We start from the raw sequence: 115,343 nt of genomic DNA, 5'->3' as shown, positions 1-115,343 counted from the left end.
ACGGGCTGGGCGCGGCACGCCTGCTTCAAGAGCGCCTGCCGAGCCTGAAAGTGATGATGTTCACCATGGACGACAGCCCCGATCACCTTGAGGCCGCCATGAACGCCGGCGCCGTGGGCTATCTGCTCAAGGATGCCAGCCGCCACGAAGTGATCGACGCCTTGCAACGTGTCGCCGCCGGCGAGCAAGCCCTCAACAGTTCAGTCAGCGCGCAGTTGCTGCGCCGCCTGACCGAGCGCAACGCCAGCGGCGCCGCCCCCGTCACCTTGACCCCACGGGAACGCCAAGTACTGGGGCTGGTGGCCAGCGGCATGAGCAACCGTGAAATCGGCGAAAAACTCGGCATCACCACCGGCACGGCCAAAGCCCACGTGGAGCGGGTCATCGGCAAACTCGGCGCCGCCGACCGCACCCAAGCGGCTGTGCGTGGCATTGCGCTGGGTCTGGTGACCCAGTCATGAAAGCTTCAAACGCCCGCCGCTGGGCCGATCTGCCGTTACGCGGCAAAGCCCTCGTGGTAATTTCCCTGCCGCTGGTGATTCTGTTGCTCTCGCTGGTGCTGATCTACACCACCGAACGGCAGACCGCCCGCGCGGAAGAAGACGTACGCCGCGTGCTGCTGGTGCAAGGCGATATTCAGGCGGTGCATACCCTGCTCGCCGAGGCTGCCGCCAGTGTGCGCGGCTATCTGCTGACCCATCGCGAGGATTTCCTGCCGGGTTACCGACAGGCCAAGCCCTTGATCGAATCGGCCCTGCAGCGGCTCGACCGCAACGTTCGCGATCAGCGGGTGCGCAAACACCTGGAGGCGATCACGCCGCTGATCGACACCAAGGTCGAAGGTCTGGTTGAACTGCTCGATGATCGCAACGCGACCCCAGAGTCGATCACCACGATCCTGATCAACAACAAACATGTCCTCGACGAATTACGCGAACGCATCAGCGCCATGCGCACGCTTGAGGACACCCTGCTGGCCGAGCGCACCGCAGCGGCGGCCTCCACTCGACAGCGCCTGTTGTTCTCCACCTTGCTGGCCGCCGTTTGCGGGCTGTTCGGTGCCATTGTCGCGGTGCTGTTTCTGTCCAAAGGCATCGTCGCCCGGGTGCAGCAAGTTCAGGGCAACGCCCAACGGCTGGCACTCGGTCAGCCGTTATTGCCGCAACCGCCGGAGAACGATGAGATAGGTCAATTGGGCACGCGCCTGGTCGAGGCCGGGCTGTTATTGGCCGAACGTGAACGGGCCTTGCGCGACAACGAAGAACGCTTGCGGCTGATCATCGACGGGGTGAAGGACTACGGTATTTTCGCCCTCGACACACGAGGCTTCGTCACCAGTTGGAATGCCGGCGCCGAACGGATCAAGGGCTACACCGAACAGGAGATCGTCGGCCAGCATTTCTCGGTGTTTTATCTCCCGCAAGAATGTCCGCAGCATCCCGACATGGCGCTGCGCGAGGCCACACGCAATGGTCACTACATGGAAGAGGCCTGGCGTTGCCGCAAGGATGGCAGCCGTTTCTGGGCCAGTGTGGTGATTACCGCGCAGTACGACAGCAGTGGCGCCCTGCGCGGGTTCTCCAAGATCACCCGCGACATCACCGATCGCCGTGCCGCAGAGATCGCGCTAAGTACCGCACGGGAAGAAGCGGAGCGCGCCAGCCGCGCCAAAAGCGAGTTTCTGTCGCGCATGAGCCACGAACTGCGTACTCCGCTCAACTCGATTCTCGGCTTCGCGCAACTGCTGGATATGGACTCGCCCAAAGGGCAGCGAGCGCAGATCGGTCACATCCTGCGGGCCGGGCAACACCTGCTGACCCTGATCAACGAAGTGCTGGACATCGCCAAGATCGAGGCCGGGCGCCTGCCACTCAACGTTGAAGCCGTGCCCTTGGCGGTGGTGCTGCAAGAAGCCCTGACGCTGGTATCGCCCATGGCCTGCGACGCCGGCATTCAACTGGTCGAACTGCCGATGCTGGCCGCCGACAGCGGGATCGTCGCCGATCGGCAACGGCTGGTTCAGGTGCTGCTGAACCTGTTGTCCAACGCGATCAAATACAACCGGCCCCGGGGCCAGGTGCACATTGAGGTCAGGGTTCATCAACAACGAATTGCGGTATCGGTCTGCGATACCGGCAAGGGCATTGCAGCTGATCGGCAGGACCAACTGTTCAAGCCGTTCGAGCGCCTGGAGACCGACCCGAACGTGGAAGGCACGGGCCTCGGCCTGGCGTTGAGCAAGAGCCTGCTGGAAATGATGAACGGCAGCCTGACCGTCAAAAGCCAGCCCGGCAACGGCTCCAGTTTCACCCTGGAACTGCCCTTCGAGCGATTGCCGTCAACCACTGAGCCACCTGCGGCACTGATCAGCCCGCCAACGGCAACGCCCACCCTCGCCGCCCCCGATTACCAGGGAAAAGTGCTGTGCATCGAAGACAATCTGTCGAGTCTGGCCCTGATCGAAACCCTGCTGCAACGACGGCCGCACATCCAGTTGCTCTCAAGCATGCAGGGGCAAATGGGCCTGGACCTGGCCCGGCAACACGCACCACAGCTGATTTTGCTGGACGTGGCGCTGCCGGATCTTGATGGTTTCAACGTTCTGCAACGCTTGCGTCTGTCCTCCAGCACCCGCGCCACACCCGTGCTGATGATCACCGCCGATGCCAGCGACCTCACTCACCACGCCTTGCTGGAAGCAGGAGCGACCGCGGTGCTGACCAAGCCGATTCACATTCCTTCATTCCTTGCCCATCTTGACCAGCACCTACCGGAGCCCGTGTGAACACCGACCTGCGTATTCTGATCATCGACGACCAACGACCCAACCTCGATTTGATGGAGCAGTTGCTGGTCCGCGAAGGGCTGACCAATGTACTGAGCAGCACCCAGCCGCTGCGAACCCTGGACCTGTTCAACAGCTTCGAGCCGGACCTGGTCATTCTCGACCTGCACATGCCGGAGTTCGACGGCTTTGCCGTACTCGAACAGCTCAACCGGCGCATTCCAGCCGGCGAATACCTGCCGATCCTCGTGCTCACCGCCGACGCCACCCGCGATACCCGCCTGCGCGCGCTGGCCCTGGGCGCCAAGGACTTCATCAGCAAGCCATTGGACGCCCTGGAAACCATGCTGCGGGTCTGGAACCTGCTAGAGACCCGCGCACTGTATAAAGCCCTGCGCACGCTGGTCCCTGCGGATCAAATCGAGTTGCTGCGTCAGTTAAGGCCGCAGCCAGTTAGCTGATTGCAGGGGCGGAATCACTGACGATTTGCCGCTGAATGCCAGGTTGCGTGGCTGGCTCGGCGTCCTCACGGCTGGCGGCTGCAGAAAGCCCAGCAAGGCCCGTTGCGTGTCATGCCAGGCCGTGGGGTGTTCCATGTCGAGGAAATGCCCGGTGTTCTCGATGGTCTGAAATTGCGCCTTGCGGGTATGCGCCGCAAACAGACGGGCGTCTTCCACCGAGGTGTACTCGTCCCATTCACCGTTGATAAACAGCAGCGGGACGTCGATGGAATCGGCACAGGACACGTAGCAGTGAGTGTCCTGGGTCAACACCTCATTGACGTGAAAATGCATCTGCCGGTATTCGTGTTCGTCCAGGCTGCTGACATGACGCTCATTGAATCGCTTGAACAGCGACGGCAGGTGCTTGCCGATCGTGCTGTTGATCAAGCGCCCGACATTGCGACGATCACACAGGTGGAGAAAGTGCCGGCCGCTCTCCAGATACTCACGCATCGGCGTGTTGATCCGCGCGGCGAATGAACTGATCACCGCCTTTTCGATCCGGCGGGGCCGCTGGGCCAGCGCTACCAAGGTCGCCGCACCGCCCCAGGAAAAGGACAGCACATGCTGGGCGCGAAAGTGCTCGATCAACTCCAGCAGTATTTCTGCCTCGTCCTCCTTGCGGATCGGTTGGTCATGCCGGTTGTGTTGTTTCGATTGACCGGCGTAGGGCTGATCGTAGAGGACCACATTGAATCGTGGCCGCAGGTAACGCACCGTTTGCGCAAAGGATGCGGTCGTTGCCAGCGAGCCATTGACCAGAATGATCGTCTTGTCAGCAGCGGCGTTGAGATAGTGCTCGGTATAAACCTTGTACTTCTTACCAATCTCGACGATGGCAGTTTTCGGCATCATTTCATTCTATTCCTTGAACAAATTGGACCAGGCACACAGCGTGGTCGACTGTCCGGCTTCCTCCGGGCAAGCCTGACAGCACAAACCAGCGACAACGGTACAAGGGCGCTGAGATGAACGCCATGACCAATGAGTCAGAACCCGACCAGCGGCTTCCAGTTAAGCAGGAATTTTCCCGTGTGCAAGCTCGCAAGCTTGAAAGTGGCTGCCCAGACGCTTCGCCGGCAGCAGCCTATGCTTGTTGATTGCCCCAGCCTTTTCATCTGCCCAACGAGGAGTTGAAAAATGTCGCTAACGCTTTACTACCATCCGCTGGCTTCTTACTGCCACAAAGTGCTCATCGCGCTCTACGAAAACGGCATCGAGTTCGACAGAAGAATCATCGATCTCACGGACGCCGCCGACCGCGCAGAGCTTCAGGCATTGTGGCCAATCGGAAAATTCCCGGTACTTCGCGATCATGCTCGTCAACGTAATCTGCCGGAGTCCAGCGTCATCATCGAGTACCTGGATCGCCTGTATCCAGGTGAACAACGCCTGGTTCCAGACGATTGGGAGACCGCGTTGGAGGTGCGCTTATGGGACCGGTTTTTCGACAATTATCTACAAACACCGGTCCAACAGATTGTCAGTGATCGGATACACGCGACCAACGGTGATTTGACCAGGGAACGGGCCACGCTTGCGACGGCGTACAGCATGCTCGAGCGCCGGATGGCTTCCAGAATCTGGGTGGCCAGCCCGGACTTCAGCCTGGCCGATTGCGCCGCCGCCCCGGCGCTGTTCTATGCCTGCACACTGGTGCCGTTCCCCGACGACTACCAGCACTTGAGCGCCTATTTCGACCGGTTGATACAGCGACCGTCATTCCTGCGGGTGATCGACGAAGCCAGGCCCTGGTTTTCGTTCTATCCGTTTGCGGATCGCCTTGCACAACGGTTTCGGGAGGCGCCGGATAATGCATGACCCGTCATTGGCCGTAATGCGATCTGCATTTGGCCGTACGCGATCTGTAGCAGCTGGCGAAGCCTGCGTTCGGCTGCGTAGCAGTCGTAAAATCAGGCACTGCGTTCCGTCAGGCACACTGTGCATTCATGGTTTACGACTGCTGCGCAGCCGAACGCAGGCTTCGCCAGCTGCTACACGAAGTCAGAACCGTGGCTTGACCGTCCTCCACTCCGGCTTGTAACGCTGCATCTGCTTCACGTCATCGCGCTGGCGAATGCCGCAAGTCAGGTATTGATCGTGCAGCCTGGCCAATTGATCGTGATCCAGCTCAAGGCCCAGGCCAGGCGCACGGGTGATTTTCACGCAGCCATCAACGATCGGTAGTTTGCCGCCCTTAATCACTTCTTCGTCCGGTTCCTGCCAGGGGTAATGCGTGTCGCAGGCGTAATCGAGGTTGGGCACCGAAGCGGCGACATGCGCCATGGCCATCAGGCTGATGCCCAGGTGCGAATTGGAGTGCATGGACACGCCAAGGCCGAAGGTGTCGCACATTTTCGCCAGCGCCTGGGTGTCGCGCAGGCCGCCCCAGTAATGATGGTCGGCGAGCACGATCTGCACGCTGTTCAGGGTCACGCTGCGGCGGAACTCATCAAAATCAGTGACCACCATATTGGTCGCCAGTGGAAGACCCGTGCGTTTATGCAGCTCGGCCATGCCGTCGAGGCCCGGCGTCGGGTCTTCGTAATATTGCAGGTCGTCGCCCAGCAGCTCCGCCATGCGGATCGCGGTTTCCAGCGACCAGTTGCCGTTCGGGTCGATGCGCAGCGGGTAACCGGGAAAGGCCTTTTTCAGCGCCTTGATGCACGACACTTCGTGCTCCGGCGGCAATGTACCGGCCTTGAGTTTGATGCTCTTGAAACCGTAGGCCTCGATCATGCGTCGGGCCTGGGCGACGATCTGTTCTTCGTTCAGCGCTTCGCCCCAGTTGTCTGGTTTATACGGTGAGTCGATGTGTTGCGCGTACTTGAAGAACAAATAGGCGCTGAACGGAATTTCATCGCGAATCGCCCCACCCAGCAGGTCCACCAACGGCACGTTCAAGGCGTGCGCCTGTAGATCGAGAAACGCCACTTCGAACGCCGAATAGGCGTTGCTCACCGCTTTGCTGGCATGGGAACCGGGGGCCAGTTCCGCACCGGCAATGCTCTGGGTTTTGTTCGCCGCGACGGTGGCCTGCACGATGGCGCGCAACTGGTTGAGGTTGAACGGGTCGAGGCCGATCAACTGATCTTGCAGTTGCTGCTGGATCGCCAGTGCCGGTGCGTCGCCGTAGCTTTCGCCCAGGCCGATGTAGCCATTGTCGCTCTCGATCTCGATGATCGAGCGCAGCGCGAAGGGTTCGTGAATACCGCTGGCATTGAGCAACGGCGGGTCACGGAAGGCGATGGGGGTGACGGTGACTCGTTTGATTTTCAAGAGGCGGCTCCCTTTGGCTTGGTATTCAAGGCTTGATGACTGACAGAGTTTTTTGCTGCTGCATTTTTCGCGGCCACGGCTTCGACCGTTTTACCGGTGAGCGAACGGTGCGCATCACCACGGGGTGCCGTGCGGGCAAAAAAGATCACCACGGCCGCCACCAGCGAGGTCGCCGCCAGGCCGTACAAACCGCCTTCGATGGAACCGGTGGTCTGCTCCAGGAAACCGAACGCGGTCGGTGCGACGAAACCACCGAGGTTGCCAATGGAGTTGATCAAGGCGATTACCGCCGCCGCGATACGCGCATCCAGATAGCCTTGGGGAATCGGCCAGAACAGCGCCGAAGCCGCTTTGAAACCGATGGCCGCGAAACAGATGGCGACAAAGGCGAAGATCGGCCCGCCGGTGGTGGACATGAACATGCCGAACGCGGCAATCACCAGCGTCACGGCCACCCAGGCTTGCTGGTATTTCCATTTGCTGGCCATGGCGGCGAAGCCGTACATCGCCAGGATGGAAATGATCCACGGAATCGAGTTGAACAGGCCGACCTGGAAGTCGCCCAGGTTGCCCATCTTCTTGATCATGCTCGGCAGCCAGAACGTGGCGCCATAAATGGTCAGGGCGATGGAGAAGTAGATGAAGCAAAACAGCGCGATTTGCTTGTCGGCGAGCAACTTGAACATCGACGGTTTGACCGTCTGCACGGCTTCGCGAGCCTGTTGTTCCAGGGTAATGGCGCTGACCAGTGCGTCCTTTTCTTCGGCGTTCAGCCAGTTCGCCTGACGCGGATGGGATTGCAGCCAGAACCAGACGAACCCACAGAGCACGATGGAAGCGAAGCCTTCAATCAGGAACATCCACTGCCAGCCATGCAGGCTCAGGCCGCTGACGTGCAACAGCGCGCCGGACACCGGGCCGGAAATAACCGAAGCAATGGCCGAGCCGCTGAGGAAGATCGCCATGGCCTTGCCCCGCTCCGTCGACGGTAACCATTGGGTGAAGTAATAAATGATGCCGGGGAAAAAACCCGCCTCGGCGGCGCCGAGAATGAAGCGCAGCACATAGAAACTGGTTTCGCCGCGCACGAAGGCCATGGCCATCGCCGCCGCGCCCCAGGTGAACATGATGCGCGTCAGCCAGGCACGGGCACCGTAGCGTTGCAGCAGCATATTGGAAGGCACTTCGAAAATGGCGTAACCGATGAAGAACAGTCCGGCACCCAAGCCATAGGCCGCGGCGCCGATGCCCAGGTCGGTTTCCAGATGGCTGCGCACGAAGCCGATGTTGACCCGGTCGATGTAGTTGACGATGAACATCACCACGAACAGCGGCAGCACATGGCGCTTGACCTTGGCCGCTGCTCGGGCAAGGACGGTGGGGTCCGGCGGACTCGGATGGTTATTCAAGGGCGACTCCCGTTCATTGTTTTTTTAGGGGGAGAGCCGATCATGGACGCGCCTATTGATCCCGTCTAATCTAACTTGGCATTCGATTGATACCTGGATTAGATCAATGTTCGAACTGACGCAACTGCGCTGCTTCACCACCGTGGCCACTGAACTCAACTTCCGCCGGGCCGCCGAACGGTTGAACATGACCCAGCCGCCCCTCAGTCGGCAGATTCAACTGCTGGAGCATCACCTGGGCGTCGAGTTGTTCACCCGCAGCACCCGCAGCGTCGCCCTGACCGCCGCCGGCCGCGCGTTCTTCATCGAAGCCCAGAACCTGCTGGAGCGCGCCCAGCAAGCGGCCATCACCGCCCGGCGCTTCGCCGAAGGCGATATCGGTACGGTCAACATCAGCTTTGTCGGCAGCGCGGTGTACGAATTCCTGCCCAAGGTCATCGCGGAAGCACGACTCAAACAGCCTCAGGTCAAAATCGACCTGTCGGAAATGAACACCTACCAGCAGCACGAAGCCCTGCGCGCGCGCCGTATCGACCTGGGCATCGTCCGCGCGCCGTTGCTGGAGCCGGGTTATGCCACTGAATGCCTGGTGCGTGAACCCTTTGTGCTGGCCGTGCCCAGCAACCATCGGCTGGCCAGCGCACAAACCGTGTCCGTCAAAGACCTGGATGCACAACCGTTCCTCATGTACTCCCATGCGGCCTATCCGCCGTTCAACGAACTGCTGACCGGCATGCTCCGCTCGGCCCGCGTTGCTCCGGAATACGTACAGTGGCTCGGCTCATCACTGACGATCCTGGCGCTGGTCAACGCCGGCATGGGCCTGGCCCTGGTGCCGCGTTGCGCCACCAGCGTGGTGTTCAAGAACGTGGTGTTCCGCGATATCGATCTGGGGGAAGGTGTGCAAAGCGAGCTGCATTTGATCTGGCGCGAGAACAATGACAACCCGGCGTTTGCGATGTTGCTGGAGGGGATTCGCAAGGCTGTGCGGGAGGGATGGGGGTCGTAGGAACTGCTCCTGCGACCGGCCGATTACCGTTGCGCCAACTCATGCCGGATGCATTGCTCGTAATACGTTTGCTTGATGCCGGCAGGCTTGAGACGCGAAGGGCTGTTATAGGTTTGCTCCGTGATGCCCATGGCCGTCATGCGCATCCACGGTCGGGGAAACTTGCGCGATTGCAGCTTCTTGCGTGCTCCGTAAAGCGTAAGCCCGGAAAGTTTCGAGGCTTGCGCGCCCTCGGCTATTTCCGAGCCCCAGCTGCATACATAGCGAGAGTTCTTGCTCAGTTCCTTTGCCTGGGCTCCAAACGAAATAGCCACCAGGACAAACGTTGCAGTCATCCATACCAAAGTCCGCATATCGCCAATGCCTAACCTGCTGAAAAGAAAGCAAGTTTGACAACGAACCGAAGATCGGGGGGCCAGCAGTTTGCCTCATTTCATCATTGATTCTCTCTGCCAGGCCCGATGTAAAAGATCGATGACCTCTTCATCCGACGTCTGAGAGAAATCCGTGTACCAATAGCCGATCGATACCAGCCAATCAGGGGTGAGCGGGCAAATCAGCTCGTCCACTTCATCTCGCAGCGCCTCTGCCGTTTCCATGGGGGCCACCGGCACGGCAACGACGATGCGCGATGGTGCTTGCAGGCGCACGGCCTGTATCGCGGCCATCATCGTGGCCCCTGTCGCCAGGCCGTCATCGATCAGAATCACCACTTGATCCTTGAGCGCCAAAGGCTCGCGGGATTCCCGGAATAGCTGCTCGCGACGCAACATTTCCTGCGTTTCCTTCGCCACCACAGCGTCGAGCGTACGCTGGTCGATGCCGTTAGCCCGCAGCGCATCGTCATTGACGATTTGAATGCCACCGCTGGCGATAGCGCCCATGGCAAATTCCTGGTGGGACGGCACGCCCAGCTTGCGGACCAGCATCAGGTCCAGGCGAACCTCCAGGGCCGTGGCCACTTCATAGGCGACCGGCACGCCGCCACGGGGCAAGGCCAGGACGATGACATCGGCTCTTTTAGCGTATTTAAGCAACGGTTCCACCAGGCTTCGGCCGGCATCAACCCGGTCATGCAAGATGGTTTGCAACGAAGGACTGTGATTCATCTGAAAACCTCCCTGGGGCGGGAGCCCCAAAACGGGCAAGTCAATTTCGCTAAGGATGCTCGCGACTACACCGCTAGAACGCTGCAAGGCACCTGATACAGAATATGTTCGGTGGTGCTGCCGAGCAGTTTCTCCAGGCTGCCGTACTGTGTTCTGCCCATCACGATCACATCTATCTGGTGTTCGTGGGAAAACTCACTCAGCACCGACACCGGATGCCCCGTGATGAAATGCCGACATTCAGCGGGCACGCCGAACCGGGCGGCCAACTTGAGGAATGAGGTTTCCAGGTCCTTGCGCAATTCCCGGGTAAGCTCCGATAGCGTCAGGCCACCGCCCAGATCCGCCAGAAAAGCAGCCGGAATGTCACATGCGTACAGCAGATGCAACTCGGCATTGCATTGCAGCGCAAGGGCAGACGCCTGCAGGATGATCCGGTCGTTGAGTTCGCTGTTCGAAGGCTCGGTATCGACAACATCAACCGCGGCCACCACCTTCTGCGGCAAGGCATGGCTTTGGGCACCCACCAGATAGACCGGTACCGGACAATGGCGCAACAAACGCCAGTCCAGCGGCGTAAAGAACGCGCGCTTGAGCACGGGCTCATGCTGGACTTGCTTGATCAACAGATCGGGGTGCATTTCCGTGACGTGATCAAGGATGTCCTGGCGCATGTTGTCGGCCCAGGCGACCTCGGTTGTCACCTCGATCCCCCTGCCCTGCATTTTTTCCGCCTGCTCCTTGAGCCAGTCGCGGTGTTCCTGCAGGTAGCTCGCCCGAGCCACTTTCCGGTCGCCCTCTTCAAGTAACGACAGAACGTCCAACGAGGGGATCAGCGCAGCAATATGCAAACTCGCCCCACTGGCCTTGGCCACGGCAGCGGCATGGTTGAGCGCGGGAGACTGGCGCAGGAGCGGGTTGATGATCAGTAATAACCGTTGATACTGGCTCATGATCTGACTCCGGACAGCGATGGCGTTTTCGCCAGGTCAACAACCCGGCTTCAGCCCAGACTCCCCCCTTAAAGTCTCTTGGGCCTTGATTTATATCAATCCCCTGTGGGCGTCATTGAAGGTGCCCACTTGGGAAAGAATAGTTCACAACGGTGTTGCGGAAATGCCCACCGGATGGTCGATGGCCCGGGTTTGTTTGTGACTCAAGAATCGGTCACCCAGTCCCAAGAACAAACAACTCCAACATGGCCTCGACAGCATGCACCCGCAAAGACTGACCCTGCACAATGAGTTGCACGCGCGCCCTTCGCTGTATTTCGACGAGCCCGCCCACGTGTTTCATCTGGCGTTTCTGGCTAATGACGGGCAATGCGACACCCTGCTGAGTCGCTGCTGCCCCGGCCCCGTCGACCCGGATGCGGCCCAGGGCATCACCAGGCTGGAGGGGCATGCCTTGAAGTGGGAGCGGCACGCGGAGTTCCTGACGCTGACACTGGTGGTGCCTTCTTCCAGTCAGGAGCCTGACTGGAGCCAGCCCCCCAAGACCTTGATGGACCGCGTCGAACCCTTCATGCAGCACGTGATCAACGCCGTGCAGATTGTGGTGCGCAACGATGCCTCGTTTTCCGGCGATCTGTCGGCTTATGGATTCAAAGACCCTTGCGGCTCATGCATCGGCGGTGGCGATGCGACGGTCTGGAGCGATTTTCGCCTGAGCGAGGACGGCACTAACCGTTTCCTGTTCGTCAACAAGCGCCTGAATGCCTATCGCCAAGGCCGGATGATCCGCCGTCTGCTGGAAATCGAAACCTACCGCATGATGGCGTCGCTTTCCCTTACCACCGCGAAAACCTTGAGCGCTCAGCTCAACGTCTTCGATAAGACATTGGTCAACCTTTCGGAACGTAACGCCGGCCCTGATACCGGTAATGCGAAAGCGTTGTTGACTGATATCGCCAGTCTGTCGGCGCAAGTGGTCAGCAGCACCGCGAAAACCCGACACCGCTTCAGCGCCACCCAAGCGTATGCCCAGCTGGTTTTCGAGCGTTTGGGCGAACTCAGGGAAACTCACGTGGGCGATTGCCAGCGACTGGGTATCTTCATCGAAAGACGCTTCAAACCTACCGTCAGGTACTGTGACGTCACCGAACAACGCCTGGAGCAACTGGCCAAAAGCGTGGCCAACCTCGGGGATCTGCTGCAGGCGCGGGTGCAGGTTGAAATGGAAGAACAGAACTCGGAAATCCTGAGCAGCCTGAACGCTCGCGCCGATACCCAAATCAAAATCCAGCGTGCGGTCGAAGGCTTGTCGATTATCGCCATCACCTATTATTTGCTGAGCCTGTTCAAGCTGTTCTACTCGGGCCTGCACACCCTGGGCGCGGACATTTCCGCGCGGGACGCCATGCTGGCCATGACCCCGCTCGCGCTGTGCATCCTGCTGTTTATTTTGATCAGGATCAGAAAGGCCAAAGAACACTGATCAATCGGTTGGCGGCGTTCAAGGCTTGCGCAACAGGTAGGTATCCATGATCCACCCGTTGGCCAACCGCGCCGCCTTGCGCACCCGCTCAATTTCATCGGCCACGTCTTTGAGCTTGCCGCTGATCAGGATTTCATCCGGCGTCCCCAGATAGGCCCCCCAGTAAATGTCTGTCTCCTGATCAGCCACGTGATGGTAGGCATCTTGCGCATCCAGCATTACCACCAGGCTGTCGGCATCGCTTACCTGGCCGGCCGCCAGCCGTCGGCCGGTGGTGATTTCAATCGAGCGGCCGATGCTGTTCAGCGGCACCTTATGTTGCGCCGCCAGCGCCTGCACGCTGGTGATGCCGGGGATCACCTCGAATTCGAACAGACAACGACCGGACGCCAGAATCGCCTGCAGGATCCGAATGGTGCTGTCGTACAACGCCGGATCGCCCCACACCAGAAAACCGGCGCACTGGTCGTCGGTCATTTCCTCATCGATCAGCCGCTCGAACGTCTGCTGCTTGGCACGGTTCAGGTCTTCGACGCTGGCGTTGTAGTCCACATCGCCGCGCTCACGCTCCGGGCTGTGGGCTTCAACGAAGCGGTAGTCGCGATCGGTGATGTAGCGCTCGCAGATCTCGCGACGCAGGTCGATCAGTTTGTCTTTACTCTGGCCCTTGTCCATGAGGAAAAACACGTCGACCCGATTCAGCGCTTTCACCGCCTGCATCGTGATGTAGTCGGGGTTGCCGGCGCCGACACCGATGATCAAAAGTTTTTTCATCACAGCGCTCCTTCAGGGTCCATGCCCGTCAAGCGTAGCCGCCAGCGACCGTTGAACCGCAATTCGATGGCCGACAACGGTTCGACGTCGATCTGGTTGAACGCCGCGCCCTGCAACACCTGCATCAGCGCGGCGCGAATGACAAACGGATGGGTGATGGCAACGAAATGCTCCGGTGTCGCCTCAAGGGTCTTCAACCACGCGGCTACCCGCTCACCGAGCTGCGCCACCGATTCTCCCCCATGGGGCGCCGACGTCGGGTCGCTGAGCCAGGTCTGAAGCGTCTCGGGTTCGGATGTTTGCAAGTCGTCGATCGACGTGCCCTTCCAGCGTCCGAAATCGCAATCCCCCAATGCCGTGACAATCTCCACGTTGTCGCCAAACAGCTCAGCGGTTTGGCGGGTCCGCAGTTCAGGGCCGCAGAGTAAACGGGGGGCTCGCTTGAACTGACGACAGCGCGAGCCCTTCGCCGATTGCCAATCCATTTCCACGGGTTCATTCGTAGGAAAACGCGCCAGTTTCTGTGCGACGGTTCGAGCGTGACAAATCAGGGTCAAGCGGGTTGCCTGCACGAAGGTTCTCTCTGTCAGTGGAATGAAAGACGGCACGATGCCGTGCATTGTGCCGCAAGAAACGCAATCTGAATGCCTTCCTTGTAGCAGCTGCCGAGCCCGCGAGGCTGCGTTCGGCTGCGTAGCGGTCGTGAAATCAGGCACTGTGATCCGTCAGGCACACTGTGCACTCAGGGTTTACGACTGCTTCGCAGCCGAACGCAGCCTCGCGAGCTCGACAGCTGCTACGGCATCGGGCTCGCAGCCCATTTTATTCCTGAGCAGGGTTGATATCTCACACCTCTATGGGCGATGTCCTACAAAGCCTGTCGACATCCACTCAGCCCCGCACGCACGGGGGTTTCGCCCCATTTTAGTGCTTTTAAAATCCGCACAAAAATTAACTAGACATGTAGCGCACGTTACATAAATACTAATTTAGCGATTTATGAAATGAAACCGACATACCCATCCAGCAGGAGCCCGGATGCCCCCTCTCAGAGACCTGATCACCGAGCCCGGCCTGGACTTCACGCCGTCGGAACGCAAAGTCATACGTGCCTTGCTGGACCAGTACCCGCGTAACGGACTGGGCCCGATGTCACGCTTGGCCGAACATGCCGGTGTCAGCGATCCGACCATCGTGCGGCTGGTAAAAAAACTTGGTTTCAGCGGTTACGCCGATTTTCAGGAAGCCTTGCTCAGTGACATGGATCACCGCCTGCGCTCCCCCAGCACCCTGTTGCAGCCCCGCGCCCAACTCAAAAAAGATGACCCCTGGAGCCATTATCTGGCAGACAGCCATCGGGCACTGGTAGAAACCCAGGCGCTGACCCAGCCCGAAGATGTGCGGATTCTGGTGGAGTGGCTGCTCGACACCCGCCACCAGGTCCACTGCTTTGGCGGTCGCTTCAGCAGTTTCCTCGCCAACTATTTGCTCAATCACCTGCGCCTGTTGCGGCCCGGCTGTTTCGCCCTGGAAGACAACGCCCAGTTACCGGACCGGTTGTTTGACGTGCAGCGTCAGGACGTATTGCTGGTGTTCGACTATCGCCGCTATCAGTCCCAGGCCCTGCGGGTCGCCAATGCCGCGAAGAGCCGACATGCGCGTGTCGTGCTGTTCACCGACATCTACGCATCACCGCTGCGGGAAATAGCCGACCTGATCATCAGCGCACCGGTGGAATCGGCGTCGGCCTTCGACTCGATAGTGCCGGCGCTGGCCCAGGTTGAAGCACTGATTGCCTGCCTGACCCTGCGCAGCCCCGATCTGGCCGATCGCCTGGAAGGCATCGATGCCCTGCGAGCCGACTTCGACACTCACCTGCTGGAGGATAAATAAGGATGTTCATGCTCCCCCACCATTCGCCCCGGGACTTGCCGTTTACCGCCGATCACACCGCGCTGTTGCTGGTGGACATGCAACGTGCCTGGCTTGAGACGCAATTCGACCCGCACCTCAACGAGCCGGATGCCGACTACTTCCTGACCCGCGCCCGCACGCAGGTAGTGCCCAATCAACGCAGGCTGCTCAATGCCTTTCGCAGCGCCCGGCAAAACGTGTTGCACACACTCATCGAAAGCCTCACCGCCGATGGCCGCGATCGCTCGCTGGATCACAAACTCTCGGACATGCACCTGCCCAAGGGCAGCCCGCAAGCGCAAATCATCGAAGAGCTGACGCCGACCGAAAACGAAATCGTGCTGCCCAAGACCTCTTCCGGGGTGTTCAACTCCACCAGCATCGACTACGTGCTGCGCAACCTTGAAACCCGCCACCTGATCATCGCCGGCATCGTCACCGACCAATGCGTCGACATGGCCGTGCGCGACGCCGCCGACCGTGGCTACCTGGTGACGCTGGTCGAAGATGCCTGCGCCACCTACACCGAACAACGGCATCACGCCTGCCTGAACGCCATCAAGGGCTACTGCTGGATCACCGACACCCAGACCGTGCTTGGCCGGTTGCAGGAGATCCAGCCATGAGCGAACGCCTGTCACCACTGCCGATGACCACCATTGTCACCACCGACCTCATCGGCGTGACACGCGGCCGTTCTTTCCCCACCGACGAACTCGATGCCTATCAAGCGGCCGGTTGCGGCTGGGTACCGGCCAATAGCGCCCTGACCCCGCAAGACATCATCGCCACCAGCAACCCTTGGGGCGCTTATGGGGATTTACGGCTGATTCCCGATTTGAGCAGCCGGGTGACCGTCAACAACGGCCCGGATGCCGACGCCCCGGCGCTGGACTTCATTCACGGCGACATTCGCGAAACCGATGGCCGTCCGTGGGGCGCCTGCCCTCGTACGCTGTTGCGCAACGAAGTGGAGCGCTATCGCGACGAATTGGGTTTGCAGATCAACGCCGCGTTCGAACACGAATTCAACCTCGACAGCGGCGCGGCGGAGCACCTGGCGTTCTCTCTGGAAGCCCAGCGCCAGGGCGCCGGGTTCGGCGGCTGGCTGCTCAGTGCACTGCGGGCCGGCGGCGTCGAGCCGGAAATGTTCCTGCCGGAATACGGCAAGCACCAGTACGAAATCACCTGCCGCCCGGCCCTTGGTGTCGCTGCCGCCGACCGCGCGGTGAACGTGCGCGAGATCACCCGTGAGATCGCCCGGCAAATGGGCCTCAACCTGAGTTTTGCCCCCAAGACGGCCGAGCATGCCGTGTGCAACGGCGTGCATTTGCACGTGAGCCTGCAAGACATGGCCGGCCAACCGGTGATGTATGACGCCGACACCGCCAACGGCCTGTCGCCCCTCGGCCAGCATTGGGCTGCCGGCGTTCTGCATTACTTGCCAGCGCTCTGTGCGTTCACCGCGCCAACGCCGATTTCCTATGAACGCTTGCAGCCCCATCACTGGAGCGCTTCCTACGCCTGCCTCGGCCAACGCAACCGCGAAGCGGCGCTGCGGATTTGCCCGACCGTCAGCCTGGGCGGCAAATCCGTGGCGATGCAGTACAACCTGGAATTTCGCGCCATGGACGCCACCGCCTCACCGCACCTGGCCATGGCTGCATTGCTGATCGCCGGGCGCCTGGGTATCGAGCAGCGCCTGACGTTGAACGCCATCACCGATGAAATCCCTGACTCCCTGAACGAAGAGCAACGCCAGGCCCGCGGCATCGTCGCCCTGCCTGCGTCGCTGTCCCGGGCACTGGATTGCCTGCGCAACAGCGAGGCGCTGATCGAAGCCCTGCCGAGCGCGTTACTGGACACCTACTTCGCCCTGAAAACCGAGGAACTGACGCTGACGGAACAGCTCTCGCCCGCCGACCTCTGTGAGCACTATGCGCGCCTGTACTGAATCCGCCGAACTGGGCCTCTACACCCGGCCTGCCTACACCCTGAGCCGGGAAGCTTCCGAGCACCCGCTGATTCTGGTGTGTGAACACGCCAGTCGTTTTATCCCGGACCGGTTAAACGACCTGGGCCTGAGCGACGAGGCCGCCCGCGAACACATCGCCTGGGATATCGGCGCCCTGGCGCTGGCCGAGGGTTTGGCCGAAGCGCTGGGCGCAACCCTGTTGGCGGCCAACTATTCACGGCTGTTGATCGACCTCAACCGCCCGCGCCACGCGCCAGACAGCATTCCGTTGCAGAGCGAGATTTATCAGGTGCCGGGCAATCGCGATCTGGATGAGGCCACCCGTGAATACCGCCGACACTGCCTGTTCAAGCCGTTTCATGCACGCCTGCAAACCTTGATTGACGCCCGCGTGGAGCAAAATAAACCGGTTCGAGTGGTGGGGATTCACAGTTTCACGCCGATATATTACGGCCAGCCACGACCGCTGGAAGTCGGTGTGTTGTACGGGAAGGCCTGGGACTACGCCCAGCGAGTAATCGACGGCCTGAGCCGGCACCCATTGAAAATCGCCGGTAATCAGCCGTACAAAGTCGATCCGCTGGGTGACATGACCGTACCGGTTCACGGCGACGCCCGCGGGCTGGACTCGGTGCTGATCGAGGTGCGCAACGACCTGCTGCGCACCCCCGAGGACGTCAGTCGCTGGACCGACTATCTGGCGCCGCTGCTATAGCAACAGCTTCAAACTTGCAGCGTGCAGCTGCTTTCATATCAAGGAGAACGGCTTCATGGACATTGAAGAATTCGGCTACAAGCAAGAGTTGAAACGCAGCCTGTCACTGACCGACCTGGTGGTGTACGGGATGATCTTCATGATCCCCATCGCACCGTTCGGCGTGTATGGTTACGTCAACGCCGAAGCACCCGGCATGGTGCCGCTGGCCTACATCATCGGCATGGTGGCGATGCTGTTCACCGCCCTCAGTTACGGCAGCATGGCCCGGGCCTATCCGGTGGCGGGCTCCGTGTATTCCTACGCACAACGCGGCCTCAACCAACATGTCGGGTTTATCGCCGGCTGGCTGATGCTGCTCGATTACCTGCTGATTCCGCCGTTGCTCTACGTGTACGCGGCGATGGCGCTGAATCATTTGTACCCGGACATCCCGAAAGTCGGCTTCATCCTGGCCTTTCTGGTCAGCGCCACCTTCGTCAACCTGCGGGGCATCACCTTCACCGCACGCATGAACATCATCTTCCTGCTGGCGCAACTGGTGGTGCTGGGGATCTTCCTGTTCTACGCCTGGAATGCCTTGCACAGTGGCGGCGGTAACGGTCAGCTGACCCTGGCGCCGTTGTACAACCCCGCAACCTTCAACTTCGCCCTGCTGATGCAAGCGGTGTCGATTGCGGTGCTGTCGTTCCTCGGTTTCGATGCCATTTCCACCCTCGCCGAAGAGATCAAGGGCGATCCGGGCCGCAGCGTCGGCAAGGCTGCGCTGATCACGCTGCTGGTGATGGGCGTGATCTTCGTCGTGCAGACCTGGATCGCCACCGACCTGGCCGCCGGCCTGGGCTTCAAGTCCGCCGACACCGCGTTCTATGAAATCGCCGAAATCGCCGCCGGCAGCTGGCTGGCCACCCTGACCGCCGTGGCCACCGCGCTGGCCTGGGGTGTGGCCGTCGCCATTACCTCCCAAGCGGCGGTTTCGCGACTGCTGTTCGGCATGGCCCGGGATGGCAAACTGCCAAAAGTGCTGGCCAAGGTGCATCCGAAACACAACACGCCGTACTTGAGCATTTATCTGGTGGCGGTGCTGTCGCTGGTAATCTGCTACCTGTTCATCAACTCGGTGGACACCCTCACCTCCCTGGTGAACTTCGGCGCCCTGAGCGGCTTCATGCTGCTGCATCTGACCGTGATCAACTACTACTGGCGTCGGCAGAAGTCCGGCCAGGTGATCCGTCACCTGATCTGCCCGGTCATCGGCTTCATCATCGTCGCGGCCATCATGTACAACATGGGCGTCGATGCACAGAAACTCGGCCTGATCTGGATTGCCCTGGGCCTGGTCTATCTGTTCTTCCTCAACAAACTGGGTACCAGCACGGCACTGCCCGACCCAAGCAATGGCTGACAAGAAAAAGAGCAGCGTCTGACACGATTTCAGGCGTCCGCCGATTTAACGCGTGGAAACCGACAGTGATAGTCAGGTTCGGTGCAAGCCGCCGAACCTTTTGATACAGGAGTATGTCCATGCTGGTCTTACGTCCAGTCGAGTTAACCGACCTGCCCCAGTTGCAGCAGCTGGCGCGCGACAGTCTGGTGGGGGTCACGTCCTTGCCGGACGACACCGAACGCCTGAGGGAGAAAATTCTCGATTCCTGTGCTTCGTTCGAAAAAGACGTCCAGGGCCAAGGTCCGGAGAACTATTTCTTCGTGCTGGAAAACCTGACGACTCGCCGTCTGGTCGGCTGCTCGGAAGTGCTCGCCACCGCCGGGTTCGGCGAGCCGTTCTACAGTTTGCGCAACCGCCATTTCACCAGCGCCTCACGGGAGCTGAACATCGAGCATGGGGTGCCGGCGTTGTCGTTGTGCCAAGACCTCAGCGGTCATTCCTTGTTGCGCGGTTTCCATATCGACTCGGCGCTGGAGCACACGCCATTTTCCGAGTTGCTGTCCCGGGCGCGGCTGCTGTTCATCGCCGCCCACCCGGCACGTTTTGCCGAAGCGGTGATCACCGAGATCGTCGGTTACAGCGACGAACAGGGGCAATCGCCGTTCTGGGATGCGCTGGGCAAGCATTTCTTCGATTTGCCTTATGTCGAGGCCGAGCGGCTTTGCGGCCTGCAGAGCCGGACATTCCTCGCCGAATTGATGCCGCAATACCCGATCTACGTGCCGATGCTGTCGCAGGCAGCACAAAACTGCATCGGCCGGATCCACCCCGATGGCCAGGAGGCCTTCGACATTCTGGAGCGCGAAGGCTTCGAGACCAACAGCTACATCGACCTGTTCGACGGCGGCCCGACGCTTTACGCCCGCACCTCAAGCATTCGTTCCATCGCCCAGAGCCAGGCCGGCACGGTGCAAACCGGCTCGCCCATCGACGCCCGTGGCAGTTACCTGGTGAGCAACGATTCGTTGAAGGGCTACCGCGCCATCGTCGCCGAACTGGACTACTGCGCCGGGCAACCTATCGCCTTGAGCGCCGAGATGTGCGCGGCCTTGAACGTGACCGACGCCAGTGCGATCCGGCTGATCGCCCTGTGAGCGGCAACCGGCCCCGAGTCCAACGACAGCGCCCGAGCAGGCGCGAAGAAGGAGCTGCATCATGATTTTGCGCCCGGTTCAAATGACCGACCTGCCCGCTTTACTCGATTTGGTACAACGGGCCGGCCCCGGGTTCACTACCCTGCCGGCCAACGAAGAGCGCCTGACCCACCGGGTGCGCTGGGCCCAGCGGACTTTCGCCGGACAGGTCGAGCGCGCGGATGCCGACTACCTGTTTGTGCTCGAAGACGATGATCAGCAAGTGGTCGGCGTCAGTGCCCTGGTCGGGGCCGTCGGTCTGCGGGAGCCCTGGTACAACTATCGGGTCGGGCTCACGGTCAGTTCATCGCCGGACCTGGGCATTCAGCGCCAGATCCCCACGTTGTTCCTCAACAACGAAATGACCGGGCAATCGGAAATCTGCTCACTGTTTCTGCGACACGATCAACGCTATGGCAGTAACGGTCGATTGCTGTCGCTGGGGCGTCTGCTGTTCGTTGCCGAATTCCCCCAGCTGTTCGGCGACAAGCTCATCGCCGAACTGCGTGGCAGTGCCGACGAACAAGGCTGCTCGCCGTTCTGGGACAGCCTGGGCCGGCACTTTTTCAAGATGGATTTCAGCCATGCCGATCACTTGTCGGGGCTGGGCAGCAAAGCGTTCATCGCCGAACTGATGCCGCGCCAACCGCTCTACACCTGCCTGCTCACCGAACAGGCCCAGGCGGTGATCGGCAAGCCTCACCCCAACACCGAACCGGCGCTGAAGATCCTCACCGCCGAGGGGTTTGCCCATAAGGGTTACATCGACATATTCGACGCAGGCCCGGTGATCGAAGCCCCGGTGTCGAGAATCCGCGCGGTGCGCGACAGCCAATCATTGATGCTGGCCATCGGCACGCCCGACGACCAGGCCCCGGTATGGCTGATCCACAACCGTCGCCTGGAAAGCTGCCGCATCACCACCGCCCGGGCACGGCTGGTGGGCAATAGCCTGATGGTCGACCGCCTCACCGCCAAACGCCTGCAATTGCAGCCCGGCAGCTCGGTACGCGCCGTGCCGCTGCGCAACCAACAGCAGCAAGCGGTAGCAGCGTGAGCTGTAGCCGCTGGCGAAGCCTCGTTCGGACGTAGCAGTCATAAAACCTGCCATTTCGGTCTTTCAGACTGATCGCTGATTTGCGCATGACTTCTGATCTGATGGCGAGCGCTTCGCACTCGAACGCAGCCTTCGGCAGCTGCTACAAAGGATCGCGTGAAGACCAGCATTGGTGTCAATCCAGATGATGTGCCCTTGCCAAAAAAATTCGTCATCATCCTTTACCCGCCCGCGTGATAGCCTTTTGTTCCTTCGGCGTTGACACTTTTGCTCAAGCCCTTCCATTCCTTTATATGGTGGAACTCGTATGTCCAGGCTTTCTCATCAAGATTTGCGCCGTAATTTCCGCCGACTGCTCGCATCCAACACCTGCTACCACACGGCCTCGGTCTTCGATCCGATGTCGGCACGCATCGCCGCCGACCTGGGTTTTGAGGTGGGCATCCTGGGTGGTTCGGTGGCGTCGCTGCAGGTATTGGGCGCCCCCGATTTTGCGTTGATCACCCTCAGTGAGTTCGCCGAACAGGCCACCCGCATCGGTCGAGTGGCGCAATTGCCGGTCATTGCCGACGCCGACCACGGCTACGGCAATGCGCTCAATGTCATGCGCACCATCGTCGAACTCGAACGCGCCGGCGTGGCCGCCCTGACCATCGAAGACACCCTGCTGCCGGCGCAATTCGGTCGCAAGTCCACCGACCTGATCACTGTCGCCGAAGGTGTCGGCAAGATCCGCGCGGCGCTGGAAGCCCGGGTCGACCCGGAAATGGCGATCATCGCCCGCACCAACGCCGGGATCCTGCCGGTCCAGGAAATCATCAGCCGCACCCAACATTACCAACAGGCCGGGGCCGACGGGATTTGCATGGTGGGCGTGCAGGACTTCGATCATCTGGAACAGATCGCCGAACACCTGAGCGTACCGCTGATGCTGGTCACCTACGGCAACCCGTTGCTGCGCGACGACAAGCGCCTGGCCGAATTGGGCGTGCGCGTTACCATCGACGGCCATGGCGCCTACTTCGCAGCGATCAAAGCCACTTATGACAGCCTGCGCGAACAACGCCAGATTTTCACCCAGGCCTCCGACCTGAACGCCACCGAACTGACGCATACCTATACGCAGCCTGAGGATTACATTCGTTGGGCGGAAGAGTTCATGCGCGTTAAAGAATGACGGCACAAGCGCCCTCACCACAGCGCTCGCGCGTCTGTAGTGAGGGTGCAGTCAAACCATATGCACTGCTTTCGATTCGGCCTTCGGCGCCACCTCAAACCGATCCGCCAGAAACGGTGTGATATCCAGCGGCAACGGCTCGTTATTCACCAGTTTGTCCAGCAACACGCCGGTAATCGCCGAGGTCAGGATGCCGGTGCGGAAATGTCCGCAGGCATTGAGGTAACCCTGCACGCCTTTCATCGGCCCGAGAATCGGCAGTTCGTCCGGCGAACCAGGACGTAACCCGGCCCAGCAACGTTTCAGGCTGATGTCGGCGAGCGCCGGAATGCAGCGCACCGCGCCTTGCACCAGACCGCGGATTTCCGGGTAGGTGGTAGTCACGTCAAAACCTTTGTCTTCGGTGGTGCTGCCGATCAGGATTTCGCCATTGTCTTTCTGCGCCACGTAACAGTCGCTGGTGGTCAGGCAACCGCGCAGGATCTTCGGCATACGCTCGGTCAGCAGGATCTGGCCCTTCACCGGTTTCACCGGAATGCGAATGCCGGTGGCCTGCTCGCTGAGATCGGCGGCCCAGGCACCAGCAGCGTTGATCAGCGTATCGCAACGGAACACGCCGGCCTCGGAGGTCTGCACGCCAATGACCTGCGAGCCGTGGTGCAGCACCCCGGTGACGTTGGTGTTGAAATACAGGTCCACACCGTTTTGCCGCGCGCCTTCGGTGTAGGCATCGGCCAGGCGGAACGGGCTGACCTGATGGTCGCAGAGAAACTCCAGCGCCCCCCTCGCCTCATGGCTGACACTTGGCTCGACTTCGCGCAGTGCCGCTTGATCGAGCCAGCGCACCTGATCCGCCAAGTGCGGAATGCACGCCACGATGTGCTCGGCGTAGAGCCGGTCTTCATCGTCGTAGATCACGAATTTCAAGCCGGTCTTCTCGAACTTGAAATCCATCCCGTGATTGTCCTGCAGCTCCCGGTGCAAATCCGGGTACATCGCGTTGGACTGCAAGGCGAAATCGAAGAACGACTGGGGCAGGATATGCGGCGTGCTGGAGTCCACAGCCACCGCCGCGCCCTGGGCTTCGCGCTTGCGATTGGCCGACATCATGCGGAAGAAAATCACCCCACAGCCCAGGCCCACCGACTCACCGATCGCCCACAAGCCACCGGCGGAAGCGCGGGTCGCGTTACCGGGACGCTTGGCGTCGATCAGCGCGATTTTCAGGTGTTTGCGCTTGGATAACTGATAGGCGCAGGACGCCCCGATCACACCGCCGCCGGCGATGATCACGTCGTAGAACTTACTCATGGCTTGCAGCCCCCGTGCCGACAGACTGGAACGCTGAAAAAGGCACCGGATCGACGGGGAAGCGCGGTCGCAACCAGCCCACATCTTGCCGCCCGGTGGCTTCGCGCAAACGGTCGGTGCAATAACCGACGCACATCCGCCCCTGACAGTCGCCCATGCTCACGCGGGTGCGCATTTTCAGGCTGGCCAGGTCTTGCACACCCTGCTCCAGCGCCCGATCGATATCGGCGCGGGTCGCGTGCTCACAGCGGCAAATCACCGTGTCGGCAGCCGGCAATGCAGTCTGCCCGGCACCGCGTGCGGTGTAACGGTCGACGGCGGCGCGAAAGCGCACGATCGACTTGAGTTTCGACAGGTAGCGATCACGTCTGACCCGCGCCAGCTCTGCGTCCAGCACGTCACGTTGCAGCAGGATCGACACTGCCGCGATTCGTCCAGCGAGCATGGCCGCCTCGCCACCGCGAATTCCGCCCATGTCACCGGCCAGATGCACATGGGGTTCGCTGCTTTGCTGCCAGACATTGGCGCTGGCCCGCAGGTAGCCGTCATCGCTGAAACTGTGGTCCAGACCCATTTGCTGGCTGAGTTGGGTGCGAGGAATGAAGCCATAGCCGACCGCCAGGGTCTGCGCGGCAATCCGTTCGGCGCGGCTCAGGTCTGGCTCCCAGGTGCTGGAGTACGGCGCAACGGTCACTGATTTCAACTCTTCCTCGCCTTGAGCCTCGACCACGCCCCAGCCATAGAGCATGGGAATGCCGTGCAGTTTCAGGTACGCGAGCATGCTCAACCCGTCGAGGAACAACTGCGGTTTGTTCAATAGCGCGAGGCTTTCCCGGGCGATCTTGCCGAACGCACACGCCTCGTAGACTCCGGCGACGCTCACCCCCGAAGCGTGCAGTTGGCAGGCCACCAGCGGTAACAGCGGACCGGTGCCAGTAATCACCACCGGCCCCTGGGGTTGAACGACGCCGCTCTTGATTTGCAGTTGCAAACCACCCAGCAGAATCACCCCAGGCAAGGTCCAGCCGGGGAACGGTACGCTGCGCTCATGGCAACCGGCAGCCAACAGCAGCTGCGGGTATCGGACCTCCTGCAAATGCTCATTGACGTCCAGCACCACCAACGCCCGGGTACCTTCGGCGCCGACCACGCGGTGGTTCAAGCGCACGTCGATCAGGCCCGACTGCTCGTGGAATTCTCCATGCAGTTTGGCCAGCACTTCCGAATAGCGTGGCCCCAGGTAATCCAGTTGCACGTTATCGCGCAAGGGGCCGCGATAGACCACCCCGCCAAGACGCGAAGCCTCTTCGAGCAAGGTACAACGCACACCATGGCGCGCCAGTTCAATGGCCGCGGCCATACCCGCCGGCCCGCCGCCGACGATCACCGGTTGCAGGCTCATAAAACCTCCTGCCCGGCGATACGGTTGACCCGGGTTTCGATGCTCATGCCCTCACGCACGATTGTCTGGCAGGCGCGCCGTTTGTGCCGGCCATCGATTTTCACCAGGCAGCATTGGCACACGCCCATGCCGCAATAGGCACCGCTGAGTTGATCGTGATCGTTTCGGGCCACCTGGCGAATGCCCAGTGATTGAATGACCGTCAGGACGGTTTCGCCGATGGCGGCGCTGACGGTCTGGCCATTGATGCGCACAGTCATATCCGCCCGCACCAGCGGCTGGATATCGAAGGTTCGGTTTATGCGTTGCATTGCGATTGTTCATCCGTGAAAGGTTCAGGTGAGATTCTTCAGCTCCATGCTGCACTACACCTTGCGGGCCACCTGACTAATAACAACGAGAAGGTCTGCACTGGTACTTCGACAGCGCATCAGCTGCGCGTCAAAGCACTGTAGTTGATACCGCAGGATGGGGCTGGATCTTTGATGCTAGGAGATATCGCTGAAGGAAATATTGATCCAGGCCAGTGAAAACACCTGCGTCCTATCCCACATCGTCGCTAAGCATTGCGCTAAGCGTTTTTTGGCTGCAAACGAATTACTTGCGCTTGTAACTCTTGTTGCCGCTGGGCGTGAGGCAATACACCCCACCTCTTGGCCCGGTGCAAAACGTACCGGTGCCACAGGCGCAGCCGTCGGTTTCCTGCAACAGCGTCTGCGGCCGCGCCTGGCTTTTAGTGCCAAACATCGCCGAACAGCTTTTCTTCGAACCGCTGATGGAACCGTCATTGCACAGGAACAGATCACCGTCGCAACGATCGATACCGCCCTTTTTCCCCGAACACGGCGTATTGGCAGCCCAGGCGGATGCACCGAACAGGCACAACAACAGCACAAATATTGGCATCCAGCCACGAACCATTAAAGTGCGCACAGTGCAGCTTCCCTTTAGAGTCATGGCTGGATGATATCAATGTTGCGACCAGCCTCACGAGACCACATGAAAGTTAATTTAATCAGCCGCATGTAATTCTTGGCAAAATGCCTCAACTTCGTATTGAACCGATTATCAGGCAAGCCCTATGACCCGCATCTTGACCATCGAAGACGACGCCGTGACCGCCCGGGAAATCGTCGCCGAACTGAGCAGCCACGGCCTTGAGGTGGATTGGGTCGACAATGGCCGCGAAGGCCTGGAGCGCGCCGTCAGCGGCGACTACGACCTGATCACCCTCGATCGCATGCTGCCGGAGCTCGATGGCCTGGCGATTGTCACCACCTTGCGCACCATGGGCGTGGCCACGCCGATCCTGATGATCAGCGCCCTCTCCGACGTCGATGAACGCGTGCGTGGCTTGCGCGCCGGCGGCGACGATTACCTGACCAAACCGTTCGCCACCGATGAAATGGCCGCCCGGGTCGAAGTCTTGCTGCGCCGGCAGAACACCGTGTCCGCCCAGGCCACCACGTTGCGCGTGGCCGATCTTGAGCTGAACCTGATCAGCCACGAGGCCAGCCGCGACAGCCAGTTGCTGACGCTGTTGCCCACCGAATACAAGTTGCTGGAATTTCTGATGCGCAACACCGGGCAGATTCTGTCGCGGATGATGATTTTCGAAGAAGTCTGGGGTTATCACTTCGACCCCGGCACCAACCTGATCGACGTGCACATCGGCCGTCTGCGCAAGAAAATCGACCCGCCAGGCAAAGTCCCACTGATTCGGACCGTGCGAGGCTCGGGTTATGTCATTGCTGAACCCCTCTAAAGGCTGGCGTTCCTCCAGCAGCCGCTTGCTGGCCCTTTACAGTTCGCTGTTCGTGGCCTGGAGCGCGATTCTCATGGGGGTCATGTATTACGAGGTGTCCAGCTACCTCGATACCCTCGCCAAACACTCGCTGATGCAACGTCAGCATCTGTTTTCACGCTTCCAGGGCGAGCAACTGGTCGATGCCCTCGCCGCCAGCATGACCTTCGACATTCGCGGCATCGATGCCTATGGCCTGTTCGATGGCCAGCAGCGTTATCTCAGCGGTGCCTTGCGCCAGATCCCCGAAGGCCTGCCGCTGGACGGCAAGATTCATATGCTCGGTGACTGCGTCGAATCCGACGACCCGACCCTGCCCGCCGACAGCTGCGACGCCGTCGCGACCCGAACCCTGGACGGCCGCTGGCTGGTGCTGGTGCGGGACAACGGTTCGTTGTTTGCCGTGACCCGGATCATCCTGCACGCGCTGTTGTGGGGCGTGTCGCTGACGATTTTGCCGGGCATCGCCGGCTGGCATTTATTGAGACGGCGCCCGCTGCGGCGGATCCGGGCGATCCAGGCCAGCGCCGAAGCCATCGTCGCCGGCGACCTGACCCGGCGCCTGCCGCTGTCCGATCGCCGTGACGAACTGGACATGCTCGCCGCCATCGTCAACGCCATGCTCGAACGCATCGAGCGCTTGATGCACGAGGTCAAGGGCGTGTGCGACAACATCGCCCATGACCTGCGCACGCCGCTCACACGCCTGCGGGCGCAGCTGTACCGGATTCAGCAGCAGGCCGATGAAGGATCGACGCTGGCCGTGCAACTGGACTCCGTGCTCGGCGAGGCGGATACCTTGATGGCACGTTTTCGTGGTTTGCTGCGGATTTCCGAGCTGGAAGATCGCCAGCGCCGTTCGGGTTTCGTGCAACTGGACCCGGTGCCGTTGCTGCAAGAACTGCACGACTTTTACCTGCCGCTGGCGGAAGAAGGCGAACTGACCTTTGAACTGCAAATGCCCGAATCCTTGCCCGGGCTCAACGGCGACCGTGCTCTGCTGTTTGAAGCCGTGGCGAATTTGCTGAGCAACTCGATCAAATTCACCCCGCCGGGTGGCCAGGTGATTTTGCGTGGGGTGAATGACGCGGGGCACACACGCATTGAAGTGCTCGACTCCGGCCCCGGGATTGCGCCGGCCGAGCGCGAGGCAGTGTTTCAGCGTTTCTATCGCGCTGAAGGCGGCAACCCGCAAAGCGGTTTCGGGCTGGGGTTGTCGATCGTCGCGGCGATCATCAGCCTGCACGGATTTACGCTGGAAGTGGGCGACAGCGAACTGGGTGGCGCGCAGTTGATGATCGACTGTCGGCAGAGCCTGATTCCCCAGGCTTGACCCAATCTCCATAACAAAGAAGATCAATGTGGGAGCAGCCCTGTGGCGAGGGGGGCTTGCCCCCGTTTGAGTGCGTAGCGCTCACGAGATCTTTGGTACATCAGAGATTCTGGGGCTGCTTCGCAACCCAACGGGGGCAAGCCCCCTCGCCACAGGGGCACTTCCCACAGCGGATTTATGCTGTTATCGGGCCTGGGCTCGATTCAATACCCCGGAACCTCGCGCACAAACTCTGACAGGTCGGTGATCGGCGGTATGGCCGGAATATCGAAGTACATCTGGATCACCCAGCCCCGGTGATAGCTGGCGTGGTTGACCACATGCAATAGCATGGCGCCAGCACTCATGACCCCGCTTTCCCCCGACATGGAGGTGAATTCGATGGGTTTATCCAGCGACTCCTCGGTCTGGGCCGAGCTCCAGCCACAGAACCATTGATCAATCTCCTGTTGCGCCATTCGCAACTCGGCGAGCTCGGTATGGAGCAGGCCATGGGAGGTTTTGAAGTCGTGCCCCCGGCCCTCCAGATGAGCTTGCCAGATGCAATCCACCACATAGGTGTGGTTCAAGGCGCCGATCATGTTATTGAACACCGACACCCGTTTGCGATTGAGCTCCTCCGGTGGCAGCGCCATGAGGCTGTCGAAGAGTCGCTGATCGGCCCAACGCTTGTAATCGGCGAGCATGCGGGCAGTGCGTACGTTGATCATCAGAGATCTCCCATAGCGATGGGCGCATTGCCAAGAATAGCCCTCGCAGCTGGTTGCAGCCTAAACCCTGATCATCGGTTGCGCCGCACGACTTTGTAGCAGCTGCCGAAGGCTGCGTTCGGCTGCACAGCAGTCGCTAAACTATACGCTGCGGGTGGGTCAGATAAACCACGTGCGCAGGATTCACGACTGCTGCGCAGCCGAACGCAGGCTTCGCCAGCTGCTACAGAGTTTCATTGCGAATTAAATGCTGCACCACCCGTTTGGCCAGCGCCAGGCAACTGGTCAGCCCCGGCGATTCGATGCCGAACAAGTTAACCAAACCCGGTACGCCGTGAACGTCCGGGCCGCTGATGACGAAATCGGCGGCCGGCTCGGTCGGCCCGCTGATTTTCGGGCGAATACCACTGTAGGCCGGTTGCAGACTGCCATCGGGCAACGCCGGCCAGTAGCGTCGGATCGCCTGATAGAAGCCTTCGCCACGATGGGGGTCGACGCGATAATCGATCTGCTCGACCCATTCGACATCCGGCCCGAAACGCGCCTGACCACCCAGGTCCAGGGTCATGTGCACGCCCAGCCCGGCGCTTTCCGGTGCTGGATAAACCAGATGCCGGAACGGCGCCTGGCCGCTGAAACTGAAGTAGCTGCCCTTGCACAACCAGGCTTTGGGCACGTGCCGCGCCGGCAAGCCTTCGATCCGGCTCGCCACCTCAGGCGCGGACAATCCGGCGCAGTTGACCAGTTCACGACAGCTCAAGGTCATCGGCTGAGCCCCACCCATGTGCAGCTCGAAACCCTGTTCGGTACAACGGGCCGATGTAAGCGGCGTATAAAAGGCCACCGAGGTGCCCCAGGCTTCGGCATCGGCCTGAAGCGCCAGCATCAAGGCATGGGAATCGACAATCCCGGTGGACGGTGACCAAAGCGCTGCAACACAAAACAACGCCGGCTCAAGCGCTCGTGCCTGACCGGCATCCAGTAATTGCAGGTCATCGACACCGTTGCGCCGGCCTTGCTCCAGCAACGCCTGCAAGGCATGGCGCTGACGGTCATCGGTGGCCACGATCAGCTTGCCGAGGCGCCGGTAATCGACACCGCGCTCATCGCAGAAGGTATACAGGCGTTGCTTGCCCTCCACGCACAATTGCGCCTTGAGACTGCCGCTCGGGTAATAGATCCCGGCGTGGATCACTTCCGAATTGCGCGAGCTGATGCCCACGCCAATCCCCTCGCCCGCCTCGACCAGGATCACTTCTCGTCCGGTCCGGGCCAAGGCTCTGGCCACCGCCAGCCCGACCACGCCAGCCCCGACTACCACGCATTCGATATCGACGCTCACCTGCCCTCCACTCATTCAAGCCAACCCTGGATGCGATAATCGATCAGGCTGGAGGATATCGCCAGCATGACCTCATACGGTCTGCTACGTGGCGTTCACACTATATGTTTAATTTCCCATTTAACGATCATTCAAAATGACAATTAACTGTCATTGACCTGAACACTTTCCAACTTCCCCCCTTCAACACAACCTTAACCGGCTATCGGCGATTGACTTTGCCAACCTGCCTGAGTAAATTGCGCCGGCCGATAACAACGGCTTTTTTTCAACTCACAAAAGAATTCAATGGACACAGTATCTAGTCGCTGTCGGATGACTGCTCACACGCAGGATCTGGCACATAACCCAGACAATGACGGGCCTCGACTTTTCGGTCGAGTGAGCTGCGCTAGAGCTTGAGGCTCCACCGTAACTTGCCTCACCGGAATCATTCCGGCCCAGAGGCATGTTATGAACTTCAAAACCACTGTACTGCCGGGCGTACGCGCCTTTGCATCGACCATGCGGGTCAAGCCCTGCCGTGAGCGTCTGCCGACGACTCGGCTCTGCGCCCCGTTCTCCGCCCCTTCTACCCACGCCAAGGTGCGCCCTCGTGCCAACTGGCGTGTCTGCCCGACGACCGGCCGGCTTCAGCAACGCTGGAGCTTCGACGACAGTCAGGACCCACAAAGTCGGCGCATCGCGCGCCTCTTCCAGCAGGCGAGCCTGATGCTCGGCCTGTCTATCGGGGCATGCATTTTCAGTTGATCTGAAGGCACTTTAAAGTCCTTCCAGAACGGTTTCCTTACATGGGAATCCGACAACTTCTTATTGCCCGTAAAAAACTAAATCACTGGAATTAGTTATAGACCTGTAGGAGCTGGCGAAGCCTGCGATCTTTTGACTTTGCTTTTAAAAATCAAGATCAAAAGATCGCAGGCTGCGCCAGCTCCTACAGGATCGGGTGTTATTCAGATATCACAATCCGGCTTGCGGGCCTTCAATAAATGCAATACGAAACAAGGGAGAGCCCTCATGTCGGGAACTACTCTACTGATCAACCTCGCCGGCTCCATTGCCCTGTTGCTATGGGGCACTCATATGATTTCTTCGGCGCTGTTACGCGGCTTCGGCACGCCACTGCGTCAGTGGCTGGGCCACAACCTGAACAACCGCTGGATGGCGTTGCTGTCGGGGATAGGTATCACCGGGGTCTTGCAAAGCAGCACCGCCGTGAGCCTGATGGCGACCTCGTTCACTGCCGCCGGGACGCTGGGACTGGCGCCGGCCCTGGCGGTGATGCTCGGCGCCAACATCGGCTCAACCCTGGTGGTGCAGTTGCTCAGCGTCGATGTGTCGATGCTCACGCCCAGCGTTTTGCTGGCGGGCCTGATCGTCTTTCGGCTGCGCGATGACTCGCGCTACGAAAGCGTCGGTTGTGCACTGATCGGCCTGGGGCTGATGCTGCTGGCCTTGCACATGCTCGGCTCCACATTGGCGGAAGTCGAAGGCACGCCGATCTTCCAGCTGATCATGCAGAGCCTCGAGGGCGATCTGGTCATTGCGCTGCTGGTGGCGCTGATCCTCACCTGGCTGTGCCACTCCAGCGTGGCCGTGGTGTTGCTGATCGTCTCGCTGGCCGCCACTGGCATGCTCTCGGCCAGCACCATCGTCGCGCTGGTGCTGGGGGTGAACATTGGCGGTGCGCTGCCCTCGGTCATCAACGCCGGATCGAGCGTCGGCCGACGCCTGCCGCTGGGCAACCTGCTGGTGCGCGCGGTCGGTGCTCTGGCGGTCTTGCCGTTTGCCGGGTTGCTCGCTCAGGCGCCGCTCGCGCCCTCGACCCTGGTGGTGTGCCTGCACACCGGTTTCAATCTACTGCTGGCGTTGGTGTTCATCGGTCTGACCGACGTACTCGCCAATGCCCTCACCAGACTGCTGCCGGCACCTGAGCAGGATGTCGATCCCGGCATGCCGTGCTATCTGGACGAGGCCGGCCTGGAAGTGGCCAACATCGGCCTGTCGAATGCCGCTCGCGAAGCGTTGCGCATGACCGACATGTTCTCGACCATGCTCGGCCGGATGCTGCAGCTGTTCCACACATCGCTACCGGCCTGCGCCGATGAAGTGCGGCGGATCGATCAATCCCTGGACCTGCTCAGCGCGGCGATTCGCGCTTATCTGGCCGACATCGGCAAGGAAGGCATCAGTGACAGCGATGCCGATCGTTCCCAGGAAATCCTCACGTTCGTGATTAACCTCGAACATGCCGCGGACATTCTTTCCAGCAGCCTCACGCAGTTGGCCATGCGCCGCTTGCGTCGGGGTGAACAGTTCTCGGCCTTCGAACTGGGCAACATCGCCCCGCTGCACGACGCCGTTCTGGAAAGCCTGAGCCTGGCGATCACCGTGTTCCTGCGCGAAGACATCGCCACCGCCCATCAACTGATCCAGCGCAAGGAGACCGTCAGAAGGCTCGAAGCCTGCGCCAGCCGCGAGCACTTTCGCCAGTTGCAGGAAGACAAAAGTACCTGGGCGCAATCCGGTGATATTTTCCAGCGGGTACTGCGTGATTACCGGCGCCTGCATCACCACATCGCCGCCCTGGCGTATCCGCTGCTCGAACGCGCCGGTGAGCGCTCGGTCGAGAGCATCGACGCTCCCGTTACGGATCGCATGACGGTAGATCTGGCTGGAATTGAGTGAGGCATATATCGATCGGCAGGGAACTCCTGACCACCGCCAGGCATCCTAAATTATGTGTTACTTCCTTCACGCTTCACGCTTTCGGAGGACGCCGTCATGCGCCGTCTGTTTTTAGTATCTTCACTCGTGCTTTGCTTGCCCTTTGGCTCAGCCATGGCCCGTGTGGATGCGGGCGATGTCGCCACCTCAGCCGGGATCTCCGCATCGCTGTACTCAACATTCAAGGATCACAAAATGGTCGTCCCTGCCCGGGATGACGCCTCCAGTTTTGTCGCCAGCGGCGGTACGATCCGTGGCGTCTACCTGGAGTCGGTACTGAAGGAGATTCGTCAAAATCATCCCGACCTAAAGGCCAGCGATGAAGACCTGGCCAGAGCGATCCTCGTTCAGGAAGGTGTGCCAGCGGGTCAATAAAGTCTCAAATGCAAGCGGTAGGGCTAATGACGGCCCTACCTTGCTTCAGCGCTGTTCTTCTCGACTCCTGCGGACAAGCGTGCCCAGCTGGCGACCAGTTGCGCGCTGATGCTGACGCCGCCGCACACCACAATCACTACGTCATGGGCCTCGGCAATTGCCGGATGGTCGAGGTAGGCAATCGCCAATGAAACGCCACACGCCGGTTCGACCAACTGGCGCAGGTCGTTGGCGTAACGGACCACGCCCATGATCGCCTCATCATCGCTGAGCACCACGCATTCATGCGGGAAATCAAGGATGTGCTGCACCGGCCAAGCGGCCACTTGCGCGGCGCCGAGTGACGTGGCAACGGTGTCGATGCGCGGCAATCTGACCGGGTGCCCGGCAGCGATGGCGGCAGCGAACGACGCCGCCCCCTGGGTTTCGCACGCAACGATCCGACAATCCATGCGCTGATGACGGATCAGGCCGGTGAGCAGGCCCGCCAGCAAACCGCCGCCCCCCACGGATGTCACCAACGCATCGACTTGAGGGCAGTCCTCGAGGATTTCATCGACCATCGTACTGTGCCCTTCCCACAACACCGGGTGATCGAAAGCCGGGACGTATTCGGTGTCCGCACCCTGCGCGAGTTCTTTCGCCCGTTGATTGGCCTCGTCCCAGACCTTGCCATGGACAATCACCTCGGCACCGGTTTTCCTGATTCTGGCGCGGGTGGTTTCCGGGGTCGTGTTCGGCACCACGATGCAGGCCTTCAGCCCAAGGTTGGCAGCGGCCACCGCCGTGGCCAGACCGGCATTACCACCGGAAGGACAGACGACTTTGCGCTTGCCCTGCTCTGCCGCCTGGCTGCACAACAGGCCCATGCCGCGCAGTTTGAACGAGCCGCTGGGTTGCAGGTTTTCCAGCTTGAGCCAGATTCGCCGGGTCGGAGTCGACAGACCCGGGTGCAGAATCAGGGGCGTTCTGATGTGAAGCATCGTGTGCTCCTTGTGACAGCACCGGCGCGTTGAGATCTTTCAACGGGCCGGAAGTGAACGGACAGGCTCATCCTTATCCAAGCTTAGTTCACCCTGCTCGACGACTGCCGCTCTCATAACGGGCTGCCCCTCTACACTGGTGATATGCCCTTTTTGCGAGATCAGTTATGAAAATCTCGGCCAAACTCGCGTTTTTCGCCCTCGTCAGCACCCTTGCCTACCTCGCTCTCGCGGTGTTCGGGCTGGGCGGGTTGGCGGCGTTTTTCTCGCATCCACCGCTGGTGGTCATTGCGCTTGCGACCCTGGTGATGGCGATCGTGTCGTTGTTCAGTGAGGGCAATTTGAGCACTGGCGAACGTGAAGACCGGGCCAATCGCTGGGTGCTGCCGGTTTTCGGGGTGCTCGGGTTGTTGAGCGGGTATCTGCCGGCCTACACCGACCGGATCGACTTCTGGACCTTCGGTGGCGAGGGTGTGCGTTGGCTGGGTGCGCTGCTATTCATTGGCGGCGGCGCGTTGCGGATGTGGCCGGTGTTTGTACTGGGCAAGCGCTTCAGCGGATTAGTGGCGATTCAGCCAGGACACCGCCTGGTCACCGACGGAATTTATCGGAATGTTCGCAACCCCAGCTACCTGGGGCTGCTGATCAATGGCGTGGGCTGGGCGCTGGCCTTTCGTTCCGGTGTCGGGTTGCTACTGGTGGCGCTGATGTTGATACCGCTGATCGCCCGCATTCGCTCTGAAGAAACGCTGTTACGCACGCAGTTCGGCAGCGAATACGAGGCTTATTGCGCCCGTAGCTGGCGATTGATTCCGGGGATCTACTGAAATAAATCTAACTTCAATTGTGGGAGCGAGTCTGTGGCGAGGGGGCTTGCCCCCGTTTACGTGCGTAGCACTTACAAGATCTTTGGTAGATCAGAGATTTTGGGACTGCTTCGCAGCCCAACGGGGGCAAGCCCCCTCGCCACAGGCCCGCTCCCACATAAACTCGCATCAAGAGAGTGTGTACAGGCTGATTTGGCTGTCGAGATCCAAGCGCACTTCGACCGAGTCATAACTGGCCAGTGTGGCGTGCCGGGTCAGAAGGGGATGAACGTGGGTCGCGGTGATGACCATGATATTGGCACCCGCCGCCTCGCCTGCGCGAATTCCGACGTCGGCGTCTTCGAAGATCAGGCACTCGGCTGGGTCCACCTGCAGTCGACGAGCCGCCAGCCGATAGCCTGCAGGGTCGGGCTTGCCGGCGCTGACGTCTTCGGCGGTAACCATCACGCCAGGCTCGGGAATACCGGCCGCGGCCATTCGGCGCAACGCCAGGGCCCGCGGCGCAGAGGTGACGATGGCCCATTGGTGGGCGGGCAGCGACTTGAGGAAATTCGCCGCGCCGGACACCTCGACAATCCCCTCCACATCATCGATTTCCGCCTCGGTGATCCACGCCGCTTCAGCTTCGGCATCTACCCCTGGCAACGCCAGGCGATTGATGGTGTCGATGGCGCGAACGCCATGGATGGTCGGCAGAAAGGTTTCGACATCGACGCCGTGGCGCACGGCCCAGGTTGTCCAGATCCGCTCGGCGGCGGCGATGGAGTTGAGGACGGTGCCGTCCATATCGAACAGCAAGCCACGGAATGACCTGTTGAGCAGGGATGTTTTGACAGACAAAGGGCGACGTCCTTTTGCAAGAGCCAGGCAAATGTTGTCCGCTAATGTACACCAGCTCCTACACGGTTCGGGTCGACTGCAAGGCGCGTTGCACACAATCGAGCAACTGCCCCACCGCCCAGGGTTTCCTGATGAACGAAACCGGATGCTTGACCCCGGAGCTTTTCGGAGTTTCGAAGCCGGACATGATCATGATCGGTTTGTCTGGCCAACGGTCGCCAAACTGATTGGCCAGGTCCGCGCCATTGAGTTTGCCCGGCATGGTGATGTCCGTCAGCAACAGTCCCACCTGCGGCGCGTGCTGCTCCAGAAACTGTGAAGCCGCATCCGCGCTGATCTGTGGTTCAACCGCAAAGCCTTCCTCCTGAAGAATTTCGCAAAGAAACTCGAGGATCAACGGGTCGTCCTCAACCACAAGAATCAAACCGTCAGACAAATGCGCGCCCGCCGTCGATACTGGACTCATCACTGTGCCACTCCCTGATTTTTTCATTGGTTGCGCGGGCTCAAATCCGCCTCCCATTCAGGTATGAACAGCGGACTTCGCGGAAAATTCATTTTTGATGCGGTTGTCCTGGACATTCTCTGTTCAAGCCGACAAACACGACCGTTTGTCAGCGCGTAATTGTGGTTAAAATGCCGCCCCCTTCTACATTGCCGACCTTGCCCGATGAATCCAGACGCCCTCTCCATCCTCCACGACCATTTGCTGACAGCACTTGCGGCCGCCCCCGCAGAAACCCGTCGGCTGTTTCACGGCCGTGGGCGCTGCTGGCCGGGGTTGGAGCAATTGACCGTCGACTGGCTCGAGGGCGTGGTGCTGGTCTGCGTGTTCAAGGAGCCGCAAGCGTCGCAACTGGATGATTTGAAGCAGCGACTGATGGCGATCACGCAGGCGCCTGCGTGGAAAACCTCCGGCGCGCATACCATGCTGCTGCAACATCGCTATCTGCAGGAAAGCACCACCGAATGGCTGATCGGGGAGCCGATCGAGGAAATGACGATCACCGAGGGCGGCCTGCAGTATCGCGTGGACCTGGGCCGCAAACAGAACACCGGCCTGTTTCTCGACATGCGATACGGCCGCGATTGGGTGCGGGCCAATGCGGATGGCAAGCGGGTGCTGAACCTGTTTGCCTATACCTGCGGGTTTTCAGTGGCCGCCCTCGCGGGAGGCGCTACGCATGTGGTCAACCTGGACATGTCCCGCGCGGCCCTGAGCCGTGGTCGCGACAATCATCGGCTCAACGGCCATGACCTGAGCAAGGTGAGTTTTCTCGGCCACGATCTGTTCAAGTCCTGGGGCAAAGTGATCAATAGCGGCCCTTATGATCTGGTGATCATCGACCCACCGTCCTTTCAGAAAGGCAGTTTCCTGCTGACCAAGGATTATCAGCGCGTACTGCGCCGTCTGCCGGAGTTGCTCAGCCCTCAGGGTACGGTGCTGGCCTGCATGAATGATCCGGCCTTTGGCGCGGACTTCCTCATCGACGGCGTCACTCGCGAAGCACCGAGCCTGCGGTTTGAGCAACGGTTGGAGAATCCGCCGGAGTTTCCCGATGCCGATGTCGAGTGTGGGTTGAAGGCGTTGGTGTTTAGACAGGGGTAATTGAAGATCAAAAGATCGCAGCCTTCGGCAGCTCCTACGCGCCTGTGGGCGGCTCCGCAGGCTGCGATCTTTTGACGTTGATTCAACTGCAACCAAGTTGGCCAGAGGCAGTAGACTAATGGTACTTGAGTGCTAAACCACGGCTTCCTACGATAATGGTACGCAGCGGTTGGAGGTTTAGGCCGTTGCGTAGGTGGTGGGTGAACTGAACCCCAATAAGCCCACCACTTGTTTCATGCGCATCTTGAGCCTCTCGGCTCTACTTCCTCCCCATCAAAGAGCTTTGAGGCTCTTTTTTTGTCTGTAAAAATTCCATCCCCCTAAAAATGCTGCTCAGGTAGTGCGATCTGTAGCAGCTGTCGAGCCTGCGAGGCTGCGTTCGGCTGCGCAGCAGTCGTCAAACCAGAAGTCGCGGTACGTCAGGCAGACCGCGTCAGCCGGACTCACGACTGCTGCGCAGCCGAACGCAGCCTCGCAAGCTCGACAGCTGCTACGAAAAATGCGTCGCGACTGAAATTGCTCAAGTGAACAGCATCGGGCATCTCCAAGCCATCAGCCTAATGCCACCTATACTCAAGCCACCTTCCCCGCGCTACCCACAATAAAAAGCAGAGGTGGAAAATGGTCTGGCAGCAAATCTACGACCCCTTCGGTAACCCGGTGCTCTCAACCATGATGGCGGCGACGCCGGTGGTGGTGATGCTGGTTTCCCTGGCGTTTTTCCACATCAAGGCGCATCTGGCGGCGTTGTTGGCCCTGGGTTCGGCCTTGCTGATCGCGATTTTCGCCTTCGGCATGCCCGCGAACATGGCGGGCTCGGCCGCGCTGTTCGGCGCCGCCAACGGCCTGTTGCCGATTGGCTGGATCGTGCTCAACATCATTTTCCTGCATCGGCTGACCACCGAGAACGGCTCGTTCAAAGTGCTGCAAGACTCCCTGGCGCGCATCACCGACGATCGACGTCTTCAATTGCTGCTGATTGCCTTCTGCTTCGGTGCCTTCTTCGAAGGGGCCGCCGGTTTCGGCACTCCCGTGGCGGTAACCGGGGCCATTCTGATCGGGTTGGGTTTCTCCCCCCTGGCCGCGTCTGGCCTGGCGTTGATCGCCAATACCGCGCCCGTGGCGTTCGGCGCTCTGGGCACGCCCGTCATCACCCTGGCCAAAGTGACCGGGCTGGATGAAATGGAGCTGTCGATGATGGTCGGTCGGCAGTTGCCGTTCTTCTCGGTGATCGTGCCGTTCTGGCTGATCTGGGCCTTCGCCGGATGGCGCAAGATGCTGGAAATATGGCCGCCGATTCTGGTTGCCGGTGTCAGCTTCGCCATACCGCAATTCCTCGTCTCCAACTACCACGGGCCGATGCTGGTGGATGTGATCGCGGCGCTGATTTCCATGGCCTGCCTGACCGGTTTCCTCAGGGTCTGGAAACCGGCCACGGTGCATACCTCGGCCGCCCTGTCAGGGCGAGTCGACAACTCCAAAATAGCCGAGGAGCATGACCAAAAACCCGTCGCCAGCGCGACCTTTGCCAGCGATGCAAAACCCGCCGTAATGCGCGCCTGGATGCCGTGGATCATCCTCACGGTGTTCGTTTTTGCCTGGGGCACCCAAAGCTTCAAAAACCTGTTCGATACCCGCCCGGCCATGGATCCGCAAACCCACTCGGCCAGGCTTGATCCTCAGGGTAAGCCAATGCTCGAGGCCAACCCGATCTTTGCCCCGACCGTGACCTTCACCACGATTCATCAACAGATCGAGAAAGTCCCGCCTGTGGTGCCTGCGCCGAAAACCGAGGACGCGATCTACAAGTTCACCTGGTTCACCAGCACCGGTAGCGGCATCTTGCTCGCGGCGATCCTCGGCGGGCTGCTGATGGGTTATTCCATCCCGCAACTGCTGAACCATTATCTGCGAACGCTGTGGGTAGTGCGCTATTCGCTCACCACCATTGTGGCGATGCTCGCCCTGGGTTTTCTCACCCGTTATTCGGGCCTCGACGCCACCATGGGCCTGGCCTTCGCCGCAACGGGCATTTTCTACCCGATGTTCGGCACCCTGCTCGGCTGGCTCGGCGTGGCCCTGACCGGCTCGGACACGGCCTCCAACGTGCTGTTCGGCGGCTTGCAACGGGTGACCTCCGAGCAACTGGGCCTGAGCCCGGTGCTGATGGCCGCCGCGAACAGTTCTGGCGGGGTCATGGGCAAGATGGTCGACGCCCAGTCGATTGTGGTCGCGTCCACCGCTACCCGCTGGTACGGCCACGAAGGGGAAATCCTGCGCTACGTGTTTTTCCACTCCGTGGTGCTGGCGATTCTGGTCGGCGGGCTGGTGACGTTGCAGGCGTATGTGGCGCCGTTCAGTCATATGGTGGTGGGCGGGCACTGACTCCCGCTCTCACATTTTGACGTTCTGGCGCATGACACCTTCACTTGGGGGAGGATGTGTCGCGCCGCAAAGTCTGCGTAAAATGCCGTGTCTGTACCGGGTCCAATCCCAAAACAGACTCATCATCCCTGTGATCAACACCACTGGTGAATTGTGGCTCCACCCTACTTTCAATGCCTGAACGATCGATCATGAGCGCGACCTCAAAGACGCTTTTCAAGTTCTGCCTGTCGGTCTCGCTGCTGATTGCCTTTCACGCAAGTGGCGCCCCCTTGCCGCTCGAACTGTATATCCCGGACGCTCCACCCCTGACGTTCGTCGATGGCTCCAAAGGCCACGGCATGGTCGGCGAGGCCGTAATGACCGCCATTGCCAACGCCGGCTATGTCGCGCATGTCCATGTGCTTCCCTGGGCCAGATCGCAGAAACATGTCAGCGAGACTCAGGACATCCTGATCGCCCCTTTGTCACGCACGCAGGAACGTGAAGATCGCTTCACCTGGATCGCGCCGATCATGCCCATGGAGCGTGCTTTTTTCAGCCTTGACCGGCCGGTGAACAGCTTCGAACAAGCGAAGCAAACCTACCGGGCGATCGGCGTCGGCCTGGGCAGTGCGCAGGAGGAAATCCTCCGTGCACAAGGCTTCAGCGACGATCAGATCCACCCCCTGACCATTGGCGACAACCCCGCGCAGATGCTCTTGAAAGGTCGCATCGATGCCTGGTTCAACGGTGTCCCGGAGAGTCGATACATCTGGCCGAAAGTGTCTGAGCGTACACTGCACATGAGCCCCGTCATGAGCAGTGCGCAGCTCTATCTCGCTTGCTCAAAGCAGTGCTCCGCTAAACTGGTGCAAGACTTGCGCGCGGCGGTTGAAACGCTTCGCGATGACGGCACCCTGGCGCGCATACAAAAGCGCTATTCGTCGCCATAGGAACTCTGAGGGCACGCGGCTAAACCCATTCAAGGCAGGCATCCCTCCTCCTCTGGCACCTGCAACCCCATGAACCGCCGCACTCTATGAGCCTCGGGCTGCTCGCGGATCGCCTGTGGTGATGCATCCAGCTGAATGTGGCCGTTTTCCATGAAGATCACCCGATCGGAAATCGACAGGGCAAAATCCATCTCGTGGGTGACGATCAGCAGGGTCATGCCTTCGCGGGCCAGGTGGCTGATGACCGTGAGTACCTCGCCGACCAGCTCCGGATCCAGCGCCGAGGTCGGCTCGTCGAACAGCAGGATGTCCGGGTCCATGGCCATGGCCCGGGCAATTGCCACGCGCTGTTGTTGGCCGCCGGACAGTTGATGCGGATATTTGTGGACGTGTGCCAACAGGCCGACCTTGTCGAGCAGCTGGCAGGCGCGTTCTTCGCTCAGTGCGCGACCGACACCGTGATAACGGGGAGCGAGGCTGATGTTGTCCAGCAGTGTGCGGTGCGGGAACAGGTTGAAGCTCTGGAACACCATGCCGATGCGCCGTACGCCCTGACTAATCCGACGGCTATCCGGTTTATCCTCGGCATTGATGAAGCCCTCGCCGAACAACAGGATTTCGCCCTGATCGATGCGCTCCAGGCCATTGACCGTACGAATCAGCGAGGTCTTGCCGGAGCCGGACGGGCCGATGATCGAAATCACCTGGCCACTTTGTACCTTCAGGTCGATGCCCTTGAGCACATGATGATCGCCGTAGCGTTTGTGCACGCCCTGCAGTTGCAGGGCCGGGGCGGCGCCTTTGGATGGCGGCTTGAGCTTGCTCGATAGAACAGGCGCCAGACTGTCACGCAGCGCTTGTGTCGAGGCGCTGTCGAGGGTTTGCGGTGTCCGCAGGTTGAGGTCCAGGTAGCGTTCCAGTCGCTGCAGGGCAAAGCCGAACAGTGTGACGATCAGCACGTAGTACACACCCACCGCCGCCAGGGTTTCCATCACCAGGAAGTTCTGCGCATACAGGCGCTGGCCGACGGTCAACAGTTCGGTCAATGAAATCACCGAGATCAACGAGGTCAGTTTGACCACCGTGATGTATTCGTTGATCAAGGTCGGCAGTGAGATACGAAATGCCTGGGGAATCACAATCAGCCGTTGCAGACCGAACAGGCCGATTCCCAGGGCGCGGCCGGCTTCCTTCTGGCCCTTGGCGACTGAGATCAGCCCGCCACGATGAATTTCGGCCATGTAGGCGGCCTCAGTGACCACCAGCGCCAACAGGCCGGAATAGAACGGTACCGACAGCACCGGCCCGGCACCGGGCAGTAACTGCGGCAGGTTGTAGATGAAGACCACCAGCACCAGCAGCGGAATGCTGCGAAAGAACCAGATGTAGAGTGCCGCCGGCAGTCGCAGCCAGGGCGAGCCGGATAGCTTGGCTGACGCCAGAACGAAGCCCAGCAACATCCCCAGGAACCAGGCCAGGGCGCTCAGTTCGATGACGGTCAGGCTCGCCGCCCAGAAGTCAGTCTTGGAGAACAGCGAAATAAAGTAAGACCAGTCGAATTGCATAGACACCTCGTGCACGCCGCGCCCTCGACCGAGGGCGCGGCTTCAGCCATTACTCGGAGACCGGTTCCAGGTCGTATTTTTTGAGAATGGCGGCGTACTCACCGTTGGCCTTGCTGTCGGCCAGCGCCTTGACCAGCGCCTGATAAGTAGCGTCGGCGTCTTTCTTCACGTAGATGCCCAAGGTCTGCGGGTAAACCAGCTTCTGCGAACTGACTACGACCCGCCCGTTGGTGCGCTGGGCGATCATGTGCGCGGCGCCGGCGATTTCCACCTGGGCCTGAATGTTTTTCGACAGCAGCGCCTGCGTCACTTCGGGAGCCGAGGGGTATTCGTTGACGGTGATCGCGCCTTTGTTGTTCGGCACGCAGTAGTCGCTGGACAACTGGTTGAACTTGGCAACCCAGGTGGTGCCCTGCTCCAGGCCGATCTTCAGGCCGCACAAGTCCTCGGGAACCTGCGGGCTCAATTCACTGCCCTGGGGCACCATGATCGCCGCGCCGGTATTGGCGTAGGCGATGGTGCGGGCCTGGAGCTGGCGCTCGGGGGTGATGTACATGCCGGAGATGATCGCGTCGTAATGCCCGGCGTTGAGGCCGTTGATCAGATTGGGAAACTTGGTGTCGACGAAGTTGGCCTTGACGCTCATGGCCTTGGCCAGGGAATGCGCCAATTCAGGGTCGGAGCCGACCACATTCTTGTCAGCGTCGTAGGACTCGAACGGCGGGTAGGTGATTTCCATACCGACTTTCAACACACCGGGGGTCGCGGTGCTGGCGAAGACGGCGTTGGCGCAGAACAGGCCGGCGGCGAGCAGGCTCAGTTTGGTCAGGGCGTAGTGGCTTTTCATCGTGGGAAGCTCCGTTGGTTGTTTTTTTAGGAATGAGAGGTGGTGTTCTTCAGGTGGCCGAAGCTCGATGGCTTTCGGGCCCGGGACGGCAACTCAAGCTCGCCGCTCTCCACGCGCTTGCGCAAGTACTGGTAGGTCTGCAAGGCCTGGCTCCACATGTGTTCGCCAATCGCCAGCGCCTCGTATTCCCGGTCATCCCTGGCGAATGCCGGCAACGGCTTGATCAGCGTGTGATAGTCGCAGGCGTAGAACAGCGGGAAGCTGTAGCGCTCCTGAGCGACCTTGCGCACCCGGTGGGCAGTGGCCACAAAGGCACCTGCGGTCATGACTTCCAGCATGTCGCCGATGTTCACCACGAACGCGTCGGGTAGTGGCGGTGCGTCGATCCACTGCCCCTGATCATTGAGCACCTCCAGCCCCGGCTGATCGGCGTGCAGGATGGTGAAGCACTCGTAGTCGGTATGCGCGCCGATGCCCGGTGCATCGACGACATCGGCGTCAAAGGGGTAATGGATCAGCCGCAATTTGGAGGGTGGGCGAGTCACCAGCGCGTCGAAGTAGCCCTCCTCCAGCCCCAGGGCCAGGGCGAAGCCATCGAACAACCGGCGGCCTAGCACGAACACCGCCTGATAGTAGTTCTGTACCGCGCTCTGGAAGCCAGGCACGTCGGGCCAGTGGTTCGGCCCCAGCAGCGGTGTACGGTTGAGGAACAGCGGGTCATCCGCTGGCACTTCGAAGCCGATATCGAACGCTTCTTTGTGATCCGGCTTGCCCTTGGAATACACCTCCTCTCCTTCAGGCACGAAACCCTTGTGGCTTTCCGAGGCGCCGATGTAATGGCGCATCTTTTCTTCCAGCGGTTGCGCAAAATAATCCCTGGCCGCCTGGCGCAAGCCCTCGATCAATTCCGGATCGATGCCGTGCCCGGTGATGTACAGAAAGCCCACATCGCTGGCGGCGCGGCCCAGTTGCTCGGCCACAGCCAGGCGGTGCTCCAGTTCGATGCTGAAGAGTCCGGCGATGTTCACCACCGGAATGCTGTTGAAGTTGGCTTGGGTTGGCGAGGTGTTACGCATGGCGGGCTCCTTCACGGGTGAAACGGTCGAAGTGTTCGCGCTCGGTCCGGGCCATCCACTGGTTCAAGGTCCAGAGGTCGGCCACCGGCATGTTGGTGAAGGGCAAGTGATGCAGATAACCGTCGGCACCGAACTCCGGGGTCAAGGTGCTGACCGGGTAGCCACGTTCGCGCTGAGAAGTCCAGACGGCCTCCCAGTGGCGCTGATGGAACGCCAGTTCACGGGCATATTCCGGGGCGGCGGGATGGGGAACTTGCGGGCCTTGGTCGTAGCCGACCCGAGCCTGAATGTGATGCACGCGCTCGACGAAGGCCGAAAGATCGTCGGCCGGATCGTCCAGCAGTCGCTCACAGCACACCACCCAATGGCTGATGTCACTGGTGAAACGCAGGCCCGGCAGTTGGCGGATCAGCTCCAGGGTCACCCAAGGGCTGTAAAGGGAACGGGCGCGATGCGTCTCGAAACTGCAGAACACGCCATGCCTGGCGGCCAGTTCCATGGCCTGGCCGAAAAACTCGACCTGCAATGTCTGCGGCCAGCGGTCGTTGCCGGCCAGCAGATTGACGAAACGCGGGGTCAGCTCCGAGGCCCAGCCCAGTTTGCGATCAATGTCGGCCAAGTGTTGGGTGGGCGTGGCGTTCTGGTCGGGCAATACATCGTAGGCACTGAACAGTGTGCAGATGTAGGGAACCTGATTGCTGCGCAGGAAAGCGCCGAACTCGCCACGCTCATCGGCCTGCAGTGGCAGGCGTGCTTCGAGGCCATCGAAGCCGGCGGCGAGCGATTCATCCAGGGCCTGTGCCTTGCTGGCGGTATAGCCCCATAACGTGCGGAAAATTTCTAGCTTCATGCATTCCTCTCGGCTGCGTCAGGCCACCCGCTGTTTGGGCTGGCGTTACTGGGCAGTCGAAAGAAGTTGCTGCAGGCCGCTGCTCTGATGGCCGCGGTCCCGTGTGACGAATCCTAAGGCTAGGGCGACAAGCGATTGAATAGGCTGCAGCAAATAGTTAGTTCAGAAATTCATGAACTAACGAGGCCGGGTTTTCTTGCGTTGCGTAAGCCGCAATGCGATCCGTAGCAGCTGCCGAGCCTGAGTTCGGCCGTAGCAGCTGTCGAGCCTGCGAGGCTGCGTTCGGCTGCGAAGCAGTCGTGAATCCGGCTGATGCGGTCTACCTGACACACCGCGAGTTCTGGTTTTACGACTGCTGCGCAGCCGAACGCAGCCTCGCGAGCTCGACAGCTGCTACAAAGAGTGTGTGCGGTGCTTATGGGCACGAACCAGAACAGCGCACGGCGGCTCCACCATTCCCGCGACTGGTGCGTTGCTCGCCTGTTCTGCCTTCGTCATCGAATGCAATCCGCCTTCCACCGGCTGACCTGCCGTCGAGCGCAAAGGCTGGCAAACAACTTGCTTAGGCTTCTGATCAGGCTTGAGCCATCAACACCGATGGTTTGGCAAACATCTCGGACAACGGCGTCCGCTCCCCTGCCCATTGCGGCAGGAGAGCGTGCGCCGTTTTTGCTTTCATCCCGGCATCAGAAGGAAATCCTCATGTCCGCTCAAGGAATGCACCCACCGGGTCATGCCATCGTTCATCGGCGCAGCGATGGCGGCAAATCGCACCCGGCCGGCACATCATTCGCCAAAGCCTTGTTCGAACCTGGCAGAGCCCTGCTCGAACGCAGCAGGATCGGCTTCTGGCTACCGCTCGGATTAGCCCTCGGCGCCTGTGGTCTCGCACTGGCCGAACAGCCCGCAAGCGCATTGGCCCTGATACCTGGCGTGCTGTACCTGGGATGCGCCTGGCAGTTGCGCGAGCGTCATCAACGCCATTTGCAGACATTCTGGGACACGGAACTCGCACAACTGCTGCGCAGTTCCCGGGATGCCGACCCCGCGACGCTGCTGGTGACCGCCAGCTCGCAACTGCGCAACAACGAACGCTTGCGCAGCGAAGTGCAGTTCGCCAGCCGTGCCCTCCAGCAGATGGCCCAACAGGCCCGCGACCAAGGAGCGGAACAGAGCCAACGCATCGCGATGATCGCCGCCGCCAGCGATCAGATCGATCAGACTCTGCACAGCATCGATGCCTTGGCCAAGGGCGCGCTGGCAGCCTTCGCCAACGCTCACACCCAGAGCGAAACCGGTTGCCTGGAGGCGCGCTCAGTGGGCGACAGCATGCGCGCCATTCAGCACCGCTTGGGCAACACCGCACATGCCGTGGAAGCGTTGCTGCAACGTACGACCGCCGTGGAAAGCACGGTCAACAGCATTCAGGCATTGGCCAAACAGACCCAGCTGCTGGCGCTCAATGCTTCCATCGAGGCGGCCCGCGCCGGCGAGCACGGGCGCGGTTTCGCCGTGGTCGCCGATGAGGTCCGCAGCCTGGCCCAGGCCACCGACCGGGCGACCCACGAAATCACTACCGCCGCGACGGCGATCGCCATGGCCGTGCGCCAGGTGGATGGCGAGGTCAAGGAACACCGCGATCTGCTGGCAGCCGGGAGTGAACAGAGCGAGCAGCTCGCCGCCAACCTCGACGACCTGGCTCAACATAGCCAGACCAATCTGCAACAGCTCGGCGCCATGCAACAGGCGCTCAGCGAGCATCAGCTAGCCAATCATGCCCTCAGCGAACAGTTGCAACAGGTCAATGGCGCGGTGCAGGAACAGAGCACGCAAACCAATGCGCTGCACGACCTGACCCGTTATCTCAACCAGCTCACCGTCGGAAGCCGCCCATGAATCCAGCACTCGCCACAGCATTCGACGATGGGCCATCCCGCCAAGTCCGTCTGCCACAGGGTGATACGGGACTAAGGCAGGCGCTGTTGCTCGGTCTCGACCTGCTGCAAGGACTACAGCAGCATCGCGGTCTCGGCGGACAAGTCACCCGCGAGGCGCAACAACGTTGCCAGGCATTGGGGCACGCGCTCGACCAACGCTGGAGGGAGTGGCCGTATCCCGCACAGTGCCAGGCCTGGGGCGCGTTACGTCGCGACCCGGCGGATTTCGATGGCCATTGCCGATTGCTGCAGGACCTGCTCGGCGCCATCCAGCACCTCGAACTGCAACGCTGTGCGCTCAGCCTGGCGCGCCCGAGCATCGCCGCGCGCTGCTGGGAACTTGAAGAGCTGGGACGACTGCGCGGGCTGTCGGTACGCGCCGCCGCCCATCGAAGTTGCCCGTTGGAGATGCTGATTCAATTGCAGTACCTGCACGAACGCTTGCTCAAGCACGCTCCCCATTCGCTGCACACTGCGCTCGAACAACTGCAACGCTGCCTGATCGGGACAACCACCGTGTCGATCACTCCGGCGCAGTGCTACGCCCTCCTCACCCCATTGCTCGACGAGCGCCTGGACGCTATCCGCCGGGATCTGGATTGAGGCTGCCATCACCAGAACAGAGATCCGCAACAGCTCGTTCCTTTACCGTAGATTCGCTACTATGTTTGCACCGCTTTCCTTGTCGGCGGATTTCTTCACTCTGGAGCCTGAATGCCTAGTCAAAAGGACATCGCCGCCGAAAGCGGCGCACCGATGATTCCTGAACAGCGCCGTGAATTGATGCTGCGCCAGTTGCGCAAGCATCAGGTGCTGAGCGTTCATCAATTGATGGATATGTTCGACTGTTCGCACATGACCATCCGCCGCGATATCGCGCTGCTTGAACAGGAAGGCCGTGCTTATTCGGTCACCGGTGGCGTGCGAATCGCCAGCCAGCTCCACAGCGAGCCCAGTCATCAGTTCAAGGCGGTGGTCGAGTTGCCGCAGAAGCAGGCGATGGCCAAGCTGGCCGCGCGGCTGTTGCATGCCGACATGACGATTTATCTGGATGCGGGCACGAGCACGCTGGAGATCGTCCCGTACATCAAGGCGCTGTCGGGAATGACCGTGGTGACCAACGATTTCGGGATTGTCCAGGCGCTGATCGATGCGCCCCATGTCACGGTGATTCACACCGGCGGGCAACTGGATCATTCGAATCAATCGTGCGTGGGCGGTCTGGCGGTGGCCACCTTGCGTCAGATCGTCACCGATATCGCTTTCATTTCCACCAGTTCCTGGGATTTGCGTCGCGGCCTCACCACGCCGTCGGCGCTGAAGGTGGAGGTCAAGCAAGTCGCGATGCAATCGGCCTCGCAAGTGGTGCTGGTGGCCAGCAGTTCGAAGTACGGCACGTTCAGCATGTACCGGATCGCCGGGCTCGAGCAGTTCGACATTATTCTCAGCGACGACGCACTGACCCCTGCCGCGGCCGATAGCATCCGCAAGCAGGGTGTCGAACTGCTGTTGCCCTCCGATAACAACCTGTAAGGCGTTAGCGCGCCTTCCAGTCCCGCAGCCACTGCAAGCCGGCCGACGTGTTGCCACGGGGCCGGTATTCGCACCCTACCCAGCCGTCATAACCCAACTGGTCGATCAACTCGAACAGATAGGGATAGTTGACTTCGCCCAGGTCCGGCTCGTGTCGGTCCGGTACACCGGCGATCTGGATATGACCGATGCCGGCGAAGTCCCGACGCAGTTTAGTCGCCAAGTCACCTTCGACGATCTGGCAGTGGTAGCAATCGAACTGAACCTTCAGGTTACTGGCGCCCACTTCCTTGCAGATGGCCTGGGCCTGATCCTGGCGGTTGAGGAAAAAGCCCGGCATGTCGCGTGTGTTGATCGGTTCCAGCAGCACGGTGACGCCGACCTTGGCGGCCTGCGCGGTGGCATAGGCCAGGTTCTCCAGGTACACGCCGTGATGCCGTGGTCGATCACTTTCCGACGGCAACAACCCGGCCATCACATGGATGCGTGAGTTGCCCAGGACGGCGGCGTATTCCAGTGCGCGATCGAAACCGCTGCGAAATTCACTCTCCCGGCCCGGCAACGACACCGTGCCCCGCTCACCCGCCGCCCAATCGCCGGGCGGTGCGTTGAACAGCGCCTGCACCAGGCCGTTATCGCTCAGGCGTTGTTTGAGTTCCTGGGCGCTGTAGTCGTAGGGAAACAGATATTCCACCGCTTCGAAACCATCGGCGGCAGCGGCGGCGAAGCGATCCAGAAACTCATGTTCCGGGTAGAGCATGCTGAGGTTGGCAGCAAAACGAGGCATGGTAGCTCCTTGGATAGAGGGTTAGACAAACGGCCAGATCAGCAAGGTAATACCGAAACCCAACGTGCCGAGCAAGGTGGTCAGCACGGTCCAGGTGCGCAGGCCGTCGGCCACGTTCAGCCCGGACAGTTTGGTGAAGATCCAGTAACCGGCGTCGTTGATGTGGGACATGGCCAACCCGCCACCGCCCATGGCCAGGCACAGCAGTGCCATGTGATTCGCCGTGAGGTTGAGGGTCGCGATCAGCGGGCTGATGATGCCGGCGGTGGTCACCAGCGCCACCGTGGTCGAGCCCTGAACCGCACGCAACAGCATGGTCAGCAGAAAGCCCAGCGCGAGGACCGGCAGACCGGTGGTGCGCAGCAAATCGGAGACGACGGCGCCGATGCCGGTATCCACCAGCACCTTGCCGAACACACCGCCGGCACCGGCAATCAGAATCACCATGGCCACGCCAGGCAAGGCCGAACCGATCACGTCAGACACCTGGGTACGACTCCAGCCCCGACGCGAACCCAGCAACCAGGCACACAGCAAGGTATCGATCAGCAACGCCACCAGCGGCGCACCGAGCACGGTCATGATGCCGCGCAGGGTCGAGTCGGCAGGCAGCAACGAGTTGGACAGTGTTCCCAGCAGAATCAGAATGATCGGTAGCGCGATCAGGCTGACGATCATGCCAAAACCCGGCGCGGGTGCTGGCGGCAACTTGGAAACGATAGCGCTGGTGGACTCTTCCAGGCCCATGTGCGACGCGGCCACGGCAGCTCGTTCAGCGCTCTTGCCGTTGCCATTGGCCCAGGCGACCAGGTCTTCGTTGGTGACATGCGGGCCATAGACTTCGGCGCGGATATCGTCGGTCATCGGGTACACCCGACGGGTCATGCGCCCGGCCACGCGGTAGCCGACATAGCAGAGGAACGCCGTGATCGGCAGACCGAACATCAGCACGCGGCCAAGGTCGGCGCCCAACTGACTGGCAGCGGCCACCGCGCCCGGGTGTGGAGGCAGAAAGGCGTGTACGGTCAGTAACGCAGCACACATCGGCAGCGCGAACACCAACAGCGGCTTGCGCGCACTGCGAGCGACACCATAAGCCAGCGGCATCAGGATGATCACGCCGACCTCGAAGAACACCGGCACCCCGACCATGAACCCGGCAATCGTCAGCGCCAGCGGCGTGCGTCGATTGCCGAAACGGCTGATCAGCGTCTTGGCCAGCGCCTCGGCACCACCGGAGAGCTCGATGATCCGCCCGATCATCGCGCCCAGGGCAATGATGATCGCGATGTGGCCCAACGTCTTGCCCATGCCGCCTTCGATGGTGGCGACCAGGTCGGCCGGTTTAACCCCGGCCACCAGCGCCACCAGAATGCTCACCAGCATCAACGCCACGAACGGCTGGAACTTGTACTTGAGCACTAAAAACAACAACAGAGCGATCCCTAGCCCCGCGGTAACCATCAGGATTAACGGGCTCATTTCACAAGCCCTCCGCGCCGGGTGAACACAAGGGTGCTGCAACCGGGTCTGAAAATGCCGCAGTGAAGGTGAGTCATGCCTGGATGTCCTCTTGTTATTGTATTTTTCAGGCAAGCCGGGGTCGTGGGAGCCGTTGCGCGTCTCCCGAACGGGGCCTGCTTTATCGGTCTATCGTGTTAAAAAACTTCAGCGCACTACCAATGCACGCCGAAGGCCGTTCGCAGCTCGTCCAGTGCTGCCTGATCGAGCGGTTCGGGCTTGGGATTGCTCATCAGCCACAGCCGCGCGGTTTCCTCGAGTTCTTCCAGGGCGTAACTGGCCTTGGACACAGAACTCTCCCAGACCACCGGCCCCAGCCGTTCGAGCATCACGCCGCGAACGCTGTTGGCCAGTTGTGCGACCTGTTCGGCAACCTTCGGCGAGCCGGGACGCTGGTAGCTGATCAACGGGATATGCCCGACTTTCATCACCTGATACGGCGTCAGTGGCGGCAGGATGTCGTTCGGCTGCCAGACACCCGCCAGGGTCAACGCCACCAGATGAGTGGAATGGGTATGCACCACGCCACCGACACTCGGGTTGCGGTCGTAGACCTGGCGATGCAACGCCAATGTCTTCGACGGCTTGTCACCGGACACCCACTCGCCAGCCAGATTGACCTTGGCGATGGTCGCCGGGTCGAGGCGGCCCAGGCACACGTCAGTCGGCGTGATCAACCAGCCGTCATCCAGCCGTGCGCTGATATTGCCGGCGCTGCCGACGGTGTAACCTCGCTCATACAGGCTGCGGCCGACGTCGCAGATTTCTTCGCGCAGGGCATTTTCATTACTCATTGCGCACCTCCGGTCTGGGCCAGTTGCTTCAGCGCTTTGCTGAAGAAATCCCGACCACCGAAGTTGCCCGATTTGAGCGCCAGCGCCAGAGGCTCATCGGTGCTGCTAACGGTTGCCGGCACACCCGGATCAATCTGCGCGCCGATCTGCAGCAGTTGCACTCCCAGCGCCTGAACCACCGCGCCCGAAGTTTCACCGCCAGCGATCACGAAACGCCGTACGCCGCTCTGGCGCAGGCCCTGAGCGATCTCACCCAAGGCATTCTCCACCAAGGTACCGGCCCGTTCGACGCCGAGTTGCTGTTGCACAGCCTTCACTTCATCCGGGGTGCTGGTGGCGTAAATCAACACGGTTTGTTCATTGTTCCTGGCGAAGGCCAGGGCCTGGGCAACCACCGGTTCGCCAGCCGCCAGGGCCAACGGATCAATCCGCAACGCGGGTCGACCGGCTTCGAGCCAGGCCGCGACTTGGCCATTGGTGGCGATCGAAGCGCTGCCGGCCAACACCACTTCACCGCCAGCCACCGCCGGGAGTTTCGAGGCATCGATGTCGCGCAATTTACCGGCGCGACGGAAGTTTTCCGGCAAGCCCAGGGCCAGCCCCGAGCCGCCAGTCAGCAACGGTAGGTCGGCGCAGGCGGTGCCGAGGGTGTACAGATCCTGGTCCGACAAAGCATCGGCAATCGCCATGCCGACACCTTGAGCCCGCAGCTCGGCGATGCGCCCGCGTACCTTTTCAGCCCCTTGGGCAATGGTGTCGTAGCGCAACAGGCCGACGTTCAGTTGGGTCTGCGATTGCAGCACCCGCACCAGGTTGGCATCGGTCATCGGCGTCAGCGGGTGATGCTGCATGCCCGACTCGCTGAGCAGTTGATCCTGCACGAACAAGTGACCGCGAAAGATCGTCCGGCCATTCTCCGGGAACGCCGGGCACGCCAGGGTGAAGTCGCCGCCCAGCGCCGCCAGCAGCGCTTCGCTGACCTGGCCGATATTGCCGGCCCCGGTGGAATCGAACGTCGAGCAGTACTTGAAGAAGATCTGCTCACAGCCTTGTTCACGTAGCCAGGCCAGCGCGGCGAGGGATTGCTCGACCGCTTCGGCGACTGGAAGGGTGCGCGACTTCAGGGCGATGACGATCGCATCGGCATCAAGCCCGGCCGCCACTTCGCTGCTCGGAATGCCGATGCTTTGCACGGTGCGCATACCGCCGCGCACCAGCATGTTGGCAAGGTCCGTGGCACCGGTGAAATCGTCGGCGATGCAGCCCAGCAATGGGCGTGCAGTGGTTGTGCTCATGGTGCGTTCCTCAAACAGGCTCGGTCTTGGCAGTCGGCAGTTCAATGCCGGGGAAAATCTTGATCACTGCCGAATCATCTTCACGCCCGAAGCCTGCACTGGAAGCCTGCATGAACATCTGGTGGGCAGTGGCCGACAGCGGCAGCGGGAATTTGCTGGCCCGCGCGGTATCCAGCACCAGGCCCAGGTCCTTGACGAAAATATCCACCGCGGACAACGGCGTGTAATCGGCCTTGAGAATGTGCGGCACGCGGTTTTCGAACATCCAGGAATTACCGGCGCTGTGGGTGATCACTTCGTAAAGCGCATCGGCATCGACCCCTTCACGCAGGCCCAGCGCCATGGCTTCGGCAGAGGCCGCGATGTGTACCCCGGCGAGCAGCTGGTTGATGATCTTGACCTTGGAGCCCAGGCCATGGCTGTCACCCAGGCGATAGACCTTGCCGGCCATGCCCGCCAGTACCGCTTCGGCCTTGGCATAAGCGTCGGCCGGGCCGGAGGTCATCATGGTCATTTCACCGGCAGCCGCCTTGGCCGCGCCACCGGAAATCGGGGCATCCAGATACAGCAAGCCTTGGGCGGTCAGGCGCTGGCCCAGGTCGACGGCGTAGGTCGGGGCCACGGTCGCGCAACCGATCACCAGGCTGCCAGGGCGCAACGCAGCGACAGCGCCATCCTCGCCAAACAATACGGTTTCGGTCTGCTCGGCGTTCACCACCACGGTAATGATCACGTCGCACGTCGCGGCCATCTGCGCGGGCGAAGAGCACGCCACGCCGCCCTCCCCGGCAAACTGTTCAGTCACCTGCGCACGCACATCACAGGCATGCACATTGAAACCACTGCGCAACAGTGAGCGGGCAATGCCCAACCCCATCGCGCCCAGACCGACAACACCGACATTCTTGTTATTCATGGGGTACTCCTGAGGGAAGCAACGGCCTGTTCCACGCCGACAAAGCGCAGGCGGCGGGCCGCGATGTAGAGATGGGCACCGGAGGCATGGCCAGCGGATCGCCCAACACAATGGCAGCTACGATCGCTTGACACTGGTTGAGCAGATAATCCACCAATGAACAGATTATGTGAAGTATTTTTTTAAAATAACATTTTTTAACATCGCCTCATGAGCATCGATAGCCGCGACGCGCTTTTTTGTAGCAGCTGCCGAGCTTGCGAGGCTGCGTTCGGCGGCGCAGCCGTCGTGAATCCGGCTGACGTGGTTTGCCTGATGCACCGCGAGTTCTGGTTTTACGACTGCTGCGCAGCCGAACGCAGCCTCGCGGGCTCGACAGCTGCTACGGGTCGCGTTCACGCAAGTGAAAAAAGTCAGATTGCCATCAGGCCGCCTTGCAAAAACACCACGACCGTCTAAGTTCAAGACTATCTCTACAGGCGTAACCAAACCGTACATAAACCAGCCCCTCAGGCGAGAGAATCTATTGATCTAAAACCAACCAGACGCTGCTTTTAATTACTGACACGGAATCAGTCATAACAATAAAGAGGGATGCTTGATGAAGCGCAGCCATGGGTATCGTGCGTTCTCGCAATGGGCGCCAGCCGGTCATTTCTGGATTTCATTGCTTTGCTTCTCAGGCCTGGTGATCGCCAGCTTTCTGTTGTTCGAACAACAGATCCAGGACTTCCTGACCCATCTCAACCTGTACCTGCCCTCCACCCCCACCCAAAAACTCAACCTGGCACTGCTGCTGATCGCCCTGCTCGCGCTGGACGTGGTGCTGCCGGTGCCGTCGAGCATGGTCGCGCTGCTGGCCGTGGCCATGCTCGGCGGTGTGGGCGGCTACCTGGTGATTTTCATGGGGCTGTGCCTGGGGGCCGGGCTGGGTTATGCGCTGGGGGCCGGCTACTTTCGTCTGCTGTCCGGCCGCCTGGGCCTGCATCAACGCCAGCCGGGACAGCTGGCGTACAAGCTGGGCACGCTGTCGTTGATCTGCCTGCGCGGCGTGCCGGTATTGGCGGAAACCTCAGTGGTGGCCGCCGGTATGCAACGTTATCCGCTACGCGCATTTTTGTGGGTCACCACCCTGGCCAATGCCGGCCTGGCACTGGCCTACAGTGCCATCGGCATCTACCTCGTCGAGCAGAACGTGCTGCTGGTGACCCTCCTCGCCAGCATGGTGTTGCCCGGGCTGTTTATCGCCGGGTACAGCCTGTTCAGGAGCTTGCGCAAGCAAAACGCCGAGCAACCCCTGCACGGGCGGTTCAGGGTCAATTACGACTACCCGGTGGTGTTCACCGATCACCTGTTCGAGCCGTCCAATCCGTGTCTGCACCGCCAGCTCACCGCACGACTCACCCCACAGCACAGAGGCCCGGTGACGGTGCTGGTGTTCGCCGATGAACAACTGCTGCAAAGCGCCCCGCACCTGCTGAATCAGATCGATGCCTACTTTGCCGCGCATGCGGCGGACCTGCAGTTACAGGCCGCGCCGATTGCGGTGCCGGCCGGCGAACTGAGCAAGGATTCACAGGTGTTGCAACAGCTCTACAGCGACATGCTGCAGCATGGGCTGGACCGACATTGTTATGTATTGGCCCTGGGGGGCGGCGCGGTGCTGGATGCGGTGGGCTACGCCTGCGCCACTTTCCACCGTGGCATTCGCCTGATCCGCATCCCGAGCACCGTGCTGGCGCAGAACGATGCCGGCATCGGGGTGAAAAATGGCATCAATGCCTTCGGCCAGAAGAATCTGCTGGGCGCCTTCTACCCTGCCACCGCAGTGATCAACGACTTCCAGCTGCTGACCAGCCTGACTCGCCGCGACCAGATCGCCGGGCTGGCCGAGGCGGTAAAAGTCGCGCTGATCAAAGACCAGGCCTTCTTCCAATGGATGGAGCAACAGGCTGACGCCCTCGCCCACTTCGATCACTCGGCCAGCCGCTATGCCATTCGCCGCTGCGCCGAACTGCACCTGGCACACATCACCGGTGCCGGCGACCCCTTCGAGCGCGGTAACGGACGGCCACTGGATTACGGGCATTGGGCCGCGCACAAACTGGAAAACCTCAGCCAGCACCGACTGCGCCATGGTGAAGCCGTGGCGGTGGGCATGGCGCTGGATGGGCTCTATGCCAATGCCCTGGGGCTGTTGAGCGATGCCGACACCGGGCGGGTGCTGGACCTGCTGCTCAAGCTCGGCTTCAGCCTGAGTCCGCCGGAACTGAGCTTGAAAGATGCACAGGGACGCTCACAGGTTTTGCTTGGGCTGGAGGAATTCCGCCAGCACCTGGGCGGGCAACTCTCCATCCCCATGCTCAGCCGGATCGGCGAGTCGGTGGACCTGCATGAGATCGATGCCGCGCGGATGGAACAGGCGCTGCAAAGGCTGTCGACCCGCATCGATCCGGCGCTCACCCTCAGCGAGGGCTGCGCGCAATGAGCCAGACACCACTGAACCTGAAAACCTGGATGACCCTCGGCCGGGTATCCAACCTGCCCACCGTGTGGACCAACACCTTGGCCGCCGCCCTGCTGGCCAGCAGCGCTGGTGCCCTGGCGCCGCCGTCGTCGCTGGTGTGGATCCTGCTGTTGGCCGCGCTGTCGTTGCTGTATCTGGCCGGCATGTTATTGAACGACCTGCTGGACGCCGACTGGGACCAACAGCACCACAATCCCCGCCCTATCACGTTGGGTCTGGTCAGCCGCCAGCAAGTGGGGCTGGCTACTGCGCTGTTGCTGATACTGGCTGCGGCCTCGGTATTGGGCCTGAGCCGGTTGATCGATCAACCGCACTGGTTGCTGGGCAGCGCCACCCTGCTGGTGGGCTGCATCCTCGGCTACAACGTGCTGCACAAGAAATACGCCCACAGCGTCTGGCTGATGGGCGCCTGCCGCTCGGCCCTCTACCTGACGGCGGCGGCCAGCCTGGCGGTGCCGCCGGAGCCGATCTGGCTGTGCGCCATGTTGCTTGGCGTCTACATCAGCGGCCTGACCTACCTGGCTCGTCAGGAACACAACAACCAGTTGCTCAGCCGCCTGCCTCTACTGCTGATGTTGAGCCCGCTGGCGTTGGTGATCTATTCCGACAACGTCTGGTTCTGGCCGGTACTACTGCTCTGGCTTGGCTGGCTGGGCTGGCATTACTGGCAGCACTTGGCCAACCCGCAGCAACGGCAAGTCCGTGCCTTTATCGGCGCTGGCCTGGCGGCTCTGCCACTGTTTGATGCCCTGGTGCTGGCTGTGGCCAACCAGCCGCTGGGCAGCCTGTTATGCGTTCTAGTGTTTTTCCTGCTTCCACACTTCCAGCGCTGGATCAAACCGACATGAACATGGACGTCACTGCATCGCCATCGGCGGCTCTCGAAATGCGCCACGACTGCCTCGCCGAACAACACCAGGCTCTCACCCGACAGCTCGATGACACCGAGCGGCAGTGGTGGCGCCAGGCCCAGGAGCGGCTTGCCCAACGCCCGGACGCCAATACCGCGGCGCTGTTGAGCAGCCAGTGCAAGCGCAACTTCAAGGAACAACCACTGCCCCACAGTCCCGACTGGAGCAGTGTCCAACTGGCGCGAGCATTGTTGCTGGCTCAGGTCCTGGAGCAACAGCCCCTCGCAGGGCAACTGCCGTTGCTGCGCCAACTGTTCCTGTGGGGCGACGATCAAGAAAAAATCGCCACCCTGAAGGCCCTCGACTGGCTCGACAGCCGTGGGCTCTGTGTGGAGCTGGCACTGCAAGCCGGGCGCACCAGTAACAGCCAGGTGTTCGCCGCCCTCGCGCTCGACACCCTTTACCCATCGCGCCATTACAGCGAACGGGCCTTCCATCAACTGGTGCTGAAGGCACTGGGCATGGGGCTCGATATACGACGCCTGATCGGCCTGACGCAACGACACAGCGTCACCCTCAACCAGCTGGCCCTCGACCTGCTGGACGAACAGCTTGCCGCCGAACGAACGGTGTCCGCCGGGCTGCCCCGAGTGATTGCCTTCGACCTGCTCAGCCCGGCGCAACACCAGCGCCTGGCCGGCCTGAATCAGCAGCAACGCTTACCGCCGGAATGGCACGAGCACCTGGCCGGCACCTCACAGAACTGACACTCAACGACTCCTTTTCCTTGACGAGGATTTACCATGCTCAAGTACTTCGACCCGCATATTCATATGGTCAGCCGCACCACCGATGACTACCAGAACATGGCCGCCGCCGGCATCACCGGGGTGATCGAACCGGCCTTCTGGCAGGGTCAGGCCAGGACCAGCGTCGGCAGTTTCATCGACTATTTCGACACTCTGTTGGGCTGGGAGCGCTTTCGCGCCAGCATGTTCGGCATTCATCATTTCTGCACCATCGGCCTCAACCCCAAGGAGGCCAATGACCTGTCGGTGGCCAATGAAGTGCTGGAGATTCTGCCGCGCTACCTGGTGAAAGACGGCGTCGTGGCGGTCGGCGAAATCGGTTACGACGACATCACCCCGGAGGAAGATCGCTTCCTCGCCGCTCAGCTGGAGCTGGCCAGACAATTCAATTTGCCGGTGCTGGTGCACACCCCGCACCGCGACAAGATCGGTGGCACCAAACGCACCCTGGCAGTGATTCGCGAAGTCGGGATTGCCGAGCACCTGGTGATCATCGACCACCTCAACGAACTGACCCTGCCGCTGGTGCTGGACAGCGACTGCTGGCGCGGCCATTCGATCTACCCCAACACCAAGATGTCGGAACAGCGCATGGTCGCCCTGTTGCAGCAGTACGGCACCGAGAAAATGGTGGTCAACAGCGCCGCCGACTGGGGCATCAGCGACCCGCTCAAGGTGCCGAAAACGGGTGAAGCGATGCTGGCTGCCGGCTTCAGCGAAAGCCAGGTCGAACAGGTGCTGTTCCACAACCCCGTGGACTTTTTTGCTCAAAGCGGCCAACTGGACAAGTCCCTGGTCAGCACCCCGCTGCCCATCGACCAGCGTCGGCAGTGGCAGGACAACTCTGCCCTGCGTGGCCAGGAACCGGTGATCAAATGAGTGCCGGCACGGGTTGGGCTGCCGCGCAGGTCGGTTATTGCAGCAATGTGCACCCGACCCGTGACCTGGCGGGACTACGGTCATCCATCGAATGGCATTTCCAGGGTGTGCGCACCCTGCGCGGCCTGAACGAGCAAGACAGTGGGCTGTGGATCAGCGCCCTCGCCGCGGCCGAACTACAGCAGGCGTCAGCTCGCGCGAACTTCCTCAGCCTGCTGCAACGCAGTGGGCTGCGGCTGACTTCACTTAACGGCTTTCCCTATGGCCAATTTCATCAAGGCGCGGTGAAAGCCGACGTCTATTTGCCCAACTGGACTGATCCGAAACGGCTGGCGTACAGCCTGAATCTGGCCCGAATCCTGGCACACGCCCTGCCGTCGGATTGCCCCCAAGGCGTGATTTCCACCGTACCGCTGGGCTATGCCGCCGACTGGAACCCGCGGCGACAGCAGCGTGCCGAACACCTGCTGCGCCAACTCACGGCTTCACTGGCCAGGCTGCATCGGGAGACGGGCAAGAAAATCGTGTTCTGCCTGGAGATGGAGCCGGACTGTGTGCTGGAAAACACCGACCAGGCCATCGCCTTCTTCCACCGCTACCAAGCCAGCGATCCGCACCATGACTATCTGGCGCTGTGTTTTGATGTCTGCCACCAGGCCGTGGTTTTCGAACACTGCTATCAGTCGCTGGAAAAGCTGCGCCAGGCCCGAGTGCCTGTCGGCAAGATACAGCTGTCGAACGCGCTGATTTGTCACCTGCCCGCTGAAGACCACAACCGGCGCGAACACGTGCTCAAGACCTTGAGCGACTTCGCCGAAACCACCTACCTGCATCAAGTCAAAGCCCGAGATGCGCAGGCGCGGTTATCGGGCTGGGCCGACCTGCCCGCCGCCCTCGACGATTGCGCCAACAACCTGGGGCAATACCCCGAACTGCGGATTCATTTCCACATTCCGCTGTTCAGCGAACACTTGCTGCTGCCTGAGCTCAGCGGCAGCCAGATCGCCCTGTCGCAGACCTTCGACTTTCTGGCGGATCATGGGGATTTCCGCCCTGTGCTGGAAGTGGAAACCTACAGCTGGGGCGTGCTGCCCACGCAACTGCGGCCCGACACCGAGCACGCCCAACTGCAGGGGATCGCCGCGGAACTGCACTGGGTCGAAGAGCAACTGCGCCAACGCCAATTGCTGCAATCCCAAACGCGGGAGGCGTACGCCGATGCCCTCTGAAAATCCGCGCCAAGCGCTGCTGCTGATCAACGTGGTCGGGCTGACCCCGGCGCTGCTGGGGCCGGCGACACCACACATCAATGCCCTGCTGAAAACGGCAAAAATGGCCAGCCTGCAACCGGTGTTTCCGGCCGTCACGTCGACGGTCCAGGCCTCGATTCTCACCGGACTGTCGCCGTCGGAGCACGGCATCGTCGGCAATGGCTGGTATTTTCGCGACCAGGCCGAAGTGCGTTTCTGGCTGCAACCCAACGCACTGATCCAGGGAGAAAAGGTCTGGCAGGCGCTCAAGCGTGAGCTCCCCGGGTTCCGCTGCAGCCAGCTGTTCTGGTGGTACAACATGTATGCGGACGTGGACGCCGCCATCACCCCACGCCCGCACTACCCGGCCGATGGCCGCAAGATGTTCGGCCTGTATTCGTCACCGGCCTCGTTGCATGAGCGTATCGAGCAGCAGATCGGTGAATTTCCGTTTCCGGGTTTCTGGGGTCCGGCGGCCGGCATCGCGTCGAGCCGCTGGATCGTCGACTGCGCCATCGCCGAGTTCCAGATTGATCGACCCGATCTGCAATTGGTTTACCTGCCGCATCTCGACTACTGCCTGCAGCGACTGGGCCCCGATCATCCGTCGATTGCCGACGAGGTGCGGGCCATCGACAGTGAAGTGGGTCGCCTGCTGGCCTTTGCCCAGGAGCAAGGTGCGGCGGTGATGCTGTTGTCCGAATATGGGATCGAAGCGGTACAGCAATCCGTATCGATTAACCGGCTGTTGCGCTCGGAAGGCTTGTTGCAGGTGCGCCAGTCGCTGACCTGGGAGTTGCTCGACCCCGGCGCCAGCGCGGCCTTTGCCGTGGCCGATCATCAGATCGCGCACATCTACGTGAAACAGGCGCAAGACATTCCTCGCGTCAAAGCGCTGCTGCAGCGCCAGCCCGGCATCGAGCAGGTGCTGGATAAAGCCGAACAACGGGCCTGGCAACTGGATCATCCGCGCAGCGGCGAGCTGGTGACCGTGGCCGCGCCGGGTTACTGGTTCGATTACTACTACTGGCTCGACGATCGCAAGGCACCCGACTTTGCCCGCACCGTGGACATCCATCGCAAGCCCGGCTACGACCCGCTGGAACTGTTCATCGACCCGGCCATTCGCTTCCCGAAATTGAAAGTGGCGCGTCGCCTGCTGCAGAAAAAGCTCGGTTTTCGCTACTACATGGACCTGATTCCGCTGGACACCCGCCTGGTCCGTGGCAGCCATGGCCGCCTGCCCGTCAGCGAGAAGACCGGCCCGCTGCTCATCACCAATTGCGATCTGCCGTTGCCGCAGCGTCTTGCGGCCACGGCCGTGAAGCAACTGCTCCTGGAACACTTCCTGGGGCATTCACACACCGACCCGGCCAATGCCAAGGAGCTTCCATGCGGCGAGCCATTTCTATAACAGTTCTGAGTGCCTTGGCCGGTTTGGCTCAGGCTCAGAGCACAAACACCTTTGACTGCAGCAACTTTCTGCAATTTGGAGGAGACGTCGACAAGACCCGGGCCGCGTTTGCGCAGAGCCCCGAGACCATGGCCTGGAACTGGTTCGTCTGCCTGAACCAGCCCGCTGCCGCGGGGAGCCCCAACCGCGAGTGGGAATCCATGAAGCCTTCCGATCAGGTCTACCTGCCCAACGGCGCCAAGCCCGCCCCCTATGGCACGGCCGTGCCGCCGCCGAACGCGGTGCTTACACAGGCCAAGGCGCTAGGAATGGATATGTCCCGAACCTTCCATAACCTCAATGCCACCCAACAGGTCGATGGCTTGATTCTGCAGATGGGCGGCGCAGTGCCCTCAACAGAAAAAGGCAACCCTGTACGCTTTCAGCTGCTGATGGGCCAGGGCACGTTCGATTACATCGTGCAGAAGCAGGTCTACAACATGAACGGCCAGGCCGCCCTGACCAGCAATCTGGAGTTTCCGCCCATTGCCTGGGAGCTGAAATCCTCCTGGCTGTGGATCGGCTCCGACGCGACCTACAAACAGAAACTGGAGAAAGACGGTTACTACATCGCCCAGGCCTATTACCTGAAAAACGGTCAATACAAGGTCGGCTATGCAGCATTAAGCGGCTTGCACGTCGTCAACAAGCTGAACGCCAACTGGGTCTGGACCACCTTCGAAAACATCAACAACAGCAAGTACACCGTGACCAATGCCGTACCGGCCACCCCGATGACCAACACCACAGGGCCGACACCGGCTGCCCAATCGGTCAATACCAGCTTTCAGGCCGCTAATCCCTCCCTGTCGAAGTACGAACTGATCGGGGTGGAATTCCAGCCCATCACTCAGGTGCTGGCCAACTCCCAGCTGGAATCGGCCTTCCAGAACACCTCATCCTGCCTGGCCTGCCACGGCACCGCCGCCTACTCGAACCAAAAGGGTTACTTCAATTTCGCCCTGAAAGAACAGGGCGGCATTGTCTACCCCACCACCCCGCTGCCGAACTCGGCTTTCGCCGGTTACAACAAACTGGATTTTGTCTGGTCGTTGAAACACGCCCAGTGGCAACGCTAAGGAGCATGACATGAGCGTATTGAATTTCCCCCGTATCTACCTCAACGGCCACATGTTCTGGAACCCGCCAACAGCCAACAACAACGATGTGTTTCCACTCTATGACGCGGTCAACATGGATATTAACTGGCCGTTTGTGAACTTCTACGACATCACGCGCCAGAACGCCCCCAACAAGCTGATGCCCTGGGTCATCAGTCCCGTGAACAACGTCCCGGACTATGTGTCGATGGTGCCGACCAATGGCAGTCCGACCCCCTACATTCCCGCAGAATGGGATCTGTTTGGCGACAATGCCTGCGGCACGGTGAGCTACGACGATATCCGCTCCGTGGTCATCGGCGGCGAGCTGCAGGCCAACAACTACATCGCCCAGGATGCGCTGGTCGGCAAGAACTACCAATTGCTCGGTAACCCCTTTGGCAGCGCCAGTCCCACTGCCGCGCGCTTCGTGGACATCAGCCCGTGGCAGAACACCTTCACCGCGTTGTATTTCGACAAGCTGATGTTGGGGGATGATAAATGCGGCCTGACCCTCAATCGGCAATACCGGATGCTGGATCGATTCCTGAACTTCAATTGGGGGGCCCTCGGTGGTCTGAAGTATGTCACCACCACCTGGCAGACCTGCTTTCCTCAGGAAAACCTGGAATGGGTTATCGGCAACTCCGCGCTGCTGAGTCAGCTTCAACAGCAGATGAAGCAACAAGGAGCTCGTGGCTTGATGTTCAGGTTTTCCACCTACCTGACCTACTATGACAAGAACGGCATTTTCAACGATTTCCCGCCGATCAATACCCACTCCACGACAGCCGCGGACATGGCCAAAGTGCAAGCGATGTATCAGAAGGGCCTGGACAACGTTTCCGATATATTCTTCAACCCCGCCTACAGCCGCACCGCAGCGACCTTGGGTCTCTGGTTTGCCGACGAATACCCCACCGCACCAGCCGGCCGGCGCCTGGTATCTGCCAATCCGGTACCTGTTTTCAAAACAAACCAGCCTGTCGATGCCACAAGCATCACACTGGGTGTGATGTCGGCCCAGATTACCGGCAACACCCTGTCGCTGGATCTGGGCAACACTTTTCCGTTCTATCCAGTGGACTCCAACGCCCCGATCCCGACGGCCGAAAAATTCCATGCCGGCAACTATCTACTGGGCGTACGCAAGGATGGACAGTTCAACCCGGTGATCAACTTCGGTTTCGAGCAGTATCGACAAGCTGCCTTCGACAAACGTTCCGGCCTTCTGGACTTCACGCTCAACGACGCAGACAAGGCGACCCTGCAGGCCGGCCCTCTGGAGCTGCAGCTACAGGGCACACAAACGCCCCAGATCGCTTCCACTCAGCAGATGTGGACCGCCGAAGTGATAGAAAGCGGCAGTTTCATCGACGTGGGTGATCACAAGACGCTGCAAATCATGGTGCAAAAGGATGGCAAGCCAGCGGCCAATACCGTGCTGTGGGTGGCGGAGTATGGCAACCCCTTCTCGGTGACCACCAGCAACTACTATCTGGCATTCAGTAATCCGGCCGACTTCACACTGTTCTACGACCATCCGGCAGACCGTACATTGAACAAGCCCAATCTGCCGCAATTCAACGACATGCTCGCGATATCAAGCCACCTGGCTACCGGTAGCGGCCGTGGACTCATCGCCCTACAGGCCGTGGATACGTCGAATGCCGGGCCTTCGGGAATACCGGTAAATTATCAGCAGTTCCTGCATGACTTGGGCAAACCAGTCGCGGTCAATTTGCGCCCTTGCCTGACATTCGACTCAGCCATCTCCCGAACCGGGACGCTGCGCGATGCTCAGAACAGCATCGTCAATTACTCTGTTGCAAAGATCACCACCAACGCCAGCGGCATTGCCCAACTGGGCGTGAGTGCTCGAGCCCCGGGTTTTCCCACTCTGCGGTTCTTCGTGCAGGAAGATCACAACAACCCGGCCGTCCCCTTCAGTTTCAACTACACCCAGGCCTACACAGACTTCCTCGCCCCGATGCGCGTCCTGCCACTGGATCCTCAGTTGCAACAGGACTTCATCACCTACTGGAACTCCATCTGCACGCGTCAGAACGCCGCGACGCTGTTGTGGGAGAACTTCATCTACCCACGCATCTTGCAGACCTTCTATTACCTGTACCCGATCATGAACAAGTTCATGCCGCTCAACTCCCAGGCACGAGTTGAAGGCGCCATCGACCAACTGATTGTGCTGATCAGCAAGGAGTACCAGGAGGAAAGCACACTCGCCATGCCCATCACCCGCGACATGTCACAAAGCCGACGCGCCGTACTGGAGCTGTGGGCGCAGTCCCTGGTGAAACGCAATTACCCGCCCATCCCGCTCAGCATGAGCGACTACGAACAAGGCTAAAACTACAACGCTCAAGCAGGACCACCGGGTGACGAACCTGTCACCCGGCACTTCACAGGAGTGTCATATGAAAGCCAGCATTTTGAACCGGCTGTTGCTGCTGACCCTGCTGCTCATCCCGGCTCTATTCGCCCAGGCGGACAGCGGTGCGGTGTACTTCACCATGGGGGTGCACAATACCGAGGGATGCAATGAACAGAACGGCAATTGCATCGCCAAACGAGCACCGGGCGAGCCTTCCGATCCGTTTTTTCCGGCCTACTGGATCAGCGACTGGACCATGTACCGGGTGATGCACAACTACGAGAAAAACCCGCCGCCCTACAGCAATCCACCCACCACCCTGACCCCGGCGGACTACACCGTCTCTCGCGGCACCAGTTACTACGACACCGCCTACATCCCGCCGGATGGCGACGGCTTCGGCGCGATGATGGAACACTACGAGAAATACTGCCTGCCGATCTTCCCGATCAAGAACAACAACTACACCTGCTCCTTCGTGTCGCTGGGCAACAAGGCCTACTTCCTGACCTATCCCCAGGACCGTCCCAAGGACATGCCGGCCTGCTGCATGTTCTCGCCGATGAACCACCCACCACGGCAGGATTTCATCAAGCACCTGCCCTACAGTGCCGCGCGCAGCCAGAACCTCAATGGCAGCGTGCAAGCCTATGCCCTGGATGTCGACTCGCCACAAGGCCCGATCCTGTTCGGCTACGCCTTCTACAAGAACGTCACGGGACAACCGCCCTACCGGCATCCGCAATCGTTCTATTTCTCCGGTGATGCCAGCGTCGCCAACGCCCCCATCGTCAGCCAGAACTACACCAACTTCCGCATCGCCAAACCGGACCCGGCCCAGACCTGGGCGCAAGTGGCCGCCATGTGCCCGGCGAATCCGCCGCCCTGCCAATTGTTCGAGCCACCGGCGTCACAGAGCAACGGCCAAAAGGCGCAGTGGAACAAGCTCATGCAACGCAAACCCTGAATAACGACGAAGGATCGCCATGAAAACCACATTCCGTTTCTGCGTGATGTTAGTGGGCCTGGCCAGTCTGCCGGCCTTGATCCTGGAGCAGGCCCTGGCCCGAGAACAGGCCATGCCGTCGACGCAGGCCAGTAACCTGAGTTGCCAACCCCCCAGCACCGCGCCGGTCGCCACCGCCAGTCAGGACCAGTTCGATCAATACAGCTGGCAGATGTTCATCGCTTTGAACTGGCCCGCACAGGACGGGCAGCGCGGTGATCCCGACTGCGCCAAACAGCCTGGGGACCCCGGCTACACCGTTTGGCAAACCTACAAGACCGTGGAGGAAATCTTCCTGCCGAAGGGGGCAGATCCTGGCCCGTGGAACACCCCGCAGACCGCCAAAAGCCTGGGCATCATCAACATCGCCGCGCTGAAGAACAGCACCCAGGTGAATGCCGTGGATCAGGCTGTCGGCGGCTGGCTGATCGACCAGGCCGGTAACCCGACCTACTACGACATTTCGGCCAACGAGACGTCCTACGACTACATCGTCAACAACAGCTTCTATAACGCCGATGTCGTTTCCAAAGCCAACAACATTAACTTTCCCAACGGGGTCATCGAGGTCAAGTCGAGCTGGCGCATCCTCACGACCAGTGACAACGCCAGCCGCTACCTGACCATGCTGGCGCGCGTGCCCACGTTCAACGACCAGGGCCAACGCACCGGTGTCACCGAGGCCTACCTGGGCCTGGTGGGCCTGCACATCATCACCAAGGTCAACGGCTATCCGCAGTGGATCTGGTCGACCTTCGAGCAGATCGATAACGTTCCGCCCAAGGAGTTGGTGCATGGCCAATGGGTCGATCAGCCAACAGCCGGCATGACCTACTCCTACTTCAACCCCGCGGCCCCGGCCATCACCCTCAACCAGTCACCCTGCGACTGGCAGACTCAGGGTACAAAACTGGTCTGCGTGCCCAAGCCCGGCACCACGTTCCAGACCCCGAACCCGCTGAACCGGGTCACCCCGATTGCCGAGATCACCAACGCCGTCAACACCAATTACCGCACCGACCCGGGCCTGCAAAGAAGCGTGCTGAAGTACTACCAACTCATCACCACCCAGCGCCCGCTGATGCCGGACAACCCCAGCAATCCACTGGGCCAGCCGACCCCGTCGCTCTCGGCCAACGTCACCATGGAGAGCTACATCCAGCCCAACAGCAGCTGCATGAATTGCCACTCCATGGCGACACCGGTCAAAAGTCCCTACAAGGCCGATTTCTCCTACATGTTCAAATTCGCCAACGCGCCTGTCGGCAAAACCACCAAGGACGAGGAATAGATCATGAGCATTCTCAATGGACCACGCCTGAATTTCTGGGGCGGCATCCGCACGGACGTCAGCCTGCCGAACAACTCCCCCACCATTCCTTACGACGGCAATGAGGAATGGCCGCTCTTCGACCTGACCACCTCGACCCTGGCACCGACTGCTCAGTCTTATACCGACGATCAGCTGAACAACATGATCAACGCGCCCGACGGCGACTACTACACCGCTGGCGGCTGGAATCACTATGGGCAGCATGTCGTCGACATGCAGAACGCCTTGATCAGTTCCCAGGGCAATCCGGGCAGCATCAGCACCACCGGCGACATGGTGGGCCAGCCGGTTTATCTGCTCGGCTCGGTGGACCCGGTGACCGGACAAGGCCCCGTCTCCGGCCCGATGATGGTGGACCTGGACCCCACCTCCTCAACGACCACCCAGATATTCGTCGGCGGCCTGCAGATTGGCGGTAACAGCGACATCCAGTTGCTGATTCGCTGTAATACCGTGTGCAGCAGTTTCGACGTGGCGGGACGTGTGCTGTTGCCCGCGAAAATGGATGCGCCGGGATCTTTCCACGCCAGCGGTACGTTTCAACTGACCTTCCCTTTGAGCAGCATCGTCAGCTGGAACCAGAACAGCAGTGGCCTGCGCTCGATCATCCAGGCACCGGGTGCGACCGGCATTGTCCTGCGTTTCGTCATGTTCGAAATGTGCCCCACGATGACCACGGAACAACTGGACGCCGATTATGCCGCCGGCCGATACACCCCCAACCCGAGCATCGGCAGGGTCATCGGTACACTGGCCCCGGCCTTCGCCGACGAGCCGCTGAACTGCCAGCCGGGCCGGCAACTGGTCAACCAGAGTACGGGGAATGCCGGCTATGCCGACCTGGGCGGCAACGGTTACCTGAGCATCGACATGGTGAACGTCATTCCGAAGCAAACCTTCAGGGCCGTCAGGGACGATATCACCAGCCCTATCGGACCGAACGCGAACTACGGCCCCGTCACCATCACCGCAGGCACCACTGAACTGGCCACCCTGGACCCGACCAACCGCTTTCTATTCGACTACTACGTGTATGGCGGCATCGTCGACCTGCCCCTGACCGCCAACCAGCTACAGGCAGTGCAGACCGCCGCCCTGGCGATCAACGCGCCCGGCAAGGTCGCCGGTACCACGTTGCAAGCCACCGAATCGACCTATCGGGTGTATGCCGATCAGCGCAACGTCTACCTGGAGGACTACCCCAATGGCCTGTCAATCACCTTGCAGGTCAGGTACTTGGGCGGTCCGGTCCCCAAAGCCACCGAAATCGACCTGCAGGCTGCTGCTCCTGCTGTTTACGATGAACCCCAATACTGGGATTTCCTCGATTTTCCTGCATCGCTGACCGTTAACCCTGGCCAGCTCGCGATCAGTTTCCCGGTCACCGTCAAAGCGGGTTCTGCCGCCCAGGCGGGCTTTGTCGCCTTGACCTGCACGGCCAATGGCCTTCCAAGCAGTGGCTACTTCACCAGCTTCCGCAAATACGCACAGACCGACTTCGGCATCCCCGCGGGCACCCACATCACCTGGGAGCTGATGTACCCGAACGTCCTGCGCTTTCATTACCTGGCCTTCCCCGCCATGTCGCGCTACATCCCGCTCAATCAGCCCGACGCGGTCATGGGCGCCAAGAACCCGATCCTCGCCCGAACCTCGGATGCGTACAAAGGCACCACGCTGTTCATGCCCGTGGTGCGCTCGATGTCGCCCTGCCAGCGGGCGCTGCTCCGGGCTTATCTCACCGGTGAACCGTGGCAACCGCCGCAGTAACCGCATCCATTCGTTATTCATGGAGAGAGCCCTATGCCCATTCCCATTAATATCCCGGCGCGGCCCAGAGAAACCCTGTGCCCGAGCACCATCATCGCCGAAGGCCTGCTGAACCCTCGGGGCATTTGTGCGCAGGCCGATGGCAGCCTGCTGCTGACCGAAGCCGGCTCGGGTCTGCCGGAGCAGACCTTCAGCGGCCGGATCAGTCGACTGCGACCGGATCCGTCCAGCCCAGGCGCCTACCTCCCGCGCGAGATACTGGCGCAAGGTTTTCGCGCCATGAACATGCAGGCCCGCATGCTGCGCGATGAAATCATGGGGTTGTCGGACATCGCCTGCGGCGACGGTCGCTGTCTGGTCAGCCAGACCGATTACGTCGAAGGCTCCAAGCTGCTGGACCTGCAATACACGCCGCCCGAACCGGTGTTTCACAGCCGTGGCAATCTGAATGCGCTGTGCTACCACCCGACCCGCCGCAGTTGGCTGGCGGTCAAGCCCGATACCAATCAGTTGGTGGAATTCACCAGCGGACAGGACGAACGCGTGCTGGTGCAGTTGCCCGAACTGGACCAGGGCCAGGAAGCCGTCCCGGTGACCCTGGTGTACGAACCGGCGACCGACGCAGTGCTGATCAGTCTGTTTTCCGGAGAGTTGCAGGGCGACTCGACGCGCAAGGGCATCGACTTTGCCGATAAGGCCGGCCGGGTGATTCGGGTCTGGCCTGACAGCGGGCAGATCGAAATCCTGATTCGCGGCCTGCAACTGCCCACCGGACTGGCGCTGTGTCCGAAGGGCAACGTGCTGGTCCTGGAGCTCTGCGACCGCCTGCAGCAACCCTTGCCACCGGACTGGAACGGCGAACCGCTGCACGGCGGCTTTACCCGTTTCACCGGGCGACTGCTGAGCTGCAACTTGAAAACCGCCCAGGTCGTGGTGCTCGCACGCGACCTGGATACCCCTTCCAACCTGTGTCTGCTGGAGGGTGCGGTACTGGTGAGCGAAGGCATGGGATTGACCGGCCGGCCACTGCCCACGCCAGACAACACCGTCGTCCCGTTGAGCGGCAGGCTGCGGCGGGTGCAGCTCTGAAAAGGTGGGCCACACGTTGCCTGAACATTACCTGCCCCGAATTTGGCAGGAATGTTCAGGCTCGGTTCGCGTCAATCGCTTTCTGAGGCGTCTCGGATTCGAGCGGGTGACACGATGATTTTCACGTTGTGCTCCTTGTTGTTAACCAATTGCTCAAAGCCCTGCCCGACAATCTGTTCCAGCTGAATACGCCCGGTTATCAGCGGCGTGATGTCCAGCCGACCGTCGGCGATAAAGGCGATCACGTCTGCGAACTCCCCGTTATAGGCGAGTGCACCCAGCACCTGTTTTTCGGTGGCGACCAGCTCGAAGAAATTGAACTCGCTGGGCTCCTCGAAGATGCCCACCAATACACACGTGCCGGCCTTGCGGATGAGGTCGATGGCGAGCTTGGCCGTGTGTTTGTTGCCGATGCATTCGAAACTGACATCCGCCCCCAGCCCGCCGGTCAGCCGCCGCACCTCAGCCAACGCGTCACACTCATTGGGGTCCAGCACCTGGCTCGCCCCCACCTCCAGGGCCTTGGCCTTGCGCGCTCCCGACATTTCCAGAGCAATGACCTGGGCCGCGCCAGCCGCCTTGGCGCACATGATGGTGCACAGGCCGATGGTTCCCGCGCCAACCACCACCACATTTTTCCCCAGCAAACTCCCGGCCTTTTTCACCGCGTGCATGCCCACTGCCAGCGGTTCGATCAACGCCCCGGCTTCGGCGGGAAAGTTGGCCGGCAACTTGTAAAGCAGGTTGGCCGGTACGTTGACCAACTCGGCGAACGCGCCATTGTTCATCAGCCCGGTGAACGCCAGGTTCTCGCAAATGTTGTACAGCCCATGGGTGCAGTAATAACAAGTGCCACAGTGCTGACAGGCATCGGCTGCCACCGGTTCGCCCACACTGAACCCCTGGACCCCGGCGCCGATTTCGACGATCTCGCCACAGAACTCATGACCGAGAATGCACTGCCCCTTGATGCCGGTCAGCGGGTGCGGCGCATCCACCGGAATGAACACTGGCCCGGCCACGTATTCATGCAAGTCGGAGCCGCAAATACCGCACCATTGCACGCGAATCTGCACCCAGCCCGCCGGTGGCGAGACGGGCAACGGCACATCTTCGACGCGGATATCGTGACGACCATGCCAGACAGCGGCACGCATGCTGCGGGTCGGATCAATTGGAAGGCTCATGTTGGAATCTCCTTGAAATCGTTGGCCTTGGCGCCCGGCAAATGGCTGGCCGCCAAGGGAGGCATCAGTGTTGTTGGACAAAGTCCAGAATCAGCCGATTGACCTGCTCGGCCGCTTCCATCTGCACCATGTGCGCCTGACCCGGCAGGATTTCGACCTGAGCAGCCAGGCCAGCGCTGTGGGTCGCAGGAATGATCGCGTCGTCACTGCCCCAGATCAGCAACACCGGTTGCCGGTTTTCTTGCACCACGCCGCGCAGATCGAGTTGTTGCCGCCCTTCTTTGAACAGCCCCGCAACCAGCAGGCGCAGGGCCGCATCCACCCCTTCCAGACGCTTGTACTTGAGCATGTCTTCGAGCATCTGCCGATTGACCAGTTCGGGGTCGGAGAACAGTTGCACCAATTGTGGTTTGAGGGCATTGCGGCTGGCTGCCTCGACAAAACCTTGCAGGTAATCGCCGTTGATTTCCGCGCCCAGGCCGGCGCTGCCGATCAAGCTCAGGGAACGCACCCGCTGGGGAGCCAGGCGCGCCGTGTTCAGCGACACCGCCCCGCCCATGGAATGCCCCACCAGATGCGCCACGGGAACATCAAGATGATCGAGCAGAGCCAGCAGCACCCTGCTCAACTCATCCAGATCTCCGTGTTCCAACTGTTTGCTCGACTCACCATGGCCCGGCAGATCCAGAGCTATCACCCGGCGCCCGGCGGCCAATGCTTCATGATTGAACATCCAGTTATTCAGGTCACCGCCGAACCCGTGCACCAGCACCAACGGCACCCCGCCTTCGCCACGCTCGAAGTAACGGATCAGTCGCCCGTCCAGTTCGACCTTCTGCGGCTTCGGCCCACTGTCTTCCTCGGCACCGTCACCTGGCACGAACGCGGACTGGAACTGCTCGATCACCGCATCGATCTCGGCCTCGCTGGCTTCGCCGTCGACCACGATGCCTAGCAATGCACCGACCGCGAGGGTTTCATCCTGGCGCGCGATCTGCCGGCGCAGCACACCGGAAAACGGCGCTTCGACACTGCTGGAAATTTTGTCGGTTTCTACGTCGAGCACTTCATCGCCCTTGGCGATCGCCTGGCCCTCCTCCTTGAGCCAGACATCGACCCGGCCTTCGGTCATGGACAAGCCCCACTTGGGCATGGTCAGGGTATGGATCTGGCTCATGAACGCTTGCTCCACTCAATCAGCTTGAGCACGGCGTTTTCGATCTTCGCCGCGTCGGGGATATAGAGGTCTTCCAGAGAGTCGGAGAACGGCACCGGTGTGTGCGGCGCGGTGACCATCTCGATGGGCGCCTTGAGCGAGGCGAACGCTTTTTGCGCCACCAGGGCCGAGATGTCGGTGGCCATGGAACAGCGCGGGTTGGCTTCGTCGATCACCACCAGGCGCCCGGTCTTTTCCACGCTTTCCAGAATGCTGTCTTCGTCCAGCGGGCTGGTGGTGCGCAGGTCGATGACCTCGCAGTCAATCCCCCGCCCTGCCAGGCTGCGGGCTGCATCCATCGCCGTATTGACCGTGCGCCCGTAGGAAACCAGAGTCACGTCCTTGCCGTCGCGCAGGAAGTTGGCCTCGCCGAACGGGATGGTATAGAGCTCTTCCGGCACCTCGCCCTGCATGCTGTAGAGCAGTTTGTGTTCGCAGAAGATGACCGGATCGTTGTCGCGGATGGCCTGGATCAACAGGCCCTTGGCGTCATAAGGGGATGACGGGCAGACAACTTTCAGGCCGGGGATGTGGGTCCACAGCGACGTGAGCATTTGCGAGTGTTGGGCGGCGGCCCGCAGGCCCGCGCCGACCATGGTGCGAATCACCAACGGGGTGGAAGCCTTGCCCCCGAACATGTAGCGAAACTTGGCCGCCTGATTGAGGATCTGGTCCAGGCAGCAACCGGCGAAGTCGACGAACATCAACTCACACACCGGGCGCACGCCGCAGGTCGCTGCGCCTACCGCGGCGCCGACATAACCCAATTCCGACAGCGGCGTGTCCAGCACGCGGCCGGGAAATTGGTGGTAGAGGCCCTTGGTCACGCCCAATACCCCGCCCCAGGCGTCATTTTCACCAGGAGCACCGGCACCGCCGGCGACGTCTTCCCCCATGATGAACACGCTGGGGTCGCGGCGCATTTCCTGGGCCAGGGCTTCGTTGATTGCCTGCTGATAACTGATTTTTCTCGCCATGATAAAGGTCTCGATTCTTGTTATAGGGGGCGTTCAGGGATAGGAAACGTAGACGTCGGTGAGCAGGTCGGCGGCGCTTGGCTTGGGGTCGGACTTGGCCTTGCGCACGGCATTTTCGATCAACAGGTCCACTTCGCCATCGATCTGGTCCAACTGGCTGGCATCGATCAAACCGGTCCGAGTGGTGCGCTCGCGAAACTGCATCAGGCAGTCGTTGTGTTCGCGGAAATACTTGACCTCGTCCGGTGCCCGATAGGTCTGGGCGTCGCCTTCAAAGTGACCGTAGTAGCGGGTCAGCTTGACCTCGATCAACGACGGTCCTTCACCGGCTCGAGCGCGCGCCACCGCGGCACCGGCGGCTTCGTGAACGGCGAAAAAATCGAAGCCGTCGACGGTGACCCCAGGCATGCCGAAACCGGCTGCGCGGTCGGCGATGTGATCGCAGGCCACCGACCAGTTGGACGCCGTGGCCTCGGCGTAACCGTTGTTCTCGGCAATGAACAGGCACGGCAGGTTCCACACCGAGGCCATATTCATCGCTTCGAACACGGCCCCTTCGTTGGAACCGCCATCGCCGAAGAACGCCACGGCGACGCCGTCGGTCCCCTTGAGCCTGGCGGCCAGGGCCGCCCCTACCACCAGCGGTGCACCGGCACCGACGATGCCATTGGCACCGAGCATGCCTTTCTCGAAATCGGCGATGTGCATGGAGCCGCCCTTGCCCTGACAGACTCCGGTTTTCTTACCGTAGATTTCGGCCATCATCCCGTGCACATCAACGCCCTTGGCGATGCAATGACCGTGGCCACGGTGGTTGGAGGCGATACAGTCGTCATCCCTCAGGTGAGCCATGACACCGGCGGCCGAGGCCTCTTCACCGGCATAAAGATGGACGAAACCGGGAATCTCGCCGGTGGCGAACTCCACATGCAGGCGCTCTTCAAAGACGCGGATGGTGCGCATCACCCGATAGGCATGCAGCAATTGATCAGCAGTCAGCTGTGTCGACATTTTTATTCTCCAGGGTGTCTTGAGGCTCAAGTTTCAAAGTGCAAGGTTCAAAGGGTGTTGCGGGTGTTCACGACCGATGGCCAGCAGCCGCTCTTGCGCGGCATAGACCAGCGCCGCATTGACATCGATGCTCAACGGACCGCCGGCATCGAGGGTGACGGTGGGCAAGTCATCGGCGTTGAATTCGATTTCCCGTTCGCCATCCAGGGCCAGGGTGCCGCTGCTCAGGCACAGGCGATGGGCAACACCGGGTTCAAGGCTGGCGGCCGCGAGTACGCCGCAGCCTTGCAACAGGCCGGGCGCCAGGGGCACCAGCAAGGCTTCGGACGATTGCGGATCAAGGCGCATCCAGGCACCGTTGGGGGCTTGGCGCGAGACCGGAAACCACAAGCCGCAGAGGGCCGATATGCCAATGGACTGAGGTTCCGCGAAGGTGACGAACACCTCCGCCAGATCGATCCCACGGCTGATTGCACGGGCGCCGATGAAGGGCAGCGGGGACACTGCCACGTCTACCAGCGCCACTTCGCACAGGTCGCGGCTCGGAATCCGCACCAGCAGGCGTTTATTGCGACGCAAGGCAATTTCGGGTGGGATCCGGCCGCTGGCGAATAGCCCGCCGGCCAGCCCGGCGCTGGTGGCCTCACGCAGTTCCGGGAAGGCATTGTTGGTCCCCGTCGACAGGGTCAGCAGCGGAATGTCGCCGACTTCGGCAGCCACCGCTTTGTGGGTGCCGTCACCGCCGAGCACGGCAATCAGCGACACGCCGCGTTCAGCCATCCAGCGCGCGGCCTGGCGAGTGTCCGCCACGCTCTGGCGCAAGGTCAGTTCCAGGAACTCCAGAGTTGGCCAGTGGCTGTCACGCGCCTGGCGGCCATGACTGTTCTTCTTCACCGCCGCCGCGATGCCGGTCATGTCGGTGGGCATCAGCACGCGCTCGACACCGGTGGCGCCAAAAGCCGCCAGCAGCCGTTGGATCACCGAGACCTTGTCGGTGCTGGAAAACAGCCCGGCATTCGCCGTCAGGCGCCTTACGTCCCGGCCGGACGCCGGATTGGCAATGATGCCGACGGTCAGGGGCAAGCGACTCATGTCGCCACCACGGGTACGGCAAAGTAAAAGCCTCGGCAGGAGGACATAGGGCACCTCTTGTTATTATCGGGTTGCCAGTCGTGCTGGTTGCCGGGGTTAGAGCAAGGCCGGTGCCAGAATCGCAAAAGATCGCCGAAAAGCCCGTTCCAGAGCGGTTTTGACTACATTTCCAAGTGATGGGATCCCGCTCGATTGAGACGTCCCATGTCAGCCTGCACGGGTTAGAGGTCAGACCTTGAGACGTCGCGTCTCAGCTTCGCAGTGGGGTGAACCGATGCTTGTCGACCGTCCGTGAACGGCGCTTAATAGCCCGCACAACTAAAAGAAGATCGAATCGGAGGCCCTAATGCTTTCCGCACACTCGAAGGCGCATGTGGATTGCGTCAGCCGTGTTTTGAAGAACGCAGCGCACCTGCCGCAACTGCCCGTGCCGGACTTGATCCTGGATTCCTGGCGCCGTTCCATGGAGCAACACCACTTGGACCCTGGCTCATTACAAGGGCCGCGGATCCTGTCCCAGAACGTGCTGCAAGAGTGTCGAGAACGCTCCGAACTGTTCCTGCGCATCGCCAGCGAAGAAGTCGCCCGACTCCATGGTCGTGTGCGCGATGCCGACTACTGCGTGTTGCTCACCGATGCCCAGGGCCAGACCATCGACTATCGCGTGGAAACCTCCATCCGTAATGATTGCCGCAAAGCAGGCCTGTACCTGGGCACCTGCTGGTCAGAAGGTGAGGAAGGCACCTGCGGGGTGGCCGCGGTGCTGACTGCACGAACACCGGTTACGGTGCACAAGCGGGATCACTTCCGCGCGGCTTTTATCGGACTCACCTGCTCCGCCGCTCCGGTCTTCGACCCTCGGGGGGAACTGCTCGGGGTGCTCGATGTGTCTGCGGTGCGTTCGCCGGACGACCGTCGTTCGCAGCATCTGATCCGGCAGATGGTGGTGCAGAGCGCACGGGAAATAGAACAAGCGTTTTTCATGAACAGTGCCCAGGGTTACTGGGTGCTGCGGGCCCACAACAGCCCAGGCTACGTCGACAGCCAGCCCGATTACCTGCTCGCCTGGGACGACGACGGACAACTGCAGGCACTCAACCCCGCGGCGCGGCAGTGGCTGTCGCAAAGTTGTGGCCAACTGCCGGACCACATCGGCCAAGTGTTCGATCAGCAGTTATTGCATCGCGCCAAAGACGAATCACTCTGCCTGTTTCACTGCCGGGGTGGCCGCCATGTCTTACATGGGCGACTCAGCGCGCCACGGCAAGTGAAACGCAGCCCGGCTCGGCGGGTACTGTCACCCGCCGAACTCGACCCGCGACTGGAAGAAAGTTTGCGCCTTGCGGTTCGGGTCAAAGACCGTAATCTGCCGGTGCTGATCCACGGCGAAACCGGCTCCGGCAAGGAAGTCTTCGCCCGCCAGCTGCACCAGGCCAGTCTGCGCCGTGATCGACCTTTTATTGCGGTGAACTGCGCAGCGATTCCCGAAAACCTGATCGAAAGCGAGCTGTTTGGTTATGCAGCCGGCGCCTTCACTGGTGCTTCGAATAAAGGCATGCAAGGCCTGCTGGAGCAGGCCGATGGCGGCACCCTGTTTCTCGATGAAATCGGCGATATGCCCCTGACCCTGCAAACCCGGCTACTGCGGGTTTTAGCCGAGGGCGAAGTGGCGCCCCTGGGAGCGTCAAGAAGCAAGGCGATAGACATTCAGGTGGTCTGCGCCAGCCACCGCGATCTGGAAGCCCTGGTGGCCAGCGGCGAGTTTCGCGAGGACCTGTACTTCCGCCTCAGTGGTGCGCGATTCCAATTGCCGCCGTTGCGCGAACGCAGTGATCGACTGGCATTGATCAACCGGATACTCGAAGAAGAATCATCGGCCTGCGCAATGGCGATGCAACTGGGAAGCGCCGCACTGGAATGCCTGCTCGGCTATCGCTGGCCGGGAAATGTGCGCGAACTGCGGCACGTGCTGCGTTACGCCTGCGCCGTGTGCGAGTCCCAATTGATTCTGTTGAGTGACTTGCCTGAGCATCTGCCCGGCCGTCGACTCAATGATTCGGCTTCAGCTGACACCCTGGAACGCTGCGTCAGTCCTGAACGCGAGGCACTCATCGATGCCCTCGTGCGTCATCGCTGGAAACCCACCCCCGCGGCCAAGGCTTTGGGCATCTCCCGGGCAACGCTGTATCGACGGGTGCATCAACATGGCATCGACATGCCTGGCAGGGGCTGACCACAAGTTCATCCGGCGGCCCCGCTTAATGAGCGTTGGCCACCGGACAGCACAATGGACTTGCATCGATCACAGTATTGGTGAACGGCATCGAATAAATGTGGGAGCAAGCCCCGGCTATTAAAACCAGGTCTCCATCTGTATCCCGTATTGCCACACACCGCCGGCGTTGAAGTCGGTCTTGCCAAAGTTGTCTGTGGAGCTGTATCGGTCCAGGTCCGAAGACCAGTTCATGAAGCTGGCGAACACTCGCAACTCGGGGCGTGTGAGCAGGTCTCCAACGTCGGGTTTGAAGGTCGGGGCGATGGTGAATTTCCAGAAGTTGCCGTCCACCGCATTACGTTGCAGGTAACCCTTGGGGTCGAGGTTCATGGTTTGCCAGCTCATTTCGTAGGCCATCTCGAAATTGCTGTTGATTTCATTGGCCAACCGCATGTTCAGGGTCATCCAGCGGTAGTCGTCACCCTTGACGTAGCGATCCTTGCTTTGTTCGGCCAGCAGACTTGGACCGATGCGCCAGTGGGGTGCAATCGGTGTCTCGCCGTACAGCGCAAGGCGCAGCGCACGGGCGTCGTCGATCAGTTCGCCGTCCGAGCCAATGTTCTTGACCTCGGCCCCCAGCCCTTGCCCGTAGAGCAGCGCCGTCTTGAAGAAGCCTTCCCTGCCGAAAAAGTTTTTCTGATGATTCGCGATCATGCTGTGCAAGCCGGAGTCCGCAGGCTTCAGGCCCGCTTCATTGGTGCGAGTGCTAAAGTCGTTTTTCTTTGAGCCAATGCCATTGAACATCCACTGCCACTGACCATTATCGAAGAACTGGTTGGAGGTGAGGATGTAGCTTTCCACATCGGCATTGACACCGCCCTCACTGAAATCCCCGTAGTTACGCCCGATCAACGAGTAATTCGAGCGCCAGTTCTTGTTCATCTGCACGTCGTAGATACCACCCCCGGTGCCGGCCAGAAAGACGACGTCCGAGTCCAGCCAATGGATATCGAAGTTGTCCCTGTCGAATCGCTTGCCTGCCCACAGGGTGGCGTTCTCGAACGTCGAATTGCCCTTGAATGCGGCGAGATGATCGAGTTCCGTAAATACCTGGCGCACATTCAGGTTACTTTCGGCGGCCGTCCAGTCATTGGAGCTTTCCACTCCATCGGCGATGGAAACCGTGAATTTGGAATGGGTGCCGTTCTGCGCATAGGCTTCTTTCGACAGGTCTATACGCATGTAAGTGTCGTCTTCGTTACCGAGTCGCCCGACTGCACCACCGACTGAACCGGCAGGCGTCGTATAAGGACCGCCCCGCCCGCCCCCCAGGCCATCGTTGATCAGCAATCCGGAGCGGGCGTAGCCCTTGAAGCTGAACCCGTCGGTGAGGTGCCCGGTACCGCCCTCCTTCTCCAGGCTTTGCTGACGGGCTTCGAGTTTTGCCAACCGCGTATCCAAACTGGGCGCCACAGTGGCGGTCGCAGTGGACGCAACAGGCTGCAAGGCGGGAGTGGACTGTTTGAGCTGCTGCAGTTCCCTGGCGAGTGCCTGGGTTTGCTGTTCGGCGGCGGCTGCACGTTTTTCCGCAGCGCTGGCGCGGGCTTCAAACGCGGCCATGCGTTCTTCCAGAGTCGCGGCCTGAGCAGTGGCCGCCGAGGTGCCGAGTACGCCTGCGAGTAGCCAGCTTGATGCTTTCTGCATGGGGGATTTCCTGTTTTGTTTTTATTTTTTGTCCTGCGACCGGCCTTATTTTCGTGAATTGTTAATTGTCAAAATCTACGAAAAAAAGGATGCCTCATCGCAAATACGCTGCTACATTTGGCGATGTTAACGTTAACTTTTCTAAAAACAAAAATAAAGAGGGCTTTATGAAACAGCTCAAATCACTCTTTCCAGCAGCACTGCTTGCCCTTTGCGCCGGGCTTCCATCCCTCTCCAGCGCAGCCAATCTGACGATTTCCTGCGGTGCGGTGGGCGCGGAATTACAACTGTGCAAAGAGGCCGTCGAGGCGTGGTCTCAACAGACCGGCAATCACGTCGAGGTGGTGTCCACGCCTAACTCGGCAACCGAGCGGTTGTCGTTCTATCAACAGATCCTCAGTGCGCAGTCCAGCGACATCGACATCATTCAGATCGACATGGTGTGGCCGGGGATGCTGGCCAAACATCTGCTGGATCTGCGCGAGGTGCTGCCCGCCGACGCAACCCAAGGCTACTTCCAGGCACAGGTGGACAACGCCACGGTGAATGGACGGCTGGTGACGATGCCGTGGTTCACCGACTCGGGCCTGCTGTATTACCGCAAGGACTTGCTCGAGAAATACAACAAGCAAGTCCCCCAGACCTGGGAGGAAATGACCGCTACCGCCAAGGATGTACAACAGGCCGAGCGCAATGCCGGCAACGCCAACGCCTGGGGGTACATCTTTCAAGGGCGTGCCTACGAAGGCCTGACGTGTAATGCGCTGGAATGGATCAGCAGCCAACCGGACGGCGGGCTGGTCAATCCACGAGGCGACATCGTGGTCAACAGCCAGGCCTCAAGAGCGGCGTTGACCCTGGCCAAAAGCTGGGTAGGCGACATCTCCCCGCGTGGCGTGCTCAATTACACCGAGGAAGAAGGACGCGGCGTATTCCAGTCGGGCAATGCGTTGTTCATGCGTAACTGGCCTTATGTCTGGGCGTTGGTGCAAAGCCAGGACAGTGCGGTAAAAGACAAGGTCGGGGTCGCTCCCCTGCCCCGCGGCGGCAACAGCGGCACCCATGCCTCCACCCTCGGCGGGTGGGGTTTGGCGGTCTCGCGCTACAGCGCCAACCCGAAGCTTGCCGCCGAACTGGTGAGCTACCTGAGCAGTGCCCAACAGCAAAAACATCGTGCGCTGATTGGCGCCTATAACCCGGTGATCGAGTCGCTTTACCAGGATCCCGAGCTGCTCGCGGCCATGCCTTATTACAGTCAGCTGCACAGCATTCTCAACGATGGCGTCATGCGCCCCGCGTCAATCACCGCTGCTCGTTATCCACGGGTCACCAATGCGTTCTTCGATCAAGTGCATGGCGTGCTGGCCGGCGAGTTGCCGGTCGATCAGGCGCTGACCGAACTGGAAGGCGAACTCACGCGCATCAAACACCGGAACTGGTAAGCCACAAGGAAGAAAATCACCATGTCTGTCTCTACTGCCCATGCTCCCTGTGACGAGCTCCTGCTCACCAGGGAAACGCCGGTACAGCGTCGCCGAGTGCGCGCTGCCTGGCTATTTCTGACGCCGATGTTGCTGTGTCTGGCCCTGGTGGCGGCCTGGCCGTTGCTGCGGACATTCTGGTTCAGCCTGACCGACGCCAACCTGGCGGACACCGCTGGCGGCACCTTCGTTGGCCTGAGCAATTATCTGTTCCACAACGGTTCCAGCTGGTCGGGCATCCTGGTCGATCCACAATGGTGGAATGCAGTGCGCAACACCTTGCATTTCACCGTGGTGTCGGTGGGGCTGGAAGTCGTGCTGGGGCTGCTGGTGGCGTTGCTGCTGAACATCCAGTTCGCCGGCCGTTCCCTGGTGCGAGCGTTGATTCTGATTCCGTGGGCGATTCCGACCATTGTCTCGGCGAAGATCTGGTCGTGGATGCTCAATGACCAGTTCGGCATCATCAATCACCTGATGCTCAGCCTCGGCCTGATTACCGCGCCTCTGGCCTGGACCGCAGATGCCGATCTGTCGATGTGGGCGGTGATCATCGTCGACGTCTGGAAGACCGTGCCGTTTGTCACCCTGCTGATGCTCGCCGCCTTGCAGATGTTGCCGAGTGATTGCTACGAAGCCGCCAGGGTCGATGGCATTCATCCGCTGAAGGTGTTCTGGCGGGTCACGCTGCCACTGTTGATGCCTGCACTGCTGGTGGCGGCGATCTTCCGCATCCTCGACTCCCTGCGGGTGTTCGACGTGATCTATGTGCTGACCTCGAACTCGTCGAGCACCATGAGCATGTCGGTCTATGCCCGCCAACACCTGGTGGAGTTCCAGGACGTCGGTTACGGCAGCGCCGCCTCGACCCTGCTGTTTCTGGTGGTTGCAGTGATCGCCATGCTTTATCTCTACCTCGGACGCCGCCAACTGGAGGTCCGGTCATGAGCCCTCGCCTACTGAAAAAAGCACTGTTGCGCTTCGGTTTCTGGTGCCTGATCGGGGTGTTGCTGCTGTATGCGGTGTTCCCTTTCTACTACGCCATCGTCACGTCGCTGAAGCCGTCCAGCGCCTTGTTCGAGGTGAGTTACTGGATCAAAAAACCCGACTTCTCCAATTACGCGGCGGTGCTCAACCAAGCCTCATTCCTGCGGGCTATCGGTAATTCACTGGTGGTTGCGCTTAGCGTGGTGACACTCGCGCTGTTCCTCAGCCTGACCGCCGCTTATGCCTTGGGCCGGGTGAAATTCCGTGGGCGTGGCACGGTGTTGATGATGGTCCTTGGGGTGTCGATGTTTCCCCAGGTCGCGGTGCTGTCGGGGCTGTTCGAGGTGATCCGTGCCTTGGGCCTGTACAACACGTCCTGGGCGTTGATTCTCAGCTACACGATTTTCACCCTGCCCTTCACCGTCTGGGTGCTGACCACGTTCATGGGGCAACTGCCCCATGAGCTGGAAGAAGCGGCAATCATGGATGGCGCCTCGCCCTGGGTCACGCTGACCCGGGTGCTGTTGCCGCTGCTCTGGCCCGCACTGGTCACCACGGGTTTGCTGGCTTTCATCGCGGCGTGGAACGAGTTCCTGTTTGCCCTGACCTTCACCCTCACCGACACCCAACGCACGGTGCCGGTGGCCATCGCCCTGATTTCCGGCGGCAGCCCCCATGAGTTGCCTTGGGGTTTGTTGATGGCGGCATCGGTGCTGGTCACCGTCCCTCTGGTGATTTTGGTGCTGATCTTCCAGCGCCGAATCGTTTCCGGCCTCACTACCGGCGCGTTAAAGGGTTGATGCCCGACAACTACAAGGAACAGCATCGTGATCAAGTTGAAACTGGATAACGTGAACAAACAATTGGGCGGCGCGCGGATTCTGCGCGACGTCAACCTGGAGATCGCTGCGGGTGAGTTCGTGGTATTCGTCGGCCCTTCGGGCTGCGGAAAATCGACCCTGCTGCGCCTGATCGCCGGACTGGATTCGATCTGCGCCGGCGACCTGCTGATCGACGGGCGTCGGGTCAACGACCTGGAGCCGCGCGAGCGTGGCGTCGGCATGGTGTTTCAGTCTTATGCGCTGTACCCGCACATGAGCGTCTACGACAACATCAGTTTTGGTCTGAAGCTGGCCAAGACTGAAAAGACCAGCCTGCGCGAACGCGTGCTGAAAACCGCGCAAATCCTGCAATTGGACAAGCTGCTGCAACGCAAGCCAAAGGAATTGTCTGGCGGGCAGCGTCAGCGTGTCGCCATGGGCAGAGCCATGGCGCGGGAACCGGACATTCTGTTGTTCGATGAGCCGCTCTCCAACCTGGATGCGTCCTTGCGGGTGCAGATGCGCAACGAAATCGCCAGGCTGCATGCCCGGCTGGGCTCGACCATGATCTACGTCACCCACGATCAGGTTGAAGCGATGACCCTGGCCGACAAAATTGTCGTGCTCAATGGCGGTCGTGTCGAACAGGTCGGCTCACCACGCGAACTCTATGAGCGCCCGGCCAGTCGCTTTGTCGCCGGCTTTCTCGGCTCACCCAGAATGAACTTTCTGCCGGCACGCTTGCAGGCGCCGGGCGAAACCAGCCTGGTCGACAGCCCCGTGTTGGGGATGACGTCCCTGCCCTTCGACAGTTCGAACCTGGCGGCGGGCACGCTGCTGAGCCTGGGCATTCGCCCGGAACACGTGTCGCTCAAGTCAGCGGAAGGAGCCGCCGGCATCGTGGTGACCGCGGTCGAATACCTGGGCAGTGAAACTTATGTGCACCTCGAGACAGGTCAGGACGAGCCGCTGATCTGTCGTTGTGAGGTCCACGCCGGATGGCAGGCGGGCGACCGGGTCGAGCTGCTGCTGGACATCGACAACCTGCACCTGTTCGACGCCGACGGCACGGCCTTGAAGCGTCATCCACATGCCATTGAAACCGTCCCTCTGCGCCCGGCACGAGCAGGCGCCCTATGACTTTGTCTTTGAATACCATGAACGATTCAATATCTGCTGCGCAGCGAGCGCTGAGTGACGGCCTGTCTCGGGTCATCCACGATTACCGCCCCGGTTATCACCTTGCCCCCCCGACAGGCTGGATGAACGACCCTAACGGGGTGGTGTACTTCCGTGGCGAGTATCACGTTTTCTATCAACACCACCCCTTTGACGCGAAGTGGGGCCCGATGTATTGGGGGCATGCCAAGAGTGCCGACCTGGTCCATTGGCAGCATCTGCCCATTGCCCTGGCGCCCGGCGATGACTTCGACCGCGACGGTTGTTTTTCCGGTAGCGCGGTAGTGTGTGGAGACACCCTGGCACTGGTCTACACCGGGCATACCTGGCTGAAGGATGTGGGTGATGAAAGCTCGATCCGTCAAGTCCAGTGCCTGGCCACCAGTATCGACGGCATTCGCTTCGTCAAGCATGGCGCTGTCATCGAGACCGCGCCGCAAGACTCGATCATGCATTTTCGTGACCCCAAGGTCTGGCAAGCGGACAACTATTGGTACCTGATTGCCGGCGCACGTCTGGGCGATCAACCGCTGCTGCCGCTGTATCGTTCCACCGATCTGCACACCTGGGAGTTCCTCGATTATGTAGCCAGCGGCAGCGAGGGCGATGGCTATATGTGGGAGTGCCCGGATCTGTTCCGCCTGAACGGACGCGACGTGCTGCTGTACTCCCCTCAGGGCATGCAACCCCACGGTTACGAACGGCTCAACAAATACCAGACCGGTTATCGCGTCGGCCAACTCGACAGCCAATGGCACTTCACCGGCGGGCCTTTTATCGAGCTGGATAACGGCCACGATTTCTATGCCGCGCAAACGCTGGTGGCCGCCGATGGTCGGCGCCTGGTATGGGCGTGGCTCGACATGTGGGAAAGCCCGATGCCCAGCCAGGCCCATCACTGGTGCGGCATGCTCGGTTTGCCGCGCGAACTTGAACTGCATGACGATCGCCTTTGCGTGTATCCGGCACGGGAGCTCACCGCGCTGCGCGAGGCGCCATTGCCGAGTACGCCTTGGCGGGATGAGTCGGGAACCTGTTGGGTGCCGGAAGTGAATGGCGACCTGCTGGAAATCCATGTGCATCTGGATTTGCGCGACTGCACCGACGGCCACCTGGGCATCGCCTTGCGTTGCAGCGACGATGGCCGTGAAGAAACCCTGCTCTATTACGATGCGGCATTACAGCGCCTGGTGCTGGACCGCAGCCGCTCGGGTGCGCAAGTCAGCGGCCAGCGCAGCGTGTCGATAGACCCGACACAAGAGCGACTGGAGCTGCGCGTGTTTCTCGATCGCTCGTCCATCGAGGTGTTCGACGAAAACGGTCGCTTCAGCCTCAGCAGCCGCCTCTATCCGCGGTCCGACAGTCTGGGGGTGAAGTTGTTTAACCACGGCAGTGGCGGGCGTGCTTCGATTCCCAGGGCGTGGCCTCTCGCTTCAGGTTGGGTATGAGCGTTGTCATTCGAGTCGCGAGAAGCCCAGGCCCTGTGTCATGATTCTGCGTCAACCTGACCGGCCTCGCCTCGCATGACTTCAGTGAAAGACGTTGCACAACTGGCCGGCGTGTCCCTGATGACGGTTTCTCGAGCGCTCAACAACCCGGAAAAACTGAGCCCCGAGACCCTTCAGCGGGTGCGTCGCGCCATTGATGAACTGCAATTCGTACCGAGCCTGTCGGCGCGCAAGATGCGCGGCGACAACCTCCAGTCGCGCACCATCGGTGTGTTCGCGCTGGACACCGCGACCACACCGTTCGCGGTGGAACTGCTGCTGTCCATCGAACAGACCGCGCAACAGGCTGGCTGGAATGTCTTCATCCTTAACCTGTTGAGCAACCCGCCCACTGACCAGAACATCGACCTGATGCTGTCGCACCGCCCCGACGGGCTGATCTTCAGCGCCATGGGCTTTCGCCACGTCAGCATTCCCGAGCGCTTGAAGAGCAAACCGCTGGTACTCGCCAATTGCCTGGCCGATGACAGTCGCCTGGTCAGTTACGTACCGGACGACGAAACGGGGCAGTATCGCGCCGTGCATCACGCGTTGAGCCAGGGCTATCGGCGCCCACTGTGCATCAATCTGCCAAGACAGAGCCTGGCCTGGGGGCTGCGACAAGAAGGCCTGCTGCGCGCCTGTCAGGCATTCGGGCTGGCGCCTGACGCGCTTCTGCAATACGACCTTTCCGAGCATGACGCCTACGGTGAAACCGCAGCCATCCTCGACCGGCACATTGTTGAGGGTCGCCCACAATTCGACATTCTGATCTGTGGCAACGACCGGATTGCGTTTTGTGCCTATCAGCTGTTGTTGAGCCGAGGCCTGAAAATTCCCGGCGATGTCGCCGTGCTCGGCTACGACAACATGATCGGTATCGCTGAACTGTTCATCCCGCCGCTGACCACGGTGCAACTGCCGTACTACGAGATCGGTCGCCAGGCTGCCCGCCACCTGATCGAAGCCCTTGAGGTAGAGGGAGCCCAGCCGGTTGATTGTCCATTGGTGGTCAGGGCGTCGCTATGAGTGCGAGCGCCGCAGACCAGCCGGTGCACGAGGTGCCTCAGGATTCGGCATCGACACCCGCGAGCATTGCCTCTCCCAATACGATTTTCCCGCTGTCCTTGAGTGCCTGACCTGCACCACGGATGTCTCTCGCTTCCTTGTTCTGGCCCAGCTTGAATTTACCGACCAGGCGAGTGATCTCGATCTCTACCCCAACGATCGCTTTAAGCATCGAGGCGATGTAGTCCTTCGGGGCGTCCGTCATTTTCCACGGCTCGGGCTGGGATGACTCATGGGTTCGGGTCAGGAGCGCCACCAACCCACGGACATAGCGCTCATCATCGCGAATGGTGATCCTCCCATGGGCGTGCACCACCTTGTAGTTCCAGGTCGGAACCTGCTTATGGGTCTCGTGCTTGCTCGGATACCAGGTGGGCGAGATGTAAGCCTCGGCACCGCGAAAAACCACCAGCACTTCGTCCCCGTCTTTCACGTCTTGCCAGACTGGGTTGGCGCGCGCGACGTGCGCCTGGAGAACACCGAACTGCCCCTGCGCAGCCTTCAACTCGAAAGGAATGTGGTTGGCATCCAGTCCGCTTTCACCGTTGGTAAACAAAATGCCCAGTGGATGCTGGACGATCAGTTCATGAAGGGCTTCGGCGCGAGGCTCATCAAAATGGGCAGGTACGTACATATCAACTCCTTCAATCGTTCAAGGGTGGGGACAGCGCGCCAGTGGTGAGGTGGCCTTCATGTGAATTGTGTTGATGAACTGGCCCATGGTATAGAGCCAATATCCAACAGAATCACTGAGCCAGAATTGATGGCACGTAAAGCCAACGTTGTTGAAATTCCATCGCTGGGCACGCTGGATCGAACCGCCGGTCAATTGGGACGACAACTTGCTCAAGCGCTCAGGTCCGCGATCCGCAGGGGCGACCTCAAACCTGGTGAGCTGCTGCCATCGACGCGCATTCTCGGCAAATCGCTGACGATTGCCCGAGGCACCGTTATCGAGGCCTTTGAGCAGTTGATTGCCGAGGGCTTCCTGGAATCCCAAGGCAGAGCAGGCACGCGGGTGGCCCGCTCTTTGGCAGATGCGTCGCCAACCACCCGGCAGGAGCAAGGTCGACCCACCGAAGCCAGGTCGTGGACGCCCTCTGCGCGAATCGAACGGTTCGCTCAGGTGGCCCGGCAATTTGCAGCGGCTGCGCAGATTCCGTTCTCGGTCTCGGTGCCGATTGGCAAAGCGGCGCCTGACGATATCTGGCGTCGCCTTGGCAATCGCATCAGGGCGCGAGGGGCTGGAGCGCCCTCGGGATACGGCGATCCACAAGGTGCGCTTGAGTTACGGGAAGCGGTAGCGGATTACGTGCGCAAGTCACGCTCTGTGCGCTGTGGAGCGAGCCAGGTCATCATTACATCCGGCACGCAACAGGGCCTGTATCTCGCCTGTCAGGTGCTGCTCGATGTGGGAGATTTTGCGTGGGTGGAGGATCCGGCGTACCGGGGTATCACCGGGATTCTGGAAAGCGCGGGCCATAGCGATCAAATGATCCGCGTCCCGGTTGATGCCGAGGGTCTGAATGTTGAAAGCGGCATAGCGCAATGCCCCCAGGCACGAGCAGCCTTCGTGACCTCGTCACATCAATATCCACTCGGCATGCCAATGAGCATGGCCAGGCGCGATGCCTTGCTGGCATGGGCCCGGACGTCTGATGCCTGGATCGTCGAGGACGATTACGACAGTGAACTGCGTTACGCCGGCCACCCTTTTCCATCCTTGCAAGGGCTGGACCCCGACCGGGTTATCTACCTGGGGACGTTCAGCAAAATACTGTTCCCCTCGTTACGGCTCGGCTACGCTATCGTTCCGCCCTACCTGGTGCAAGCCTTTTGCGGTGCGCGAGCCCTGATGGATCGGCATCCCGCGAATGCCGATCAGCACGTGCTCGCAGCATTCATCGCAGAAGGACATCTGGACCGGCACATCCGGCGAATTCGCGGCGTGTACGCAGACATCCACAAGCAAATCATCGAGGCGGTTGCCAGGCTGATTCCTCGCGAACTTGCATGGCTGGAACCGAGCGATCAGGGTATGCATCTGGTGCTTTGGCTGGCGGAAGGTATCGACGATCAGTGGGTCGCCACCAAAGCTTCCGAAGCTCAGGTATCGGTACGTGCCGTGTCGCCGATGTATGCCGGTGGCAATGGCCGTTCGGGATTGATTCTGGGCTTGGGCGGTTTCAGTGCCGAAGACATTGAATCCGCCACCAGGCGCCTTGCGCAGGTCATCACGTTGGCTGCGCGGCCCTCAGCGGCGGCCAAAGACTCGATCATAACGTAGCCATCGGGCAGCATACGGGTGCCGGTCAAGCGTTTCGCCGCTACAATGCGCACCTTGACCGTGACAAGCCAGACTAAAAAAACATGTCCCTACCCAAGCATCACCTGGAATTGCTCAGCCCCGCCCGTGACGTGGCCATCGCCCGCGAGGCCATCCTGCATGGCGCCGACGCGGTGTACATCGGCGGCCCGAGCTTCGGCGCCCGCCACAACGCCTGTAACGAGGTGAGCGATATCGCCCAATTGGTAGAGTTCGCCCGTCGCTATCACGCGCGGGTGTTCACCACCATCAACACAATCCTGCACGACAACGAGCTGGAGCCGGCGCGCAAGCTGATCCACCAGTTGTATGACGCCGGCGTCGATGCGCTGATCGTCCAGGACCTGGGCGTGATGGAGCTGGACATTCCGCCGATCGAGCTGCACGCCAGCACCCAGACCGACATCCGCACCCTGGCGCGGGCGAAGTTCCTCGATCAGGCCGGTTTCTCGCAGCTGGTACTGGCCCGCGAGCTGAACCTCCAGGAGATCCGCGCGATTGCCGACGAGACCGACGCGGCCATCGAATTTTTCATCCATGGCGCGCTGTGCGTGGCGTTCTCCGGCCAGTGCAACATCTCCCATGCGCAGACCGGCCGTAGCGCCAACCGTGGCGACTGCTCCCAGGCCTGCCGCCTGCCCTACACCCTCAAGGATGAAAAAGGCGGTGTGATCGCTTACGAAAAACACCTGCTGTCGATGAAGGACAACAACCAGAGCGCCAACATCCGCGCGCTGGTGGAAGCCGGCGTACGCTCGTTCAAGATCGAGGGGCGCTACAAGGACATGGGCTATGTGAAGAACATCACCGCCTACTATCGCCAGCGCCTGGACGACGTCCTCGAAGACCGTCCGGACCTGGCTCGCGCTTCCAGCGGCCGCACCGCGCACTTCTTCCTGCCCGATCCGGACAAGACTTTCCATCGTGGCAGCACCGACTACTTCGTCAGCGAGCGCAAGATCGACATCGGCGCCTTCGACTCGCCGACCTTCACCGGCCTGCCGGTGGGCGTGGTGGAGAAAGTCGGCAAGCGCGACCTGCTGGTGGTCACCCACGAACCGCTGTCCAACGGCGACGGCCTCAATGTGCTGGTCAAGCGCGAGGTGGTGGGCTGGCGTACCAACATCGCCGAACCGAAAGGCGAGTTCGAAGAAGACGGTGAAAAGCGCTACCGCTACCGTGTCGAGCCCAACGAAATGCCGAAGGGGCTGCACCAGTTGCGGCCGAATCACCCGCTGAGCCGCAACCTCGACCACAACTGGCAGCAAGCCCTGCTCAAGACCTCCGCCGAGCGCCGGGTGGGCCTGGCCTGGGTCGCTCGCCTGCGCGAGGATCGCCTCGAACTGACCGCCACCAGCGAGGAAGGTATCAGCGCCAATGTCGCCCTCGACGGTCCATTTGGCGTGGCAAACAAGCCGGAACAGGCCCTGGAGCAACTGCACGACTTGCTCGGCCAACTGGGCACCACGCAGTACCACGCCACGGATATCAAGCTGGATGCACCGCAGGCGTATTTCATCCCGAACTCGCAGCTCAAGGCTTTGCGCCGCGAAGTCATCGAAGCGCTGACCGCGGCCCGCATCGAAGCCCACCCACGGGGTGGTCGCAAGGCCGAGACCAATCCGCCACCGGTGTACCCGGAGTCCCACCTGTCGTTCCTGGCCAACGTCTACAACCAGAAAGCCCGCGACTTCTATCACCGTCACGGCGTCAAGCTGATCGACGCGGCCTATGAGGCTCACGAGGAAACCGGCGAGGTGCCGGTGATGATCACCAAGCACTGCCTGCGTTTCTCCTTCAACCTCTGCCCCAAGCAGGCCAAAGGCGTCACCGGCGTGCGCACCAAGGTCGCGCCGATGCAGCTGGTGCACGGTGACGAGGTACTGACGTTGAAGTTCGACTGCAAGCCCTGCGAGATGCACGTGATCGGCAAGATGAAGGGGCACATCCTTGGCCTGCCGCAACCGGGCAGCGTGCAGCCGGTTGTCGGCCACATCAGCCCTGAGGACCTGCTCAAGACCATCCCTCGCGCGCCCCACTGAGTGACGGGCGAGCGCGCCGCTACGGCGTCGCGCTCGCTGCGCTTGGAGGGATATTCAACCGACACAAAAAAACGCCAGGCCGGATAGGCGCTGGCGTTTCTCGTAAACACGACCATCCAGGACTCGCGCAATACTGCCGACTGAGTCATAACTGAATGAGTGTAAGGAAAATGGCAGGGGCGGCTGGATTCGAACCAACGCATGGCAGGATCAAAACCTGCTGCCTTACCGCTTGGCGACGCCCCTGTAGCTGTTGCGACGAGTGCCTGGCACTGTCTTTCTGATTGTGCAGCTTGCGAGCAATATCGAGCTGCTGCGTCCCTACGCTGCAAGCCCTGTAAGGGCCTCTGCAAGAACGCGCGGAAATTTATCAACTTTCGTTGCGTCTGGGAAGCCCAAAAACAAACTAATTTGTTTTAAAACAGACATTTACTGTTGATCCAGGCTATTCGGGATATCCGGAGGGTGCCATGGCAGCTGTTACCGATACGCTGAAGCTGTTTCTCACCGGCGATGTCATGACCGCCCGAGGCATCGACGCAGTGCTGCCGCATCCTGGCGATCCGCGGCTTTACGAAGACTACGTCAAGAAAGCCGGCGATTACGTCCTGTTGGCAGAAAGACACAATGGTCCGATCCCCCACCCGGTCGATTTCACCTATGTCTGGGGCGTTGCGCTGGATGAGTTCGAACTTCGCCATCCACACGTACGCATCATCAATCTGGAAACAGCGGTGTCCCGACGCGGACGACCGGAGCCAAAGGGCATCAATTACCGCATGAGCCCGGAGAACTTCCAGGCCATCAGTGCCGCCGGTATCGACTGCTGCGTGCTGTCCAACAACCATGTGCTGGACTGGGGCGCACCTGGCCTGGTCGATACGTTGGCCACCCTGGCGAGCAACGGCATATGCAGTGCCGGCGCCGGGCACAACCGGCAATCCGCCGAAGCGCCCGCCGTGCTGGCGCAGCCTGACGGGCGGCGCTTGCTGGTGTTTGGACTCGGCGCTCCCGACAGCGGCATTCCACCGCAGTGGGCCGCCACGGATAGCCGCGCGGGCGTCGCGCGGCTGGAAGATCTGTCGATGCAAAGCCTGCGCCCTGTGGCCGAACGGATTCTCAAGTACAAAAATCCGGGGGATCGGGTGCTGGCCTCCATTCACTGGGGCGGCAACTGGGGGTTCGAGATCCCGCAGGAACAGGTCCGGTTCGCCCATGCCTTGATCGACGAGGCTGGAGTTGACGTGGTGCACGGCCACTCCTCGCACCACATCAAGGGCATCGAGGTGTACCACGAACGCCTGATTCTCTATGGCTGCGGGGATCTGCTGAACGATTACGAAGGCATCGGCGACCACACCACCTATCGCGGCGACCTGGGGCTTTTGTACTTTGCCTCGCTGGCCCCGGACGGGCACCTGCAGACGCTGGAGCTGATACCCACTCGCCTGCAGCGCTTTCGCCTCTGTCACGCCGAAGGGGATGACCGTCAATGGCTGCAAGACACCCTTTCTCGCGAGTGCAAACGCTTGGGCAGCGGCCTCCAGACGGACGCGCAAAATGCCTTCGAGTTGCATTGGTAGGCTTTTTCATTTCTGCGTCGCTTTTGCATTTCTGTGCGACAGATCGCACTTCAGGTACTCCCGTACTACTCCCTCTTGGTGGTAGTTTGGAAAAGTTTCTGACTAATCAATCAGATATTTCCTACCAACCACCTGCAAAGGAATGCCCCCAGCAATGGATTTCTCACTCAAGCACCTGGCCGCGACAACCCTGATGCTGGCCAGCCTTTCGTCGTTCACCACCTCAGCGCACGCCAACATTACCCCGCAACAGAGCGCGACCATCCTCAAGACCTTCAGCGATGCATCGGTAACGGATTTCAGGCAGTTCCTGGAACGCCTGGCCAAGAGCGAGCTTGCCAAAACCGCCGACCTCGGCCCGGCAATCAGTGCTTTCCAGGGCAACAAGCCCCTTTCCGCTGAACAGCAGAACGAGATTCATCGCCTGCTTGGCCTCTATGCGCGGGTGAAGTACGGCAACGCTGCCACCGAGACCCTGCGCGAACTGGTGGCCATCCCGACCTTCCGCGTGGACGGCGTGGCCCAACACGACAACCCTGAATTCATCAAGATCGGCGACAAGCTCAAGGGCCTTGCCCAGGCCTTCGACCTGAACTTTCGCAATATCGACAACCGCGTCTATGAAATCTCCCTCGAAGGGGCTGGCGACGAAATCGTGGGCATTCACGCACATGCCGATGTGGTGCCCGTGACGCCGGAGAACTGGGTCCTGAAAGACGGCACCCGCCTCGATCCGTTCAAGGTCACCCTGGTCGGCGACCGTATGTATGGCCGAGGCACCGAGGATGACAAGAACGGCATCGTGGTTGCGCTCTACGCCATGAAGATCATCAAGGAAGAGAAGCTGCCGCTGGCTCGCCATTTCAAGCTGCTGGTAGACACCACCGAGGAAACCACCGGCGACGCCATCCCCTACTACTTCGAACACAACCCGACACCCAACTACAACCTGGCGCTGGATGGCGGCTACCCGGTGGTGATTGCCGAGAAAGGCTACGGCACCGTCATGGCGAACTTTGCCCGGCGTAACGCTCAGGGCAAGGGCGCCGAAATCACCTCAATGACGGGTGGCCTGGCAACCAACCAGATTCCGTCGACGTCGGTCGCCACCCTTGTGACTGACAAGCCCGCCGAACTGGCCGCCAGCCTGCAGAAGGCAGGTAGCGATTATGCCAAGCGCAATGGCGGCAACTTCGAGGTGACTGCCAAGGTCGTCGGCAAGGACGTCAAGCTCACGGTCACCGGCGTTTCTGCCCACTCCTCCGAGCCCGAGTCAGGCATCAACCCGGTGGCACGGATGCTGGGCTTCATCAATAGCCTCGACGGCAAGGTCGCACTCAAGCACAACCACATTACCGACGCCGCCCGTTATGCCGTCGACAACTGGGGACTGGACTACCTGGGCGGCAAGTTGGGGGTCGGTTTTTCCGATGCCTTCATGGGGCCGCTGACCACCTCCCTGACCTATGTCGGGATGGATGAAAAAGCCTTCAAGCTAGCGGTCAACCTGCGCGTGCCGAAGGGCAAGTCCCCGGAAGCGCTCAAGGCTGAAATCGCCGAAAAGCTGGGTGCCTGGAGCAAGAAGACTCACATTGCAGTGGCTTTCGACTACAAGATCGCCGAGCCGATGTACCGCAACCCCGAAGGTGAATGGGTCAAGGCGCTGTTGGCCGTGGCCAGCGAAAACCTTGGCATGGAACACAAGTTCGGTACCTCAGCCGGCGCCACTTCGGTCCATGAGCTGCCCAACGGCGTGCAGTTCGGTTTGGCCAGGTCCGAGCTCAAGTACACCGGCCACAACGACAACGAGTTCAAGACCGTCGACCAGTTCCTGCTGGACCTGCAGATCGTGACCGAGATGATGGGTCGCATCGGGCAGTTACCGACACTCTGATCCCCCTTCCGGACCCGCCATTGCGGCGGGTCCATCGTTTTGATCGTCTTGCCATGAACCGGCGGCTATCGCATAACTGACCTATTCTTTATCAACCGACAAGGTGTCAAACCCTTCCGGCATACCGGACTCTTACAGCAATGGAGGCTAGGCGATGAAGGAGCAATCGATTGAGTTCCGCGCTGGAGATGGCGACTTTGGAGAGGGGCACTCTGCGCTCCTCGCCATGACCCACGCCACCCAATCTCCCACGACCAATAGCCGCATCGAGCTTTACACCCAAGAGCCGATGGTCAACTGGCTAGGCCCGTTTCAGCTCATGCGCACGGGCATGCAATCGGCCGCCGCCACCACCATGGGTGCCTTCGCGGACCCACGCGATGTGCTGGCCATGCTCAACCCCCGGGACTCCAACCCGCCCATCCAGGTGGCTGCCGACGGTGACGTGTGGATCGACTATCTGGCGGATACCGGCGATGGCTGGGACTCCACCTATTCCATGGCGCTGTGTGTCAGTCAGGATGCCAAGTTGCCGAAGCTCACGCTGCCGCGCGGCGACGTGTTGCTGCTCGGCGGCGATCAGGTCTACCCCACACCGGCCCAATCCGGCTATCGCACCCGTTTCCTTGATCCCTTCCGCGCCGCCTTCCCCGCGCCGGTCCCCAAGGTACGCCCGAATGAGCAGGACCAGCCCGTGCCGCAGCCAGGTGCACCGTGGATAGTGGCGACGCCCGGCAACCACGATTGGTATGACGGCCTGCGCGGGTTCTCCCAACTGTTTTGTGAGCGCAAGCCCATTGGCGGCTGGGAAACCCGTCAGCGCACCAGTTACTACGTACTGCAGCTGCCCAATGGCTGGTGGATCTGGGGTCTGGACCTGCAATTGGAGTCGATGATCGACCGACAGCAGAAGCAGTACTTCGAAGAGATGCGCGCCAAACTGCAACCAGGCGACCGCGTGATCCTCTGTACCCCCGAGCCAAGCTGGGTGGACGAAGCCGAGCGACTCGCACGCGTGGGGAGCAAGACCTTGCCCTCGATCGAGACCCAGACCCTGCGCTTCAGCAGTCTGCGCGAGATCGAGGAGCTCTTGGGTGACCAGTTGGCGGTGGTCCTGGCCGGGGACTCGCACCACTACGCGCGCTACCAGCCAAAAGCCGGCACCTTGGCGCCGCAACGCATCACCTGTGGAGGCGGTGGCGCCTTCCTGCATGGCACGCATCAGCTTCCAGATCCGCCCGAGCCGATCAGCGTCGGCGGAACCCGGCAGCACTACGAGCTGGCGGCAACCTACCCGGACAAAAAGACCTCCGAACAGCTGCGTAATCGGGCATGGCGGCTACCCACCCACAACCTCTCGTTCTGCGGCATGTTGGCTATCTTGTACCTGCTGTTCGACTGGATGGTAGAAAGCGCCAGCAAGGTACCCCACCCGGCGCGCGATAACCGCAGCCTGATCGAGGTGTTGTCTGGCCTCGAAGCCTCTATTCCCAACCTGCGTGAGGTTTGGCGACAGCTGATCCTGGTCCTGGCACACAGCCCATCGTCGGTGATGCTCGCCGTGACCATTGTTCTGGGCTGCGCAGTGCTCTCAGCCGCCGGGGTCAAGCGCACCCGAAAACTTGCCTATGGCGTCGGAGCCGTTCACGGGTTGCTTCACCTGGGACTGGCGATCGGGCTGCTGTGGCTCATGGGCCGTATCAACATCCACTACTTGCAGTTCGAGGTAGAAAACCTGCTCCAGGTCTTGTTGTTCCTGGTGGGGACACTGGTGCTCGGTGGTAGTTTGGGAGGCCTGCTATTCGGTGCCTGGATGGTGATGGCCAACACTTTATGGGGGCTGCATAGCGAGGTGGTTTTTTCCTCGCAACGCATCGCCGACCATAAATGCTTCCTGCGCATGCACTTCAACGGCGACCAACTCACCATTTACCCGCTCAAGCTGGAGAAGGTCTGCCGGCGCTGGTCTGTGGCGTCGGGAGTCGCCAAACTGGCGAAGGTGCAGCGCACCTGGAGGTTGCGGGCAACGCCTGAAAGCACTGGCCCGCGCTTTGTACCCGCCTCAGGTGAGCTCGAACTGCGGCTGATCGAGCAGCCCATCGTGATTCGGCGCGGAGGAAGCACCTCATGAGTTCGCATGCCTCTATGAGCAAGGGTTAGATTTGAATGACGCTGGCGGCATACCAGTGTCATTGTGCGATCCCGGCCGCCCGAGCTGACTCAAACTCAGCTCGACGCGCACGCGGTTAACGCCTGGGCGGCCTTAGAACGCCGCCGTCTTGTGCTCATTCACAAACGTAATATGCGACGCTATTCCTTCGCGCCCGCCTCCTCTTTCCCCTCCCAAGTAGTCTGAAACTCCCATCCCACATGGGAGTTTCGGCCGATGCGCAATCCCCGGCGTTTATCCATAGTCGACGAAAGGTCAACGGTCAGGCCTCGATGACCGCAATTGCTCTGGAGAAAGTCATGGCTATCGGCGAGCAAAATTCATCGCTAACGGGCGATCCGACCCCCCTATACATTCCGACCCTCGACTCAGTGGTCAATGCTCTAAGCGTTGTAGCCACCGGCGCGAACGTTTCGCTGGACGAAACGGCCGGATTGCAGAACGCCACCGCCACGCCAAGCCCCGCGGGAGACGCTGACGACAACGATATTCTGGTGGCGTCCCTGCCCTCGACTTTCTCTACCCGTTTGACCGCACTGGGGGCAGGTACCGCAACGGGTGCAGCCTTGAGTGGCTATACCGGTGCCGCAGGCAATACCGGCAGCAATGCGTTCACCCTCACTGTTGACCCCGGAGCGAGTATTACCGATGTCAGCTTCGTCGACAGCGCCGGTGCACCGCTCAATGGCCTGGACAGCGGACTGGATACCCTCGATGGCACCAGCATCCTTCTCTACACCGATACCAATAACAACAATATCGTTGTGGGCCGAGCCGGAAGCGCAAGCGGCGCGATCGTGTTCGCGGCCTATATCGAAGAAACCGGATCGCCGGTCTCGGGCGGCAAGATCTGGACTGTGGAATACCAACCGCTCAAGCATCCGGATATGACGAACGCCGATGATTCGCTCAATCTGCTGAATAAGGTGTTCATCGGAGCCAGTCAGGACGCGGAATTCAGTCTGGACAAAGCACCGTCGGGCCAGCAGTTGTTCCTGATGTTCACGACCGTGGGCGCGACGGCCGATGCGAACGGCCGGATTCCCGGCGTCTCGATCGTCGTCACCGGCAGGGATCCGCTGGATCAGTCGGCAAGCAGTGCTGCCATCACCAGCGCCGACACGGTCAACAGCAGCCAGGGCGGCGGCAACACGACCCTGGGCACCAATAACCAGGCGATCACCGAACAGGAAGGCCTGCGCTTCAGCTTTGTCAGCGGTGCCAAGGCGGACTTCACAATCCCCAACCTGAGCCCGGGCGAAGCGGGTGTCGAAGCGAACATCGACTTCACCCAGTACTTCGGTGCCCGCTCCGCGACCTTCAAGGTCGTGCAGGAGACGGGCGGCACGACCGCGAAGCTCTTGCTCACCGCCGTCAAGAACGCCGACAACGTCAGCGGGTCGCAGAGCGGTGTCAACTTCGTCAACAGCTACGCCAACGACAGCACCGAAAAGGTCGCGATCACCAACGGCAGCGTCACCGTCAAGACGTTCGCGGGTGCCCCCGTCAGCGGCGTCGTCATCACCTACAACGCCGACGGCACGGTGCTGATCACCGGCGTTCCGACCGACTCGCAGATCACCTACAGCACGGCGACCGACCACAACCGCGTGATGATCGAGAACGCCGGGTTGCTGACCGACAAGAACGGCGACAAGACGCACGCTGACTTCGACATCGGCGGCTTCAAGGTACTGCAGTCCAGCACGTCAACCGCCGAAATCGGCTCCAAGATGATTTTCGAGGACGACGGGCCAAGCATCAGCACCACCGGCACGGAACCGACGCTGACGGTGGACGAAACGGTACTGGCGACCAACGATACCAAGAGCTTTGCAGCTAACTTCACTTCGGCGTTTGGCGCTGATGGCGCCGGCACCCTGACCTATACGCTGGGCGTGGTCGCGGGAGGCTCAGGGTTAACGGACACCGCCACCGGTGAGGCAGTCAACCTGTCACTCAACGGCGCAGTGGTCGAAGGCCGCACAGCCACCACCAACCTGCTGGTGTTCACCGTCAGCGTCGCCGCTAATGGCGACGTCACCCTCGACCAGATCCGCGCCGTGGTGCATCCCGATGCGACCAATCCGGATGATTCGAAGACCCTGACCTCGGACAGCCTGGTGACGCTGACGGCGACCAAGACCGATGGGGACGGCGACAGCGCCCAAGCAACGCTCAACATCGGACAGAACCTGGTGTTCAAGGATGACGCCCCCAGCATCAGCACCACCGGCACGGAACCGACGCTGACGGTGGACGAAACGGTGTTGGCGACCAACGATACCAAGAGCTTTGCCGCCAACTTCAGTTCGGCGTTTGGCGCCGATGGCGCCGGCACGCTGACCTACGCGCTGGGCGTGGTGGTGGGTGCCTCCGGGCTGACCGATACGGCCACCGGTGAGGCAGTCAACCTGTCGCTCAACGGTGGCGTGGTCGAAGGCCGAACGGCCACCACCAACCTGCTGGTGTTCACCGCTAGCGTCGCCGCCAATGGTGAGGTCACCCTCGACCAGATCCGCGCCGTGGTGCATCCCAACACGGCCAATCCCGATGATTCGAAGACCCTGACTGCGGACAATCTGGTGACGCTGACCGCGACCATCACCGACAAGGACGGCGACAGCACCCAGGCGACCCTCAACATCGGCCAGAACCTGGTATTCAAGGACGACGGACCGAACATCAGCACCACCGGTACGGAGCCGACACTGACGGTCGACGAGACGGTGCTGGCGACCAACGATACCAAGAGCTTCGCGGCTAACTTCACCTCCGCGTTTGGCGCCGATGGCGCCGGCACGCTGACCTATGCACTGGGCGTGGTGGTGGGGGCCTCCGGGCTGACCGACACGGCCAGCGGCCAGGCGGTGAACCTGTCGCTCAACGGCGGCGTGGTCGAAGGCCGCACGGCCACCAGCAACTTGCTGGTGTTCACGGCCAGCGTCGCCGCCAACGGCGACGTCACCCTCGACCAGCTCCGCGCGGTGGTGCATCCCAACGCCAGCAATCCCGATGATTCGACGACGCTGTCGGCGGACAACCTGGTGACGCTGATAGCGACCAAGACCGATGGGGACGGCGACAGCGCCCAGGCCACCCTGAACATCGGGCAGAACCTGGTGTTCAAGGACGATGGCCCTACACTTGCCTTCGGCAACCTGATCGGGACCGGTAGCATCCTTCCACAACAAGGGTACTGGGATCATTCGAACGGAGCCGACGGACTGGGGGCAACCGGGCTGGATATTTCGTTGGTGAATAACCAATTCACCCTCGTCCGGCCAGACAACACGACCACCACCGGGACCGGTACGCTCACCGAGCAGTCGCCTTCACCGGACGTCAATGGCGCCTACCATTTCGCCGGCACGTTGACCGGTGATTTCGACAACAATGCCGCCACCGCGAATACCTCCGTCGACTACACGCTGACCGCCTATAGCAATGGCACCTATACACTGGACCTGGTGCAAGGCTTCAGTTCGCAGATCGTGCTGAGCAGTGCCGACGGCTCACTCAGTGCCGGCGGCCCGGATCCGGTGCGCACCTTGCTGATCCCACCGCAGAATCCGCCGACCATTCCTTCGCCATCCGAGGAGATTGTGTTCTTTTCCGCAAAAGCAACGGCGTCGACCGGGGACATCCTGACCGGCATCGGGGTTGGGAAACCCGACCCCACCGAAGCCCAGCTACAGACCACTCCCCTGCCGTCGTACATCGACTCGGCGGCCATGAACGTCAGCACGTCCGGCATCGGCGTCGGCAATAACATTCTCCAGGGAGATAACCTGGTGGCCATCAGCAATGCCGATGAAAGTTTCGTGATCAATCCGGAAAGCTTGCTGGCGGGCATGAAGATCTTCATCGATAACTCCGTGGGGGGTTACAACACGGCGACCGAGGACCTGTACTACAGGGCCTACTACGAGGATGGCACGTTCTCGGCCCTCACCGAGGTGAACACCGTAACACCGGAAGCCGGCGGACAAGTGTCCTTCCTCGTTCAGCAGCAGGGCACGAAGTTGATCGACGCGGTTCAGCTCACGATGGGCCGAGGCGATGTCAAGATCCCGGTGATCGAGTTCATTAAACCGACCGAAAGCCTGGCCAGCGATATCAAGCTGGCATTCAACGCGACGCTGACGGACAAGGATGGGGACTCGGCGACAAGTGCGTTTGACGCCAACCTGTTCGCCAACGACCTGGGCACCACCTTCGACTTCACGCTGGTGGGCACGGCCGGTGAGCGGGATGCCTTCAACGTCGATTTGTCATTCACCCAAAACAAGTACCAGATCACCGGCTTCGATGCGAGCGCAGGGCTGCGCGACACGCTGGTGCTCAACGGCGACCAGAGCTCCGTTGCCCAGATCGACAACAGCGGCGCAAACAGCATCGTGACGGTTACCGAAACGGGCGGACAAATCACCACCATCACCCTGGTCGGGGTTGATCTGCTGAGTACCGACATTGTCCATGGCAGCGCCTGAGGCAGCGCGTGTGTGAAGGATGCGAGGGTGGTGAAAACCACCCTCGCTTTTTTTGCAGTTCCGGGAGGTGAACAGACGCTTCGGCAAACGAGATTTCATCTATCTGCGCCCTCCGCACCCTGCTACTTGAGCCTGACTCACGCGCTGGCGGTTAAAGCCCGAGGGAGCATCAGCGGCCTGTGCTCATTCACAAACGGAATATGGGCAGCACGCCTTCGCGTCCTCATCCCGTTTCCCCTCCCAAGTAGGCCGAAACTCCCACCCCGCTTGGGAGTATCGGCCGATGTGCAATTCCCGGCGATTAGTCATAGTTGCAGAGGTCAATGGTCCGACCTCGATGACCGCAATGGCTCAGGAGAAAATCATGACTATTCGCGAGCAAAACTCATCGCTAACGAGCGATCCGACTTCCCTCAACTTAACGTCACTTACGGCCAACGCGCTGAGCGTTACGCCCGGCGCAAACGTTACGCTGGATGAAACGGCCGGGTTGCAGAACCTCACCGCCACGCCAACCCCCGCGGGAGACGCTGACGACAACGACATTCTGCTGGCCTCTCTACCTTCGGCCTTCTCTACCCGTTTGACCGCACTGGGTGCAGGTACCGCAACGGGGGCGGCCTTGAGCGGCTATACCGGTGCCGCGGGCAACACCGGCAGCAATGCATTCACCCTCACCGACCCGTCCGGCGTTACCGATATCCGCTTCGTCGACAGTGCTGGCGCACCGCTCAATGGCCTGGATAGCGGACTGGATACTCTCGATGGCACCAGCATCCTTCTCTATACGGATACGAGCAACAACAATATCGTTGTGGGCCGAGCCGGTGGCCCAGCCGGCGCGATCGTGTTCGCTGGCTATATCGAAGAAACCGGATCACCGGTCTCGGGCGGCAAGATCTGGACCGTGGAGTACCAACCGCTCAAGCATCCAGATGCAACGAACCCCGATGATTCGCTCAATCTGCAGGATAAGGTGTTCATCGGAGTCACTCAGGATCTGGGATTCAGCCTGGCCGGTGCGCCCTCTGGTCAGAACCTGTTCCTGATGTTCACGAAAGCGAACCCGACCGTTGTCAATGATGGTGGTGTCATGCGGATCACCGATCCCACCATCATCGCCACCGGCAAGGACCCCGCAGACGAGTCAAGCGGCGCCAAGATAAACACTGGCGACACGATCAATACCAGCCAGGGCGGTGGGCCGACCACCATCGGCACCAACAACCAGATGATTACGGAACAGGAAGGCATCCGCTTTTCGTTCGTCACCGGTGCCCGGCAGGATGTGACCGTTCCCAACCTCAGTCAGACCGAAGCCGATGTTGAGTCCAACATCGACTTTACCAGCGTCTACAACACGACATCGGCCAATTTCGACATCGTGCAGTTGCAAAGCGGCAAGAGTGCCGTGGTAAAAGTCAGCGCATTCAACACCGCAGCTGAACCTGGCGCGAACTTCGTCAACGGCTATGCGAATGACACGCCGGTTGCCATCACCAATGTTCAAGTCATCAACAATAGTACCGGGCTGGTGATCGAAAATTCCGACGGTTCGGTGAATGATCCGACCATCACCATCAGCTTCACGGGTGGGGTTGCGACCATTACCGGCGTTAAAGCCGGCTACCAGATTGAATACACCACGACATCGAATCACAACCGCGTGCTCGTCGAGAACGGCGCGGCCCTCGACGCCAGAGGCGATAACCACGCCGATTTTGATATCGGCGGCTTCTCGCTGCGCCAAGCCTCTAGCGCGACCGCCGAAATCGGCTCCAAGATGATCTTCGAAGACGACGGGCCGAGCGTCAGTGCGACCGGAACGGAACCAACGCTGACGGTCGATGAAACAGTACTGACCACCGATGCCACCCAGAACTTCGCGGCTAACTTCAGCTCGGCGTTTGGCGCTGACGGTGCGGGTACGCTGACCTATGCGCTGGGCGTGGTAGCAGGCGGTTCCGGGCTGACGGATACGGCCACCGGTGAGGCCGTCAACCTATCGCTCAACGGCACCGTGGTCGAAGGCCGCACCGCCATCACCAACCTGCTGGTGTTCACTGTCAGTGTCGCCGCCAACGGTGACGTCACCCTCGACCAGATCCGCGCCGTGGTGCATCCCGACGCGACCAATCCGGATGATTCGAAGACGCTGACCTCGGACAACCTGGTGACCCTGACCGCCACCATCACCGACAAGGACGGCGACAGTGCCCATGCCACGCTGAACATCGGGCAGAACCTGGTGTTCAAGGATGACGGGCCAAGCATCAGCAGCACCGGCACGGAGCCAACCCTGACGGTTGACGAAACGGTACTGACCACCGACGCCACCCAGAGCTTCGCGGCTAACTTCAGCTCGGCGTTTGGCGCCGACGGTGCGGGCACGCTGACCTATGCGTTGGGCGTGGTAGCCGGTGCCTCCGGACTGACCGATACGGCCACCGGTGAAGCGGTCAACCTGTCGCTCAACGGCACCGTGGTCGAAGGCCGCACGGCCACCACCAACCTGCTGGTGTTCACTGTCAGCGTGGCGGCTAATGGCGACGTCACCCTCGACCAGCAACGGGCCGTGGTGCATCCCGATGCAACCAATCCGGATGATTCGACCAGTCTGACCTCGGACAATCTGGTGACCCTGACGGCCACCATCACCGACAAGGATGGCGACAGCGCCCATGCCACCCTGAATATTGGACAGAACCTGGTGTTCAAGGACGACGGACCGAGCATCAGCACCACCGGCACGGAGCCAACCCTGACGGTTGACGAAACAGTACTGACCACCGACGCCACCCAGAGCTTTGCAGCGAACTTCAGCTCGGCGTTTGGCGCCGACGGCGCGGGGACGCTGACCTATGCGCTGGGCGTGGTAGCCGGAGGCTCCGGACTGACCGATACGGCCACCGGTGAAGCGGTCAACCTGTCACTCAACGGCACCGTGGTGGAAGGTCGCACGGCCACCACCAACCTGCTGGTGTTCACTGTCAGTGTCGCCGCCAACGGTGACGTCACTCTCGACCAGCAACGGGCCGTAGTACATCCCGACCCAACCAATCCGGACGATTCGACCAGTCTGACCTCGGACAACCTGGTGACCCTGACCGCCACCATCACCGACAAGGACGGCGACAGTGCCCATGCCACGCTGAACATCGGGCAGAACCTGGTGTTCAAGGATGACGGGCCAAGCATCAGCAGCACCGGCACGGAGCCAACCCTGACGGTTGACGAAACGGTACTGACCACCGACGCCACCCAGAGCTTCGCGGCTAACTTCACCTCGGCATTTGGAGCTGACGGTGCGGGCACGCTGACCTATGCGCTGGGCGTGGTAGCCGGTGCCTCCGGACTGACCGATACGGCCACCGGTGAAGCGGTCAACCTGTCGCTCAACGGCAGCGTAGTGGAAGGCCGCACGGCCACCACTAACCTGCTGGTGTTCACTGTCAGTGTCGCCGCCAACGGTGACGTCACCCTCGACCAGCAACGGGCGGTGGTGCATCCCGATGCAACCAATCCGGATGATTCGACCAGTCTGACCTCGGACAATCTGGTGACCCTGACGGCCACCATCACCGACAAGGATGGCGACAGCGCCCATGCGACGCTGAATATTGGACAGAACCTGGTGTTCAAGGACGACGGACCGAGCATCAGCACCACCGGCACGGAGCCAACCCTGACGGTTGACGAAACAGTACTGACCACCGACGCCACCCAGAGCTTTGCAGCGAACTTCAGCTCGGCGTTTGGCGCCGACGGCGCGGGGACGCTGACCTATGCGCTGGGCGTGGTAGCCGGTGCCTCCGGACTGACCGATACGGCCACCGGTGAAGCCGTCAACCTGTCGCTCAACGGCAGCGTAGTGGAAGGCCGCACGGCCACCACCAACCTGCTGGTGTTCACCGTCAGCGTGGCGGCTAATGGTGACGTCACCCTCGACCAGCAACGGGCCGTGGTGCATCCCGACCCAACCAATCCGGATGATTCGACCAGTCTGACCTCGGACAACCTGGTGACCCTGACGGCCACCATCACCGACAAGGATGGCGACAGCGCTCATGCCACGCTGAATATCGGCCAGAACCTGGTGTTCAAGGACGACGGACCGAGCATCAGCACCACCGGCACGGAGCCAGTCCTGACGGTCGATGAAACGGTACTGACCACCGACGCCACCCAGAGCTTCGCGGCTAACTTCAGCTCGGCGTTTGGCGCCGACGGTGCGGGCACGCTGACCTATGCGTTGGGCGTGGTAGCCGGTGCCTCCGGACTGACCGATACGGCCACCGGTGAAGCGGTCAACCTGTCGCTCAACGGCACCGTGGTCGAAGGCCGCACGGCCACCACTAACCTGCTGGTGTTCACTGTCAGTGTCGCCGCCAACGGTGACGTCACCCTCGACCAGCAACGGGCGGTGGTGCATCCCGACCCAACCAATCCGGATGATTCGACCAGTCTGACCTCGGACAATCTGGTGACCCTGACGGCCACCATCACCGACAAGGATGGCGACAGCGCTCATGCCACGCTGAACATCGGCCAGAACCTGGTGTTCAAGGACGACGGACCGAGCATCAGCACCACTGGCACGGAGCCAACCCTGACGGTTGACGAAACGGTACTGACCACCGACGCCACCCAGAGCTTTGCGGCTAACTTCAGCTCGGCGTTTGGCGCTGATGGTGCGGGTACGCTGACCTATGCACTGGGCGTGGTAGCCGGTGCCTCCGGACTGACCGATACGGCCACCGGTGAAGCGGTCAACCTGTCGCTCAACGGCACCGTGGTCGAAGGCCGCACGGCCACCACTAACCTGCTGGTGTTCACTGTCAGTGTCGCCGCCAACGGTGACGTCACTCTCGACCAGCAACGGGCCGTCGTGCATCCAGACCCAACCAATCCGGATGATTCGACCAGTCTGACCTCGGACAATCTGGTGACTCTGACCGCCACCATCACCGACAAGGACGGTGACAGTGCCCATGCCACCCTCAACATCGGCCAGAACCTGGTGTTCAAGGACGATGGTCCAAGCATCAGCACCACCGGCACGGAGCCAGTCCTGACGGTTGACGAAACAGTACTGACCACCGACGCCACCCAGAGCTTTGCAGCGAACTTCAGCTCGGCGTTTGGCGCCGACGGTGCGGGCACGCTGACCTATGCGCTGGGCGTGACTGCCGGCCCGTCGGGGCTGACGGATACAGCCACCGGTGAAGCGGTCAACCTGTCACTCAACGGCAGCGTAGTGGAAGGTCGCACGGCCACCACCAACCTGCTGGTGTTCACCGTCAGCGTCGCCGCCAACGGTGACGTCACTCTCGACCAGCAACGGGCCGTGGTGCATCCCGATCCAACCAATCCGGATGATTCGACCAGTCTGACCTCGGACAACCTGGTGACGCTGACCGCCACCATCACCGACAAGGACGGCGACAGCGCCCATGCCACGCTGAACATCGGCCAGAACCTGGTGTTCAAGGACGACGGACCGAGCATCAGCACCACTGGCACGGAGCCAACCCTGACGGTTGACGAAACGGTACTGACCACCGACGCCACCCAGAGCTTTGCGGCTAACTTCAGCTCGGCGTTTGGCGCTGATGGTGCGGGTACGCTGACCTATGCACTGGGCGTGGTAGCCGGTGCCTCCGGACTGACCGATACGGCCACCGGTGAAGCGGTCAACCTGTCGCTCAACGGCACCGTGGTCGAAGGCCGCACGGCCACCACTAACCTGCTGGTGTTCACTGTCAGTGTCGCCGCCAACGGTGACGTCACCCTCGACCAGCAACGGGCCGTGGTGCATCCCGACCCAACCAATCCGGATGATTCGACCAGTCTGACCTCGGACAACCTGGTGACCCTGACCGCCACCATCACCGACAAGGATGGCGACAGCGCCCATGCCACCCTGAACATCGGGCAGAACCTGGTGTTCAAGGACGACGGACCGAGCATCAGCACCACTGGCACGGAGCCAGTCCTGACGGTCGATGAAACAGTACTGACCACCGACGCCACCCAGAGCTTCGCGGCTAACTTCAGCTCGGCGTTTGGCGCCGATGGTGCGGGTACGCTGACCTATGCGTTGGGCGTGGTAGCCGGTGCCTCCGGACTGACCGATACAGCCACCGGTGAGGCGGTGAACCTGTCACTCAACGGCACCGTGGTCGAAGGCCGTACGGCCACCACCAACCTGCTGGTGTTCACTGTCAGTGTCGCCGCCAATGGTGACGTCACCCTCGACCAGCAACGGGCCGTGGTGCATCCCGACCCAACCAATCCGGATGATTCGACCAGTCTGACCTCGGACAACCTGGTGACCCTGACCGCCACCATCACCGACAAGGATGGCGACAGCGCCCATGCCACCCTGAACATCGGGCAGAACCTGGTGTTCAAGGACGACGGACCGAGCATCAGCACCACTGGCACGGAGCCAGTCCTGACGGTCGATGAAACAGTACTGACCACCGACGCCACCCAGAACTTCGCCGCCAACTTCAGCTCGGCATTTGGCGCCGACGGTGCGGGTACGCTGACCTATGCGTTGGGCGTGACTGCCGGCCCGTCGGGGCTGACCGATACAGCCACCGGTGAGGCGGTGAACCTGTCACTCAACGGCACCGTGGTCGAAGGCCGTACGGCCACCACCAACCTGCTGGTGTTCACTGTCAGTGTCGCCGCCAACGGTGACGTCACCCTCGACCAGCAACGGGCCGTGGTGCATCCCGATCCAACCAATCCGGATGATTCGACCAGTCTGACCTCGGACAACCTGGTGACCCTGACCGCCACCATCACCGACAAGGATGGCGACAGCGCTCATGCAACCCTGAACATCGGGCAAAACCTGGTGTTCAAGGACGACGGACCGAGCATCAGCACCACTGGCACGGAGCCAGTCCTGACGGTCGATGAAACAGTACTGGCAACCAACGACACCCAGAGCTTTACCGCCAACTTCAGCTCGGCGTTTGGCGCTGATGGTCCAGGCACGCTGACCTATGCACTGGGTGTGGTCGCGGGCGGCTCCGGGCTGACCGATACCGCTACCGGCCAAGCGGTGAATTTGTCGCTTAACGGTACAGTCGTGGAAGGCCGCACGGCGATTAGCAACGATCTGGTATTCACCGTCAGCGTCGCCGCGAATGGCGACGTTACCCTCGACCAGATCCGCGCCGTGGTACATCCCGATACCACCAATCCCGATGATTCGAAGACGCTGACTTCGGACAACCTGGTGACCCTGACCGCCACCATCACCGACAAGGACGGCGACAGCGCCCATGCCACGCTGAACATCGGCCAAAACCTGGTGTTCAAGGACGATGGTCCAAGCATCAGCACCACCGGCACGGAGCCAACCCTGACGGTCGACGAAACGGTGCTGGCCACCAACGACACCGAGAGCTTTACCGCCAACTTCAGCTCGGCATTTGGCGCTGACGGTGCGGGTACGCTGACCTATGCACTGGGCGTGGTCGCGGGCGGTTCCGGGCTGACCGATACGGCTACCGGTGAGGCGGTGAACCTGTCACTCAACGGCACAGTGGTCGAAGGCCGTACGGCCACGACCAACCTGCTGGTGTTCACGGTCAGCGTCGCCGCCAATGGTGACGTCACCCTCGACCAGATCCGGGCGGTGGTGCATCCCGACCCAACCAATCCGGATGATTCGAAGACGCTGACTTCGGACAATCTGGTGACCCTGACCGCAACCATCACCGACAAGGACGGCGACAGCGCTCATGCGACGCTCAACATCGGGCAGAACCTGGTGTTCAAGGACGATGGGCCAAGCATCAGCACCACTGGCACGGAGCCAACCCTGACGGTCGACGAAACGGTACTGGCGACCAACGATACCAAGAGCTTCGCGGCTAACTTCACCTCGGCATTTGGCGCTGACGGTGCGGGCACGCTGACCTATGCGCTGGGCGTGGTGGCCGGAGGCTCCGGACTGACCGATACCGCCACCGGTGAGGCGGTCAACCTGTCGCTCAACGGCACCGTGGTCGAAGGCCGCACGGCCATCACCAACCTGCTGGTGTTCACGGCTAGCGTGGCCGCGAATGGCGACGTCACCCTCGACCAACTCCGGGCGGTGGTGCATCCCGACCCAACCAATCCGGATGATTCGAAGACGCTGAGCTCGGACAATCTGGTGACTCTGACGGCCACCATCACCGACAAGGACGGCGACAGCGCCCATGCGACCCTCAACATCGGCCAGAACCTGGTGTTCAAGGACGACGGTCCATCACTCGCGTTTGGCAACCTGATCGGAACCGGTAGCATCCTCCCACAACAGGGATACTGGGATCATTCAACCGGAGCCGACGGACTGGGTGCAACAGGTCTGGATATTTCGTTGGTGAATAACCAATTCACCCTCGTCAGGCCAGACAACACGACCACCACCGGCACCGGCACGCTCACCGAGCAATCGCCCTCACCGGACGTCAACGGCGCGTTCCACTTCGCAGGGACTCTGACCGGTGATTTCGACAACAACGCCGCCACCGCGAATACCAGCGTTGACTACACGCTGACCGCCTTTGCCAATGGCACTTATGCCCTGGACCTGGTGCAAGGCTTCAGTTCCGAGATCGTGCTCAGCAGTGCCGACGGTTCGCTCAGTGCCGGCGGCCCTGATCCGGTGCGCACCTTGTTAATCCCGCCGCAGAATCCGCCGACTATTCCTTCGCCATCTGAGGAGATCGTGTTCTTTTCCGCGAAGGCAACGGCGTCGACTGCGGACATCCTGACCGGTATCGGGCTTGGAGCCCCCGACCCCACCGAAGCCCAGCTACAGACCAACCCCCTGCCGTCGTACATCGACCCTGCGGCCATGAACGTCAGCACGTCCGGCATCGGCATCGCCAATAACCTGTTCCAGGGAGACAACCTGGCGGCCATCAGCAATGCCGATGAAAGCTTCGTGATCAACCCGGAAAGCCTGCTGACGAGCATGAAGGTCTTCATCGACAACTCCGTGGGGGGTTACGACACGGCGACCGAGGACCTGTACTACAGGGCCTTCTACGAGGATGGCACGTTCTCGAACCTGATCGAGGTGAACACCGTGACACCGGAGGCCGGTGGACAGGTGTCCTTCCTCATTCAGCAGCAGGGCACGAAGTTGATCGACGCGGTTCAGCTCACGATGGGCCGAGGCGAGATCAAGATCCCGGTGATCGAGTTCACTCATGAGACCGAGAGCCTGGCCAGCGATGTCAAGCTGGCGTTCAACGCGACGCTGACAGACAAGGATGGGGACTCGGCGACGAGTACGTTCGACGCCAACCTGTTCGCCAACGACTTGGGCACCACCTTCGACTTCACGCTGGTGGGCACGAGTGGTGAGCGGGATGCCTTCAACATCGACTTGTCACTTCCTCAAAACAAGTACCAGATCACCGGCTTCGATGCGAGCGCAGGGCTGCGCGACACGCTGGTGCTCAACGGCGACCAGAACGCCGTTGTCCAGTCGATCGACAACAGCGGCGCCAACAGCGTCGTGACGGTTGCCGAAACGGGCGGACAAGTCACGACCATCACCTTGGTCGGGGTTGATGTTCTGAATACCGACATTGTCCATGGCAGCGCCTGAGGCAGCGCGTGCGTGAAAGGATGCGAGGGTGGTGGAAACCACCCTCGCATTTTTTTGCACTGCCAATATCAGATCCGCACGGATCGCATTCGTTGTGAGCGCTCTAGCACCACAAGCCTTGAACACTGGCCCCCTGCGGCCAGGCCTGCGACGAGGACGACTAGTCTGAAACTCCCAGCCCGCGTGGGAGTTTCGGCTGATGCGTAATCCCCGGTGCTTCTCCATAGTCGACCAAAGGTCAACGGTCAGGCCTCGATGACCGCACTTGCTTTGGAGAAAATCATGGCTGCTATTGGCGAGCAAAATTCATCGCTAACAAGCGATCCTGCCCTCCTGTACATTCCGACCCTCGACTCAGTGGTGACAACATCGGTTACCACCAATGCCATGAGCGTCGTGGCCAGCGGCGCGAGCGTCACGCTGGACGAAACGGCCGGGTTGCAGAACGGCACTGCCACGCCAAGCCCTTTGGGAGATGCGGATGACAACGACATTCCGTTGGCGTCCCTGCCCTCGACTTTCTCTACCCGTTTGACCGCACTGGGGGCAGGTACCGCCTCGGGGGCGGCCTTGAGTGGCTACACCGGTGCCGCGGGCAATACCGGCAGCAATGCGTTCAGCGTCACCGCTGACCCCGGAGCAAATATTACCGATATCAGTTTCGTCGACAGCGCCGGCGTACCGCTCAATGGCCTGGATAGCGGACTCGATACCCTCAATGGCACCAGCATCCTTCTCTATACCGATACGAACAACAACATCCTTCTGGGCCGAGCCGGAAGCGCAACCGGCGCGATCGTGTTTGCAGCCTACATCGAAGAAACCGGATCGCCGCTCTCGGGCGGCAAGATCTGGACCGTGGAATACCAACCGCTCAAGCATCCGGACGCTAGCAACCCCGACGATGCGGTCAATCTGCTGAACAAGGTGTTCATCGGAGCCGCCCAGGACGCGGAGTTCAGTCTGGCCAATGCGCCGTCGGGCCAGCAGTTGTTCCTGATGTTCACGACCATGGGCGCGACGGCCGATGTGAACGGCCGGATTCCCGGTGTCTCGATCGTCGTCACCGGCAGGGATCCGCTGGATCAGTCGGCAAGCAGTGCTGCCATCACCAGCGCCGACACGGTCAACAGCAGCCAGGGCGGCGGCAGCACGACCCTGGGCACCAACAACCAGGCAATCACCGAACAGGAAGGCCTGCGCTTCAGCTTCGTCACCGGCGCCAAGGCGGACTTCACAATCCCCAACCTGAGCCCGAGCGAAGCGGGTGTCGAACAGAACATTGACTTCACCCAGTACTTCGGCGCCCGCTCCGCGACCTTCAAGGTCGTGCAGGAGACGGGCGGCACGACCGCGAAGCTCTTGCTCACCGCCGTCAAGAACGCTGACAACGTCAGCGGGTCGCAGAGCGGTGTCAACTTCGTCAACAGCTACGCCAATGACAGCACCGAAAAGGTCGCGATCACCAACGGCAGTGTCACCGTGAAGACGTTCGCGGGTGCCCCCGTCAGCGGCGTCGTCATCACCTACAACGCCGACGGCACAGTGCTGATCACCGGTGTTCCGACCGACTCGCAGATCACCTACAGCACGGCGACCGACCACAACCGCGTGATGATCGAGAACGCCGGGTTGCTGACCGACAAGAACGGCGACAAGACGCACGCTGACTTCGACATTGGCGGCTTCAAGGTGCTGCAGTCCACCGCGTCAACCGCTGAGATCGGCTCCAAGATGATCTTCGAGGATGACGGGCCAAGCATCAGCACCACCGGCACCGAGCCAACACTGACGGTCGACGAGTCGGTGCTGGCGACCAACGATACCAAGAGCTTTGCGCCTAACTTCACTTCGGCGTTTGGTGTTGACGGCGCGGGTACGCTGACCTATGCGCTGGGCGTGGTGGCGGGCGGCTCCGGGCTGACCGACACGGCCACCGGTGAAGCGGTCAACCTGTCGCTCAACGGTACAGTGGTGGAGGGCCGCACAGCCACCACCAACCAACTGGTGTTCACCGTCAGCGTCGCCGCCAATGGCGACGTCACCCTCGACCAGATCCGCGCCGTGGTGCATCCCGACGCGACCAATCCGGATGACTCTAAGACGCTGACCTCGGACAGCCTGGTGACGCTAACCGCGACCAAGACCGATGGGGACGGCGACAGCGTCCATGCCACGCTCAACATCGGGCAGAACCTGGTGTTCAAGGACGACGGACCCAGCATCAGCACCACCGGCACGGAGCCCACGCTGACGGTGGACGAAACAGTGCTGGCGACCAACGATACCCAGAGCTTTGCCGCCAACTTCAGCTCGGCGTTTGGCGCTGACGGTGCAGGTACGCTGACCTATGCGCTGGGCGTGGTCGCGGGTGGCTCCGGGCTGGTGGACACGGCCACGGGCCAAGCGGTGAACCTGTCGGTTAACGGCGGCGTGGTGGAAGGCCGCACGGCCGCAAGCAACGATCTGGTGTTCACGGTCAGTGTGGCCGCCAATGGCGACGTCACCCTCGACCAGCTCCGCGCTGTTGTGCATCCCAACACGACCAATCCGGATGATTCGAAGACCCTGACTGCGGACAACCTGGTGACGCTGACGGCGACCAAGACCGACAAGGACGGCGACAGCGCCCAGGCCACCCTCAACATCGGGCAGAACCTGGTGTTCAAGGATGACGGGCCGAGCATCAGCACCACCGGCACGGAACCAACGTTGACGGTCGACGAAACGGTGCTGGCGACCAACGATACCAAGAGCTTTGCCGCCAACTTCACCTCGGCGTTTGGCGCTGACGGTGCGGGTACGCTGACCTATGCGCTGGGTGTGGTGGCGGGTGCCTCCGGGCTGACCGACACCGCCACCGGCCAAGTAGTGAATTTGTCGGTTAACGGCGGCGTGGTGGAAGGCCGCACGGCCGCGAGCAACGACCTGGTGTTCACGGTCAGCGTCGCCGCCAATGGTGACGTCACCCTCGACCAACTCCGCGCCGTGGTGCATCCCAACACGACCAATCCCGATGATTCGAAAACGCTGACGTCGGACAGCCTGGTAACCCTGACGGCGACCAAAACCGACAAGGACGGCGACAGCGCCCAGGCTACCCTGAACATCGGGCAGAACCTGGTGTTCAAGGACGACGGGCCAAGTATCAGCACCACTGGTACGGAACCGACGCTGACGGTAGACGAAACGGTGTTGGCGACCAACGACACCAAGAGCTTTGCCGCCAACTTCACCTCGGCGTTTGGCGCCGACGGTGCGGGCACCCTGACCTATGCGCTGGGCGTGGTCGCGGGAGGCTCCGGGCTGACGGATACGGCCACGGGCCAGGCAGTCAACCTGTCGCTCAACGGCGGCGTGGTGGAAGGCCACACAGCGATTAGCAACGACCTGGTGTTCACGGTCAGCGTCGCCGCCAATGGCGACGTCACCCTCGACCAGATCCGCGCTGTGGTGCATTCCGTCACGACTAACCCCGATGACTCGACGAGCCTGACCTCGGACGATCTGGTGACCCTGACGGCAACCAAGACCGACAAGGACGGCGACAGCGCCCAGGCAACGCTCAACATCGGGCAGAACCTGGTGTTCAAGGATGACGGGCCAAGCATCAGCACCACCGGCACGGAACCTACGTTGACGGTGGACGAAACGGTGCTGGCGACCAACGATACCAAGAGCTTTGCCGCCAACTTCAGCTCGGCGTTTGGCGCTGATGGCGCCGGCACCCTGACCTATGCACTGGGCGTGGTCGCCGGTGGCTCCGGGCTGACCGATACGGCCACCGGTGAGGCAGTCAACCTGTCGCTCAACGGCGGCGTGGTGGAAGGCCGCACGGCCACCACCAGCCAGTTGGTGTTCACGGTCAGCGTCGCCGCTAATGGCGACGTCACCCTCGAC

General features: G+C 60.9%; 87 protein-coding genes and 1 tRNA gene (2 of these 88 only partly in view). 53 read left to right on the top strand and 35 right to left on the bottom strand.

Annotated features, from left to right (window positions below; genetic code table 11):
• The 3 genes in view from LOY36_RS13085 to LOY36_RS13075 are tightly spaced (each overlapping or abutting the next) and all read left to right on the top strand, a layout consistent with a single transcriptional unit that may run on beyond the window.
• Positions 1-461 carry the 3' portion of a response regulator transcription factor gene (locus LOY36_RS13085; protein ID WP_258673926.1) on the top strand. It extends 190 nt beyond the left edge of the window, so 461 of the gene's 651 nt are visible here — the last part of the coding sequence; the start codon falls outside the window, past its left edge; the stop codon is at positions 459-461.
• Complete coding sequence (locus LOY36_RS13080) at positions 458-2,785, top strand: ATP-binding protein (RefSeq protein WP_258673925.1); 2,328 nt, start codon at positions 458-460, stop codon at positions 2,783-2,785. Before LOY36_RS13085 ends, LOY36_RS13080 begins: the two co-directional genes overlap by 4 nt.
• Complete coding sequence (locus LOY36_RS13075; protein WP_018928998.1) at positions 2,782-3,246, top strand: response regulator; 465 nt, start codon at positions 2,782-2,784, stop codon at positions 3,244-3,246. The genes LOY36_RS13080 and LOY36_RS13075 overlap by 4 nt, the downstream gene beginning before the upstream one ends.
• On the opposite strand, the gene LOY36_RS13070 is transcribed toward LOY36_RS13075, so the two are convergent.
• Positions 3,223-4,143 (bottom strand): alpha/beta fold hydrolase, encoded by a 921-nt coding sequence (locus tag LOY36_RS13070; RefSeq protein ID WP_258673924.1) that lies wholly within the window; start codon positions 4,141-4,143, stop codon positions 3,223-3,225. The two genes, LOY36_RS13075 and LOY36_RS13070, sit on opposite strands and share 24 nt — an antisense overlap.
• A 285-nt stretch (positions 4,144-4,428) precedes the next feature.
• On the opposite strand from LOY36_RS13070, the gene LOY36_RS13065 reads away from it, so the two are divergent.
• Positions 4,429-5,109: a glutathione S-transferase family protein gene (locus tag LOY36_RS13065; RefSeq protein ID WP_019651630.1), complete on the top strand. Its 681-nt coding sequence runs from the start codon at positions 4,429-4,431 to the stop codon at positions 5,107-5,109.
• 183 nt (positions 5,110-5,292) lie between these two features.
• Here LOY36_RS13065 and LOY36_RS13060 read toward each other — a convergent pair whose 3' ends face one another.
• Entirely contained in the window at positions 5,293-6,567 is a 1,275-nt protein-coding gene (locus LOY36_RS13060) for a glucarate dehydratase family protein (RefSeq protein WP_019651631.1), read from the bottom strand.
• Entirely contained in the window at positions 6,564-7,976 is a 1,413-nt protein-coding gene (locus tag LOY36_RS13055) for an MFS transporter (RefSeq protein WP_258673922.1), read from the bottom strand. The genes LOY36_RS13060 and LOY36_RS13055 overlap by 4 nt, the downstream gene beginning before the upstream one ends.
• Positions 7,977-8,082: 106 nt before the next feature.
• Between LOY36_RS13055 and LOY36_RS13050 the strand changes: the two genes are divergently transcribed.
• Positions 8,083-8,985 (top strand): LysR substrate-binding domain-containing protein, encoded by a 903-nt coding sequence (locus tag LOY36_RS13050; RefSeq protein WP_258673921.1) that lies wholly within the window; start codon positions 8,083-8,085, stop codon positions 8,983-8,985.
• Between the two features lie 23 nt (positions 8,986-9,008).
• Here the strand turns inward: LOY36_RS13050 and LOY36_RS13045 are convergent, their stop codons facing one another.
• From LOY36_RS13045 to LOY36_RS13035, 3 genes are all read right to left on the bottom strand, one after another.
• Entirely contained in the window at positions 9,009-9,338 is a 330-nt protein-coding gene (locus tag LOY36_RS13045) for a hypothetical protein (RefSeq protein ID WP_018928995.1), read from the bottom strand.
• Positions 9,339-9,413: 75 nt separating this feature from the next.
• Positions 9,414-10,094, bottom strand: a complete 681-nt coding sequence (locus tag LOY36_RS13040) for a phosphoribosyltransferase (protein WP_258673920.1) — start codon at positions 10,092-10,094, stop codon at positions 9,414-9,416.
• Positions 10,095-10,159: 65 nt separating this feature from the next.
• Positions 10,160-11,047, bottom strand: coding sequence for a universal stress protein (locus LOY36_RS13035; protein ID WP_258673919.1), 888 nt, complete (start codon positions 11,045-11,047; stop codon positions 10,160-10,162).
• 259 nt (positions 11,048-11,306) lie between these two features.
• Between LOY36_RS13035 and LOY36_RS13030 the strand changes: the two genes are divergently transcribed.
• Positions 11,307-12,530 carry a DUF3422 domain-containing protein gene (locus LOY36_RS13030; protein ID WP_019651636.1) on the top strand — a complete coding sequence of 408 codons (1,224 nt, stop codon included), beginning with the start codon at positions 11,307-11,309 and terminating at the stop codon, positions 12,528-12,530.
• 18 nt (positions 12,531-12,548) lie between these two features.
• On the opposite strand, the gene cobF is transcribed toward LOY36_RS13030, so the two are convergent.
• Together cobF and LOY36_RS13020 are read right to left on the bottom strand one after the other, a co-directional pair.
• Complete coding sequence (gene cobF / locus LOY36_RS13025) at positions 12,549-13,304, bottom strand: precorrin-6A synthase (deacetylating) (RefSeq protein WP_258673918.1); 756 nt, start codon at positions 13,302-13,304, stop codon at positions 12,549-12,551.
• A complete protein-coding gene (locus tag LOY36_RS13020; RefSeq protein ID WP_258673917.1) occupies positions 13,304-13,876 on the bottom strand; it encodes a histidine phosphatase family protein in 573 nt (190 codons plus the stop codon). Before LOY36_RS13020 ends, cobF begins: the two co-directional genes overlap by 1 nt.
• Positions 13,877-14,342: 466 nt before the next feature.
• Here LOY36_RS13020 and LOY36_RS13015 point away from each other — a divergent pair, with 466 nt between their 5' ends.
• The 8 genes from LOY36_RS13015 to LOY36_RS12980 all read left to right on the top strand — a co-directional run bounded on the left by LOY36_RS13015 (position 14,343) and on the right by LOY36_RS12980 (position 22,722).
• The gene (locus tag LOY36_RS13015; RefSeq protein WP_018928989.1) at positions 14,343-15,197 is read left to right on the top strand and encodes a MurR/RpiR family transcriptional regulator; all 855 of its coding nucleotides are present in this window, start codon (positions 14,343-14,345) and stop codon (positions 15,195-15,197) included.
• 2 nt (positions 15,198-15,199) lie between these two features.
• Complete coding sequence (locus LOY36_RS13010; protein ID WP_258673916.1) at positions 15,200-15,844, top strand: isochorismatase family cysteine hydrolase; 645 nt, start codon at positions 15,200-15,202, stop codon at positions 15,842-15,844.
• Positions 15,841-17,172 carry a glutamine synthetase family protein gene (locus LOY36_RS13005; protein ID WP_258673914.1) on the top strand — a complete coding sequence of 444 codons (1,332 nt, stop codon included), beginning with the start codon at positions 15,841-15,843 and terminating at the stop codon, positions 17,170-17,172. The genes LOY36_RS13010 and LOY36_RS13005 overlap by 4 nt, the downstream gene beginning before the upstream one ends.
• Complete coding sequence (locus LOY36_RS13000; protein ID WP_019651641.1) at positions 17,156-17,908, top strand: N-formylglutamate amidohydrolase; 753 nt, start codon at positions 17,156-17,158, stop codon at positions 17,906-17,908. The genes LOY36_RS13005 and LOY36_RS13000 overlap by 17 nt, the downstream gene beginning before the upstream one ends.
• A gap of 55 nt (positions 17,909-17,963) precedes the next feature.
• A complete protein-coding gene (locus tag LOY36_RS12995) occupies positions 17,964-19,313 on the top strand; it encodes an APC family permease (RefSeq protein WP_019651642.1) in 1,350 nt (449 codons plus the stop codon).
• A gap of 119 nt (positions 19,314-19,432) precedes the next feature.
• Positions 19,433-20,449 (top strand): arginine N-succinyltransferase, encoded by a 1,017-nt coding sequence (locus LOY36_RS12990; protein WP_258673911.1) that lies wholly within the window; start codon positions 19,433-19,435, stop codon positions 20,447-20,449.
• Between the two features lie 61 nt (positions 20,450-20,510).
• Positions 20,511-21,545: an arginine N-succinyltransferase gene (gene astA / locus LOY36_RS12985; protein WP_019651644.1), complete on the top strand. Its 1,035-nt coding sequence runs from the start codon at positions 20,511-20,513 to the stop codon at positions 21,543-21,545.
• Between the two features lie 307 nt (positions 21,546-21,852).
• Positions 21,853-22,722 carry an oxaloacetate decarboxylase gene (locus LOY36_RS12980; protein ID WP_019651645.1) on the top strand — a complete coding sequence of 290 codons (870 nt, stop codon included), beginning with the start codon at positions 21,853-21,855 and terminating at the stop codon, positions 22,720-22,722.
• A gap of 51 nt (positions 22,723-22,773) precedes the next feature.
• On the opposite strand, the gene hcnC is transcribed toward LOY36_RS12980, so the two are convergent.
• The 4 genes from hcnC to LOY36_RS12960 form a co-directional block, all read right to left on the bottom strand.
• Entirely contained in the window at positions 22,774-24,033 is a 1,260-nt protein-coding gene (gene hcnC, locus LOY36_RS12975) for a cyanide-forming glycine dehydrogenase subunit HcnC (RefSeq protein ID WP_019651646.1), read from the bottom strand.
• A complete protein-coding gene (hcnB, locus tag LOY36_RS12970; protein ID WP_258673910.1) occupies positions 24,026-25,435 on the bottom strand; it encodes a cyanide-forming glycine dehydrogenase subunit HcnB in 1,410 nt (469 codons plus the stop codon). Before hcnB ends, hcnC begins: the two co-directional genes overlap by 8 nt.
• The gene (locus LOY36_RS12965; protein ID WP_258673909.1) at positions 25,432-25,746 is read right to left on the bottom strand and encodes a (2Fe-2S)-binding protein; all 315 of its coding nucleotides are present in this window, start codon (positions 25,744-25,746) and stop codon (positions 25,432-25,434) included. The genes hcnB and LOY36_RS12965 overlap by 4 nt, the downstream gene beginning before the upstream one ends.
• A 286-nt stretch (positions 25,747-26,032) precedes the next feature.
• Positions 26,033-26,356, bottom strand: coding sequence for a hypothetical protein (locus tag LOY36_RS12960; RefSeq protein WP_258674179.1), 324 nt, complete (start codon positions 26,354-26,356; stop codon positions 26,033-26,035).
• 160 nt (positions 26,357-26,516) lie between these two features.
• On the opposite strand from LOY36_RS12960, the gene LOY36_RS12955 reads away from it, so the two are divergent.
• Both LOY36_RS12955 and LOY36_RS12950 read left to right on the top strand, forming a co-directional pair.
• Entirely contained in the window at positions 26,517-27,200 is a 684-nt protein-coding gene (locus LOY36_RS12955) for a response regulator transcription factor (protein ID WP_019651649.1), read from the top strand.
• Positions 27,178-28,572: a HAMP domain-containing sensor histidine kinase gene (locus LOY36_RS12950; protein WP_019651650.1), complete on the top strand. Its 1,395-nt coding sequence runs from the start codon at positions 27,178-27,180 to the stop codon at positions 28,570-28,572. Before LOY36_RS12955 ends, LOY36_RS12950 begins: the two co-directional genes overlap by 23 nt.
• A gap of 203 nt (positions 28,573-28,775) precedes the next feature.
• On the opposite strand, the gene LOY36_RS12945 is transcribed toward LOY36_RS12950, so the two are convergent.
• The gene (locus LOY36_RS12945; RefSeq protein ID WP_258673908.1) at positions 28,776-29,282 is read right to left on the bottom strand and encodes a DinB family protein; all 507 of its coding nucleotides are present in this window, start codon (positions 29,280-29,282) and stop codon (positions 28,776-28,778) included.
• 223 nt (positions 29,283-29,505) lie between these two features.
• Positions 29,506-30,624 carry an NAD(P)/FAD-dependent oxidoreductase gene (locus LOY36_RS12940; RefSeq protein WP_258673907.1) on the bottom strand — a complete coding sequence of 373 codons (1,119 nt, stop codon included), beginning with the start codon at positions 30,622-30,624 and terminating at the stop codon, positions 29,506-29,508.
• Between the two features lie 453 nt (positions 30,625-31,077).
• On the opposite strand from LOY36_RS12940, the gene LOY36_RS12935 reads away from it, so the two are divergent.
• The 3 genes from LOY36_RS12935 (at position 31,078) to LOY36_RS12925 (ending at position 33,726) form a co-directional block, all read left to right on the top strand.
• Positions 31,078-31,374 (top strand): hypothetical protein, encoded by a 297-nt coding sequence (locus LOY36_RS12935; RefSeq protein WP_018928973.1) that lies wholly within the window; start codon positions 31,078-31,080, stop codon positions 31,372-31,374.
• Between the two features lie 267 nt (positions 31,375-31,641).
• Positions 31,642-33,312, top strand: coding sequence for a Na/Pi cotransporter family protein (locus LOY36_RS12930; protein WP_258673906.1), 1,671 nt, complete (start codon positions 31,642-31,644; stop codon positions 33,310-33,312).
• A 96-nt stretch (positions 33,313-33,408) separates the two neighbouring features.
• Entirely contained in the window at positions 33,409-33,726 is a 318-nt protein-coding gene (locus LOY36_RS12925; RefSeq protein WP_019578720.1) for a DUF2388 domain-containing protein, read from the top strand.
• A 35-nt stretch (positions 33,727-33,761) separates the two neighbouring features.
• On the opposite strand, the gene LOY36_RS12920 is transcribed toward LOY36_RS12925, so the two are convergent.
• Positions 33,762-34,709: a pyridoxal-phosphate dependent enzyme gene (locus LOY36_RS12920; RefSeq protein WP_258673904.1), complete on the bottom strand. Its 948-nt coding sequence runs from the start codon at positions 34,707-34,709 to the stop codon at positions 33,762-33,764.
• A 167-nt stretch (positions 34,710-34,876) separates the two neighbouring features.
• Between LOY36_RS12920 and LOY36_RS12915 the strand changes: the two genes are divergently transcribed.
• Positions 34,877-35,536, top strand: a complete 660-nt coding sequence (locus LOY36_RS12915) for an isoprenylcysteine carboxylmethyltransferase family protein (protein ID WP_019651656.1) — start codon at positions 34,877-34,879, stop codon at positions 35,534-35,536.
• Positions 35,537-35,704: 168 nt separating this feature from the next.
• Here the strand turns inward: LOY36_RS12915 and LOY36_RS12910 are convergent, their stop codons facing one another.
• Entirely contained in the window at positions 35,705-36,376 is a 672-nt protein-coding gene (locus LOY36_RS12910) for an HAD-IA family hydrolase (protein WP_258673903.1), read from the bottom strand.
• A 58-nt stretch (positions 36,377-36,434) separates the two neighbouring features.
• Positions 36,435-36,842 (bottom strand): response regulator, encoded by a 408-nt coding sequence (locus LOY36_RS12905; RefSeq protein WP_258673902.1) that lies wholly within the window; start codon positions 36,840-36,842, stop codon positions 36,435-36,437.
• Positions 36,843-37,046: 204 nt separating this feature from the next.
• On the opposite strand from LOY36_RS12905, the gene LOY36_RS12900 reads away from it, so the two are divergent.
• The 3 genes from LOY36_RS12900 (at position 37,047) to LOY36_RS12890 (ending at position 41,305) form a co-directional block, all read left to right on the top strand.
• Positions 37,047-37,985, top strand: a complete 939-nt coding sequence (locus tag LOY36_RS12900; RefSeq protein ID WP_258673898.1) for a class I SAM-dependent methyltransferase — start codon at positions 37,047-37,049, stop codon at positions 37,983-37,985.
• 621 nt (positions 37,986-38,606) lie between these two features.
• The gene (locus LOY36_RS12895) at positions 38,607-40,370 is read left to right on the top strand and encodes an L-lactate permease (RefSeq protein WP_258673897.1); all 1,764 of its coding nucleotides are present in this window, start codon (positions 38,607-38,609) and stop codon (positions 40,368-40,370) included.
• Between the two features lie 191 nt (positions 40,371-40,561).
• Entirely contained in the window at positions 40,562-41,305 is a 744-nt protein-coding gene (locus tag LOY36_RS12890; protein ID WP_258673896.1) for an ABC transporter substrate-binding protein, read from the top strand.
• 29 nt (positions 41,306-41,334) lie between these two features.
• Here the strand turns inward: LOY36_RS12890 and LOY36_RS12885 are convergent, their stop codons facing one another.
• The 4 genes from LOY36_RS12885 to LOY36_RS12870 are packed head-to-tail and all read right to left on the bottom strand — an operon-like array spanning position 41,335 to position 45,643.
• Entirely contained in the window at positions 41,335-42,870 is a 1,536-nt protein-coding gene (locus LOY36_RS12885) for an amino acid ABC transporter permease/ATP-binding protein (RefSeq protein WP_258673895.1), read from the bottom strand.
• Between the two features lie 49 nt (positions 42,871-42,919).
• Positions 42,920-43,717, bottom strand: coding sequence for a transporter substrate-binding domain-containing protein (locus tag LOY36_RS12880; protein ID WP_258673894.1), 798 nt, complete (start codon positions 43,715-43,717; stop codon positions 42,920-42,922).
• A 26-nt stretch (positions 43,718-43,743) separates the two neighbouring features.
• Positions 43,744-44,793, bottom strand: coding sequence for an isopenicillin N synthase family oxygenase (locus LOY36_RS12875; protein ID WP_258673893.1), 1,050 nt, complete (start codon positions 44,791-44,793; stop codon positions 43,744-43,746).
• Positions 44,786-45,643, bottom strand: coding sequence for a sugar phosphate isomerase/epimerase (locus LOY36_RS12870; protein WP_258673892.1), 858 nt, complete (start codon positions 45,641-45,643; stop codon positions 44,786-44,788). The genes LOY36_RS12875 and LOY36_RS12870 overlap by 8 nt, the downstream gene beginning before the upstream one ends.
• Before the next feature lie 417 nt (positions 45,644-46,060).
• Here LOY36_RS12870 and LOY36_RS12865 point away from each other — a divergent pair, with 417 nt between their 5' ends.
• The 3 genes from LOY36_RS12865 (at position 46,061) to LOY36_RS12855 (ending at position 49,113) form a co-directional block, all read left to right on the top strand.
• The gene (locus LOY36_RS12865) at positions 46,061-47,539 is read left to right on the top strand and encodes a methyl-accepting chemotaxis protein (RefSeq protein ID WP_408981123.1); all 1,479 of its coding nucleotides are present in this window, start codon (positions 46,061-46,063) and stop codon (positions 47,537-47,539) included.
• A gap of 86 nt (positions 47,540-47,625) precedes the next feature.
• A complete protein-coding gene (locus tag LOY36_RS12860) occupies positions 47,626-48,183 on the top strand; it encodes a hypothetical protein (protein WP_309475243.1) in 558 nt (185 codons plus the stop codon).
• A gap of 111 nt (positions 48,184-48,294) precedes the next feature.
• Positions 48,295-49,113, top strand: a complete 819-nt coding sequence (locus LOY36_RS12855; protein ID WP_258673889.1) for a DeoR/GlpR family DNA-binding transcription regulator — start codon at positions 48,295-48,297, stop codon at positions 49,111-49,113.
• 4 nt (positions 49,114-49,117) lie between these two features.
• Here the strand turns inward: LOY36_RS12855 and otnI are convergent, their stop codons facing one another.
• The 6 genes from otnI to LOY36_RS12825 all read right to left on the bottom strand — a co-directional run bounded on the left by otnI (position 49,118) and on the right by LOY36_RS12825 (position 54,924).
• Complete coding sequence (gene otnI / locus LOY36_RS12850; protein WP_019651668.1) at positions 49,118-49,900, bottom strand: 2-oxo-tetronate isomerase; 783 nt, start codon at positions 49,898-49,900, stop codon at positions 49,118-49,120.
• A 21-nt stretch (positions 49,901-49,921) separates the two neighbouring features.
• On the bottom strand, positions 49,922-51,382 hold the full coding sequence (locus tag LOY36_RS12845; protein ID WP_258673888.1) for an SLC13 family permease: 1,461 nt from the start codon (positions 51,380-51,382) through the stop codon (positions 49,922-49,924).
• 194 nt (positions 51,383-51,576) lie between these two features.
• Positions 51,577-52,215, bottom strand: a complete 639-nt coding sequence (locus tag LOY36_RS12840; protein ID WP_258673886.1) for an aldolase — start codon at positions 52,213-52,215, stop codon at positions 51,577-51,579.
• Positions 52,212-53,510 (bottom strand): 3-oxo-tetronate kinase, encoded by a 1,299-nt coding sequence (otnK, locus tag LOY36_RS12835; protein WP_258673883.1) that lies wholly within the window; start codon positions 53,508-53,510, stop codon positions 52,212-52,214. The genes LOY36_RS12840 and otnK overlap by 4 nt, the downstream gene beginning before the upstream one ends.
• Positions 53,511-53,520: 10 nt before the next feature.
• A complete protein-coding gene (gene ltnD, locus LOY36_RS12830; RefSeq protein ID WP_258673882.1) occupies positions 53,521-54,426 on the bottom strand; it encodes an L-threonate dehydrogenase in 906 nt (301 codons plus the stop codon).
• A 165-nt stretch (positions 54,427-54,591) separates the two neighbouring features.
• On the bottom strand, positions 54,592-54,924 hold the full coding sequence (locus tag LOY36_RS12825; RefSeq protein WP_258673881.1) for a hypothetical protein: 333 nt from the start codon (positions 54,922-54,924) through the stop codon (positions 54,592-54,594).
• A 103-nt stretch (positions 54,925-55,027) separates the two neighbouring features.
• On the opposite strand from LOY36_RS12825, the gene LOY36_RS12820 reads away from it, so the two are divergent.
• The 12 genes from LOY36_RS12820 (at position 55,028) to LOY36_RS12765 (ending at position 70,885) form a co-directional block, all read left to right on the top strand.
• A complete protein-coding gene (locus tag LOY36_RS12820; RefSeq protein WP_258673880.1) occupies positions 55,028-56,914 on the top strand; it encodes a 3-dehydroquinate synthase in 1,887 nt (628 codons plus the stop codon).
• Positions 56,911-57,801: a UbiA family prenyltransferase gene (locus LOY36_RS12815; RefSeq protein WP_258673879.1), complete on the top strand. Its 891-nt coding sequence runs from the start codon at positions 56,911-56,913 to the stop codon at positions 57,799-57,801. Before LOY36_RS12820 ends, LOY36_RS12815 begins: the two co-directional genes overlap by 4 nt.
• Positions 57,798-58,571: an EboA domain-containing protein gene (locus LOY36_RS12810; protein ID WP_258673878.1), complete on the top strand. Its 774-nt coding sequence runs from the start codon at positions 57,798-57,800 to the stop codon at positions 58,569-58,571. The genes LOY36_RS12815 and LOY36_RS12810 overlap by 4 nt, the downstream gene beginning before the upstream one ends.
• Before the next feature lie 36 nt (positions 58,572-58,607).
• Complete coding sequence (locus LOY36_RS12805; RefSeq protein ID WP_105344349.1) at positions 58,608-59,492, top strand: TatD family hydrolase; 885 nt, start codon at positions 58,608-58,610, stop codon at positions 59,490-59,492.
• The gene (gene eboE, locus LOY36_RS12800) at positions 59,489-60,721 is read left to right on the top strand and encodes a metabolite traffic protein EboE (protein ID WP_258673877.1); all 1,233 of its coding nucleotides are present in this window, start codon (positions 59,489-59,491) and stop codon (positions 60,719-60,721) included. Before LOY36_RS12805 ends, eboE begins: the two co-directional genes overlap by 4 nt.
• Positions 60,711-62,156, top strand: coding sequence for an alkaline phosphatase family protein (locus LOY36_RS12795; protein WP_258673876.1), 1,446 nt, complete (start codon positions 60,711-60,713; stop codon positions 62,154-62,156). Before eboE ends, LOY36_RS12795 begins: the two co-directional genes overlap by 11 nt.
• Positions 62,135-63,274: a hypothetical protein gene (locus LOY36_RS12790; RefSeq protein WP_019651677.1), complete on the top strand. Its 1,140-nt coding sequence runs from the start codon at positions 62,135-62,137 to the stop codon at positions 63,272-63,274. Before LOY36_RS12795 ends, LOY36_RS12790 begins: the two co-directional genes overlap by 22 nt.
• Positions 63,275-63,284: 10 nt before the next feature.
• A complete protein-coding gene (locus tag LOY36_RS12785; protein WP_258613985.1) occupies positions 63,285-65,663 on the top strand; it encodes a hypothetical protein in 2,379 nt (792 codons plus the stop codon).
• Between the two features lie 67 nt (positions 65,664-65,730).
• The gene (locus LOY36_RS12780) at positions 65,731-66,654 is read left to right on the top strand and encodes a hypothetical protein (RefSeq protein ID WP_258673874.1); all 924 of its coding nucleotides are present in this window, start codon (positions 65,731-65,733) and stop codon (positions 66,652-66,654) included.
• Between the two features lie 19 nt (positions 66,655-66,673).
• Positions 66,674-67,984: a hypothetical protein gene (locus tag LOY36_RS12775; protein ID WP_230139050.1), complete on the top strand. Its 1,311-nt coding sequence runs from the start codon at positions 66,674-66,676 to the stop codon at positions 67,982-67,984.
• 3 nt (positions 67,985-67,987) lie between these two features.
• Positions 67,988-69,796 carry a hypothetical protein gene (locus tag LOY36_RS12770; RefSeq protein WP_258673872.1) on the top strand — a complete coding sequence of 603 codons (1,809 nt, stop codon included), beginning with the start codon at positions 67,988-67,990 and terminating at the stop codon, positions 69,794-69,796.
• Between the two features lie 33 nt (positions 69,797-69,829).
• The gene (locus tag LOY36_RS12765) at positions 69,830-70,885 is read left to right on the top strand and encodes a hypothetical protein (protein WP_258673871.1); all 1,056 of its coding nucleotides are present in this window, start codon (positions 69,830-69,832) and stop codon (positions 70,883-70,885) included.
• Between the two features lie 71 nt (positions 70,886-70,956).
• On the opposite strand, the gene LOY36_RS12760 is transcribed toward LOY36_RS12765, so the two are convergent.
• The 5 genes from LOY36_RS12760 to LOY36_RS12740 form a co-directional block, all read right to left on the bottom strand.
• A complete protein-coding gene (locus LOY36_RS12760; RefSeq protein ID WP_225602761.1) occupies positions 70,957-72,042 on the bottom strand; it encodes a 2,3-butanediol dehydrogenase in 1,086 nt (361 codons plus the stop codon).
• A 94-nt stretch (positions 72,043-72,136) separates the two neighbouring features.
• Entirely contained in the window at positions 72,137-73,249 is a 1,113-nt protein-coding gene (locus LOY36_RS12755) for an acetoin dehydrogenase dihydrolipoyllysine-residue acetyltransferase subunit (RefSeq protein ID WP_018928916.1), read from the bottom strand.
• Complete coding sequence (locus tag LOY36_RS12750) at positions 73,246-74,265, bottom strand: alpha-ketoacid dehydrogenase subunit beta (protein WP_018928915.1); 1,020 nt, start codon at positions 74,263-74,265, stop codon at positions 73,246-73,248. The genes LOY36_RS12755 and LOY36_RS12750 overlap by 4 nt, the downstream gene beginning before the upstream one ends.
• Positions 74,266-74,298: 33 nt before the next feature.
• Entirely contained in the window at positions 74,299-75,276 is a 978-nt protein-coding gene (locus tag LOY36_RS12745) for a thiamine pyrophosphate-dependent dehydrogenase E1 component subunit alpha (protein WP_018928914.1), read from the bottom strand.
• Between the two features lie 33 nt (positions 75,277-75,309).
• Positions 75,310-76,368, bottom strand: a complete 1,059-nt coding sequence (locus LOY36_RS12740) for an ATP-NAD kinase family protein (protein ID WP_064617507.1) — start codon at positions 76,366-76,368, stop codon at positions 75,310-75,312.
• Between the two features lie 346 nt (positions 76,369-76,714).
• Here LOY36_RS12740 and LOY36_RS12735 point away from each other — a divergent pair, with 346 nt between their 5' ends.
• Positions 76,715-78,601 (top strand): sigma-54-dependent Fis family transcriptional regulator, encoded by a 1,887-nt coding sequence (locus tag LOY36_RS12735; protein ID WP_258673870.1) that lies wholly within the window; start codon positions 76,715-76,717, stop codon positions 78,599-78,601.
• A 120-nt stretch (positions 78,602-78,721) separates the two neighbouring features.
• Here the strand turns inward: LOY36_RS12735 and LOY36_RS12730 are convergent, their stop codons facing one another.
• Entirely contained in the window at positions 78,722-80,287 is a 1,566-nt protein-coding gene (locus LOY36_RS12730; protein ID WP_258673869.1) for a carbohydrate porin, read from the bottom strand.
• A gap of 167 nt (positions 80,288-80,454) precedes the next feature.
• Between LOY36_RS12730 and LOY36_RS12725 the strand changes: the two genes are divergently transcribed.
• From LOY36_RS12725 to LOY36_RS12700, 6 genes are all read left to right on the top strand, one after another.
• On the top strand, positions 80,455-81,729 hold the full coding sequence (locus tag LOY36_RS12725) for an ABC transporter substrate-binding protein (protein WP_258673868.1): 1,275 nt from the start codon (positions 80,455-80,457) through the stop codon (positions 81,727-81,729).
• Positions 81,730-81,750: 21 nt separating this feature from the next.
• Positions 81,751-82,713 carry a carbohydrate ABC transporter permease gene (locus LOY36_RS12720; RefSeq protein WP_086945640.1) on the top strand — a complete coding sequence of 321 codons (963 nt, stop codon included), beginning with the start codon at positions 81,751-81,753 and terminating at the stop codon, positions 82,711-82,713.
• Complete coding sequence (locus tag LOY36_RS12715; protein ID WP_018928908.1) at positions 82,710-83,552, top strand: carbohydrate ABC transporter permease; 843 nt, start codon at positions 82,710-82,712, stop codon at positions 83,550-83,552. The genes LOY36_RS12720 and LOY36_RS12715 overlap by 4 nt, the downstream gene beginning before the upstream one ends.
• A gap of 27 nt (positions 83,553-83,579) precedes the next feature.
• Positions 83,580-84,713 carry an ABC transporter ATP-binding protein gene (locus LOY36_RS12710; protein WP_258673867.1) on the top strand — a complete coding sequence of 378 codons (1,134 nt, stop codon included), beginning with the start codon at positions 83,580-83,582 and terminating at the stop codon, positions 84,711-84,713.
• Positions 84,710-86,200, top strand: coding sequence for a glycoside hydrolase family 32 protein (locus tag LOY36_RS12705; RefSeq protein WP_258673866.1), 1,491 nt, complete (start codon positions 84,710-84,712; stop codon positions 86,198-86,200). Before LOY36_RS12710 ends, LOY36_RS12705 begins: the two co-directional genes overlap by 4 nt.
• Positions 86,201-86,275: 75 nt before the next feature.
• The gene (locus tag LOY36_RS12700; protein WP_258673865.1) at positions 86,276-87,268 is read left to right on the top strand and encodes a LacI family DNA-binding transcriptional regulator; all 993 of its coding nucleotides are present in this window, start codon (positions 86,276-86,278) and stop codon (positions 87,266-87,268) included.
• 37 nt (positions 87,269-87,305) lie between these two features.
• On the opposite strand, the gene LOY36_RS12695 is transcribed toward LOY36_RS12700, so the two are convergent.
• Positions 87,306-87,941: an FMN-binding negative transcriptional regulator gene (locus LOY36_RS12695; protein ID WP_258673862.1), complete on the bottom strand. Its 636-nt coding sequence runs from the start codon at positions 87,939-87,941 to the stop codon at positions 87,306-87,308.
• Positions 87,942-88,070: 129 nt separating this feature from the next.
• On the opposite strand from LOY36_RS12695, the gene LOY36_RS12690 reads away from it, so the two are divergent.
• Positions 88,071-89,594: a PLP-dependent aminotransferase family protein gene (locus tag LOY36_RS12690; protein WP_258673861.1), complete on the top strand. Its 1,524-nt coding sequence runs from the start codon at positions 88,071-88,073 to the stop codon at positions 89,592-89,594.
• Positions 89,595-89,677: 83 nt separating this feature from the next.
• Positions 89,678-91,675 carry a U32 family peptidase gene (locus tag LOY36_RS12685; protein WP_258673860.1) on the top strand — a complete coding sequence of 666 codons (1,998 nt, stop codon included), beginning with the start codon at positions 89,678-89,680 and terminating at the stop codon, positions 91,673-91,675.
• A 171-nt stretch (positions 91,676-91,846) separates the two neighbouring features.
• Here LOY36_RS12685 and LOY36_RS12680 read toward each other — a convergent pair.
• Positions 91,847-91,921: transfer RNA gene (locus LOY36_RS12680), tRNA-Gln, on the bottom strand.
• A 224-nt stretch (positions 91,922-92,145) separates the two neighbouring features.
• Between LOY36_RS12680 and LOY36_RS12675 the strand changes: the two genes are divergently transcribed.
• The 6 genes from LOY36_RS12675 to LOY36_RS12650 form a co-directional block, all read left to right on the top strand.
• Positions 92,146-93,258, top strand: a complete 1,113-nt coding sequence (locus LOY36_RS12675; protein WP_258673859.1) for a CapA family protein — start codon at positions 92,146-92,148, stop codon at positions 93,256-93,258.
• A gap of 154 nt (positions 93,259-93,412) precedes the next feature.
• The gene (locus LOY36_RS12670) at positions 93,413-95,152 is read left to right on the top strand and encodes a dipeptidase (protein ID WP_258673858.1); all 1,740 of its coding nucleotides are present in this window, start codon (positions 93,413-93,415) and stop codon (positions 95,150-95,152) included.
• 154 nt (positions 95,153-95,306) lie between these two features.
• Positions 95,307-97,283, top strand: a complete 1,977-nt coding sequence (locus LOY36_RS12665; RefSeq protein WP_258673857.1) for a metallophosphoesterase — start codon at positions 95,307-95,309, stop codon at positions 97,281-97,283.
• 338 nt (positions 97,284-97,621) lie between these two features.
• Complete coding sequence (locus LOY36_RS12660; protein ID WP_258674178.1) at positions 97,622-101,815, top strand: DUF5801 repeats-in-toxin domain-containing protein; 4,194 nt, start codon at positions 97,622-97,624, stop codon at positions 101,813-101,815.
• Positions 101,816-102,179: 364 nt separating this feature from the next.
• Positions 102,180-111,443: a DUF5801 repeats-in-toxin domain-containing protein gene (locus tag LOY36_RS12655; RefSeq protein ID WP_258673856.1), complete on the top strand. Its 9,264-nt coding sequence runs from the start codon at positions 102,180-102,182 to the stop codon at positions 111,441-111,443.
• Between the two features lie 282 nt (positions 111,444-111,725).
• Positions 111,726-115,343, top strand: partial view of a DUF5801 repeats-in-toxin domain-containing protein gene (locus LOY36_RS12650; protein WP_258673854.1) — the 5' portion only. Its footprint extends 2,442 nt past the window's final position; 3,618 of the gene's 6,060 nt are visible here — the first part of the coding sequence; the start codon lies at positions 111,726-111,728; the stop codon falls past the right edge of the window.

This window comes from Pseudomonas sp. B21-019, from assembly GCF_024749225.1.
GTDB lineage: Bacteria > Pseudomonadota > Gammaproteobacteria > Pseudomonadales > Pseudomonadaceae > Aquipseudomonas.
The sequence above is the reverse complement of the archived record's forward strand: the minus strand, read 5'-3'. Positions and strand labels throughout refer to the sequence as shown.

Bases quoted from the DNA above. Each gene is read 5' to 3' on its own strand.
- LOY36_RS13080 (WP_258673925.1), top strand. From the start codon at position 458: ATGAAAGCTTCAAACGCCCGCCGCTGGGCCGATCTGCCGTTACGCGGC.
- LOY36_RS13070 (WP_258673924.1), bottom strand. From the start codon at position 4,143: ATGATGCCGAAAACTGCCATCGTCGAGATTGGTAAGAAGTACAAGGTT.
- LOY36_RS13065 (WP_019651630.1), top strand. From the start codon at position 4,429: ATGTCGCTAACGCTTTACTACCATCCGCTGGCTTCTTACTGCCACAAA.
- LOY36_RS13050 (WP_258673921.1), top strand. From the start codon at position 8,083: ATGTTCGAACTGACGCAACTGCGCTGCTTCACCACCGTGGCCACTGAA.
- LOY36_RS13045 (WP_018928995.1), bottom strand. From the start codon at position 9,338: ATGCGGACTTTGGTATGGATGACTGCAACGTTTGTCCTGGTGGCTATT.
- LOY36_RS13040 (WP_258673920.1), bottom strand. From the start codon at position 10,094: ATGAATCACAGTCCTTCGTTGCAAACCATCTTGCATGACCGGGTTGAT.
- LOY36_RS13035 (WP_258673919.1), bottom strand. From the start codon at position 11,047: ATGAGCCAGTATCAACGGTTATTACTGATCATCAACCCGCTCCTGCGC.
- LOY36_RS13030 (WP_019651636.1), top strand. From the start codon at position 11,307: ATGCACCCGCAAAGACTGACCCTGCACAATGAGTTGCACGCGCGCCCT.
- cobF (WP_258673918.1), bottom strand. From the start codon at position 13,304: ATGAAAAAACTTTTGATCATCGGTGTCGGCGCCGGCAACCCCGACTAC.
- LOY36_RS13015 (WP_018928989.1), top strand. From the start codon at position 14,343: ATGCCCCCTCTCAGAGACCTGATCACCGAGCCCGGCCTGGACTTCACG.
- LOY36_RS13010 (WP_258673916.1), top strand. From the start codon at position 15,200: ATGTTCATGCTCCCCCACCATTCGCCCCGGGACTTGCCGTTTACCGCC.
- LOY36_RS13005 (WP_258673914.1), top strand. From the start codon at position 15,841: ATGAGCGAACGCCTGTCACCACTGCCGATGACCACCATTGTCACCACC.
- LOY36_RS13000 (WP_019651641.1), top strand. From the start codon at position 17,156: ATGCGCGCCTGTACTGAATCCGCCGAACTGGGCCTCTACACCCGGCCT.
- LOY36_RS12995 (WP_019651642.1), top strand. From the start codon at position 17,964: ATGGACATTGAAGAATTCGGCTACAAGCAAGAGTTGAAACGCAGCCTG.
- LOY36_RS12990 (WP_258673911.1), top strand. From the start codon at position 19,433: ATGCTGGTCTTACGTCCAGTCGAGTTAACCGACCTGCCCCAGTTGCAG.
- astA (WP_019651644.1), top strand. From the start codon at position 20,511: ATGATTTTGCGCCCGGTTCAAATGACCGACCTGCCCGCTTTACTCGAT.
- LOY36_RS12980 (WP_019651645.1), top strand. From the start codon at position 21,853: ATGTCCAGGCTTTCTCATCAAGATTTGCGCCGTAATTTCCGCCGACTG.
- hcnC (WP_019651646.1), bottom strand. From the start codon at position 24,033: ATGAGTAAGTTCTACGACGTGATCATCGCCGGCGGCGGTGTGATCGGG.
- hcnB (WP_258673910.1), bottom strand. From the start codon at position 25,435: ATGAGCCTGCAACCGGTGATCGTCGGCGGCGGGCCGGCGGGTATGGCC.
- LOY36_RS12965 (WP_258673909.1), bottom strand. From the start codon at position 25,746: ATGCAACGCATAAACCGAACCTTCGATATCCAGCCGCTGGTGCGGGCG.
- LOY36_RS12960 (WP_258674179.1), bottom strand. From the start codon at position 26,356: ATGGTTCGTGGCTGGATGCCAATATTTGTGCTGTTGTTGTGCCTGTTC.
- LOY36_RS12955 (WP_019651649.1), top strand. From the start codon at position 26,517: ATGACCCGCATCTTGACCATCGAAGACGACGCCGTGACCGCCCGGGAA.
- LOY36_RS12950 (WP_019651650.1), top strand. From the start codon at position 27,178: ATGTCATTGCTGAACCCCTCTAAAGGCTGGCGTTCCTCCAGCAGCCGC.
- LOY36_RS12945 (WP_258673908.1), bottom strand. From the start codon at position 29,282: ATGATCAACGTACGCACTGCCCGCATGCTCGCCGATTACAAGCGTTGG.
- LOY36_RS12935 (WP_018928973.1), top strand. From the start codon at position 31,078: ATGAACTTCAAAACCACTGTACTGCCGGGCGTACGCGCCTTTGCATCG.
- LOY36_RS12930 (WP_258673906.1), top strand. From the start codon at position 31,642: ATGTCGGGAACTACTCTACTGATCAACCTCGCCGGCTCCATTGCCCTG.
- LOY36_RS12925 (WP_019578720.1), top strand. From the start codon at position 33,409: ATGCGCCGTCTGTTTTTAGTATCTTCACTCGTGCTTTGCTTGCCCTTT.
- LOY36_RS12920 (WP_258673904.1), bottom strand. From the start codon at position 34,709: ATGCTTCACATCAGAACGCCCCTGATTCTGCACCCGGGTCTGTCGACT.
- LOY36_RS12915 (WP_019651656.1), top strand. From the start codon at position 34,877: ATGAAAATCTCGGCCAAACTCGCGTTTTTCGCCCTCGTCAGCACCCTT.
- LOY36_RS12905 (WP_258673902.1), bottom strand. From the start codon at position 36,842: ATGAGTCCAGTATCGACGGCGGGCGCGCATTTGTCTGACGGTTTGATT.
- LOY36_RS12900 (WP_258673898.1), top strand. From the start codon at position 37,047: ATGAATCCAGACGCCCTCTCCATCCTCCACGACCATTTGCTGACAGCA.
- LOY36_RS12895 (WP_258673897.1), top strand. From the start codon at position 38,607: ATGGTCTGGCAGCAAATCTACGACCCCTTCGGTAACCCGGTGCTCTCA.
- LOY36_RS12890 (WP_258673896.1), top strand. From the start codon at position 40,562: ATGAGCGCGACCTCAAAGACGCTTTTCAAGTTCTGCCTGTCGGTCTCG.
- LOY36_RS12885 (WP_258673895.1), bottom strand. From the start codon at position 42,870: ATGCAATTCGACTGGTCTTACTTTATTTCGCTGTTCTCCAAGACTGAC.
- LOY36_RS12880 (WP_258673894.1), bottom strand. From the start codon at position 43,717: ATGAAAAGCCACTACGCCCTGACCAAACTGAGCCTGCTCGCCGCCGGC.
- LOY36_RS12875 (WP_258673893.1), bottom strand. From the start codon at position 44,793: ATGCGTAACACCTCGCCAACCCAAGCCAACTTCAACAGCATTCCGGTG.
- LOY36_RS12870 (WP_258673892.1), bottom strand. From the start codon at position 45,643: ATGAAGCTAGAAATTTTCCGCACGTTATGGGGCTATACCGCCAGCAAG.
- LOY36_RS12865 (WP_408981123.1), top strand. From the start codon at position 46,061: ATGGGCACGAACCAGAACAGCGCACGGCGGCTCCACCATTCCCGCGAC.
- LOY36_RS12855 (WP_258673889.1), top strand. From the start codon at position 48,295: ATGCCTAGTCAAAAGGACATCGCCGCCGAAAGCGGCGCACCGATGATT.
- otnI (WP_019651668.1), bottom strand. From the start codon at position 49,900: ATGCCTCGTTTTGCTGCCAACCTCAGCATGCTCTACCCGGAACATGAG.
- LOY36_RS12845 (WP_258673888.1), bottom strand. From the start codon at position 51,382: ATGAGCCCGTTAATCCTGATGGTTACCGCGGGGCTAGGGATCGCTCTG.
- LOY36_RS12840 (WP_258673886.1), bottom strand. From the start codon at position 52,215: ATGAGTAATGAAAATGCCCTGCGCGAAGAAATCTGCGACGTCGGCCGC.
- otnK (WP_258673883.1), bottom strand. From the start codon at position 53,510: ATGAGCACAACCACTGCACGCCCATTGCTGGGCTGCATCGCCGACGAT.
- ltnD (WP_258673882.1), bottom strand. From the start codon at position 54,426: ATGAATAACAAGAATGTCGGTGTTGTCGGTCTGGGCGCGATGGGGTTG.
- LOY36_RS12825 (WP_258673881.1), bottom strand. From the start codon at position 54,924: ATGTACGGTTTGGTTACGCCTGTAGAGATAGTCTTGAACTTAGACGGT.
- LOY36_RS12820 (WP_258673880.1), top strand. From the start codon at position 55,028: ATGAAGCGCAGCCATGGGTATCGTGCGTTCTCGCAATGGGCGCCAGCC.
- LOY36_RS12815 (WP_258673879.1), top strand. From the start codon at position 56,911: ATGAGCCAGACACCACTGAACCTGAAAACCTGGATGACCCTCGGCCGG.
- LOY36_RS12810 (WP_258673878.1), top strand. From the start codon at position 57,798: ATGAACATGGACGTCACTGCATCGCCATCGGCGGCTCTCGAAATGCGC.
- LOY36_RS12805 (WP_105344349.1), top strand. From the start codon at position 58,608: ATGCTCAAGTACTTCGACCCGCATATTCATATGGTCAGCCGCACCACC.
- eboE (WP_258673877.1), top strand. From the start codon at position 59,489: ATGAGTGCCGGCACGGGTTGGGCTGCCGCGCAGGTCGGTTATTGCAGC.
- LOY36_RS12795 (WP_258673876.1), top strand. From the start codon at position 60,711: ATGCCCTCTGAAAATCCGCGCCAAGCGCTGCTGCTGATCAACGTGGTC.
- LOY36_RS12790 (WP_019651677.1), top strand. From the start codon at position 62,135: ATGCGGCGAGCCATTTCTATAACAGTTCTGAGTGCCTTGGCCGGTTTG.
- LOY36_RS12785 (WP_258613985.1), top strand. From the start codon at position 63,285: ATGAGCGTATTGAATTTCCCCCGTATCTACCTCAACGGCCACATGTTC.
- LOY36_RS12780 (WP_258673874.1), top strand. From the start codon at position 65,731: ATGAAAGCCAGCATTTTGAACCGGCTGTTGCTGCTGACCCTGCTGCTC.
- LOY36_RS12775 (WP_230139050.1), top strand. From the start codon at position 66,674: ATGAAAACCACATTCCGTTTCTGCGTGATGTTAGTGGGCCTGGCCAGT.
- LOY36_RS12770 (WP_258673872.1), top strand. From the start codon at position 67,988: ATGAGCATTCTCAATGGACCACGCCTGAATTTCTGGGGCGGCATCCGC.
- LOY36_RS12765 (WP_258673871.1), top strand. From the start codon at position 69,830: ATGCCCATTCCCATTAATATCCCGGCGCGGCCCAGAGAAACCCTGTGC.
- LOY36_RS12760 (WP_225602761.1), bottom strand. From the start codon at position 72,042: ATGCGTGCCGCTGTCTGGCATGGTCGTCACGATATCCGCGTCGAAGAT.
- LOY36_RS12755 (WP_018928916.1), bottom strand. From the start codon at position 73,249: ATGAGCCAGATCCATACCCTGACCATGCCCAAGTGGGGCTTGTCCATG.
- LOY36_RS12750 (WP_018928915.1), bottom strand. From the start codon at position 74,265: ATGGCGAGAAAAATCAGTTATCAGCAGGCAATCAACGAAGCCCTGGCC.
- LOY36_RS12745 (WP_018928914.1), bottom strand. From the start codon at position 75,276: ATGTCGACACAGCTGACTGCTGATCAATTGCTGCATGCCTATCGGGTG.
- LOY36_RS12740 (WP_064617507.1), bottom strand. From the start codon at position 76,368: ATGAGTCGCTTGCCCCTGACCGTCGGCATCATTGCCAATCCGGCGTCC.
- LOY36_RS12735 (WP_258673870.1), top strand. From the start codon at position 76,715: ATGCTTTCCGCACACTCGAAGGCGCATGTGGATTGCGTCAGCCGTGTT.
- LOY36_RS12730 (WP_258673869.1), bottom strand. From the start codon at position 80,287: ATGCAGAAAGCATCAAGCTGGCTACTCGCAGGCGTACTCGGCACCTCG.
- LOY36_RS12725 (WP_258673868.1), top strand. From the start codon at position 80,455: ATGAAACAGCTCAAATCACTCTTTCCAGCAGCACTGCTTGCCCTTTGC.
- LOY36_RS12720 (WP_086945640.1), top strand. From the start codon at position 81,751: ATGTCTGTCTCTACTGCCCATGCTCCCTGTGACGAGCTCCTGCTCACC.
- LOY36_RS12715 (WP_018928908.1), top strand. From the start codon at position 82,710: ATGAGCCCTCGCCTACTGAAAAAAGCACTGTTGCGCTTCGGTTTCTGG.
- LOY36_RS12705 (WP_258673866.1), top strand. From the start codon at position 84,710: ATGACTTTGTCTTTGAATACCATGAACGATTCAATATCTGCTGCGCAG.
- LOY36_RS12700 (WP_258673865.1), top strand. From the start codon at position 86,276: ATGACTTCAGTGAAAGACGTTGCACAACTGGCCGGCGTGTCCCTGATG.
- LOY36_RS12695 (WP_258673862.1), bottom strand. From the start codon at position 87,941: ATGTACGTACCTGCCCATTTTGATGAGCCTCGCGCCGAAGCCCTTCAT.
- LOY36_RS12690 (WP_258673861.1), top strand. From the start codon at position 88,071: ATGGCACGTAAAGCCAACGTTGTTGAAATTCCATCGCTGGGCACGCTG.
- LOY36_RS12685 (WP_258673860.1), top strand. From the start codon at position 89,678: ATGTCCCTACCCAAGCATCACCTGGAATTGCTCAGCCCCGCCCGTGAC.
- LOY36_RS12675 (WP_258673859.1), top strand. From the start codon at position 92,146: ATGGCAGCTGTTACCGATACGCTGAAGCTGTTTCTCACCGGCGATGTC.
- LOY36_RS12670 (WP_258673858.1), top strand. From the start codon at position 93,413: ATGGATTTCTCACTCAAGCACCTGGCCGCGACAACCCTGATGCTGGCC.
- LOY36_RS12665 (WP_258673857.1), top strand. From the start codon at position 95,307: ATGAAGGAGCAATCGATTGAGTTCCGCGCTGGAGATGGCGACTTTGGA.
- LOY36_RS12660 (WP_258674178.1), top strand. From the start codon at position 97,622: ATGGCTATCGGCGAGCAAAATTCATCGCTAACGGGCGATCCGACCCCC.
- LOY36_RS12655 (WP_258673856.1), top strand. From the start codon at position 102,180: ATGACTATTCGCGAGCAAAACTCATCGCTAACGAGCGATCCGACTTCC.